This is a genomic window from Veillonella parvula (assembly GCF_001553335.1).
GTDB classification, from domain to species: domain Bacteria; phylum Bacillota; class Negativicutes; order Veillonellales; family Veillonellaceae; genus Veillonella; species Veillonella parvula_S.
Genome location: NZ_KQ960785.1, coordinates 53792 through 149701, shown reverse-complemented (window position 1 = coordinate 149701; position 95910 = coordinate 53792). Strand labels below are relative to the sequence as shown.

85 protein-coding genes and 1 other RNA gene are annotated in these 95910 nt (G+C 39.1%); 85 read left to right on the top strand and 1 reads right to left on the bottom strand.

What is annotated here, in order from left to right:
- Positions 1 to 246 precede the first annotated feature (246 nt).
- The 50 genes from HMPREF1865_RS03670 to pyrR all read left to right on the top strand — a co-directional run bounded on the left by HMPREF1865_RS03670 (position 247) and on the right by pyrR (position 56895).
- Positions 247 to 1188 (top strand): Dyp-type peroxidase, encoded by a 942-nt coding sequence (locus HMPREF1865_RS03670; RefSeq protein ID WP_004698572.1) that lies wholly within the window; start codon positions 247 to 249, stop codon positions 1186 to 1188.
- A 182-nt stretch (positions 1189 to 1370) separates the two neighbouring features.
- Complete coding sequence (gene thrC / locus HMPREF1865_RS03665) at positions 1371 to 2870, top strand: threonine synthase (protein WP_060919226.1); 1500 nt, start codon at positions 1371 to 1373, stop codon at positions 2868 to 2870.
- A 212-nt stretch (positions 2871 to 3082) separates the two neighbouring features.
- A complete protein-coding gene (locus HMPREF1865_RS03660) occupies positions 3083 to 3970 on the top strand; it encodes a DMT family transporter (RefSeq protein WP_004696559.1) in 888 nt (295 codons plus the stop codon).
- Between the two features lie 171 nt (positions 3971 to 4141).
- Entirely contained in the window at positions 4142 to 5809 is a 1668-nt protein-coding gene (locus tag HMPREF1865_RS03655) for an ATP-dependent nuclease (protein WP_060919225.1), read from the top strand.
- Between the two features lie 284 nt (positions 5810 to 6093).
- Entirely contained in the window at positions 6094 to 6561 is a 468-nt protein-coding gene (gene mscL, locus HMPREF1865_RS03650; RefSeq protein ID WP_004696554.1) for a large conductance mechanosensitive channel protein MscL, read from the top strand.
- Positions 6562 to 6684: 123 nt separating this feature from the next.
- Positions 6685 to 7734, top strand: coding sequence for a 2-hydroxyacid dehydrogenase (locus HMPREF1865_RS03645; RefSeq protein ID WP_060919224.1), 1050 nt, complete (start codon positions 6685 to 6687; stop codon positions 7732 to 7734).
- An 82-nt stretch (positions 7735 to 7816) separates the two neighbouring features.
- The gene (locus HMPREF1865_RS03640; protein ID WP_060919223.1) at positions 7817 to 9505 is read left to right on the top strand and encodes a glutamine--tRNA ligase/YqeY domain fusion protein; all 1689 of its coding nucleotides are present in this window, start codon (positions 7817 to 7819) and stop codon (positions 9503 to 9505) included.
- Positions 9506 to 9542: 37 nt separating this feature from the next.
- Positions 9543 to 10175 (top strand): hypothetical protein, encoded by a 633-nt coding sequence (locus HMPREF1865_RS03635; protein ID WP_060919222.1) that lies wholly within the window; start codon positions 9543 to 9545, stop codon positions 10173 to 10175.
- A 104-nt stretch (positions 10176 to 10279) separates the two neighbouring features.
- Positions 10280 to 10867: a DUF3793 family protein gene (locus HMPREF1865_RS03630; RefSeq protein WP_008714331.1), complete on the top strand. Its 588-nt coding sequence runs from the start codon at positions 10280 to 10282 to the stop codon at positions 10865 to 10867.
- 10 nt (positions 10868 to 10877) lie between these two features.
- Entirely contained in the window at positions 10878 to 11297 is a 420-nt protein-coding gene (locus HMPREF1865_RS03625; RefSeq protein ID WP_004696544.1) for a flavodoxin, read from the top strand.
- A 398-nt stretch (positions 11298 to 11695) separates the two neighbouring features.
- Entirely contained in the window at positions 11696 to 12328 is a 633-nt protein-coding gene (locus tag HMPREF1865_RS03620) for a helix-turn-helix transcriptional regulator (RefSeq protein ID WP_060919221.1), read from the top strand.
- A gap of 9 nt (positions 12329 to 12337) precedes the next feature.
- Positions 12338 to 13549, top strand: a complete 1212-nt coding sequence (gene dpaL, locus HMPREF1865_RS09515; RefSeq protein ID WP_004698734.1) for a diaminopropionate ammonia-lyase — start codon at positions 12338 to 12340, stop codon at positions 13547 to 13549.
- Between the two features lie 12 nt (positions 13550 to 13561).
- Positions 13562 to 14872 carry a YgeY family selenium metabolism-linked hydrolase gene (locus HMPREF1865_RS09510; RefSeq protein WP_004698551.1) on the top strand — a complete coding sequence of 437 codons (1311 nt, stop codon included), beginning with the start codon at positions 13562 to 13564 and terminating at the stop codon, positions 14870 to 14872.
- Positions 14873 to 15024: 152 nt separating this feature from the next.
- Positions 15025 to 16218 carry a knotted carbamoyltransferase YgeW gene (gene ygeW, locus HMPREF1865_RS03605; RefSeq protein WP_004698646.1) on the top strand — a complete coding sequence of 398 codons (1194 nt, stop codon included), beginning with the start codon at positions 15025 to 15027 and terminating at the stop codon, positions 16216 to 16218.
- Positions 16219 to 16286: 68 nt separating this feature from the next.
- Positions 16287 to 17222, top strand: coding sequence for a carbamate kinase (arcC, locus tag HMPREF1865_RS03600; protein WP_060919220.1), 936 nt, complete (start codon positions 16287 to 16289; stop codon positions 17220 to 17222).
- A 54-nt stretch (positions 17223 to 17276) separates the two neighbouring features.
- Positions 17277 to 18605 (top strand): putative aminohydrolase SsnA, encoded by a 1329-nt coding sequence (gene ssnA, locus HMPREF1865_RS03595; protein WP_060919219.1) that lies wholly within the window; start codon positions 17277 to 17279, stop codon positions 18603 to 18605.
- A 28-nt stretch (positions 18606 to 18633) separates the two neighbouring features.
- Positions 18634 to 20325: a hypothetical protein gene (locus HMPREF1865_RS03590; RefSeq protein ID WP_060919218.1), complete on the top strand. Its 1692-nt coding sequence runs from the start codon at positions 18634 to 18636 to the stop codon at positions 20323 to 20325.
- The gene (gene hydA / locus HMPREF1865_RS03585) at positions 20322 to 21671 is read left to right on the top strand and encodes a dihydropyrimidinase (RefSeq protein ID WP_060919217.1); all 1350 of its coding nucleotides are present in this window, start codon (positions 20322 to 20324) and stop codon (positions 21669 to 21671) included. The genes HMPREF1865_RS03590 and hydA overlap by 4 nt, the downstream gene beginning before the upstream one ends.
- A gap of 17 nt (positions 21672 to 21688) precedes the next feature.
- A complete protein-coding gene (gene xdh / locus HMPREF1865_RS03580; RefSeq protein WP_060919216.1) occupies positions 21689 to 24238 on the top strand; it encodes a selenium-dependent xanthine dehydrogenase in 2550 nt (849 codons plus the stop codon).
- Positions 24239 to 24383: 145 nt separating this feature from the next.
- On the top strand, positions 24384 to 25769 hold the full coding sequence (locus HMPREF1865_RS03575; protein ID WP_060919215.1) for a nucleobase:cation symporter-2 family protein: 1386 nt from the start codon (positions 24384 to 24386) through the stop codon (positions 25767 to 25769).
- A 204-nt stretch (positions 25770 to 25973) separates the two neighbouring features.
- Positions 25974 to 27161 carry a RuBisCO large subunit C-terminal-like domain-containing protein gene (locus tag HMPREF1865_RS03570; protein WP_060919214.1) on the top strand — a complete coding sequence of 396 codons (1188 nt, stop codon included), beginning with the start codon at positions 25974 to 25976 and terminating at the stop codon, positions 27159 to 27161.
- Positions 27162 to 27266: 105 nt separating this feature from the next.
- The gene (locus HMPREF1865_RS03565) at positions 27267 to 28073 is read left to right on the top strand and encodes an MBL fold metallo-hydrolase (protein WP_004698746.1); all 807 of its coding nucleotides are present in this window, start codon (positions 27267 to 27269) and stop codon (positions 28071 to 28073) included.
- A 2-nt stretch (positions 28074 to 28075) separates the two neighbouring features.
- Positions 28076 to 28555: a 23S rRNA (pseudouridine(1915)-N(3))-methyltransferase RlmH gene (gene rlmH, locus HMPREF1865_RS03560; protein ID WP_060919213.1), complete on the top strand. Its 480-nt coding sequence runs from the start codon at positions 28076 to 28078 to the stop codon at positions 28553 to 28555.
- Between the two features lie 111 nt (positions 28556 to 28666).
- Positions 28667 to 29122 carry a CBS domain-containing protein gene (locus HMPREF1865_RS03555; RefSeq protein WP_004696521.1) on the top strand — a complete coding sequence of 152 codons (456 nt, stop codon included), beginning with the start codon at positions 28667 to 28669 and terminating at the stop codon, positions 29120 to 29122.
- 163 nt (positions 29123 to 29285) lie between these two features.
- Positions 29286 to 30590, top strand: coding sequence for a trigger factor (tig, locus tag HMPREF1865_RS03550; RefSeq protein WP_060919212.1), 1305 nt, complete (start codon positions 29286 to 29288; stop codon positions 30588 to 30590).
- 36 nt (positions 30591 to 30626) lie between these two features.
- Entirely contained in the window at positions 30627 to 31220 is a 594-nt protein-coding gene (clpP, locus tag HMPREF1865_RS03545) for an ATP-dependent Clp endopeptidase proteolytic subunit ClpP (protein WP_004696517.1), read from the top strand.
- 12 nt (positions 31221 to 31232) lie between these two features.
- Entirely contained in the window at positions 31233 to 32486 is a 1254-nt protein-coding gene (gene clpX / locus HMPREF1865_RS03540; RefSeq protein WP_008601448.1) for an ATP-dependent protease ATP-binding subunit ClpX, read from the top strand.
- A 65-nt stretch (positions 32487 to 32551) separates the two neighbouring features.
- On the top strand, positions 32552 to 34861 hold the full coding sequence (lon, locus tag HMPREF1865_RS03535) for an endopeptidase La (protein WP_004696511.1): 2310 nt from the start codon (positions 32552 to 32554) through the stop codon (positions 34859 to 34861).
- Positions 34861 to 35559 (top strand): ribosome biogenesis GTP-binding protein YihA/YsxC, encoded by a 699-nt coding sequence (gene yihA / locus HMPREF1865_RS03530; protein ID WP_081094598.1) that lies wholly within the window; start codon positions 34861 to 34863, stop codon positions 35557 to 35559. Before lon ends, yihA begins: the two co-directional genes overlap by 1 nt.
- Complete coding sequence (locus tag HMPREF1865_RS03525; RefSeq protein WP_060919211.1) at positions 35556 to 36527, top strand: polyprenyl synthetase family protein; 972 nt, start codon at positions 35556 to 35558, stop codon at positions 36525 to 36527. Before yihA ends, HMPREF1865_RS03525 begins: the two co-directional genes overlap by 4 nt.
- Before the next feature lies 1 nt (position 36528).
- Positions 36529 to 37419 carry a twin-arginine translocase subunit TatC gene (gene tatC / locus HMPREF1865_RS03520; protein WP_012864607.1) on the top strand — a complete coding sequence of 297 codons (891 nt, stop codon included), beginning with the start codon at positions 36529 to 36531 and terminating at the stop codon, positions 37417 to 37419.
- A gap of 20 nt (positions 37420 to 37439) precedes the next feature.
- Entirely contained in the window at positions 37440 to 40097 is a 2658-nt protein-coding gene (locus HMPREF1865_RS03515) for a valine--tRNA ligase (protein WP_060919210.1), read from the top strand.
- 12 nt (positions 40098 to 40109) lie between these two features.
- Positions 40110 to 41417 (top strand): bifunctional folylpolyglutamate synthase/dihydrofolate synthase, encoded by a 1308-nt coding sequence (locus HMPREF1865_RS03510; RefSeq protein WP_060919209.1) that lies wholly within the window; start codon positions 40110 to 40112, stop codon positions 41415 to 41417.
- Positions 41418 to 41426: 9 nt separating this feature from the next.
- Positions 41427 to 42665 (top strand): O-antigen ligase family protein, encoded by a 1239-nt coding sequence (locus HMPREF1865_RS03505; protein WP_060919208.1) that lies wholly within the window; start codon positions 41427 to 41429, stop codon positions 42663 to 42665.
- Positions 42666 to 43192: 527 nt separating this feature from the next.
- Positions 43193 to 44698 (top strand): acetyl-CoA hydrolase/transferase family protein, encoded by a 1506-nt coding sequence (locus tag HMPREF1865_RS03500; RefSeq protein WP_004698680.1) that lies wholly within the window; start codon positions 43193 to 43195, stop codon positions 44696 to 44698.
- A gap of 28 nt (positions 44699 to 44726) precedes the next feature.
- Positions 44727 to 46373 carry an acyl-CoA mutase large subunit family protein gene (locus HMPREF1865_RS03495; RefSeq protein WP_004698747.1) on the top strand — a complete coding sequence of 549 codons (1647 nt, stop codon included), beginning with the start codon at positions 44727 to 44729 and terminating at the stop codon, positions 46371 to 46373.
- Positions 46374 to 46401: 28 nt separating this feature from the next.
- Positions 46402 to 46797, top strand: coding sequence for a cobalamin B12-binding domain-containing protein (locus tag HMPREF1865_RS03490; RefSeq protein WP_004696492.1), 396 nt, complete (start codon positions 46402 to 46404; stop codon positions 46795 to 46797).
- Between the two features lie 79 nt (positions 46798 to 46876).
- A complete protein-coding gene (gene meaB / locus HMPREF1865_RS03485; protein WP_004696489.1) occupies positions 46877 to 47815 on the top strand; it encodes a methylmalonyl Co-A mutase-associated GTPase MeaB in 939 nt (312 codons plus the stop codon).
- Positions 47816 to 47866: 51 nt separating this feature from the next.
- Entirely contained in the window at positions 47867 to 48289 is a 423-nt protein-coding gene (gene mce / locus HMPREF1865_RS03480; protein WP_004696488.1) for a methylmalonyl-CoA epimerase, read from the top strand.
- A 156-nt stretch (positions 48290 to 48445) separates the two neighbouring features.
- Positions 48446 to 49975, top strand: a complete 1530-nt coding sequence (gene mmdA / locus HMPREF1865_RS03475; RefSeq protein WP_004696486.1) for a methylmalonyl-CoA decarboxylase subunit alpha — start codon at positions 48446 to 48448, stop codon at positions 49973 to 49975.
- Positions 49976 to 50048: 73 nt separating this feature from the next.
- Positions 50049 to 50396 (top strand): methylmalonyl-CoA decarboxylase subunit delta, encoded by a 348-nt coding sequence (gene mmdD / locus HMPREF1865_RS03470; RefSeq protein ID WP_060919207.1) that lies wholly within the window; start codon positions 50049 to 50051, stop codon positions 50394 to 50396.
- 23 nt (positions 50397 to 50419) lie between these two features.
- Positions 50420 to 50587 carry a methylmalonyl-CoA decarboxylase subunit epsilon gene (gene mmdE, locus HMPREF1865_RS09550; RefSeq protein ID WP_004696483.1) on the top strand — a complete coding sequence of 56 codons (168 nt, stop codon included), beginning with the start codon at positions 50420 to 50422 and terminating at the stop codon, positions 50585 to 50587.
- Between the two features lie 101 nt (positions 50588 to 50688).
- On the top strand, positions 50689 to 51078 hold the full coding sequence (mmdC, locus tag HMPREF1865_RS03465; protein ID WP_004696481.1) for a methylmalonyl-CoA decarboxylase subunit gamma: 390 nt from the start codon (positions 50689 to 50691) through the stop codon (positions 51076 to 51078).
- 70 nt (positions 51079 to 51148) lie between these two features.
- Positions 51149 to 52270 (top strand): methylmalonyl-CoA decarboxylase subunit beta, encoded by a 1122-nt coding sequence (gene mmdB / locus HMPREF1865_RS03460; protein ID WP_004698752.1) that lies wholly within the window; start codon positions 51149 to 51151, stop codon positions 52268 to 52270.
- A gap of 194 nt (positions 52271 to 52464) precedes the next feature.
- The gene (locus HMPREF1865_RS03455; protein ID WP_060919206.1) at positions 52465 to 52722 is read left to right on the top strand and encodes a hypothetical protein; all 258 of its coding nucleotides are present in this window, start codon (positions 52465 to 52467) and stop codon (positions 52720 to 52722) included.
- Positions 52723 to 52760: 38 nt separating this feature from the next.
- Positions 52761 to 54059 (top strand): SLC13 family permease, encoded by a 1299-nt coding sequence (locus HMPREF1865_RS03450; protein ID WP_004698729.1) that lies wholly within the window; start codon positions 52761 to 52763, stop codon positions 54057 to 54059.
- 497 nt (positions 54060 to 54556) lie between these two features.
- The gene (locus HMPREF1865_RS03445) at positions 54557 to 54721 is read left to right on the top strand and encodes a DUF362 domain-containing protein (RefSeq protein ID WP_004696472.1); all 165 of its coding nucleotides are present in this window, start codon (positions 54557 to 54559) and stop codon (positions 54719 to 54721) included.
- A 105-nt stretch (positions 54722 to 54826) separates the two neighbouring features.
- Entirely contained in the window at positions 54827 to 55270 is a 444-nt protein-coding gene (gene lspA / locus HMPREF1865_RS03440) for a signal peptidase II (protein ID WP_287507655.1), read from the top strand.
- A gap of 86 nt (positions 55271 to 55356) precedes the next feature.
- Complete coding sequence (locus tag HMPREF1865_RS03435; RefSeq protein WP_060919205.1) at positions 55357 to 56280, top strand: RluA family pseudouridine synthase; 924 nt, start codon at positions 55357 to 55359, stop codon at positions 56278 to 56280.
- Between the two features lie 93 nt (positions 56281 to 56373).
- Positions 56374 to 56895, top strand: a complete 522-nt coding sequence (gene pyrR / locus HMPREF1865_RS03430; RefSeq protein WP_004696466.1) for a bifunctional pyr operon transcriptional regulator/uracil phosphoribosyltransferase PyrR — start codon at positions 56374 to 56376, stop codon at positions 56893 to 56895.
- 122 nt (positions 56896 to 57017) lie between these two features.
- Here pyrR and HMPREF1865_RS03425 read toward each other — a convergent pair whose 3' ends face one another.
- Complete coding sequence (locus tag HMPREF1865_RS03425) at positions 57018 to 58349, bottom strand: tRNA(Met) cytidine acetate ligase (RefSeq protein ID WP_060919204.1); 1332 nt, start codon at positions 58347 to 58349, stop codon at positions 57018 to 57020.
- Between the two features lie 186 nt (positions 58350 to 58535).
- On the opposite strand from HMPREF1865_RS03425, the gene HMPREF1865_RS03420 reads away from it, so the two are divergent.
- The 35 genes from HMPREF1865_RS03420 to HMPREF1865_RS09365 form a co-directional block, all read left to right on the top strand.
- The gene (locus HMPREF1865_RS03420; protein WP_060919203.1) at positions 58536 to 59099 is read left to right on the top strand and encodes a hypothetical protein; all 564 of its coding nucleotides are present in this window, start codon (positions 58536 to 58538) and stop codon (positions 59097 to 59099) included.
- A 3-nt stretch (positions 59100 to 59102) separates the two neighbouring features.
- Entirely contained in the window at positions 59103 to 60308 is a 1206-nt protein-coding gene (locus tag HMPREF1865_RS03415; protein WP_060919202.1) for an acetate/propionate family kinase, read from the top strand.
- Positions 60309 to 60460: 152 nt separating this feature from the next.
- Complete coding sequence (locus HMPREF1865_RS03410; protein WP_060919201.1) at positions 60461 to 61081, top strand: hypothetical protein; 621 nt, start codon at positions 60461 to 60463, stop codon at positions 61079 to 61081.
- 85 nt (positions 61082 to 61166) lie between these two features.
- A complete protein-coding gene (locus HMPREF1865_RS03405; RefSeq protein ID WP_060919200.1) occupies positions 61167 to 61733 on the top strand; it encodes a Maf family protein in 567 nt (188 codons plus the stop codon).
- Positions 61734 to 61880: 147 nt separating this feature from the next.
- Positions 61881 to 62579, top strand: coding sequence for a RadC family protein (radC, locus tag HMPREF1865_RS03400; RefSeq protein WP_004696456.1), 699 nt, complete (start codon positions 61881 to 61883; stop codon positions 62577 to 62579).
- Between the two features lie 279 nt (positions 62580 to 62858).
- Entirely contained in the window at positions 62859 to 63896 is a 1038-nt protein-coding gene (mreB, locus tag HMPREF1865_RS03395) for a rod shape-determining protein (protein ID WP_004698656.1), read from the top strand.
- 1 nt (position 63897) lies between these two features.
- Positions 63898 to 64815 carry a rod shape-determining protein MreC gene (mreC, locus tag HMPREF1865_RS03390; RefSeq protein WP_060919199.1) on the top strand — a complete coding sequence of 306 codons (918 nt, stop codon included), beginning with the start codon at positions 63898 to 63900 and terminating at the stop codon, positions 64813 to 64815.
- Positions 64812 to 65306, top strand: coding sequence for a rod shape-determining protein MreD (mreD, locus tag HMPREF1865_RS03385; protein WP_060919198.1), 495 nt, complete (start codon positions 64812 to 64814; stop codon positions 65304 to 65306). Before mreC ends, mreD begins: the two co-directional genes overlap by 4 nt.
- 19 nt (positions 65307 to 65325) lie before the next feature.
- Positions 65326 to 67248 (top strand): penicillin-binding protein 2, encoded by a 1923-nt coding sequence (mrdA, locus tag HMPREF1865_RS03380; RefSeq protein WP_060919197.1) that lies wholly within the window; start codon positions 65326 to 65328, stop codon positions 67246 to 67248.
- 1 nt (position 67249) lies between these two features.
- Positions 67250 to 68173: a P-loop NTPase gene (locus tag HMPREF1865_RS03375; protein ID WP_060919196.1), complete on the top strand. Its 924-nt coding sequence runs from the start codon at positions 67250 to 67252 to the stop codon at positions 68171 to 68173.
- An 8-nt stretch (positions 68174 to 68181) separates the two neighbouring features.
- Positions 68182 to 69285 carry a rod shape-determining protein RodA gene (gene rodA, locus HMPREF1865_RS03370; RefSeq protein WP_004698715.1) on the top strand — a complete coding sequence of 368 codons (1104 nt, stop codon included), beginning with the start codon at positions 68182 to 68184 and terminating at the stop codon, positions 69283 to 69285.
- Positions 69286 to 69340: 55 nt separating this feature from the next.
- A complete protein-coding gene (locus tag HMPREF1865_RS03365) occupies positions 69341 to 71224 on the top strand; it encodes a TIGR03960 family B12-binding radical SAM protein (RefSeq protein ID WP_060919195.1) in 1884 nt (627 codons plus the stop codon).
- Positions 71196 to 71891, top strand: a complete 696-nt coding sequence (locus HMPREF1865_RS03360; protein WP_060919194.1) for a TIGR03936 family radical SAM-associated protein — start codon at positions 71196 to 71198, stop codon at positions 71889 to 71891. The genes HMPREF1865_RS03365 and HMPREF1865_RS03360 overlap by 29 nt, the downstream gene beginning before the upstream one ends.
- A gap of 34 nt (positions 71892 to 71925) precedes the next feature.
- Positions 71926 to 73353 (top strand): Rne/Rng family ribonuclease, encoded by a 1428-nt coding sequence (locus HMPREF1865_RS03355; protein ID WP_060919193.1) that lies wholly within the window; start codon positions 71926 to 71928, stop codon positions 73351 to 73353.
- 70 nt (positions 73354 to 73423) lie between these two features.
- On the top strand, positions 73424 to 73957 hold the full coding sequence (locus HMPREF1865_RS03350) for a manganese efflux pump MntP (protein WP_060919227.1): 534 nt from the start codon (positions 73424 to 73426) through the stop codon (positions 73955 to 73957).
- Positions 73958 to 74158: 201 nt separating this feature from the next.
- A complete protein-coding gene (rplU, locus tag HMPREF1865_RS03345; RefSeq protein ID WP_004696434.1) occupies positions 74159 to 74470 on the top strand; it encodes a 50S ribosomal protein L21 in 312 nt (103 codons plus the stop codon).
- A gap of 2 nt (positions 74471 to 74472) precedes the next feature.
- Complete coding sequence (locus tag HMPREF1865_RS03340) at positions 74473 to 74787, top strand: ribosomal-processing cysteine protease Prp (protein WP_008601403.1); 315 nt, start codon at positions 74473 to 74475, stop codon at positions 74785 to 74787.
- 12 nt (positions 74788 to 74799) lie between these two features.
- A complete protein-coding gene (rpmA, locus tag HMPREF1865_RS03335; protein WP_004696430.1) occupies positions 74800 to 75084 on the top strand; it encodes a 50S ribosomal protein L27 in 285 nt (94 codons plus the stop codon).
- A gap of 154 nt (positions 75085 to 75238) precedes the next feature.
- Positions 75239 to 75895, top strand: a complete 657-nt coding sequence (locus HMPREF1865_RS03330) for an ABC transporter ATP-binding protein (RefSeq protein ID WP_060919192.1) — start codon at positions 75239 to 75241, stop codon at positions 75893 to 75895.
- Positions 75892 to 76656: an ABC transporter permease gene (locus HMPREF1865_RS03325; protein ID WP_060919191.1), complete on the top strand. Its 765-nt coding sequence runs from the start codon at positions 75892 to 75894 to the stop codon at positions 76654 to 76656. The genes HMPREF1865_RS03330 and HMPREF1865_RS03325 overlap by 4 nt, the downstream gene beginning before the upstream one ends.
- 296 nt (positions 76657 to 76952) lie before the next feature.
- Positions 76953 to 77975, top strand: a complete 1023-nt coding sequence (locus HMPREF1865_RS03320) for a FecCD family ABC transporter permease (protein WP_060919190.1) — start codon at positions 76953 to 76955, stop codon at positions 77973 to 77975.
- Position 77976: 1 nt separating this feature from the next.
- A complete protein-coding gene (locus tag HMPREF1865_RS03315) occupies positions 77977 to 78975 on the top strand; it encodes a FecCD family ABC transporter permease (RefSeq protein WP_060919189.1) in 999 nt (332 codons plus the stop codon).
- 14 nt (positions 78976 to 78989) lie between these two features.
- Positions 78990 to 79799: an ABC transporter ATP-binding protein gene (locus HMPREF1865_RS03310; RefSeq protein ID WP_060919188.1), complete on the top strand. Its 810-nt coding sequence runs from the start codon at positions 78990 to 78992 to the stop codon at positions 79797 to 79799.
- A gap of 1 nt (position 79800) precedes the next feature.
- Positions 79801 to 80889 (top strand): ABC transporter substrate-binding protein, encoded by a 1089-nt coding sequence (locus tag HMPREF1865_RS03305; protein WP_060919187.1) that lies wholly within the window; start codon positions 79801 to 79803, stop codon positions 80887 to 80889.
- Positions 80890 to 81215: 326 nt separating this feature from the next.
- Positions 81216 to 82634, top strand: coding sequence for a [FeFe] hydrogenase H-cluster radical SAM maturase HydG (gene hydG / locus HMPREF1865_RS03300; protein WP_004696428.1), 1419 nt, complete (start codon positions 81216 to 81218; stop codon positions 82632 to 82634).
- A 194-nt stretch (positions 82635 to 82828) separates the two neighbouring features.
- The gene (recJ, locus tag HMPREF1865_RS03295) at positions 82829 to 84811 is read left to right on the top strand and encodes a single-stranded-DNA-specific exonuclease RecJ (RefSeq protein WP_060919186.1); all 1983 of its coding nucleotides are present in this window, start codon (positions 82829 to 82831) and stop codon (positions 84809 to 84811) included.
- A gap of 11 nt (positions 84812 to 84822) precedes the next feature.
- Positions 84823 to 87063 carry a RelA/SpoT family protein gene (locus HMPREF1865_RS03290; protein WP_060919185.1) on the top strand — a complete coding sequence of 747 codons (2241 nt, stop codon included), beginning with the start codon at positions 84823 to 84825 and terminating at the stop codon, positions 87061 to 87063.
- Positions 87063 to 87698 carry an MBL fold metallo-hydrolase gene (locus HMPREF1865_RS03285; protein ID WP_060919184.1) on the top strand — a complete coding sequence of 212 codons (636 nt, stop codon included), beginning with the start codon at positions 87063 to 87065 and terminating at the stop codon, positions 87696 to 87698. The genes HMPREF1865_RS03290 and HMPREF1865_RS03285 overlap by 1 nt, the downstream gene beginning before the upstream one ends.
- Positions 87699 to 87739: 41 nt before the next feature.
- Complete coding sequence (locus tag HMPREF1865_RS03280; RefSeq protein ID WP_004696420.1) at positions 87740 to 88228, top strand: Fur family transcriptional regulator; 489 nt, start codon at positions 87740 to 87742, stop codon at positions 88226 to 88228.
- A complete protein-coding gene (gene hemZ / locus HMPREF1865_RS03275) occupies positions 88221 to 89648 on the top strand; it encodes a coproporphyrinogen dehydrogenase HemZ (protein ID WP_060919183.1) in 1428 nt (475 codons plus the stop codon). The genes HMPREF1865_RS03280 and hemZ overlap by 8 nt, the downstream gene beginning before the upstream one ends.
- Positions 89648 to 91006 carry a histidine--tRNA ligase gene (gene hisS / locus HMPREF1865_RS03270; RefSeq protein WP_060919182.1) on the top strand — a complete coding sequence of 453 codons (1359 nt, stop codon included), beginning with the start codon at positions 89648 to 89650 and terminating at the stop codon, positions 91004 to 91006. Before hemZ ends, hisS begins: the two co-directional genes overlap by 1 nt.
- Position 91007: 1 nt before the next feature.
- A complete protein-coding gene (gene aspS / locus HMPREF1865_RS03265) occupies positions 91008 to 92813 on the top strand; it encodes an aspartate--tRNA ligase (RefSeq protein ID WP_060919181.1) in 1806 nt (601 codons plus the stop codon).
- Between the two features lie 80 nt (positions 92814 to 92893).
- A non-coding RNA gene (ssrS, locus tag HMPREF1865_RS03260) (6S RNA) lies at positions 92894 to 93065 on the top strand.
- A gap of 244 nt (positions 93066 to 93309) precedes the next feature.
- Positions 93310 to 94611 carry a replication-associated recombination protein A gene (locus HMPREF1865_RS03255; protein ID WP_060919180.1) on the top strand — a complete coding sequence of 434 codons (1302 nt, stop codon included), beginning with the start codon at positions 93310 to 93312 and terminating at the stop codon, positions 94609 to 94611.
- Between the two features lie 82 nt (positions 94612 to 94693).
- A partial coding sequence (locus HMPREF1865_RS09365; RefSeq protein WP_196484499.1) for a DNA translocase FtsK 4TM domain-containing protein occupies positions 94694 to 95910 on the top strand: 1217 nt, incomplete at its 3' end.

Here is a 95910-nt window from a genome sequence, read left to right as displayed (position 1 = left end):
TATTTGTCGCAATATATTTTACAATTCATCATATCTTTTTAACCTTTACATAGTTATTTACATGGTTAAAATACGTTGTGGTTTAATCCTATTTTTCTCAAACGAGTAGTCATTGATTCAATTAAGTTTATAAACTTTGATATTAATTGAATATAGTATTGATACAATATAATATATTTTATAGACAGTAAAACTATAATAGCTTATGATGGTTTTATAATAGTTTTTCTCACTAGGAGGTACCAAATGGCAGTAGATGTTTCTAGAACACAAGATGTGTATAAAGATGCTGGCCAAAGTGTCAACTTCACCACTTTGTTATTAAACCGTAAAGATTATGAGGCAGAACTTGAAGTGATTCAAGATATGGCAGATCGTATTCAAGCCATTAAACGTTCTGTTAGTATTCGCGCTAATGGGGAAGGTTTGGGCATTGCCTTTGGCTTTAGCCGTAAGGCATGGGATTATTTGTTCCCTAATGCACCGGTACCAAAAGAGTTAGAAGACTTCCAAGGCATAAAAGGTGATAAACAAGATGTACCAGCTGTAGCAGCTGACTTATTTTTGCATGTCCGCTCTAATGATGAATCTGTTACGTATACTGTAGTAGATCAAATTATGGAGTTCTTACGCCCTATTACATCTGTTGTAGATGAGACCCATGGCTTCCACTACGAACAAGGTCGTGCGATTATTGATTTCGTTGATGGTACGGAAAACCCTGTTGGCCAAGAGGCTGTAGAGTGGGGCGTTATTGGAGATGAAGATCCTGAATTTACTAATGGTTCTTATGCATTTGCACAGAAATATGAACATGATCTTGATGCATGGCGTGCACTTCCTACAGAAATGCAAGAAAAATTCATTGGTCGTCGCAAATTTAGTGATATCGAATTGGAGGATGATGAAAAAGATCCGGCAGCTCATAATGTAGTGGCTCAAGATAATCGTGATGATGAAGAACATAAGATCGTTCGTATGAATGTTCCATTTGCTCAACCTGGTCAAGGTGTTCGAGGCACATACTTTATAGGTTATGCTCGTTACTGGGATGTGACCAAAACAATGCTTACCAATATGTTTACACAAAATGATAAATTGCTTGATTATTCCAAGCCTATTACGGGCATGCTATTTTTCATTCCGTCTCTTGATACATTGGATGCTATTGCAGAAGGTGAATTATAAGGGATTTCTGATTGATAGTGGAGACTAAACATTTATCTAATTAGTTAGTAATGTTTAGTTTTATCTATCAGATTAAAATTTATTATATAATTCTATAGAAAGCGCCCCAAGTGGGCGCTTTTATGCTATAATAAATCTATTAAACTCGTAAAAATCCATTGTAGTTATAAATGAGGTATTCTATGAATTATACTAGCACCCGCGGTACCGTTGCGGTAAATGAAACATATGCATTGTTGCACGGATTGGCAGAGGATGGTGGCCTATATGTACCATCTTTATTCCCTACAAACTGCTTAACTTACAATGATGTGAAAGATAAAAACTACCAAGAAGTAGCAGCCGTTGTTTTAGCAAAGTTGTTTCCATGCTTTTCCGAAGCTCATTTAAATGAAATGATTAATTCTGCTTACTGCGATGCTAATTTCAGCACCCGTGATATTGCACCATTACACTCTTTATTGGAAAAGGTTTCTGTATTGGAACTATTCCATGGTCGCACACAAGCTTTCAAAGATATGGCTTTGTCTTTATTTCCATATCTCTTAGTAGCTGCTAAAGAGGCCGAGGGCGAGAAAAAAGAAGTTCTTATCTTAACCGCTACATCTGGTGATACTGGTAAAGCAGCTCTTGAAGGCTTCAAGGATGTACCGGGAACTCATATTCAAGTATTCTACCCGACTGATGGCGTTAGTCCTATGCAAGCGGAACAAATGCAAAAACAAGAAGGGGAGAATGTTAATGTTACGGCTATTCATGGTAATTTTGACGATGCTCAACAATTCTTGAAACGCCTCTTTGTTGATAAAGCGACTGCTGAAGAGGTTGCTGAAAAAGGGGTTATGTTCTCCAGTGCGAACTCTATCAATATTGGTCGTTTAGCTCCACAAGTAGTTTACTATGTAAATGCCTATGCTGAACTGGTTGCACAAGGTGCAATCCATGAAGACGAAGCTTTCAACGTTGTAGTTCCAACTGGTAACTTCGGTAATATTTTGGCTGCTTACTATGCTAAAAAAATGGGGATTCCTATCGGTAAATTGATTTGTGCATCTAATCAAAACAACGTACTTACTGACTTCTTTGAAAATGGTACCTACGATATGAACCGTCCATTCTATACGACGATTTCTCCATCCATGGATATTCTTGAATCCTCTAACTTTGAACGATTCTTATATTATATTTCTGGTGAAGATAGCGAACGCACAGCCGGATGGATGAAAGATCTTAAAACAACAGGCAAATTAACTGTTAATGAAGAAGAGTTTAAACGTGTTAAGACTGATTTTGCTGGTGCCTATGTGGATGATGAAGAAACGAAAGCAATCATTGAACAAGTATACAATTCTTACGGTTATGTAATGGATCCTCACACGGCGGTTGCTATGGGGGCGTATATGAAGGAGTTGGAGAAGCATCCTGAAGATGGCGCTCGTCATACAGTGATTGCATCTACAGCACATCCATTTAAATTCCCTACACCAATCTGTGAGGCATTGGATATCAAGGTAGGCGAGACTCCTTATGAAAGCTTAGAGAATATCTCTGCTGTAACGGGTGTTGCCTTCCCTAAACAATTGAAAGCCTTACAATCCAAACCATTGCGCTTTACAAAAGCAATCGACAAAGAGAATATGAAACAAGAAATCTTAGATTTTGTAGATACATTCTCTAAATAATACAATGCCGCCTTTCATTAGAAGGGCGGCATATCTATATGTTTTTTATTGAGTAATTATTTTTTATTGATTAACCAATTAAATTCATTTTCTCATTAAATTAACATTCATCATATATGATATGGAATTTTGTTAGTATGTATTGATGTATCCATTATTTATAGAAATATGGATTTATAATTATATAGAGAAATATAATTATAGGAGGGGCTATGGCTAAAAAAGGCCTTATATATGCATTGTTATCTGCACTTTTGTTTAGTACGATGAATGTATTCGTAAAACTGTTGGGGACGAATATTCCACCTGGGGAGATCGCTTTTGCCCGTGGATTCTTTGGGACTGTTGCTGTGCTCATTATCATGTATGTGAAGGGAATCCGTTTTTCAAAAGAGGATAGAGGGCTCCTCGTCATGCGTGGCCTATATGGCGGTTTTGGCATGGTATGTAATTTTATCGCTTTGGTACACATAAAATTATCTGATGCAACAATTTTATTTCAGACGACTGGAATATTTGTTTTTATCTTTAGTGCGCTGTTTCTGAAGGAATCGATACCAAAAGGGGCTGGTAAATGGCTCGGAGTCATTTTGATTGCTGTCTTAGTAATGGTAAATCCTTTTAGTTATGAATCATTTTCTTGGTATGCCTTGGTAGCAATTTTAGGTGCTGCTCTGGCGGCGGCGGCTTATACGACAATACGAACTATTAGTAAACGCGGACAACATAGTAATTTTGAAATTATGGCCTATTTTATGATCACTGGTATGATTGCGGGCCTCGTCACTACAGAACAGCTCGTTATGCCTCAAGGTACAGATTGGCTCATTATCTTTGCTATCGGTGGTATTAGTGTAGTGGCTCAGTTTTTCTTGACCGGAGCCTTTGTTACGACCAATGCTGTAGTGGCTCAATTCTTGCAATACGTTGGCGTATTTATTAGTTCCTTCTACGGGTTCTTGATCTTTGGTGAAAGCTTATCTATAGCAACAGTGGGCGCTGGTATTGCCATGTTTATATCTTCTGTTATGTTGGCTCGTCTTAAAGAACAGAGTGGTCCATTAAGAGAGGGCAAGGTCATAGAGGATAAAATCAAATAAATGTCGAATATATACAATATCAGATTGTATATGACAGTGGGGTGCTGATTACATTCGTGATTAGCACCTTTTTACATAAAAGAGATAATACAAGGGTATTAGTTAGTGATTTGTGGTAATGAAATATACTAGAGCTCTTTCATTTTGAAAGTAGCTACAGACGGAGGAGCTATGTATATAAAATGGATGCATATTGAAAACTATAGGAACTTAGCCGATGTAACGCTAAGCTTTCACAATGATATTAATTACTTTGTCGGTGAGAATGCGGTGGGTAAGTCTAATTTTCTAGATCTCTTAGAAATTATCATGGAGTGCCATGGGTTCATTGAAAGTGATTTCACGGATGTAAACAAGCCTATCCGCATTGATTTTGAAATATCTTTAGGTGAGTTAAATTATAAAAGCATGTATACTGCTGATGAAGGCCCCACCTACCGTTTACGACTTGAACAAGTCGTACAAGAGGTATATCCACGATTATACAGAGTCACTGATGCAGGAATTGAACCTATGGCGTTATCTATGATTCGTCATGCCTTATATGTGTGTCATCGCGATACATCAGAGCAAGAGCTATTTTCTATACCCTCTGCTGTATATGTTGAATTAGGACATCTCTTACAAGCTTATGTATCTCGATTAGAAATGGCGACTGATGATTTGCAGCGTGAAATTGTCAGTTTACGCAAGGATTTAGATCCCTATTGTATGCTCAATATTCAACACCTTATAGAGGTGTTGTCGACATCTTCTGCTATAGAACGCAAGTATTCTGCTGATAATGTGCGTTTAATAATGGCTGTGGCTCTTAAAATTTTAGCTCAAATTTATATGAAGGTGAGTAGTGCGACTACAAATCTAGAAGCTTTACTTGTATATGATGGAAAAGGTCGCAAGTTTTTACCAATCTTTATCAGTGTGGATGAGCCAGAGCTACATTTAAGCCCTTATTTGCAACGCGCTGTGCTCAATTATTACCGCCAAATTGCAACTAATGAAAATGAAGAATTCTTAGCGTTGTTGCGAGATGTATTTAAAATTGATGGATTGTTAGGACAACTTTTTGTAGTTACACATAGTACAGATGCGCTTGTTGATGATTATCGGCACATTATTCGCCTTTATCGGAATGAAAATAATATGGTCTGTGCAGCCTGTGGGGTTACGTTTAACTTCCCTAAAGAGGTAGAGAAACATTTGATTATGCATTTTCCAGAGGCTAAGGAGGCGCTCTACGCTCGGTGTATTATCATTGTAGAAGGAGAGACAGAGTACGGTAGCTTTGCAGGTTTTGGTAAACGATTGGGTGTAGATTTTGATTACTTTGGCATCTGTCTTATCAATGCCCGAGGAGAGTCTTCTATTAGTAAATTACAAAAATTATTTAATAGATTCTCTATTCCAACAGTAGCTCTCTATGATCGAGATGTAGAGGGAAAGTATGCAAAAGCACATAGCAATATATTTTACACACAAGAAATTTGTTTTGAAATGGATTTTGTATCGTATTTGCTTGCGATGCACAAGCGTTCCATAATGGATGCCATTATCAAGGATATTATTGATGATGCTCGGCCAATGGTAACAAAGGACATGGCACGTCGAGGTTATGCAAAACTAGGTATTACTAAAAGTCAAATTGTACAACGATGTTTATCGAATATTTCGGATCGTAAGTTAGATGATTTACATATTTATTACTTCTCTTGGTTCTATGCCAATAAAGGGGTAATTGTAGGGCGTCGTATTAGTCAATTCTTAGATGCTTCCATGATACCACCTGCATTTATTGCAGTAATAGAGCGTGCTAAACTTCTTTCGCTAGGTTTAGGTTAATGGAGCAATACATTATTACATCTAATTAATAGAGTCTGACCAAAGTTTGGTTAGGCTCTATTTTTTAGTATGTAACATAGCGTTTTAGAGTGTAGGCATAGGAAATATGGTGTAAAAAATACGCATGATACGTGATTTATTACAATAATAGATAGAATTATGTAAAACTATATTAACTAAATTATAAAAACTACATCGAAATTTCTTGACATCTTTTTATCTTTATTTTATGATTAGTACTGTTATTAATGCATTCTCAATTAAACGTATCTAGGAGTATGAAAATGAAAGACTTTTTAAACGACTTTAAAGCATTTGCTTTCAAAGGCAATATGATGGACCTAGCTATTGGTATGATTATTGGTGCTGCTTTCACAGCATTGGTTAATTCTGTTGTAAACAACCTATTCATGCCTGTTCTCAGTGTATTCACAGGTGGTATTGATTTTAGTAATTTGTATTTGCCATTGAGCACAGGTTCTAAAGATGCATTCATGGCTGGCGCTGATATTGCTACAGCTCGTGCAGCTGGATCTGTATTGCCATATGGTACATTTATTACTGATTTGATTCAATTCTTGATTTTGGCATTTGTTGTATTCTTGATGGTCCGTGGTTTGGCTAAAATGATGAAATCCGCAAAAGAAGAGGAAGTTGCAGAAGCACCTACAACGAAAGAATGTCAATTCTGTAAATCTGAAATCAATATTAATGCAGTTAAATGTCCTAACTGTACTGCAGATTTGAACTAGTTCAAATTTAAATTATACATAAAAGGAGTGAGGTTTTAGCCTTACTCCTTTTTGTTGTATTACGTTAGCTTTCTAGTATAAAATATAATTATAATATATAGAATTTTTTAGGGAGGGATATATATGGAAAAGAAACCTCTAGTAGTAGTAAATGGACTGGTTCGCAAAGATGCGATTGCATATTTAAAAGAGCATGTAGATGTGCGCCAATGGACTGAAAAAACAGTGATGCCTCGTGAGGTACTGAAGGAATGGCTCGTTGATGCAGATGGTTTATGGTGTGTACGACCTTTAGATGTAGATGCTGATCTTGTAAAGAATGCGCCAAATTTAAAGGTTATAGCACAAGCGGCCGTAGGCTATGATAATGTAAACATTGATGAACTAACAGCAGCAGGCATTCCTTATGGCAATACACCAGGTGTTCTAAATGAAACGGTAGCAGAACTTGCATTTACCTTGATTGCCACGGCTAGTCGTCGTATTATAGAAAATGCTAACTTTGTAAAAGACGGTCGTTGGGCTCAAAGACCTTCTAATATTAAAGGTTTTGATTTAAGTCGTCGCACTCTTGGTATCATTGGCATGGGGGCTATCGGCGTGTCTATTTCTCGCCGCGCCCGTGCGTTTGGTATGACTGTTGTATATCATAATCGTAATCAACGCTTGGATGATAAGATTCACAAGACTACTTATATGGAGCTAGATGACCTTTTAGCTACTAGTGATGTAGTTTGTGTTATGGCTCCATTGACAGATGAAACCTATCATATGTGTGATGAAGCATTCTTCAAGAAAATGAAGAATACTGCATTATTCGTTAACGTTGGTCGTGGACCTATCGTAGATACAAAGGCACTTATCAATGCACTTAAAACGGGTGAAATCGATTATGCAGCCCTCGATGTGACGGATCCAGAACCATTACCCGTGGATCATCCATTATTAGATGTAGAAAATTGCCTCATTGTACCACATATTGGCTCTTACACAGATAGGACTCGTTATGACATGTCTATTTTGACAGCAGATAATATTATTGCCGGCGTTCATAAGAAACCGTTAAAAACATGTGTGAACGAAGAAGTGAACTACAAGAAACCTCAAATGGATGTAGAGTCTGCGCTAGAAGAGCTTAAAAAGGCTGGCGTTGATTTAACCGATTTCGACTAACAGTGCAAGACATTAAAAGATATGCGGTTTTATACAAAGTATGGTAAAATAAAAGAATATTTTTCCTATGGAGGTAAGAACGTTGGAACATAAAGACATTGAAAAAGATGTAGCTCCTGAAGAAGTTGTATCTGTTAACTTTATTGAAGCTATTATCAACAAAGATAACGAAACTGGCAAATACGGTGGGCGTGTATTGACTCGTTTTCCACCAGAACCAAATGGTTACTTGCATATTGGACATGCTAAATCTATTTGCCTAAACTTTGGTATTGGTAAACAATGCAATGGTTTAACAAATCTTCGCTTTGATGATACAAATCCTGTAAAAGAAGATGTCGAATATGTAAACTCCATCATGGAAGACGTTAAATGGCTTGGATTTGAATGGAATGAACAACCACGCTATGCATCTGATTATTTTGGCCAAATGTATGAGTATGCTAAGAAATTAATCACGCTTGGCAAGGCTTATGTAGATGATCAAACTGCAGATGAAATTAAACAAAATCGTGGCGATTTCTCTACTCCTGGTGTCAATAGTCCATACCGTGATCGTAGTGTAGAAGAAAATTTGATGCTCTTCGAAGAAATGAAAGCTGGTAAATATAAAGATGGGGAAAAGGTATTGCGTGCAAAAATCGATATGGCGCATCCTAATATCGTAATGCGTGACCCTGTTATTTATCGTATTGTAAATACAGAGCATCATAATACGGGTAATGAGTGGAAAATTTATCCTATGTATGATTTTGCCCATCCTATTGAAGATGCTATCGAACGTATTACGCATTCTATTTGTACATTAGAATTTGAAGTTCACCGACCATTATATGATTGGGTGTTAGAGGAATGGGATGATACTGAAATCCCTCAACAAATTGAATTTGCTCGTTTAAATGTAACTAAAATGGTTATGTCCAAACGTAAATTACGTGCTCTTGTTGAGGCTGGACTCGTAGCTGGTTGGGATGATCCTCGTATGCCGACAATTTCAGGATTGCGCCGCCGTGGTTATACACCAGAATCTATTCGCGATTTCTGTGAGCGCATTGGTGTAGCTAAGGCTGATAGTATTGTTGACATTGCTTTGCTTGAGTTCTGTATCCGTGAAGATTTGAAATTCAAAGCTACACGTCCTATGGTTGTTATTGATCCTGTGAAAGTTGTTATTACAAACTATCCAGAAGGTCAAACTGAACTTTGTACCATTGAAAACAACCCTGAAAATGAAGAACTTGGTAATCGTGAAGTTGTATTTGGCCGTGAAATCTATATCGAACGCAGTGACTTTATGGAAGAACCAGTTAAGAAATTTTTCCGCTTAGCACCAGGCAAAGAAGTACGCTTGAAAGGAGCTTATTTCATTACATGCACTGATGTTATTAAAGATGAAAATGGTAATATTACAGAAATTCACTGTACATATGATCCTGAAACTAAGAGCGGTAGCGGTTGTACACGTAAGGTTAAGGGCACATTACATTGGGTTGAAGCGTCTACTGCAGTAGATATTGAATCCCGCTTGTACGATTACTTGCTAAAAGAAGATTCTGATGGTAAGGACTTCTTAGGTGATTTTAATCATGAGTCCTTACAAGTATTCAAGAGTAAAGGGGAAGCATGCCTTGCTACAACTGTACCAGGGGATCATTTCCAATTCTTGCGTCAAGGTTACTTTGTTACTGATAAAGACAGTACTTCAGACCATATTGTAGTGAACCGTATTGTTGGTTTACGCGATAGTTGGGCTAAGGCACAAAAAAAATAGCATAACGCATTATATTAATGCTTTCATGAGGAGAAAAATGAAAAAAATAGTACTACTTGCTACGGTAGCGGCTGTGTTGGTATCTATGCCTGCTACGGGTTCCGCAGCGAATATTAAGTCCATTTTAAATAGAAGTCAAACTGTAACATATCAAGGTGTTAAATTGCCTGAAGGCGTTACTATGTATCAAAATAATCCTAAAGCGTTGTTTGCTGGGGAGGGCAAAAAAGATATTAAGTCTGTACTTCTTGAGGCGGGCGCGTCTTCTGCAGATGTATATACATTAAATATTAAAAACGAGAATGAAATGCAATATGCTGTTTATGCTAATGTTGTGTTAGGAAAACAGTTATCCAGTCGCATGAGTGAAGCAAAGTATATGAATACAGATTCTTCATCTCTTGGAGCCTTAGCAGCTGCTATTAACAATGGCGATAGCCCTGTACTTGGTACTTTCACGGTAATAAATCCATTGGCAAAACAAGGCAATGCCTATGAAGGCACATTGAAATATAAAAGCATAGCTAATAATAATTCTTATAATGAGATATTACATATTAGTATTTCTGAAGATAAATATACAGGACCAAATGCTCATTTAATTGCTGTTGACGAAGCTAATGATAGTGTTGTATTCCCTAAAGTTAAAGGTTTATTACATACCAAATAATTAATAATTATTGAAAATATATATCAAATATTCTTGACAATTTTTCTCATCAAGAGTACTATGAGCCTATAGGAATTATTCTCATTAGAGGAAATTCTAACGATGTGCAACAGGCAGGTACTATTATGATGAATTCAATTGACCATATCATTGGATATCATTGTGCACCGGCAATTCGAGGTATTAAGCTATCGAACTTGGTTTCTATTCCACGGGACATGAATGAACAAATCCAATTTGTATTGATAGAGTATAATAAAGCGTTCAATGAAAAAGGATTGTTCTTCTTTGAATTATGTCGTTGTAAAGCGCGAAGACTATTATTGGTATTCCGTGAGAAGCAATTAAGAGACTATGTACGGCAACCTGCGGTGATGTTATTTTTGAAAGCCTACGGTTATCATGATCGAATGAGCATTATGGAGATGCTTGAACATCTTAGATATCGTATGGAAGTAAGCATTGAGTTTCCACATGAAATCGGCATTTTTCTAGGTTACCCATTAAAGGATGTGAAATGTTTTATTTCCTATCGTGGTGGGGGATACCGAATGTGCGGAGAGTGGAAAGTTTACCATGATGTGGTAAATGCACAACGCTCTTTCTTGTGTTACAAAGCATGTCGTGAATTTTGTCAAACTCAATTGATGTTGGGAAAAACATTTAGTTCATTGGTCGCAAGAACGGCCTAGGAGGTACAAGATGATTGGTGTAATTTTTTGGTCCGGTACAGGAAATACAGAACGCATGGCTTATGAAGTAGCTGAAGGTATTAAAGCTGCAGGTCAAGAAGTTGAAGTAAAATCCGTTTCTGAAGTATCTGTTGATGAAGCAGCCGCTTATGAAAAATTAGCTCTTGGCTGTGCTGATATGGGTGCAGAACAATTAGAAGAAGGCGAATTTGAACCATTCTACACTGAACTAGAAGGCAAGTTGAGTGGTAAAAAAATAGCGATCTTTGGCTCCTATGGTTGGGGTGGTACTTGGTTGGAAGACTGGGGCACTCGAATTAAAGATGCTGGTGGCGAATTAGTGGCTGATGGCGTAGCAATCTTGGGCGAACCTGATGATGATGGTAATGCACAATGCCAAGAATTAGGTAAAACATTAGCAAACGCTTAATTTGATTTTAATTACTAACATAAATACTAATAGTTAATAATAAAAGGTTGTAATGACGATAACTCGTTATTACAGCCTTTTTTGTATGTACTTATGATTGATATGATGGAGCAAAGGTCATTAAAAATTTTGATATCGATAAGTAAATGTGATGAAAATCATAATATTTATTTATCTTTATCTCTATGTGTGTATATAAGCACATAATTATAAATAACTTTAATGCATAATTATATTGCATTTTTGTACACATAGTCCTATAATTTAGTTAAAGAACCTAACAAAAATTTAGGTTAATACAAAAATAGTTAGGGTTAATTCTATATTAGCTATTAACCGGGCTAGCGTAATTTAAACTGGAAAGGTTAATCTATGACATTGAAAGAGGGGTTATTTCAATGAGTACATTAGAGCGAATAAAAGTCATAGCCCATGGATTAGCGGTACAATTTGGCCCATCCTGTGAAGTATTGATTCATGATTTACAAGGGGATATTAATTCGTCTCTTGTATATATTGAGAATGGAACTATAACTAATAGACATGTTGGTGATGGTCCATCGCATGTGGTTTTAGATGTGCTGAGCCATGACGATGGTAGCGAGGGCAGATTTGGTTATCTTACAAAGACTAAAGATGGTCGAATATTAAAATCTTCTACCATGTATATTCGTGATGATACAGGTCGTATAGCATACTTGTTGGGGATTAACCAAGATATAACAGAGTTTGTTATGATGTATCGACTTTTGGATAGTTTGGTCAATACAGGTCAGGAAGATGCAGGATCTGTTGAAAAAATTACGACGAGTGTATCGGAACTATTAGATGATTTATTACTAGACGTAGAGCGTTTAGTTGGTAAACCAGGACCATTGATGAATAAGGTGGAACGCTTAAAAGCTATTACCTATTTAAACGAAAAAGGGGCTTTTCTTATCTCGAAGTCTTCTGAGAAGATAGCAGAGTATTTTAATATTTCTAAGTTTACTCTTTATAGTGATTTAAATACTGTAAAGGAAGAATCCTAGGAGGCAAATATGGAACGAATTCAGTGGAAACGTAATACAATGGCACCATCAAGTGACAAGTTTTTGTCCGTTATGGATGTTAGAGAGGTTAAGAAAGCTAAAGCGTTTCATGAAAGTTTTCCACAATATAGCGTTACTCCACTTGTATCGCTTAAGAATTTAGCGTCTTATATCGGTGTTGATGCACTCTTTGTAAAAGATGAATCCTACCGATTTGGCCTTAATGCATTTAAGGTATTAGGCGGCTCCTATGCGATGGCAAAATATGTGGCGCAACAAACTGGTAAAGCTGTTGAGGATGTACCATATGATGTATTAACATCTGCAAAATTAAAAGAAGAGTTTGGTCAAGCTACATTCTTTACTGCCACTGATGGTAACCACGGTCGCGGTGTAGCATGGGCAGCTAATAAATTAGGTCAAAAATCTGTAGTATTTATGCCAAAGGGCTCTACAGAATATCGTAGAAAACAAATCGAAAACGAAGGAGCTACCGTAACAATCGAAGACTTCAACTACGATGAGTGTGTACGCTTAGCAACCAAAAAGTCTAAAGAAGTTCCTAACGGTGTTGTAGTTCAAGATACTGCCTGGGAAGGTTATGAAGAAATTCCAAACTGGATTATGCAAGGCTATGGCACCATGGCTATGGAAACAGCCAATCAATTAGAAGCTGATAATTGTAAAGTTCCTACACATGTATTTGTACAAGCTGGTGTAGGTTCCCTTGCCGGTTCTGTAGTGGGTTACTTCACTAATCTATACAGCAATGTGGCTAAAAAACCTAAATTAGTTGTTGTAGAAGCGGCAGCTGCAGCTTGTTTATACAAAGGTGCTGTAGCTGATGATGGTAAACCTCGTATCGTAGAGGGTGATTTAGAAACAATCATGGCAGGCTTAGCTTGTGGTGAACCGAACACAGTTTCTTGGGATATTTTGAGAAATCATGCAGATGTATTCGTTTCTGCGCCTGACTGGGTGGCACGTTTAGGCATGCGCGTTGGCGGTGCACCGATTAAAGGCGATACTCCAATTACTACTGGAGAGTCTGGTGCAGTTCCATTAGGTCTTGTAATGGCAATTATGACAATGCCGGAATATGAAGACTTACGGAAAGAGTTAGAACTAGATGCGTCTTCAAAGGTACTCTGTTTCTCCACTGAAGGTGATACGGACCCTGAAAGATATAAAAATATTATGTGGTATGGTGAAGATCGTTAGGAGGCATTAATTATGGATTTACAAGCAATTAAACAAGCAGCGGCAACTTATGGCCCAGCGATGACAAAGTTTTTACGTGAGATCGTAGCATTCCCAGGTGAAAGTGCTGAAGAAAAAGATCATGTAAAACGTATAGAACAAGAGATGAAAGATCTAGGATTTGATGAAGTTGAAGTAGATCCTATGGGGAATATTCTTGGATATATGGGTACAGGAAAAACCCTCATTGCCTTTGATGGACATATTGATACAGTTGGTATTGGCAATCGTGATAATTGGGATTTTGATCCATACGATGGTTTCGAAGACGAAACTAAAATTGGTGGTCGTGGCGTATCTGACCAATTGGGTGGTATCGTATCCGCTGTATACGGCGCTAAGATTATGAAAGATTTAGGACTTCTAAGTGATAAATATCGTGTACTTGTTGTAGGCACCGTACAAGAAGAGGACTGTGATGGCCTTTGCTGGGAATACATGATTAAAGAACGTAATATCCGTCCTGAATTTGTAGTATCTACAGAACCAACTGATGGCGGTATCTATCGTGGGCAACGTGGTCGTATGGAAATTCGTGTAGATGTACAAGGCGTATCTTGCCATGGTTCTGCTCCTGAACGCGGTGACAACGCAATTTATAAAATGGCAGATATACTTCAAGACATCCGTGAATTGAATGCTAACTCTGCTGATGAAAGCACAAAAATTAAGGGCCTTGTTAAAATGCTTGATCCAAAATTTAACCCTGACCACTATGAAGAAGCTCGCTTCTTAGGTCGCGGTACAGTAACTACTTCCCAAATTTTCTATACTTCTCCAAGCCGTTGTGCAGTAGCTGACTCCTGCGCTATTTCCTTGGACCGTCGTATGACTGCTGGTGAAACTTGGCAAAGTTGCTTGGCAGAAATCGAAGAATTACCACATGTTAAAGAATATGGTGCGAAAGTATCCATGTACGAATATGCTCGTCCATCTTGGACTGGTTTAACCTATCCAATCGAATGCTACTTCCCAACTTGGGTAATTCCTAAAGATCATAAAGTAACAGAAGCTTTGGAAGAAGCATACACTAGCTTATATGGCAACGAACGTATTGGTGCAGAAGATACAGTTGAAATGCGTAAAGCTCGCCCATTAACTGATAAATGGACATTCTCCACAAATGGTGTATCTATCATGGGTCGTAATGGCATCCCTTGTATTGGCTTCGGTCCTGGCGCAGAAGCACAAGCACATGCTCCTAACGAAATTACATGGAAACAAGATCTTGTAACATGTGCCGCTGTATATGCATTGTTACCATCCGTATACTGCAAAGACTAATATCACATATATTGAATTAGATCTATTTTAACGAAAATAACTGAAAATAGTTGATATTAAGAATTTCATATGGTACCTCAACATTTGATGAGGCATCGTATAAAGTTAGATCCTAAGTAGCCCTTTAGGGAATTGAAAGAGAGGACTTACAGATGACAGACTTCAATAAAAGTATTGAAACACTACAAGGCTTAGATGTTAGTAAAATGTACGGCGAAGATTTCTTCCTAACTTGGGAAAAATCTGATGACGAATTAAAAGGTGTTTGGGCAGTAGCTGATGCATTGCGTGCTCTTAGAGAACGCAATATCTCCACTAAAGTATTTGACAGCGGTCTTGGCATTTCCTTATTCCGCGATAACTCTACAAGAACTCGTTTCTCCTTTGCTTCCGCTTGTAATTTGCTAGGCCTTGAAGTTCAAGATTTAGATGAAGGCAAATCTCAAATCGCTCACGGTGAAACAGTTCGTGAAACAGCTAATATGATTTCCTTTATGGCAGATGTTATCGGTATTCGTGATGATATGTATATTGGTAAAGGGAATGCTTATATGCATCAAGTATCTGATGCAGTTAAAGAAGGTCATGAAGATGGTGTACTAGAGCAACGCCCAACGCTTGTAAACCTACAATGTGATATTGACCATCCTACACAAATCATGGCTGATACAGCTCATATCATCAAAGAATTCGGCGGTGTAGAAAACCTTAAAGGCAAAAAGATTGCTATGACTTGGGCATACTCCCCATCTTATGGTAAACCTTTATCCGTACCTCAAGGTGCTATTGGCTTATTCACTCGTCTCGGTATGGAAGTTGTATTAGCACATCCAGAAGGGTATGAAGTAATGCCGGAAGTTGAAGAAATCGCTAAGAAACAAGCTGAAGCTAGCGGCGGTTCATTCCGTAGAACTAACGACATGAAGGATGCTTTCAAAGATGCAGACATCGTATATCCTAAGAGCTGGGCTCCATTCGGTGCAATGGAAAAACGTACAAAACTGTATGGTGAAAATGATCATGAAGGTATTAAAGCATTAGAAAAAGTTCTTCTTGAAGAAAATGGTAAACATAAAGATTGGGCATGTACGGAAGAGATGATGAGTCTCACAAAGGACGGCAAAGCTCTTTACTTACATTGCTTACCAGCAGATATTACAGGTGTAAGTTGTGAAGAAGGCGAAGTAGATGCAACAGTATTTGATCGCTACCGCATACCTCTTTATAAGGAAGCAAGCTACAAACCATATGTTATTGCAGCTATGATTTTCCTTAGCAAATTTAAAAATCCTGTAGAAACCTTAAAAGAATTAGAACGGAAGGGAACCGAACGAGTTCAACCGTAAAGTAAAGTTTAGGGGCCATCCGTATTGATGGCTCCTTTTATTCTTAATAGTTTGTTATGAGGCATAACATGAAAAAGAGAGTTGTAGTAGCATTAGGGGGAAATGCATTAGGCAATTCCTTACCAGAACAGAAAATTGCTGTAAAAAGTACAGCTAAAACAATTATTGATTTAGTAGAAGCTGATTGTGATGTAGTGGTAACACATGGTAATGGACCTCAAATTGGTATGATCAACAATGCGATGGCTGCATTGACTCGTGAAGTAGAAGGTCAACCAAACACTCCATTATCTGTATGTGTAGCAATGAGCCAAGCTTATATTGGTTATGACTTACAAAATGCTCTTCACGAAGAGCTCTTAAATCGTGGTATAAAAGATTTGCCAACAATGACTATGGTTACACAAGTACTTGTTGATCAAAATGACCCAGCTTTTCAAAATCCTACAAAACCAATTGGACACTTTATGACTCAGGAAGAAGCTGAATACGCAGAAAAGAATTACGATTATGTGGTAAAAGAAGATGCGGGACGTGGTTATCGTCGTGTGGTGGCATCTCCAGCACCAAAAGAAATTATTGAACTAGAAGCAATTAAAGGTTTAGTAGGTAAACAATTAATTGTTGCTTGTGGCGGGGGAGGTATCCCAGTAACTAAAGAAGGTAATGAACTTCATGGTGCAGCTGCTGTTATTGATAAAGATTGGACTAGTAGTTTATTGGCCCAAGAAATTGATGCTGATGTTCTCGTTATTTTAACAGCTGTTGAAAAGGTTGCCATTAATTTTGGTAAAGAAAATGAAAAATGGCTTGATGAAATAACCGTTACACAAGCTAAAGAATTTGTATCAGCTGGTGAGTTTGCAGAAGGCTCGATGAAACCAAAGGTAGAAGCCGCTATAGCATTTGCAGAATCCAAAAAAGGCCGTGTTTCAATTATCACATTATTAGAGAAATCTAAAGATGGTATAGCAGGAAAAACAGGCACACGTATCGTATTATAATAATATATAAGTTTATAAGTATGCATTTCAACGAATCGTTGAGGAGGTGCCCACATGATTATATTAGGAAAAGGTACTGTTATTACTCGCGACGCTGATAGACCTATCATTTATGATGGTGCTATTGCTATCGACGGGACTCAAATTGTTGATATTGGTATATATGATGAATTATGTAAAACGTATGTAAATGCAGAAATCATTGATGCTCATGGTGGCCTAATTATGCCAGGTTTCATTAATGCACATCACCATATTTATTCCGCTCTTGCACGAGGTTTATCATTGCCAGGTCCGGCACCGACTAACTTCGGTGAAATCTTGGAAGGACTTTGGTTCTACTTAGATAATAAATTGACCGCTCCTGATGTAAAAGCAAGTGCATTACTTACGTATTTAGGCTGTATCGAAAATGGTGTAACTACTATTTTTGACCATCACGCAAGTTATGGTGAAGTGCCTAACAGCTTATCCATCATTGCAGATGTAGCTAAACAGTTTGGTGTTCGCTCTTGCTTGTGCTACGAAGTGTCTGACCGTAACGGTGTTGATCAGATGAAAGCCGCTGTTGCAGAAAATGTACGTTTTGGTAAAGAGGCTAAAAAAGATCCATCTAGACTCGCTGCTATGATGGGCTTACATGCATCCTTTACTCTAAGTCCTGAAACATTAGATTATGTGAAAGCACAAAATGAAGACAAGTTAGGATATCACGTTCATGTTGCTGAAGGCCCAGAAGATGTGGCAGATAGTAAAGAAAAATATGGCATGACACCTGTTAGACGCCTCGTAGAGGCAGGTATTTTAGGCCCTAAGAGCATCGCTGGTCACTGTGTACACGTAACTGACGAAGATGTGGCATTATTGAAAAAATCTCAAGCTAAGGTTGTACATAACCCAGAAAGTAACATGGGTAATGCAGTAGGCACGACAGATATCTTAAAACTATTAGATGCAGGGATCACTGTTGGGCTTGGCACAGATGGTTATACAAATGATATGCTCGAATCTTATAAAGCAGCGAATTGTCTCGTGAAACATGAGCAACATAAACCATATGTAGGCTGGGGCGAAGTACCTCATATGCTATTTGAAAACAACCGCAAAATGGCTAATGAATTCTTCGATACTACGGTAGGCATCCTTAAAAAAGGTGCTGCAGCTGACGTAATTGTTCTTGATTACGCAGCACCAACACCACTTGATGAAAACAACATCAATGGTCATTTACTATTCGGTGCTAATGGTATGTATGTGGTAACAACTATTAGTGATGGTGTACCACGCATGATTGATCGTAAATTACAAGGCATTGATAAAGCTGAAGTAATGAACGAAGTTTTAGCAACATCTAAAGGTTTATGGAAACGACTAAACCCATAACGCAAACGCTTTAAAGGAGTGTGACATTATGAGTGACATTATGTATCCGGTAAGTTTCGGAAATTTGATGAACCACATTATGACTGAGTACAAGATGTACAATCGTATTTACAATGTAAATAAAATTCATCGTACGAATCATGATCAACGCTTATCTATCTTTGGTAAATCTATTGAAAATCCTGTAGGCCCAGCAGCTGGCCCTAATACACAGTTGGCACAAAATATTGTGGCATCCTATGTAGCTGGTGCTCGTTGCATTGAATTAAAAACCGTACAAATTATGTATGGTGAAGAACTAGGTATTCCTAGACCTTGTATCTACTCTGTAGACGAAGCATATAACGTAGAATGGTCTTCTGAATATAGCTGTGATGAAGCTGCTGATGAATACATTAAAGCTTGGTTCGCATTGAAATTAATCTCTAAAGAATTAGGATTAGGTGATCCAGATGGATTTTTATTCATCATGAGTGTTGGCTATAACTTGGCTGGTATTAAGAGCCCTATGGTTGATAAATTCATCAATACAATGCGAAATGCATCTCAATCTCCTATGTGGGATACATGTAAACAATGGTGTCTTGACCATGTAGATGAATTTGAGCATATTGATGCTGATTATATCAACTCTATTAGTGATGAACTTTGCCAAGCAATTACATTGTCCACAATGCACGGTTGCCCAGCAGAAGAAATCGAATCCATTTGTTCGTACCTTATCAGTGAAAAAGGTCTTCACCTATACTTAAAATGCAACCCTACATTGTTAGGTCCAAAACGCATTAGAGAATTATTGGATAACGCTGGTTTTGAGTACATTGACTTTGAAGATCATCAATTTGAAGTTGACCTTCAATTCGATAAGGCTGTTCCAATGTTAGAGCGTCTTATCGCTCTTGGTGAAAAACACAATAAGATTTTCGGTGTTAAATTGACAAATACATTCCCTGTACAAATTCACAACGATGAATTGCCAGGCGAGCAAATGTATATGTCTGGTAAATCCTTGTTACCTGTAACAATTGGTGTAGCTGAGCTCTTAAGTGCTCAATTCGGCGAACGTTTACCTATGTCTTATAGCGGTGGTGCTGTAAAACAAAATATCAAAGCTATCTTTGATTGTGGTATTTGGCCTGTAACAGTATGCACAATTCTTCTACAAGGTGAAGGTTACAATACTTTCAAAGGCTTAGCAGACGAAGTGGAATCTACTGATTACAATGCTGCTTTAAAAGTTCATAAAGAACTTATAGCTAAACTCGCTAAAGACATCGCGGAGAACAAAATCTTCAAGAAGAGCGATGCAATGAAGAAAAAACGTGAAGCAATGCCATCCTTCCCAGGTACACGTAGTTCTGACTACCACTGCCGCGTTGTTTGTGGTGCTTGTGTTCGCGTATGTCCTAATAGATGTAATGAAGTCGTTACTGTAAATGATGCTAAATTGATTATCCATGTTGATCAAAGCTGTAATGAATGTGGTAACTGTGCGTGTCATTGCGTAGAACCTTGTCAACCATACAAGGATCGCATTACATTCTTCCACAATGCTGAAGCTTTAGCAGATAGTACAAATGATGGTTTCTACATCAAAGGCACTAGCTGTGGTTATCGCTTTAAAGGTGAAGAAGCCGTATGTGACATTGATGCATTACCTGAAGAATTGAAAGGAGCTGTACATGCCTTCTGTAAAGAGCATGTGTACTATGTATCATGATTATCATACAACAAGGGGAATTGGTCTTAACTGACAGAATCCTTACCGGAGATATATTAATTGATGGCGACAAAATTGTCGCCATTGATGAATACCTTTCTGTTCCAGAAGGGGCTAAAGTTCTTAATGCAAAAGGTTGCTATGTGTTCCCTGGATTTATTGATCCTCATACACACTTTCAAATGACAAATGCCTTGGCGTCTACTGCAGATGATTTTGATAGTGGTACAAAGGCTGCTATTCTTGGCGGCACTACTTCAATCATCAACTTTGCTTCTCCTGAGGATGGATCACTTTGTAAAGGGTTAGAAGTTCATAAGGAGCGTGCCTTAGGGCATTGCTCCTGTGACTACAAATTCCATATGGAGCTTGTAGAAATGAATGAAGAGGTATTTCATGAAATACCAAAGGTTGTAGAAGCTGGTGTATCGTCCTTTAAAGTGTACTTAGCGTATGGCTTCCGTTTAACAGATCGAGAAATTTATGATGCTATTGAAGCTATAAAACCAACGGGTGCGCTTGTAGGGGCTCACTGTGAAAACGGTGATCTTATCGATGCCTTTGTAGAAGATAAACGTAAACGTGGTGAATTAGATGTAGACAATCATCCACTCACAAGACCGGCCATGATTGAATCGGAAGCGATTAAGCGATTTAGTACAATTGGTGCTGCATTAGAGTATCCCGTGCATATTGTGCATGTAAGTTCTAAAGAAGGCGTAGATGAAGTTCTACGTGAGCGGGCATTAGGACATCAAGTGACTTGTGAAACATGTCCACAGTATTTGGTGCTTGATGAATCACGATATAAATTACCTGATTTTGAAGGGGTTAAATATGTGATGAGTCCTCCACTTAGAACGATACAAGATCAAATGGCATTGAAGGATGCACTAGTAAATGGTGTATTCCAAACCATTGGTTCCGACCATTGTAGCTTTACCTTTAATGATCAAAAATTAAAGAGTCGGTATGACTTTACCCGAATTCCTGGAGGTATTCCTGGAGCCGAAGAACGGGGTATCATTGCTTATGATGTGTTGGTTAACCAATGCAATATGAGTGCTGTAGATTTTATGAAATTAGTTAGTGAAAACCCAGCAAAGCTATATGGCATGTACCCCAAGAAGGGTACATTAGCTGTAGGTAGTGATGGGGATATAACAATTGTAGATAAGCATATAGAACATGTGCTTTCAAAAGAGTCCGCCCATACAAAGGCTGACTATATACCTTACGAAGGAATATCTGTAACTGGCAAGGTTCGAGATGTTATCCTTAGAGGTCACCATGTGGTACAAGATGGATCCTTAACAGAATCATATCTTGGTGAATGTATTCCTTAATGAGAGGAGGGCTATATATGTACCGCTTTCAAGTGAATGGCACCCAATATGAGGTTCAAGAGGATCAACGTTTAATTGATTTCTTGCGAGCTGATTTAAAGCTGACGGGCACTAAAGAAGGTTGTAGTGCTGGTGCATGTGGTACGTGTACAGTAATTATAGACGGAAAAAAAGCAAAGGCTTGTGTAAGCAAACTATCTCAATTAGATGGTAAATCAATTGTCACGATTGAAGGTTTATCTGAACGAGAAAAAGCAGTATACACCTATGCTTTTGGTGAATGCGGAGCGGTGCAGTGTGGTTTCTGTATACCAGGTATGATTATTAGTGCAAAAGTATTGATTGACGAAAATAATGACCCTACACCTGACGATGTTAAAAAGGCGATATTAGGTAATATTTGCCGTTGTACAGGCTATGTAAAAATTGAAGAGGGCATTATGCTAGCTGCAAAAATGTTCCGTGAGAACTTACCAGTTCCAGAAAAGGATACAAATGGTAATGTTGGCGCTCGTTTACACCGTGTAGATGCTGAGGAAAAAGCATTAGGTACTGGACAATACTCTGATGATATCTATATGGATGGCATGATTTATGCCAAAGCATTGCGTTCTAAATACCCACGAGCTAGAGTTGATCGTGTTGATGTATCTAAAGCTCTTGAACATCCAGCATGTGTAACGGCATTGACTGCTAAGGATGTACCATTCAATAAGACTGGTCATTTAGTACCGGATTGGGATGTACTTATCGCCGAAGATGATATTACACGTTATGTAGGCGATGCAATTGCATTGGTAGCAACTACTGAGAAGAAGTATCTAGATGAAGTATTGGCTTTAGTTGAAGTTGATTATACTGAATTAGAACCCATACTAGATCCATTGGAAGCGCTAAAACCAGATGCTCCTCAATTACATCCAGAGGGAAATGTATTATCTCGTCAAACGTTATCTCGTGGCGATGTAGATAAGGCTATTGCAGAGGCTGCTTTTGTAGTAACCAATCATTATTCTACGCCTCAAACCGACCATGCATTTATGGAACCAGAATGTGCCGTTGCATATCGTGAGGGAGACGAAATTCATCTGCATTCAGGTAGCCAAAATGTTTATGATGATCGGCGTGAAGTTGCTCGTATGCTTGGCATTCCAAATGAATCTGTAAAGGTTCATAGCATGCTCGTAGGTGGCGGCTTTGGTGGTAAAGAGGATATGACCGTACAGCATCATGCATCTCTCGTAGCTTGGCTTACAGGTAAACCAACTAAGGTTCTATTCTCTCGGCAAGAAAGTCTTAATATCCATACTAAACGTCATGCGATGGAAATGGATATTACAACAGCTTGTGATGCAGAAGGTAATCTAGTAGCAAGTAAGGTAAATATCGTTTCTAATTGTGGTGCTTATGCATCTTTAGGTGGTCCTGTACTTCAACGTGCTGGTACCCATTCTTGTGGCCCTTATCACTTTGATAATTTTGCCTTTGATGGTGTATGTGTTTATACAAATACTGTTCCTGGTGGTGCATTCCGTGGGTTCGGCGTAACACAAACTATCTTTGGTCAAGAGCAAAATATTGATGAATTAGCTGCGTTGGTAGGCATGGATCCTTGGGAATTCCGCTATAAAAATGTTGTGCGCCCTGGTGACTCATTACCAAATGGCCAAATTTGTTCCAAAGAAACCGCTTTAGTAGAATGTTTGGAAGCTGTAAAAGATGCATATTATGCCTCTGATCGTACTGGTCTTGCGGTATGTTTGAAAAATAGTGGTATTGGTGTAGGACTACCTGATACGGGTCGCGTTATTTTAGAAGTACGTGATGGTAAAGTTCGTATTCGTACGGGTGCTGCTTGTATTGGTCAAGGCATGGCTACTATGGCAACACAAGTACTTTGTGAAACAACAGGCTTAACGGCGGATAAAGTATTTGTAGAACGTCCTGATACAGTACGCACACCAGATTCTGGTACAACTACTGCATCTCGCCAAACGCTCTTTACCGGTGAAGCAACGCGCAAAGCAAGTCTTCGCTTAAAAGAAATGTTAGCTTCTAAAACATTAGAAGAACTGAATGGCGTAGAGATTTATGAAGAGTTCCTCGGTGAAACAGATCCATTTAATTCTGATAAATCGCATCCAAAAAATCACGTTGCCTATGGTTATGGTGCATGTGTAGCAACAATTGGTGAAGACAATAAGGTTGCTAATTTACATGTAGCATACGATGTAGGTCGTGTAGTGAACCCTCAATCCTGTACAGGTCAGGCCGAAGGTGGTGCCATTATGGGAATGGGTTATGCAGTTACAGAAGACTTCCCTTATAAAGAAGGGTATGTAACATCTAAATACGGTACGCTAGGACTTCTTAGAGCTACCCAATGTCCTCCAATTCATGTAAGTCTTATCGAAAAAGGGACACCAGAACAATATGCATACGGTGCTAAAGGTATTGGCGAAATCTCTAGCATTCCGATTGCACCGGCTATTGCAAATGCGTATCGTCGTATCGACGGAGAACCACGTAGGTCCTTGCCGATTAAACATACAGGTTATAAAAAATAGAACATTTGCTTAATGGTAGGGGCTTTTGCCCCTAGCCATCAAGGTTCCCACGTGAAGTCGATGAGATTTCTAAACTCTATCATGTACGATAGTATGACTATATTGTTTAACTAGTAACTAAAACGTAAGATATGAGGTGATTCTTATGAGTAAAGGTGTATCTGGTGTCGACCATGTAGATGGTATGCTGCCAATCCCGCAGTTATTCGCTTATGGTTTACAGCACGTTCTGGCTATGTATGCTGGGGCAGTAGCTGTACCAATTATTATTGCACAAGCTATGCATTTGCCAATTGAAGATTTAATTCGTTTGATTACAGCTGACTTATTTACATGTGGTGTAGCTACATTGATTCAAACATTAGGATTCGGACCTGTTGGCGGGCGTATTCCTCTTATTCAAGGTGTTACATTTGCTTCTGTAGGCCCTATGATTATGATTGGTCAACAGCATGATATCAATACGATTTACGGTGCGATTATCGTAGCTGGTCTCTTTACATTCCTTGTGGCACCATTTTTCAGTCGTTTAATTCGGCTATTCCCACCTGTAGTAACAGGTACTATCATTACTATTATTGGTATCAACTTGATGCCAGTAGCTGTTAACTGGATGGGGGGTGGCGTAGGCAATAAAAACTTTGGCGATCCACTATACATAGCTCTTGGTGTAGCTACATTTGTTCTCGTTATATTAACTTATCGATTTGGTAAAGGTTTCCTTGGTAATTTGGCAATCTTAGTTGGCCTTATTCTCGGTACAGCCTTAGCTATGATTGTTGGTATTACAGATTTTTCAGAGGTAGGACGTTCTCAATGGATTTCTGTTGTAACACCATTCTATTTTGGTCTTCCAACCTTTGACTTTGCTTCTATTGTATCTATGATTATTGTAATGCTCGTAGTTATGGTAGAAACAACTGGTGATAGTATTGCGGTAGGTGAAATTGTAGATAAACCTATTGGTCAAAATGAATTGGCTGCGGTACTTCGCGCGGATGGCTTGTCTACTATTATTGGTGGTATCCTTAATAGTTTTCCGTATACAGCATTTGCTCAAAACGTAGGTCTTATTGCTGTAACACGTGTTAAGAGTCGTTTCGTTGTAGCAGCATCTGGTGTAATTTTAATTTTATTAGGCCTTTTCCCTAAATTAGCCGCTATCGTAGCTTGTATTCCAAATGCTGTACTAGGGGGCGCAGGGATTGCTATGTTCGGCATGATTATCGCCAGTGGGATTCGTTCTCTTGGTAAAGTTAGTTTCGATGGTAACTATAACCTGATGCTAGTTGCCATTAGTATTGGGGTATCCATGATTCCTCTTGCAGCACCTCAATTCTATACACACTTTCCAGCATGGGCTCAAATTCTTTTGAAATCTGGTATCACAGCTGGTAGTATAGTAGCTGTTATTTTAAATGTAATGTTTAATGGTTTTGGTTATAAAACTATTAACGAACCTAATCGTGCGACTCGTAAATATCGCCACTTCACACGATTCAAAGGTTATCCTAAACATTTCTACCAATAAGATATAGTTAGACGAGTTTACTCTCATGCGATTATATGTATTGTCTCTCACAGTAGAAACCTTGTTAGTATAGGTAAAACATCAATATATATGTTTTCGTTTGTTAAAAAGATCTCACTCTGATTTGGAGTGAGGTCTTTTTTTATGGAATCGTATACTACTTTGGTATATAATTAAATAATATTATTGCAAAGGAGACGCATTATGAAAGACGAGCGATTTATAGTTACATATAGAATAGAAGCGAGTACATATGAAGAAGCAAAATCAATTGCTTGGGCTGTTCAAGTGGAACAAACTATAGAATTTCCTTATGAGTTTGTAACGGATACATACATTAAAGAAACTATTACTGGTCGACTAGAATCTCTTGAACCTATAGTAGAAGACTCTCCTTATATCAATGTAGGTGTGATGCCAAATGCTGTAATTGACACCTCTCGTTACTATTTGTCTCGTATTTCATATCACGTAGATACCACGGCCTTAGAGGCTACACAATTTTTAAATGTTGTCTTTGGTAATTCTTCGTTACAGCCACATATTTGGGTAGTAGATATTGAACTATGTCCAACACTTTACGATGTGTTTAAGGGACCACGATTTGGCTTACAAGGTATTCGTCGATTAGTGGAAACCCCGACGCGTCCAATGATTCAAGCCGTTGTAAAGCCGATGGGCACACCGAATGTCGAATTGGCTCATATGTGTGGCGCTTACACACGTGGTGGTGCAGATGTTATAAAGGATGATCATGGTATTTCTAATCAGTCCTTCTCTCAATATAAAGATCGTGTAAAACGATGTGCTGCTATGGTACAGGAAATGAATGCTGTACATGGTACACATACTTTATATGCTGCAAACGTATCAGGTGATGGTACAGATGTGTTAGAACGCGCTTATTTTGCCAAAGAGGCTGGTGCTACAGCTCTCATGGTGGCTGCAGGTCTCGTTGGTTTCGGTTGGTTACACAAATTAGCTACTGATGAAAACTTACGATTGCCCATTATTCATCATCCAGCTTATTCTGGTGGATTTGTAAGCCCTGGTGTATCTGGAGTAGCTGACTATTTACAACTAGGTTTATTACCTCGTATCTTTGGGGCTGATATGCCAATTTTCGTATCTTATGGTGGACGCTTTACTTTTACAGAGGAACAATGCAAGAGGATTTCCTCTTACATTAAACAGCCATTAGGTTTGATGAAAGCAGCTTGCCCGGCACCGGGTGGTGGTGTTACAGATGCTCGTCTTAATGAACTCGTTGAGCTGTACGGAAATGATACTATGTTCCTCGTTGGCGGTGACATGTTCCGTCGAGGACCAGATATTGAGGCTAATATGTCGTACTTTGTAGAGCGTTTGACTAAATTATCTGAAAGAACGTAATAATAGCTTGAATTTAAATGAGTTAATACAATATTTAACTAAATAACTAAGCTATTGACTTTTACAGAAATAATAGATTTATGATTAAGTATATGGAGTGTTTTGATGAGTGAATCATCACCGTTGGAGGTCCATGTCCTTGCTAGTGGTAGCAAGGGCAATTGTACAGTAATAAAAAAAGGGAACTCTGTCATATTGCATGATGTAGGCATTAGTTGCCGGCGCATTGTCAATGGGTTAAAAGAATTGCATATAGACATGGCTCAGGTGGAGGGCATATTCGTCAGTCATGAACATAGTGATCATATTGCGGGACTACAACAATTGCTAAAACGATTTGATCTTCCTGTGTATACGAAGCAGGGCACATGGCGTGAAATTCAAGATAAGTTAATCGTACCGAAGAATCGATTGATTGAGCTTACAAAGGGCAGTTTAACGTTGGGCGGTCTCACCGTAGAGCCGTTTTCGGTAAGTCATGATGCGGCTGATCCAATTGGAATAAATGTGTTTGCTGGGAACGATAAGGCAACTGTTGTTACTGATACAGGTGTGATTTCAGATGATATTTTACGCAGGCTTGATGATACGACGCTGTTAGTGCTAGAGGCAAATTATGATCCGCATATGTTGCGTTTCGGACCCTATCAGCCGTTTTTAAAACAACGTGTGGCTAGTGATGAAGGTCATTTGAGTAATGAAATGGCTGCACAAGCTCTACTCATGATGAAGCGTCCTAATTTTATGCAAGTTATATTGGCTCATCGATCTGAAAATAATAATAACGCTGTCCTTGTTACTCAAACCATTGGTAAAATGCTTGTGGATGGTGGTGTTCGTATTGGACCTGAAATGAAGCTGCAACATGGTCAACCTAATGAAATCGTGTCCATCCAATCTGTGAAGAGGTAAAAATGAGATTTTATATAGTCTGTATTGGTAAATTGAAGGATGCTTATTTACGTGAGGGTGTAGCAGAGTTTGTGAAACGTATGCGTCCCTATGGTGGTATTACAATTACAGAGCTGAATGAAAGTAAAATTGGAGATAAGCCGAGTGATGCGGATCGCAAACAAGTTGTTGCCGAAGAAGGAGACCGTTTATTAAAAGCGGTTCCTAAAAATGCGTATACCGTATTACTTGATGTGTATGGCAAAACGATGTCCTCTGAAGAACTCGCTAAGACGGTATCTAAACTTGAGGTGGATGGTGTGAGCGATATGGCCTTCATTATTGGTGGTGCCTTTGGGGTGAGTGATACATTACGTCAGGCTGTAAATTATAAATTATCCTTTAGCCCTATGACATTTACTCATCAAATGGTTCGATTGCTACTTGTAGAACAGATATATCGAGCATCAAAAATCAATCGCAATGAACCTTATCATTGGTAGAAGACGTATACCTAAAAATTATTTGTATAATACTTTCAGAAAAAAGGAGTTTTATTATAGTATGGCGAATAGTATAATAAAGCAAGATGTATTTGTAAGGAGGAATTCACTATGAAAATCCAAGAAGTAATGAATAAATACCCTGTTACTGTTGGCAAAGATGCGCCGATTTCTGATGTAGCTGATTTATTGGTTAAATATAATTTAACAGCGGTGTCCGTAGTGGATGATGATAATAAGTTGTTAGGTATTATCTCTGAAGGTGATTTACTATATAAAAAAGTACGTCCTCATGTGCCTCATTATGTTAATGTATTAGGCGCTAGCATCTATTACAATGGCATTGGCGAATACAATGCTCAATTCAAAAAATTATTGGCATCTCACGTTCATGAGTTGATGACTGATGAAGTAATTACAACCACACCGGATAAAGATGTAGAAGAAATTGTATCTGTTATGCTTGATCAACATTTGAAAAATGTGCCAGTTGTAGATAAAGAGTATCGTTTGATCGGGATTTTGTCTCGTCGTGACATTATCAAATTGATTGCTAAAGATAACTAATTAGCATAATTATGTAAAATATGTAAAGACCACTCATTTTGGGGTGGTCTTTTCGTGTATATTGAGAAGAATTGCATTGACCTTGCATTTATGTTATTATTAGGAGTGCATAATATACTACAGAAATTTGGGCATATTGCCCTTCGAGGAGGACATATTTTAAATGAAAGCAACTGTAAATCCTGTTGATCAACACGTAGTAACGTTAACTATTGAAGTACCTGCAGCAGAAGTAGGTAAGGGCATTAAACAAGCTGTAAAACGCATTGCAGGTCAAGTGAACATCCCTGGCTTCCGTAAAGGACATGCGCCTCGCCGTATTTTGGAAATGAACTTCGGCAAAGAAGCTATCTTGGAAGAAGCATTTGAAGTATTGGCTAGCCAAAACTATAGTGCTGCACTTCGTGAAAATGATATCGTGCCTGTATCTGAACCTGAAATCGAACGGGAACAATTCGAAGAAGGCAAAGATTTGATTTTCAAAGCTACTGTAACTAAACGCCCTGAAGTTAAACTTGGCGATTACAAAGGCTTAGAAGCAGAAAAACAAGATGCTACAGTATCTGATGAACAAATCGAAGAACAGTTGAACAATATTCGTGAACAACAAGCAAAAATGGTTGTTGCTGAAGAAGGCGCTACAATTCAAAAAGATGACTTCGCAGTAATCGACTTTGCTGGTTCCGTTGATGGTAAACCTTTTGATGGTGGTGAAGGTAAATCCTATCCATTACAAATCGGTTCTGGTAGCTTCATTCCTGGCTTCGAAGATCAATTAATTGGCGCTAAAGCTGGTGATGATGTAACTGTAAAAGTAACATTCCCTGAAGACTACTTCGTAGCAGAACTTGCTGGTAAAGAAGCAGAATTCAAAACTCATATCCATGATATTAAACGTAAAGAATTGCCTGAATTGAATGATGAATTCGCAAAAGAAGCAAGCTCTTACGAAACTATTGAAGAATTGAAAAAAGATCTTCGCACTAAAATGGAGGAAGAAGCTTCCCGTCGTGCAATCGATACTTACAATGCTGACTTGATTCAAACAGCTGTTAAAAATGCAACTGTAGAAATCCCAGAAGTCATGATTAAAGATCGTGTAGAACAAATGATTCAAGAATTGGCTATGAATATGGAAGGCCGCGGCTTGAAACTTGAAGACTACTTGAAATTCTCCAATAAAACTATCGAAGATTTACGCTCTGAATACAAAGATTCCGCAGCTGAAAACGTACGCGCTGATTTAGTATTGGATGCTATCGCAACTGCTGAAGGTATCGAAGTAACTCCAGATGATATGAACCGTGAAATCTTCATTATGGCTCAAAACTTTGGGGCAGATCCTAAAGAAGTTTGGGATATTATTGCAAAAGAAGGTCGTGTAGCTATGTTGGCAGGCTCTGTAGCTCGCAAAAAAGCAGCTCGATTCATTATTGATAATGCAAAAGGCGCTGAAGCGGCTGAATAATAGTTTGCTCAACTAGGTACATGAAAAGGTGATTACATGTATGTACCAATCGTAGTTGAACAAGGTGAACGCGGAGAGCGTTCCTATGATATTTACTCTCGCTTGTTAAAGGATCGCATTATTTTCCTTGGTGGCCCCATCGATGATAATGTGGCAAATGCGGTTATTGCGCAAATGTTATTCCTGGAAGCAGAGGATCCTGATAAGGATATCCATTTGTACATCAATAGCCCTGGTGGTGTTGTCACTGCCGGTATGGCTATTTATGATACGATGCAATATATAAAACCAGATGTGTCTACTATTTGTGTAGGCTCTGCAGCGAGCATGGGTGCTGTGCTTTTAACAGCTGGCACTAAAGGTAAACGATATGCGTTACCTCATGCGCGCATCATGATTCACCAACCATTAGGTGGTGTACAAGGACAAGCATCTGAAATTGAAATCCATGCCCGTGAGATTCTTCGCATGCGTGAAGAGTTAAATGGTATCTTAGCTTCTCGCAGTGGACAAGATATTGAAGTAGTAGCTCGCGATACAGATCGCGATAACTTCATGAGTGCTCAGGATGCCGTTGAATACGGCTTAATCGATGAGGTACTCACAAGAGAACCTGTAGAAAGCAAGTAATGGAGGCGCCCCTTGGCAAAAGATAAAGATACTATGCGCTGCAGTTTTTGTGGACGCACAAGCGAAGAAGTCCGCAAATTAGTGGCGGGTCCTAACGTGTATATTTGTGACGAATGCGTTGAAGTTTGTGAACGCATCATTGCAGATGAGTTGGGTGCGGTTGAGACGGACGACTTCAATTTAAAAGAATTGCCAACGCCTAGAGAAATTAAAGCTCATCTTGACGAATATGTCATTGGTCAAGATGATGCTAAAATCTCTTTAGCTGTGGCCGTATATAATCACTACAAACGCTTACAAACAGATAATGTAGTAGATGATGTAGAATTACAAAAGGCTAATGTATTGTTCATTGGTCCTACTGGTAGTGGTAAAACACTATTGGCTCAAACCTTAGCGAAAATGCTAGAAGTACCATTTGCTATTGCAGATGCTACAAGCTTAACTGAAGCTGGGTATGTGGGGGAAGATGTAGAAAACATCTTACTCAAAATTATTCAAGCTGCAGATTATGATATAGCTCGGGCTGAACGTGGCATTATCTATATCGATGAAATCGATAAAATTGCTCGTAAGTCTGAAAATCCTTCTATCACACGTGATGTGTCTGGTGAAGGTGTACAACAAGCATTGCTTAAAATCTTAGAAGGTACCGTTGCTTCTGTTCCTCCTCAAGGTGGTAGAAAGCATCCTAATCAAGAAATGCTTCAAATCGACACTACGAATATTCTCTTTATTTGTGGTGGAGCATTTGATGGTATGGACAAGGTTATTACTAAGCGTACCGCTAAGAAAACACTTGGTTTTGGTGCAGATGTACAGCGTAAAGAAGAACGTAATGTATCGGCTATCTTAAAAGATGTTGTACCTGAAGATTTATTAAAATTTGGTTTGATCCCTGAGTTTATTGGACGTTTGCCTGTAATGGTGACATTAGATCAATTAGACAGAGATGCATTAATTCAAATTTTAACAAAGCCTAAAAATGCATTAACAAAACAATATGAAAAAATTCTATCCCTTGATGGTGTAGAGTTAACTTTCACTGAAGATGCATTAGAAGAAATCGCTGATGAAGCATTACAGCGAAAAACAGGTGCTCGTGGTTTGCGTGCTATCATTGAAAAGGTGATGAAACGCGTAATGTTTGAGGTTCCTTCCATGCCGGAAGTAACTAAGTGCATTGTGAATCGTGAATCCGTATTAAGCACAGGTGAACCTATACTCAAAAATGAGGCAGACCAAGACATCCAGTTGAAATCGTAATTCGAAGAAACTCATTTCTGTGTAGGAATGAGTTTCTTTTCATAATATATATACCTGGAGGAAGTATGAATTTACTCGAAGTTGGGATCCCTACCGTACCTCTCAGAGGCATGGTAGTATACCCGAATATCGTGATTCACCTCGATATCGGTCGAGACAAATCCATTAAGGCGGTGGAAGCCGCAATGAATGAGGACCGCATTTTAGCCGTCGTAACTCAAAAAGATGATGCTGTAGATGCACCAACAGTTCATGATTTAGCCCAAATGGGTACATTAGTAAAAATTAAACAAATGTTGCGCTTACCAGGTGGTATAGTACGTGTTCTTGTAGAGGGCATCACTCGTATTCGTCTTATGAATATCACTAGCATGGATCCTTATTATATAGGAGACTATGAACGAGTGGCGTCTGAATTTGAAGACGATGTAGAGCTTGAAGCTTATCGTCGTTTGGTTCAAGCTAAATTTGGCGAATGGGCAGAAGAAGCTAAATCAGTTACTGATGAAGGTGTAACGCGCGTTATGGAATTACGCAATCCTTGTGAATTAGCTGACCAAGTTGCATTTCTATTGCCTATTAATAATTTGAAACGTCAAGAGTTACTTGAAGAATTATCTGTGGCTCGTCGTCTTAACATGATTGTAGGCATTTTAAATATGGAATTACAAATCTCTGATTTGGAAAATTCCATCAATAATCAAGTGCGTCAATCCATGGAAAAAGCGCAGAAGGAATATTTCTTGCGCGAAAAAATCCGCGTTATCCACGATGAGTTGGGTGATAAAGGAGATCCCGAGGAGGAGGCAGAAGAACTACGAGTTAAGTTAAAAGCACTTAACCTAAGTGAAGACGTACATACGCGTATTGATAAAGAAATTTCTCGTTACAGCCGCATGCCTCAATTGATGCCGGAAGCAACAATTTTGCGCAACTACTTAGATTGGGTATTGGCATTACCGTGGAACGAATTAACGGAAGACCGTTTAGATATCAAGGGCGCTCATGCTATGCTCGAGGCCGATCATTATGGCCTTGAAAAGGTTAAGAAACGCATTTTAGAATTTTTAGCGGTTCGTAAATTAACCGGTAAAAATAGTGGCTCTATTCTTTGTTTAGTAGGCCCACCAGGCGTTGGTAAAACCTCTTTGGCTACCTCTATTGCTAAAGCAATGAATCGTAAGTTTATCCGTGCATCCTTAGGTGGTGTTCGTGATGAAGCTGAAATTCGTGGACATCGACGTACTTATATTGGTGCTTTACCTGGTCGTATGATTCAGGGGTTAAAAAATGTAGGTACTAAGAATCCTGTATTTTTATTGGATGAAATTGATAAATTAGCATCTGATTATAAAGGTGATCCATCCTCAGCGTTATTAGAGGTATTGGATCCAGAACAAAATAGCACATTTAGTGATCACTTTATCGAAGTACCGTTCGACTTCTCTGAAGTTTTCTGGATTACTACGGCTAATGTAGCATCTAATATTCCTGGTCCATTGTTAGATCGTATGGAAATTATTGAGTTGTCCAGCTATATGGAAGAAGAAAAACTAGAAATTGCTAAGCGTTACTTAACACCTAAGCAAATTAAGAAAAATGGCCTTGAAGATTACAAGGTTAAATTATCTGATGCTGTGTTAAGAAAGGTAATTTCCGAATATACTCGCGAAGCAGGTGTTCGTACTTTAGAGAAAACAATTGCTAAGATTTGCCGTAAGATTGCTTTCAAAGTAGTTGAAGAAGGCGGAGATGCACCAAAAGTCACTACTAAGAATCTTCACGAATTCTTAGGCGCACCAATCTTTGTTGACCAAGAGCGAGAAAAGAAAGCACAAGTTGGCTATGTAAATGGATTAGCTTGGACATCTGTTGGTGGTGTAGTATTACCATGTGAAGCTACAACTATGAATGGTACCGGTAAATTGGCTTTAACTGGTAGTCTCGGCAAGGTTATGCAAGAGTCTGGTCAAGCGGCTATGAGTTATATTCGCCATAATGCAAAAGCTTTAAAGATTGAAGAAGATTTTTATAAAAAGCTTGATATTCACGTTCACTTGCCAGAAGGGGCAACCCCTAAAGATGGTCCTTCAGCAGGTATTACAATGACATTAGCTATGGTATCTATTTTGACTAACCGCAAGGTTCGTTCTGATATTGCCATGACTGGTGAAATCACATTGCGTGGCCGCGTATTACCAATAGGCGGCTTAAAAGAAAAATTATTAGCAGCCTTGTCTCATGGTATAAAAGAGGTGTTGATTCCAAAAGGCAATGAAAAGGATATTGCAGAATTACCTGACATTGTGAAAGAAGGCCTCATCATTACGCCAGTTAAGACAATGGATGAAGTATTAGCAAAGGCACTTGTGTAATGCAAAAGAAGAAAAAATCCACTAAACCAATGGGCCCAAAACCACAATATACACGAAAAGAACCAAAGGGGCCTCGTATTATAGCTGCAAAATATAATACTTCCTGTGTGAAGGCGGATCAATATCCTGAAGGGGATACCGTAGAAATCGCCTTCCTTGGACGCTCTAATGTGGGCAAGTCTTCGTTGATTAATTCTTTATGTAACTATCGTGGGTTAGCCCTCGTTAGTGGTCAGCCAGGTAAGACTAAGACGATAAACTACTTTGATATTGAATCAAAAGAGGATATTTCTGAAACCGAGGAACGCAGATATAACTGGTTTCTCGTTGACCTTCCTGGTTATGGTTTTGCAAAGACAAATAAAGGAAACCGCAATTTGTGGTCTTCCTTTATTGCCGATTATATTTTACATTCTGAACGATTGATGTTGTTGTGTTTACTTATCGATGGTCGCCATCCTGAAATGACCATTGATAAGGTGGCCTTTGATTGGCTCGTCGAAGCCGGTGTTCCGTTACAAATTGTAGTGACCAAGGCCGATAAATTGACGGCTAAAGAAAAGTCTGCAAACTTGTCTATTATTAAAGAGCTATATCCAACGGCTACCCCGCCGATTTTGTACAGCTCTTTAAAGCATACTGGACGTGAGCTTTTACAACAACGAATCAATAAAATTTTGGTAGGAGATGAAGCATGAGTCAAACGAACGAATTAGAGATTATGGAACGCATTGCTCTAGATTTAGAGCGTGTCGAAGAGTCTCTTGCATCATCTTTTAATACCGGTGCAGAGGACTTCAATGCACTGATTCGACCGTTATCAGCAGCAGGTGGTAAGCGTTTGCGCGCTCAATTGTGTCTATTGATTGCTAATGCAGGTACATCTATAGAGCGTCAACGCATTAAAATTGCTGAGGCTGTTGAAATGCTTCATTTAGCAACACTTATCCATGACGATGTTTTAGATCAAGCTGAAATTCGCCGTGGGAAGGATACAATTCACATGCATAAAGGCAATAAGGTAGCTATCCTTAGTGGTGATTATTTATTTGCTAAAGCATTTAAAATCGTATCTGAAATGACGAATATGAAGTATCTTCAAGTATTCTCTCATATTATTACATGCCTCGTAGAAGGTGAGTTCATGCAAATGGAAGATGTATATCGCATCGATCAAGGCATAGAGCGTTATATGACAAAGACGCAAAAGAAAACAGCAGACTTCATGGAAGGCTGTATGGAGCTTGGTGGTCTCTTAGGAGATTGGCAAGAGGATGAAATCATAGAGTTGAAAAAATATGGTCATGCATTAGGCATGGCATTCCAAATTACAGACGATATTATGGATTATCGTGAAACAGCGGAAACGACGGGAAAGCCTGTAGGGAATGATCTTCGAGAGGGACTATTGACATATCCGTTATTAAGCATCGTTAACGATGGTAATAAAGATAAATTGCTTGAAGATATTAAAGGCTTAAATAATGGTGGTAATGAGCAAGACATTATTGATTATGTTATTGCTCAAGGTGGCATTGATAATACATTAGCTGTAGCTGATAAATATTGTAAAGATGCTCTAGCGGCACTCGCTGCAGTGCGTGATTTCCCAGGGAAGGAATTCCTTGTGATGGCTGTAGAAAATCTAGCTGATAGAAAGGTATAATATGGAACCATTCGAACCAAAATCGGATTTCGAATATCCCATGCAAAAACCTTCTTTTGACAGTGTAGTTCGTCAAAAACGGCGTGAAGCAGAACAAAAGTCTGAGCAAGAACGATATAAGGTGGCAACTCAACACATTCCTGAGGATGTGGAAGATGAACCAGTTTATACGGCTATAGAGCAGAAGATGATGGATGAAGCAAGGGAATTGTCTCTTGTAGGACATCTTTCAGAGCTGCGAAAACGATTGATTATAATAGCTGTAGCAGTTATTGTGGGAACTTGTATTTCTTATTATTATGTAGACTTATTATTGGAAATACTCCTAAAACCGGCTGGCAAGCTCTATTATATGAGACCTACTGAAGCATTTTTTACATATATGAAGGTGTCTGTTGTAGGTGGCCTAGTCATAGCCGCTCCCATTATATTGCATCAGATTTGGCTATTTGTTAAGCCTGCACTAACTGTGCGAGAAAAGCAGCTATCTAACTGGATCTTACCAGTAGCAATTGGTCTATTCGGGATAGGTATTGTATTTTCTTATTTTCTCGTATTGCCTGCAGCGGTGAAGTTCTTTATGGGCTTTGCTACAGATGAATTACAACCGATGTTTTCTATTGGTCAGTATATGGATTTTGTATTATCCTTTGTACTGCCCTTTGGATTTATCTTTGAGTTGCCGTTGATCTTAATTATTTTGGGATATTTCAACTTAATCACATCACGCTTTTTAAAAACGAAGCGAAAGATATTTATTCTTATATCCTTTATCATAGGTGCTGTCATTTCACCTACACCGGATATGTTCTCTCAAACGATGATTGCATTACCTATGATATTGCTATATGAAACAAGCCTATTTGTATTGGCTAAGATTATGAAGCGCTAAGGAGTCTTTTAGGAGGAACGATGAAAACCTACGAAAATTTAACCACATATAATCCTGGTGAAATAGAAGGCAAATGGTATTCTTATTGGGAAAATCAAGGATACTTTCACGAAGAAGTAGACACGAAGAAAGAGCCATTTAGTATCGTATTACCACCTCCTAATGTAACTGGTATGTTGCATATGGGGCATGCCCTTGATAACACATTACAAGACATCCTCATCCGTTTTAAACGCATGCAAGGCTACAATGTATTGTGGATGCCAGGTACAGACCATGCTGGTATTGCTACACAAATCAAAGTAGAAGAGATGCTTGCTAAAGAAGAGGGAAAATCTCGCTATGATTTGGGTCGCGAAAAATTTGTAGAGCGCGTATGGGAATGGAAAAAAGAATACGGTGATACTATCGTAAAACAAATCCGTAGCCTTGGCGCATCCTGTGATTGGACACGTGAGCGATTTACTTTGGATGAAGGATACTACCATGCAGTGCGCGAAGTATTTGTAAGCCTTTATGAAAAAGGTTTGATCTATCGCGGTGAACGCATCATCAACTGGTGTCCTCGTTGTGCCACTGCGTTATCTGATGTTGAAGTTGAGCATGAAGACGAACATGGCCATTTATGGCATATTAAATATCCTGTAAAAGGTGAAGATAATCGTTTCGTTGTTGTTGCTACAACTCGTCCAGAAACAATGTTTGGTGACGTAGCAGTAGCAGTAAATCCTGATGATGATCGTTATAAAGATCTCATTGGTAAAACATTGATCTTGCCATTTGTTAATCGAGAAATTCCTGTAATTGCCGATGACTATGTAGATACTAGCTTCGGTACAGGATGTGTAAAAATTACACCTGCTCATGACCCTAATGACTTTGAAATGGGCCAACGTCATAATTTGGAATCCATCGTTGTTATGAACAATGATGCAACAATGAATGAAGGTGCTGGCAAATTTAATGGCTTACCTCGTGAAGAAGCGCGTAAACAAGTAGTAGCAGAACTCAAAGAATTAGGCCTACTTGAAAAAATTGATGATCATGACCATGCAGTAGGTCATTGCTCCCGTTGTAATACAATCATCGAACCAATGGTATCTAAACAATGGTTCGTAGATATGAAACCATTGGCAGAGCCCGCTCTTAAGGTTGTTAAAGACCACGAAGTAGAGTTCGTTCCTGAACGTTTTACAAAAACATATGTGAACTGGCTTGAAAATATCCGCGATTGGACGATTTCTCGTCAATTGTGGTGGGGCCATCGCATTCCTGCATGGTATTGTGATAACTGTGGTGAAACTATCGTTAGCCGTGAAGATATTACAGAATGTCCTCATTGCCACGGTCATGTTACACAAGATCCAGATGTTCTTGATACATGGTTTAGCTCTGGTTTATGGCCGTTTGCCACAATGGGTTGGCCTAAGCAAACTCCAGAACTTAAACAATGGTATCCAACAAGTGTGCTTGTAACTGGTTACGATATTATCTTCTTCTGGGTTGCTCGCATGATCTTTATGGCTCTTGAGTTTGAACATGAAATTCCATTTAAACATGTATTTATTCACGGTCTTGTTCGCGATAGCCAGGGCCGTAAAATGAGTAAATCCTTGGGCAATGGTATTAATCCGCTTGAAGTTATCGACCAATATGGTGCTGATGCATTGCGCTTTACTCTTGTAACTGGCAACACACCTGGTAACGATATGCGTTTCTATATGGAACGTGTTGAGGCTAACCGTAACTTTGCCAATAAGATTTGGAATGCATCAAAATTTGTATTGATGAACCTTACAAATTATGATGAAAGTTTCGTTCCAACAGCAGATGATTTGACATTAGCAGACCAATGGATTGTTCAAAAATACAATGAAACAGTACAAAGCGTAACATCTAATCTCGATAAATTCGAACTTGGTGAAGCTGCAAGTTCCGTATATGATTTCATTTGGAATACGTACTGCGATTGGTACATTGAATTAGCGAAACCTCGTTTGTATAGTGAAAGCAACGAACGTGATCGTCGTACAGTTCAATATTTACTTGTAACAATCTTACGTCATATGCTCGAATTATTACATCCATTCATGCCGTTCGTAACTGAACATATTTGGCAACATTTGCCACACGAAGGGGACAGCATCGTTGTTACTAAATGGCCTGAAGCATTGAAATTTGATAATCTTGAAGGGGCAGCACGTCAAATGGAAGTTATGATGGATGCTATCAAAGGTATTCGTAACATGCGTGCTGAAATGAATGTGCCTTTAGGTAAAAAAGCTGAGGTTATCGTAGCGCCAACAGATGAAGCATTAGCTAAAACTGTAGCAGAACATAGTGACTACTTCGTAACATTGGCTTGGGCTGAGAAAGTAACAATTCTTGGTACCGATGATCTAAAACCAGAAAATGCGACTGTAACCGTTGTCAATGGTATGGAAGTATATCTCTTACTTAAAGACTTGATTGACGGTGAAAAAGAAAGAGAGCGTATTGCAAAGGAAAAAATCCAAATGGAAAAAGAAATTTCTCGTTTGGAAGGTAAATTGTCTAACCAAGGTTTCTTAGCAAAAGCTCCTGAAGCTGTCGTAGCAAAAGAAAAAGAAAAGTTAGAAGAATATAAACAAAAACAACAAGCGTTATTGGAACGCGAAGCGTTCCTTGAAACCTTATAATAGGAGGTTTATATGACATATCAAGAGGCCTTAGCCTATTTGGAGCAGGCATCTTCATTTGGTATTAAACCTGGCCTTGAACGAATTATGGCTCTTATGGATGTATTAGGGAATCCACAAGAGGCCTATAAAATTGTTCATGTTACAGGTACAAATGGTAAGGGCTCGGTTACCTCATATATTTCCTACGCACTGTTTACAAGTGGATTACGGGTGGGGCGATTTACATCGCCTCACCTTCAATCCTATACGGAGCGTATTCAAATTAATGAGGGAAATATAACAGAGGAAGCCTTTGGGACATTAATTAGTCGCGTAAAGGTTGCCGTAGATACTATCATCAGCAATGGAATAGAAGCGCCAACACAATTTGAAATATTAACAGCTGCCGCATTTTTATTCTTTAAGGAGCAAGGTGTAGACTATGCCGTAGTAGAAGTTGGTTTAGGGGGCTTACTAGATTCTACTAATATCGTGACCCCAAAAGTATCTGTTATTACCAATGTAACTATTGATCATCAGGCGTATTGTGGTGATACTGTCGAGGAGATTGCACGCCATAAAGTGGGGATTATCAAACCTAATGTGCCTGTAGTGACAGCTGCACAAGATACACCTCTTAATATCATTGAGGACGTAGCTAAAAAACAACATGCCAAGCTTTATGTTTTTAATAAAGATTTTGGTATTGATAGCCGCAGTGCCGTAACGGGTGGTCAAATGATAACTGTTAGTTCTAACGATGCTGCACCTGCTATGTTGTTTACGACAATGGCTGGCATTCACCAATCTGTAAACCTTGCTTGTGCATTGATGGCTGTACGCCTGTTGATGAAAGAGGATACGAACATCAGTGAAGAAACGATGCGCGAAGGCTTCGCTCGCACTATGTGGGCGGGGCGCTTTGAAGTTAAACGAGGCTTAGATCGTACTTTTATATTTGATGGTGCCCACAATGCGGCAGGGGCTGAGTCTTTTGCCATGACGTACAATGAACTATTTAAGGACACACCGAAAACGGTGGTAATGGCAATCCTTAAAGATAAAGATCAAGAGGCTATCATTCGTGAAGTCGTTAAATCTGGCGACACAGTCCTCGCTGTACCTGCACCAACAGATAGAACAGAGGTACCTGAGAGCTTGGTTGAAGTGATTCGCCGTACTGTGCCTAAGGTGACGGCTCAAACTGCAGAATCTGTTGAGGCTGCGTTAGCCTTAGCATACAAACATACAAAGAATGGTGATATCATTGCTGTATGTGGTTCTTTATATATTTTAGGGGATGCTCGTCAGTGGTTTTTCCATGAGATGAGTCATTGAGGTGAGATTATGGAACTCTCACTCATTCCTAATCAGAAACGAATTACCTTTTATATTGAACGATTAATCTATGGTGTTGTCATTGCGATGCCACTTCAGCCAATGGTGGGAGATGTACTTCTCTGGTTGGCCATAGGTCTGGCATTATATGATTTAATTTCTAGTAAATCATTGAGTCTGCCGACCGGTTATCTATCTTGGACTGTTATGATCTTTGTTATCTGGACAGGTATATCGTCATTAATGTCACCAAACTGGGATTGGTCTATTCAGAGTTGGTTCTACCAAATTGTGGCGGGTGGGGGCATGTACTATTTAGTTCGTACCTATATTCGAACACCTAAACAGTGGAACTATTTTCTTCGTGCCTTTTTAGGTACAGCCGTTCTTGTATGCATAATTGGGGCCTATCAGTATATATTTGTTCCTAATATACATATAAAAGAATGGGTAGATGCAGCACAATTTCCTAAATTGATGCGTCGAATGGCGTCTACATTGCAAAATCCCAATTTGTTAGGGGCCTATCTATTGATGGTACTAAGTGTATGTATTAGCTATATTCTTGTTTATATGAAAGAGAATCGTACACGTGAAGTCCTTACAATGCTGATCATTGGTGTTATATTATTTTTAACAATGTTATTAACCTATTCTCGTGGTATTTGGATTAGTTTTGCGGCCATGATTCTGTATTGGGCTATTTTCGTAGAACGAAGACTGTTCTTATCTTTGTTAGTGGTACCGTTAATTCTATATTTCTATGAAGGTGAGGTTGCTTCACGACTTTGGTCTATATTCCAAGGACATGATACATCATCAGATCTTCGCTGGGCTCTATGGGATAGCACAATGTATATCGTACGTGAAAATCCAATCTTTGGTATTGGGTGGAATACATTCTACTTAGTGTATCCAGAGTATAACTATTATATTCAAGGTCCTAATGTATTAATGTATCATGCCCATAATTTATATTTAAATATACTGGCTGAAACAGGTATTCCTGGCTTGCTATCATTCCTAGCGATTATCGTCGGTCATGTTATTACATCTGTTCGTTTGAAAGGAGATATGTTCCGACAAGCTGCACAGATAGGTATAGGTGCTTTAGCTATCGGAGTTCTTTTTAGTGGATTGTCTGATTTTGAGCTCTATAGCCATCAAGTTGCTATTGTTTTTTGGCAGCTCCTTGGTTGGGTTGGGGCCTTTGTGAAAGTACAACTTTCCACAAAGGACCCTATGTAAAAGGTATACTTTGTATAATTAGTAAGTTTTATGGTAGCGATACAATTTCATAGTATGGTATAGTTTATACATACCTTAGCAGGGTAAGATTAAGTATATTTAACCGGTTTTCTAATGTTAGAATAATTGAACATTATTGCTCGCATTTGAAAATCGGTTTTTTGTATATCTATATCTTTATAGGAGTTGTAGCGGTCTGTTTTTGTATATATTATATTTTTTTATTATATTGAGAAGACTTCATATGTTGTATTGGGATAGTTCGATATACATAAAAAAACAACAATATATACTATTAAATTAATAATTCCTGTGAGTTATATCGGTGTGAATAAAACTTATGTAAAAATGTAAAAATCCATGCGTTTTAGTCATAATGCACGGGTAGAGTGTGATAAAAAATACATTTTAGTCATATAAGTTGACAATACATTGGATGTGGACTACGATGAAGTCGGTTTAAGGAACGTATTAGACCAAAGAGATTCAATTGTCGTTTAACAATGTTACTCTTAAAGGAGATGGTTATGGTGATAGACATCAAAGACCGCGTAAAAAATGTGGACCTGCAAGGTAAAATTGTCACTGCTTATGATGCAGCCCAGTTGATTAACCCTAATGATAAAGTTGGTATTTCCGGCTTTACACCATCGGGTTATGCAAAGGCAGTACCATTGGCATTGGCAGAAAGAATGGAAAAAGAACCATTCAAAATTGATTTGTGGACAGGTGCTTCCGTAGGTGATGAAGCTGATGGTGCGTTAACTCGTGCTAACGGTATCAATCGTCGTTTCCCATATCAAACAAATGGGGATACACGTAAAGCCTTAAATAGCGGTGCTGTTAAATACATCGATATGCATTTAAGCACAATGGCACAAAATGTTCGATATGGCTTCTTTGGTGATTTAGATGTAGCGATTATCGAAGCTGCACAAATTAACGAAGACGGCTCCATTGTTCCAACTACATCTGTTGGGAACTCTCCAACATTTGTTAGCCAAGCTAAAAAGGTTATCGTAGAAGTAAATGTATCTCAACCACTTTCCTTGGTAGGTATGCATGATATCTATGAACCACTCGATCCACCACATCGTAAACCAATTCCATTGGAAACACCTGGTGATCGTATTGGTACTGAAGCAATTCCTTGTGACCCAAGTAAAATTGTTGCAGTAGTACCTTGTGATGTTCCTGATACAACAAGACCTTTAGCGCCTATTGATGATGATGCAAAGGCAATGAGTCAACACCTTATTAAATTCTTCGAACAAGAAATTGCAGAAGGTCGTTTGCCTAAAAACTTGCTTCCATTGCAATCTGGTGTAGGTTCCGTTGCAAATGCGGTAATCAGTGGTCTTGCTAAAGGGCCATTCACAGATTTATCTATTTATACAGAAGTAATCCAAGACGGTATGTTTGACTTGATCGATGCTGGTAAAGTAACTGTATGTTCTGGTACTGCATTGAGTCCTTCTCCAGATGGGTTGAAACGTTTCTATGCGAATATTGATGAATATCGTAAAAAAATTATTCTTCGTCCGCAAGAAATTTCCAATAACCCTGGTATTGCCCGTCGTATTGGTGTCATTGCCATGAATACCGCTATCGAATTTGATATTTTTGGCAATGTAAACTCTACTCATATTATGGGTAGCAAAATGATGAATGGTGTTGGTGGTTCTGGTGATTTTGCACGTAGTGCATATCTCACTATCTTCTGTACCAATTCCGTTGCTAAAAATGGCGACATCAGTTCTATCGTTCCATATGTATCCCATGTGGATCATCCAGAACATGACACTATGATTTTCTGTACAGAACAAGGTGTTGCTGACTGTCGTGGTTTGAGCCCAGTGGAAAGAGCTCGTTTGATTATTGAAAAATGTGCTCACCCAGACTACAAACCTATGTTAACTGAATACCTAGAAAAAGCATTAGCTGCAACAAAGAATGCCCATACACCAATGTTGCTTGATGAAGCTCTTTCTTGGCATAAACGCTTCACAGAAACTGGAAGCATGAAAAAATAACCTGTTTTTTTAGGAGGATGATGAAAACATGGCTTACGAAAACTTAAAAGCCCAAATTGCTGAGTACAACAAACTTTGTGACGAAAAATGCGCAAAAACTCCAGAACGTCAAAACTTAAAATACAACCGTGTGTATACACCAGTTGATATTGAAGGCTTTGACTATGAACGCGATTTGGGAATGCCTGGCGAATTCCCTTATACTCGTGGCGTACAACCTACTATGTACCGTGGTCGTTTCTGGACAATGCGTATGTATGCAGGTTTCGCTACAGCTGAAGAATCTAACAAACGTTACCGCTACCTAATCGAATCTGGTGCAACAGGTCTTTCTTGTGCATTCGACTTGCCAACTCAAATCGGTTATGACTCTGATGATGTTATGGCTGAAGGCGAAGTTGGTAAAGTAGGTGTAGCGATTGACTCTTTGGCAGATATGGAAATCTTGTTCGACGGCATCGACCTTGGCAAAGTATCCACTTCCATGACAATCAACGCTCCAGCATCCGTTTTGTTGGCAATGTATATCGCAGTAGCTGAAAAACAAGGTGTACCTTCCACAGAATTGAAAGGTACTATTCAAAATGATATTTTGAAAGAATATGCAGCTCGTGGTACTTACATTTTCCCTCCAAAACCATCTATGCGTTTGATCACTAATATCTTCGAATATTGTTCTCAATACGTTCCAAAATGGAATACAATTTCTATCTCCGGTTACCACATCCGTGAAGCAGGTTCCACAGCAGCACAAGAAATCGCATTTACAATTGCTGATGGTATCGCATATGTAGAAGCAGCTTTGAAAGCTGGTCTTGATGTTGATACATTTGCTGGTCGTCTTTCCTTCTTCTGGAATGCTCATAATAATGTACTTGAAGAAGTTGCTAAATTCCGCGCATCTCGTCGCTTATGGGCAACAATCATGAAAGAACGTTTTGGTGCTAAAAAACCAAAATCCATGATGCTTCGTGTACATACTCAAACAGCGGGCTCCATGTTGACTGCACAACAAGTTGATAACAACATCGTTCGTGTTGCTCTTCAAACTGCAGCTGCTGTAATGGGCGGTACTCAATCCTTACATACAAACTCCCGTGACGAAGCTTTGGCTCTTCCTACAGAAGCATCTGTACAAGTAGCTCTTCGTACTCAACAAATCGTGGCTTACGAATCTGGTTTGGCTGACGTAGTTGACCCATTGGGCGGCTCTTACTATGTTGAAGCTATGACTAATGCTATCTATGACGAAGCTATGGCATACATCAAAAAAATTGATGAAATGGGCGGCGCTGTAGTAGCAATCGAAAAAGGCTACATCCAAAAAGAAATTCAAGAATCCGCTTACAAATGGCAAATGGAAGTTGAATCTGGCTTGCGCACAATCGTCGGCGTAAATAAATTCCAAGTCGAAGAAGAAGCTCCAAAAGACTTACTTCGCGTAGATGCTTCCGTAGGTGTTAACCAATCTAAGAAAACTCAAGCAGTTCGTGCTAACCGCGATCAAGCCGCAGTTGATAAAGCCTTAGCTGATTTGAAAGCTGGCGCAGCTGACGAATCTGTTAACTTGATGCCATTAATTCTTGCAGCAGTTAAAACATATGCTACTTTGGGTGAAATTTGTAATGTATTGCGCGAAGTATTCGGTGAATACGAAGCTCATTCCACATTATAATATCGGCTGATTTCGGAGGTAATATATCATGGCAGAAAAACGTATTAGAGTAATTGTAGCAAAACCAGGTCTTGATGGTCATGACCGTGGTGCAAAAGTAGTAGCACGCGCACTTCGCGATGCTGGTTTCGAAGTAATCTACACTGGTCTTCGTCAAACACCAGAACAAATCGTTGAAGCAGCGCTTTCTGAAGACGTTAATGTAGTTGCATTATCTCTTCTTTCTGGTGCTCATAATACATTGTTCCCTAAAATTGTTGAACTTTTGAAAGAAAAAGGCATGGGGGATGTTCTTGTAATCGGTGGTGGCGTTATTCCTGACGCTGATATCCCTGGCTTGAAAAAAGCTGGCGTAGCGGCAGTATTCACACCTGGCACACCAACTAGCGATATCGTTAACTTTATTAAAGAAAACGTAAAATAATTGCTTAGGGCAAAGAGGGGTGCAACTCAAATAATTGGCTCCCCTCTATTCCCATATTCGAAGATAGGTGGTGAGGCGAATGGATTTAGTTAAAGGCCTTTTTGAAGGTTCTAGACTAGCCTTAGCACGGTCCATAACGGCTGTAGAAAACGAGTATGATAATGCCATCGATATTATGAAGGCCATTTACCCTAAAACGGGGAATGCACGTATTCTCGGTATTACAGGGGCCCCTGGTGCTGGTAAAAGTACTTTGACTGATAAAGTAGTTAAACATTATTTAGATCAAGGTAAAAAAATCGGTATCGTTGCCATCGACCCAACTAGCCCATTCTCTGGTGGTGCTATCTTGGGGGACCGTATTCGAATGAATGATTTAACATTAAATGAAAATGTGTTCATTCGAAGCATGGGCACGCGTGGTAGTCTTGGTGGATTATCTAAAAAGACTGCAGACGTTGTAAAACTCATGGATGCCTTTGGCATGGATTTAGTAATCATTGAAACTGTAGGCGTAGGTCAATCTGAAGTAGATATTGTAAAAAATGCTGATACTACATTGGTTGTACTGGTTCCTGGTCTCGGTGATGATATCCAAGCTATCAAGGCGGGTATTCTTGAAATTGGCGATGTATTTGCTATCAACAAAGCTGACCGAGATGGTTGCGATCGTTTGAATGTAGAAATTGAAATGATGCTTGACCTAGATTCTCGTGAAGTAAAATGGCGCCCACCAATTAAGCGCACAATTGCTAGTAAAGACCAAGGCGTAGATGAGCTTATCGACGCTTTAGATGAACATTTTGAGTATCTTGAAGATTCTGGTGAATTGGAATCTCGTCGGGCAGAACGTACTCGTGATGAAATCATCGCAATGATTAATGAACAAATTGGTCGTTATGTAGCTGATAAAATTGTTACAAGCGACGAATTTAATAGCCAAGTGGCAGCTGTTAATGAACGCGAAAGCGATCCATATACAGTTGTTAATGGCGTAATGACAAGCGTGCTAAAGTAGACGGCGACTACGTAGCATTAGAGATTTAGCCTTGAAAAGGAGATAATCAAAATGGCTTTTAAAGTATTACAAGTGGATCACATCGGTATTGGTGTTAATGATTTAGCAGCAACTAAAGAATTCTATAAAAATGCATTAGGCATTGAACATCTTCCTGAAGACGAAATCGTAGAAGAACAAAAGGTAAAAGTATCCTTCTTCCCTTGTGGTGATGCTGAACTTGAATTCTTAGAAACTACAACTCCAGATGGCCCTATCGGTAAATTTATCGAAAAAAATGGAGGTCGTGATGGTATCCAACACGTTGCATTGCGCGTTGACAATATTGAAAATGCTATTGCTGATTTGATGGCTAAAGGCGTTCGTATGATTGACGAAAAACCTCGTTATGGTGCAGGCGGTTCCTCAATTGCTTTCTTACATCCAAAAGCAACTGGTGGTGTATTGCTTGAATTATGTCAACGTATGAAATAATACAGTATCCAATTCACATCATTATATATGAGTTGTAGATATACATATACATATACATATAATTCTACGTTATATATTAAATATGTATGCTTCTTGAACTTTATTCATTTATGAAATAAAATGATACTGTAACAAGTTTTATTTGGAGGTGCTATAATGGCAACAGTGCAGGAAAAAATCGAGTTATTGCACGAAAAACTAGCTAAAGTTAAAGCTGGTGGCGGCGAAAAACGCGTTGAGAAACAACATGCTCAAGGTAAAATGACTGCTCGCGAACGCTTGGCTAAATTGTTCGATGATAATTCCTTCGTTGAACTTGATCAATTTGTTAAACATCGTTGTGTTAACTTCGGTCAAGAAAAGAAAGAATTACCAGGCGAAGGTGTAGTAACAGGTTATGGTACTATCGACGGTCGTTTAGTATATGCATTCGCACAAGATTTCACTGTAGAAGGTGGTTCTCTTGGTGAAATGCATGCTGCTAAAATCGTTAAAGTACAACGTTTAGCAATGAAAATGGGTGCTCCTATTGTTGGTATTAACGATTCCGGCGGTGCTCGTATTCAAGAAGCAGTAGATGCCCTTGCTGGTTACGGTAAAATTTTCTTTGAAAATACAAATGCATCTGGTGTTATTCCACAAATTTCCGTAATCATGGGCCCATGTGCGGGCGGTGCTGTATATTCTCCAGCATTGACTGACTTCATCTACATGGTTAAAAATACTTCTCAAATGTTCATCACTGGTCCTGCAGTAATCAAATCTGTAACTGGTGAAGAAGTAACAGCTGAAGATCTTGGTGGTGCAATGGCTCACAACTCCGTGTCTGGTGTTGCTCACTTTGCAGCTGAAAATGAAGATGATTGTATCGCTCAAATTCGTTACTTATTAGGCTTCTTGCCATCCAATAATATGGAAGATGCTCCATTGGTAGATACTGGTGACGATCCAACTCGTGAGGATGAAAGCTTGAATAGCTTGTTGCCAGATAACAGTAACATGCCTTACGACATGAAAGATGTTATCGCAGCTACTGTAGATAATGGCGAATACTATGAAGTACAACCATTCTATGCTACTAATATCATTACTTGCTTCGCTCGTTTTGATGGTCAATCCGTTGGTATCATTGCTAACCAACCAAAAGTAATGGCTGGTTGCTTGGACATTAACGCTTCTGACAAATCTTCCCGTTTCATCCGTTTCTGTGATGCTTTCAATATTCCAATCGTTAACTTTGTTGACGTTCCTGGTTTCTTGCCTGGCACAAATCAAGAATGGGGCGGTATCATTCGTCATGGTGCTAAAATGTTATATGCTTACTCTGAAGCTACAGTACCAAAAATTACTGTTATCACTCGTAAAGCATATGGCGGTTCCTACCTCGCTATGTGTTCCCAAGATTTAGGCGCAGACCAAGTATATGCTTGGCCTACATCCGAAATCGCTGTAATGGGTCCTGCTGGTGCAGCTAATATTATCTTCAAGAAAGACGAAGATAAAGATGCTAAAACAGCTAAATATGTAGAAGAGTTTGCGACTCCTTACAAAGCTGCAGAACGTGGCTTCGTAGATGTTGTAATCGAACCTAAACAAACTCGTCCAGCAGTTATCAACGCTTTGGCAATGCTTGCAAGTAAACGCGAAAACCGTGCTCCAAAGAAACATGGTAATATTCCATTATAATTCGATTCGGTAAACATATCATCGAATTTGGGAGATACCTTTCTTTACTACTTTTTTAGAAAGGGGAATGATTATGGAAGGACAAGCAGTTACTACCAATCCTTGGTTAATCATGGCGATTAATATGACAGTTGTATTTGCTGTATTGATAGCTTTAGGTATTCTTATGGAAATCGTACATTTAATCGATCCTACTAAGAAGAAAAAAGAAGCACCAGCAGCAACTGCTCCTGTTGCTACTCCAACAGCTATTCCTGTAGCTCCAGCAAATGCATCTGCTCAAAATGAGGATGAAGTAGTAGCAGCTATCGTAGGTGCCATTGTGGCGATGGGGTACTCATCTGAACAAATTGCATCTATTCGACCTACAGCAACCAGTGCTAAATGGCGCTTGGAAGGTCGCTTAAGCGGTAGAGGTTAAAATATTTTTAGGAGGCATTTGTAATGAGCAATGCTACAACAACTAACGGTAAAGCTCCATCTCAAGATGTAGTAGCAGTAATCGTTGGTGCATTAGCGGCAATGGGTTATTCCGCTGATCAAATCGCGCATATCCGTCCAATCGTAAGCTACAATTGGAAAATGGAAGGCCGTTTGCGTGGTAATCGATAAGATAATTGGCTAATTTGATAATCCATGGGATTACTCAATTTATATGTGTAAAAATATTTATAAGTTTTGTGTAGAAACTACACATTTTGGAGGAATTTAAGATGAAAAAATTCAACGTTACAGTAAATGGTACAGCATATGATGTAGAAGTTAATGAAGTGAAAGCAGCGGCTCCTGCAGCAGCTCCTAAAGCAGCTCCAGCAGCAGCTCCAGCTCCTAAAGCAGCTCCTGCACCAGCACCAGCTCCAGCTGCAGCAGCAGCTCCAGTTCCAGCAGGTGCTGAAACTGTAAAAGCTCCAATGCCTGGTAAAATCTTATCTGTAGCAGTATCTGCTGGTCAAGCAGTTAAAAAAGGCGAAACTTTGTTGATTCTTGAAGCTATGAAAATGCAAAATGAAATCGCAGCTCCTCATGATGCTGTAGTTTCCGAAGTTCGCGTATCTGCTAACCAAACTGTATCCACTGGCGATGACATGGTTGTTCTTGGCTAATACCAAGTGTTGTATGACGTGGCTGCGCCACGTCATCTAACAATTTTATATTTGTGAAAGGGGAACGCATATGGAGGCTTTTGCTGTTGCGATACAATCTGTTATTAACGATAGCGGGTTCCTCGCATTTACAACAGGCAATGCTATTATGATTCTTGTAGGTTTGATCCTATTGTATTTAGCATTTGCTCGTGAGTTCGAACCATTATTGTTGGGTCCGATTGCGTTTGGTTGTTTACTTGCCAATATTCCTCGTAACGGTTTCGAAGAAGGCGTTATGGCGCTTATTAGTGCAGGTATCTCCCAAGAAATCTTCCCACCTTTAATTTTCCTTGGTGTAGGTGCAATGACTGACTTTGGTCCACTCATTGCTAATCCTAAAACATTGCTTTTAGGGGCTGCTGCTCAAATCGGTGTATTTGCTGCCTTAGGTGGCGCAATGATGCTTGGCTTTACAGCTCAAGAAGCGGCTGCTATTGGTATCATCGGTGGTGCTGATGGCCCTACATCCATTTACTTAGCTACTAAGCTAGCTCCTCATTTATTAGGTGCTATCGCGGTTGCCGCATATTCCTATATGTCCTTGGTACCGTTGATTCAACCACCTGTAATGAAACTCTTCACTACTCAAAAAGAACGTGAAATCGTTATGGAACAATTGCGCGAAGTAACACGTTTTGAAAAAATCGTGTTCCCAATCGTTGCAACGATCTTCATTTCCTTATTGCTTCCTTCCATTACATCCCTTTTAGGTATGTTGATGTTAGGTAACTTGTTCCGTGAATCTGGCGTAACTGATCGTTTATCCGATACTTCTCAAAACGCATTGATCAATACAGTTACAATTTTCTTAGCAACTGGTACTGGTTTGACAATGAGTGCGGAACACTTCTTAAGCTTAGAAACCATCAAAATTATTCTTTTAGGCTTATTCGCATTTATTTGCGGTACAGCTGGTGGCGTATTGTTCGGTAAATTGATGAACTTAGTAGATGGTGGTAAAACAAATCCACTTATTGGTTCTGCCGGTGTATCTGCGGTTCCAATGGCAGCTCGCGTATCTCAAGTAGTAGGTGCGAAAGCTAACCCAGCTAACTTCTTGCTCATGCATGCTATGGGACCTAACGTAGCTGGCGTTATTGGTACAGCAGTAGCTGCAGGTACAATGCTTGCTATGTTGTCCAACCACTAATGATTTAATAATTATTCACCCAGGTGTACCTAAATAGGTACACCTATTGGTGAATCAAAAAGCCCTTGGTCATTATGTAATCATACATAAAAAGGGAATATTTGCAATAAATGCTTTTCAGATCGGTCATTAGGTGATTAGCAAGATTTCACAGAATAACCTTCTAGTGCTTTAAATATAGTAGAGGTGGTCACTTGTTATCAATTGAATTAAAAATACTGATTTGTTTTGTCTGGGCATTTATTGTTTTTTTTATTACTGCACTGATTATCGGTACTGAAGGCAAAGCCAAATGGTTTCAGCAGAGAACTAAATATTCTTGGTTTAACCGCCGAGGTTTTCTTGGTGAAACTTTATTATTTGGGTATCCTAAAACAAGAGAGGGATATGGGATTACTTTTATAATGGCCTCTGCCATTGGTATCGTAGGTTATATTTTATATCTTTTATAATTATGTCAGTGCATTTCTCTGAAGGGAGATGATGATGTATGGGTACTGCAGAACAAACCTTAATCGTCCTTGCAGTCATGGCTGTTTTATTCGTTACGGAAATTATTCCTCTAGCTATTACTTCTTTAGGCGGCGCAATTACATTAGGCCTTATGGGTATTATTACTCCTAAGGTTGTATTCTCTGGTTTATCTGATAGTACAGTTGTGTTGTTTGCAGGCATGTTCGTTGTTGGTGCTGCATTATTCTATACTGGTTTGGCTCAAAAAATTGGGGAAACCGTAGTATCTCATGCAGGGACTAGCGAAAATGGCTTGATGCTTGCGATTATGCTTGTAACAGCTACCATGTCCGCATTTTTATCTAACACTGGTACAACAGCTGCGTTACTTCCTGTAGTTGTTGGTATCTGTGCTGTTGCTAAGATTCCTGCATCTCGTCAATTGATGCCTTTAGCATTCGCTGCAGGTATCGGTGGTATCATTACAATGGTTGGTACACCACCTAATATCATTGTAAGTGGTACATTGACTAAATTTGGCATTGAACCATTTGGTTTCTTTGAATTTGCTTGGATTGGTATTCCTTTGACTGTTGCTACTATCGTATTCATGATGCTCGTTGGTAAACATTTATTGCCTAAACATGAAATCACTGATGCTGGTGATGTAGAACAAGAAGTAGCGGCTGAAGATATTTCTAATGATCCTAAGAAACAATTGTTTTCTGGTCTTATTCTTTTAGGCGTTATCATTGCTATGATTTTAGGTGACGTGCTTAAGGACTATGGTATCAACTTACCGTTGAGTATGGTTGCCGTTATTGGCGCAATGCTTTGCGTTTTAACTGGCTGTTTGAATGAAAAACAAGCTTACACATCTATTGACTGGGTAACAATCTTCTTATTCGCTGGTATGATGCCAGTAGCAACAGCACTTGATCAATCTGGTGCTGGTAAAATGATTGCTGATGCAGTAATCGGTGTTATGGGTTCTAACCCTAGCCCTTACTTTGCAACAGCAGTATTGTTCATTTTATCTTGTGTTATGACTCAATTCATGTCTAACACTGCATCTTGTGCATTGTTGGCTCCTATCGGTATCTCTATTGCTCAAGGTATGGGTGCTGACCCTCATGCTGTATTGATGGCTATCGGTGTTGCTGCATCTTGTGCATTTGGTACACCTGTAGGTACACCTCCAAATACATTAGTACTTGGTCCTGGTCAATATAGATTTATGGACTATGTAAAAGCTGGTGTTCCATTGATTTTAGTTTGCTTCGTAGTAAGTTTAATTATTATTCCAATGGTATGGCCATTCTTCCCTGGTAAATAATAGGGGATAGGTTACTCTACTATAAGCGCATATAAGAGGTCGAATCATAAGGTTCGACCTCTTTTTTTGGATTATTTTTTGTTAAAGTCGCACTCGGCGAATCAATAAATATAGTATTGAATTAGTTTTATAAAAATATGCTACGTGGATTTAATTATTCTAATTTGATTGAGTAATAAAAATCAATGATAATAAATATTGATAATTGAATTCCTAGTATAGTAGTACGTATTTTAATTGAAATGATAATTAGTGTATTCTCAATTATTGATTATTAAACTCAATTACATAAATGAAAAGAAATATCAAAATTCATATAAATATAGGCTTTTTATGATAAAAAGGAACAATTATTATGCAAAATATTATATAATTTTTTATCATTTTCATTTGACTTTCAATTTGAACTGTGTGATAATGAGAACATAAGTTGAGGCAAGTGCCTTTCTAAATGATAATAAAAAGTTCTGATCTATATTTTGATGGAGGTCCTAATTATGAGAGTTATTGCTGATGGTTGCATTAAATGTGGTTCTTGCGCATCTGTTTGCCCAGTTTCCTGCATTACTGAAGGCGAAACTAAATACGAAATTGGCGATGCTTGCATCGATTGCGGTTCTTGCGAATCCGTTTGCCCAGTTTCTGTAATTTCCGCTGAGTAATCACAAATAAAACACGCCCCTCATTGAGGGGCTTTTTATTTTGCCTAAATTTGCGTAACTTAGTATAATAGGACTATTAAGAATTATATTATAGTAAGGGAGTTAATCTTGTTTTATACAGTACTCATCATTTGGTTATTATTGGACCAATTAACTAAATATTATGTAATGAATCATTTTTTGTTAGGTGAATCTTTACCTGTTATTCCTAATGTATTTCATCTTACCTATATTATTAATCGCGGTGCAGCCTTTGGCATGTTAGCGAATCAACGATGGTTTTTCTTACTAGTAGCTTTTGTTCTATTAGCTGTTTGTGCTTTTTATTGGAAGCGATTAGCTAAGGGCCATTGGACTTTGCAAATCGGATCCGCCTTATTAGTCGCAGGTGCAATTGGTAATGGCATTGACCGATACATGATTCATGGTGTAGTGGACTTTTTTGATTTTCGTGTATGGCCTATTTTTAATGTGGCAGATATTGGTATTTGTATAGGTGTAGCTTTTGTTGTATTTTATTTGTTTTCATTGAAAGAGGACCATGAATAGCTTTCATTATTTGGGCCCTTTATAAATCATTGACTTGATTCGTCAATAAATATATATCTTATACTTGACTCAAAGAGGAATAGAGGATGAATGAATATATTGTAAGTGCTGAGCAAGAAGGCATGAGACTAGATGTATTTTTAACTGAACAGATGGAAGGATCTCGTAGCTATATTCAGAGTCTAATTAAAGGTGGTCATGTTACAGTAGGTGATAAAGTAGGGAAGGCTAATCTTCGGCTTACACCTGATACTGTCATTCATGTAGAAATCCCAGAGCCCGAATCGATTGAGGTTAAACCTGAGGATATCCCTATAGATTATTTATACGAAGATCACGATATTGTTATTGTTAATAAACCTCGTGGCATGGTGGTACATCCTGCAGTAGGGAATTATTCTGGAACCCTTGTAAATGCTCTATTATTCCATTGTAAGGACCTATCAGGCATTAATGGTGAAATTAGACCAGGTATTGTGCATCGCTTAGATAAAGATACGTCTGGTGTTATGATGGTGGCAAAAAATGATGCAGCGCACATTGGCCTAGCAGAGCAAGTAAAAGCACATTCTGCAAGACGTACGTACTGGGCGCTAGTACAAGGCAATATTGTAGAAGAAAAAGGGGCCATAAAGGCGCCTATTGGACGCCATCCAAAAGACCGCATGAAAATGGCTGTTGTCTTTGAAAACAGTAAAGATGCAGTAACACATTTTAAAGTATTGGAGCGTTATGGTCATCAAACATTGGTTGAATGTAATTTGGAGACTGGCAGAACCCATCAAATTCGTGTTCACTTTGCTCATATTGGACATCCTGTTGTTAATGACCCATTTTATGGATATAGACGTATGGATTTCCCTATAGAAGGGCAAGCATTACATTCTAAATCGTTAGATGTTAAACACCCTATTACAGGTGAAGAAATGCACTTTGAAGCACCGGTACCAGCTGACTTTGAGGCGTGCTTAGAATTTGCTAAGACCTACCGTGAAGATAAACGAAAATAGTCTAAATGTTTACATTGATTGTTTAGGTACTTATTTTTACTACTTATTTGGATATAGGGGCATAGAATAATCTTATGCTGTAAGGGCGTATATATGGAAAAGAAACGCTTACTAATGGATCAAGACGCTATAATGCGTGCTATTCGTCGTATTAGTCATGAAATTTTAGAACGCAATAAAGGTTTATCTAATGCGTTAATTGTAGGTATTGAACGGCGTGGTGTCATTTTGGCAAAACGTTTACAAGCGGAAATTGAGCGTATAGAAGGTATTCATATTGATTGTGAGTCTTTGAATGTTGCAGTGTATCGTGATGATCGTGATGCTCGTCCTAAAGAGGGGGAACCGTGTACGATTGATACAACGGAAAAGACAATTATTCTTGTAGATGATGTTTTGTATACGGGCCGTACCATCCGTGCTGCTTTAAATGCATTAATGACGGCTGGCAGACCAAGATCTATTCAATTGGCCGTCCTCGTCGATCGTGGTCATCGTGAATTGCCTATACGAGCGGACTATGTAGGTAAAAATATTCCTACATCACATCTTGAAAGTGTACGCGTTGCCGTCGCTGATCTGGATGGTGAAGAAGGGGTTACAATACAGGAATAATCTGTATTGTAACCCCTTATTTTTTGAGTATTATCATATAATAAGATGATTATCTTAATAAAATTAAATTATTTGACTCTTATATTTATGTGCAGAATGTTTCTACCAGATTGTAGTTCTGCTTATTTTATGTATTGTGGCGTATAGGTGTAGTCCATATGACCTATTCGTTTAACTTCATTATGTAAGCATAAGGCCTGTATATCTGTAGCTAATGTATCGATTTGATGCATCGTTTGTCCCAACGTATTTAATTCATTAGGTGCTTTGGCCCATTTTTGAATAAGTGGTATTTCAAAATCATTTCGAAGCCATTGACGACCTCTATCGTTGAAGGCTAGCAAGCGAGCATATTGTGGCGCTTCCTGTATAGCACTTTGTAGTAAATCTTTTTGGATTCCTAAGGTGAGATAGGCTCCCATTCGTTGTAAACGGGCATAGGTATAGCGCTTTGATTTTATTTGCTTCATAGCCAAGTTCCACGTAGGTTGTTGGGATGCTTTGGACCATAAGTGTTCAATGCCTTCGTTAAACTCTCTAAAGCTTTCTAGTTCCTTAGTCGATGTACGACGACTTAAGATATGGACCATGTCATAGTAGCGGTTATAGTTTACATAAGCACCATTAGAAATTATATTAGTCATATCGTCTGCAATAGTTTTAGGAACGATTGACTGAAGTTGTAATTCTATTTTACTATTTAGTGCATTTAATTTTGTTAATGTAGTTGCAGTTGAATTTGTATTTGTATTTGTATTTGTATTTGTACTTGCACTGGTCGTTGTATCTATATCTGTAGAAGTGTAGATACTATTTTTATTACAATTGTTACTACCTGTAGCCATTTCTGTTATGAGTTTACGCAATGCTGTACCAGAAGGAAAATCTTTTGTAATATTCGCGTCGTGATAATCTGATGTGCGTAAGATTGGTATATATTTTAAGGAAGGATAATAGGTAAGTCCTGCTCGAATATATTCAAGTCCTAATAGTGCATTGGGTGTGTTTAATATCTCTGTATCAAGGGCTTTACGAAAGGCAGAGCCATAGGACATACCTTCGTTAAGATAGGTACGCAATACTGTTTGAGTACTTTCACAATCCATACGTTTAGCTATGTCTAAGAGTGCATGTAGATTAGCCGTTTCAGAACCAAAGGAGAGGGCGTCGATATGTAAAGCTTTTACCATACGAATAGAACCTGTTCCAAACAGTTGTGCACTACCCAAAGAATAGAGTGTAGGTAGCTCGATAACGATGTCTGCACCACCGAGAATAGCCCAACGAGCACGGTCAAATTTAGAAAAAATAGCAGGTTCTCCTCGTTGTACAAAGGAACCACTCATGATACAAATGCGCAGCGCTTCAGGATGCTCTTGTGCTAAGGTATGTAATTGATGAGCATGTCCATTGTGAAATGGATTGTATTCACAGATAATACCGATTGTTTTCATAGTGACTCCTTTCATTATTGTTAGTGTAACAAAGCGAAGAAATGCTGTAAACTACATTTCATGATATCCATATAAAAGGCTTGTTTATAGAAATGATGTTATGTGTAAATATTAAGTTTAGTATAGATTTTCTTGACACTATAGGCTATAATTAACTGTAAATGCTGAATTGATGTGAGGTATATGATGAAACAAAATTGGAAACGTACATTACAAGGGACTCTGCTCGGTGCTGTGCTGCTAGCAATGGCGGGATGTGGCTCTACAAATGTAATGGATACATATAGTTTTGGCCATCAAGTTATCCGTGTTGGTCAATCTGAGATTACCATTGCCTTGCCTTATGAAATGGGTAAAAGTACAAAAAATATGACTGATGATGGGTATCCAATTGATATTTATGGTTCCGTTACAGAACATATGGTGATTGAAGTTGAAGCATTGCGTGCTGGTGACAATAAACCATTGCCTACGGTTGATGATTTTTTAAATCGCAGCAAGTCTGAATTCACGAAGATGGGCGCAACCATCAAGGAAGAATCTGTAGCTTTACAAGGTACATCTGCAAAGAAGCTTGATGTGACGTATACAACACAAGGGCAAACATTTAGCTTTTCTCAATACGTATTCTTAGATCATGGCGTATTGTGGAATATAATCTACCAATATCCTGAAAAGGATCAGGTAGGTGCTGATATCAGCAAAGAAATTCAAAACAAGATTCAAGTTACACAACAGAAAGAGGGTTAATCGATGAACGTATTAGTAGTTAACTGCGGTAGTTCTTCTTTGAAATATCAATTACTTGATATGACAACTGAAACAGAATTGGCAAAAGGCCTTTTTGAAAAGATTGGTGATCAAGATGCTATCTTCACTCACAAACGTCCTAATGCAGATAAATTAGAACGCGTTGAACCAATTTTGAACCATAAAGAAGCGCTTCGCATTTTGCTAGATATTTTAGTTGATGCTGAATTTGGTGTTATTTCTTCCATGGATGAAATCGATGCTGTAGGTCACCGTGTAGTACACGGCGGTGAAAAATTTGCTGATTCTGTATTGATTACTCCAGCAGTTATGGAAGCATTGGAAGAATGTGCTTCTCTTGCACCATTGCATAACCCACCAAACATTCAAGGTATTGAAGCTTGTGAAGCTATTATGCCGAATGTACCTCAAGTTGCTGTATTTGATACTGCATTCCATCAAACTATGCCAAAAGAAGCATATATGTATGCGCTTCCTTACTCTTATTATGAAGATTACGGTATTCGTCGTTACGGCTTCCACGGTACATCCCATAAATATGTAGCACAACGTTGTGCAGAATTAATGGGTAAACATATGACTGATCTTCGTATCATCACATGCCACTTGGGTAATGGTTCCTCCGTGGCTGCTATTAAAGGCGGTCGCTCCATCGATACTACAATGGGCTTCACTCCATTGTCCGGTTTGATCATGGGTACGCGTACAGGTGATATTGACCCTGCTATCGTTCCATTCTTGATGGAAAAAACAGGTATGACCTATGAAGAAATCGATAGAGTTATGAATAAAGAATCCGGTGTATTAGGGATTTCTGGTGTATCTAATGACTTCCGTGTGATTGAAGAAGCTGCTGCTAACGGCAATAAACGCGCACAATTGGCATTGAATATGTTCCATTACAAAGTTCGCCGTGTAATCGGTGCCTTTGCTGCTGTTATGGGCGGTGTAGATGCTATCATCTTTACTGCTGGTATTGGTGAAAACGGTATTGGTAACCGTGATGAAATTTGTAACGGTTTGGAATATTTAGGTACTCGTATTGATTCTGAACGCAATAATGTTCGTGGTAAAGAACAAGAAATCAGTGTTGAAGGCTCTAAGGTTAAAATCTTCGTAATTCCTACAAACGAAGAAATCATGATTGCTCGTGATACTCAACGTATTACTGCAGCGTTGAAAAAATAATATAGTTCGGATCTGAACTGAGTGACTAATAGAGTCATAAAACCCCGTCTATATCTCGGATATGGATGGGGTTTTTGTAGTTTTTATGCATAGAATATCTTATAATAGGATGTATAGTTATTAATTAGTGATTTCTTTAAAAGAGGTAAAGCATGACAGTATTATATAAAGAAAAATCTCAGCGCACCAGAAGTGCAGAGTTATTGGTAGTATTTTTTGTGATTTTATTGTTGTGTGCAGCAGCTTATACAACGTATCGCAGTATTCAATTACATACGGTTTTATTAGCTGAGTATTTTATTGAAATTATGGCCATCATTGTTATGGTTAAACAGGCTGTTAGTCGATATACATATATTTTGACAGATAAAAAGCTTGTGATTGAAGAGAATTCTATCTTTAGAAATCGTCATTTTGAAGTAGATTATAACATGATTGATGGGGTGTTCAAGTTTGAACGTGAATTGTTGACAAATATTAAATATCGTTATAAATATAGAAAATGTTCTACCTCTGATCCGCGCCCAATTTGGTCTCTTGTGTATTCTATTGTAGATGGAAATAAAGTTAAAAATGGCCGTTTGTTGTTGAAAGCCGACGATAGATTCTTTGAAATGTTAGAAGAGCATGTGCCTGGCCGTATTCGTGTGCCTCAAGCGGATATCGTATTTTATGCGGCGGTGCGAGCTGATGCGGTAAAACATGGGGAAGATGTACAAGAATATTATGAAAGATTAATTTCTTCTAAAGAAGATAAAGGAACAACTATGTAAGGGATGGTAAGTTTTGGGGATAGGCAGGATAGTTTGGTTATACCAAGAATTTTATGTACAAGTTTTTTAATGCGAAGGAGCGTATATGGCTGGATTATATTTGGCAAGTCAATCACCACGTAGAACTGAATTATTAACACAGGTTGGGATTGATCATACTGTTGTATCCAGTACTTATGAGGAATCTAATGAGGGTTACGACAACCCTATTGAAATGGTGAAAGCCCAAGCATTAGGTAAGGCTCGTTGTGCTGTAGGTGTTCCTGACGGAAGTATTGTGTTAGGCGCAGATACTATTGTTGTCCTTGATAATAAAGTATTAGGAAAGCCACATGATAAATCCGATGCACGCCATATGTTGGAGCATTTATCGGGTAGAGCACATTCTGTAATCACTGGAGTCGCGTTACTCATCAAAGGGGAGGAGATAGTTTTTCACAATGAAACAAAAGTATATTTTAAACAATTAGTACCCTTTGAAATCGAGTCTTATATTGCTAGTGGGGAACCGATGGATAAGGCTGGAGCTTATGGCATCCAAGGAAAAGGTGCATTATGGGTAGATAAAATAGAGGGCTCTTATACTAATGTGGTAGGGTTACCAGTTGAACATGTATACGAGGAACTGTGCAAGGCGTTAGGGGCAAAATAGTACTAGCGTATTAGACAGATAGTGATATAATTGGCTGTGCTGTGCTGTGCTGTGCTGTGCTGTGCTGTGCTGAATAATTTTTAAGAGAGTAGATGTGTTTATTGTTTGATTTACAAATGGTGTTATCTATTTGAATGGAGAGATTCTATGGAAGTACCAACAGTAAGTGTAAAAGATATGCTACCATTCCAGCGACCGCGAGAAAAATTTCTCGCCTTAGGCCCTTCACATATGGCAATGGAGGAGTTGTTGGCTATTTTATTGCGTACAGGGGTAAAGGGGCAATCTGCGATTTCTTTGGCAAGTGATATCGTACAATCCTTTGATGATGGCGTATATGGTCTTAACCGAATGACCGTAGATAATCTAACCAAAATCAAGGGTATTGGTAGAGATAAAGCAGTGACGCTATGCGCAGCACTTGAAATGGGTAGGCGTCTAGGGGAGCTTAAGATTAAAGAGACTTATGAAGATTTTTCGCAACCTTTTGTAATAGCTCAATATGTGATGGAACGACTGCGGCACGAAGATGTGGAACATGTGTGGGCTGCCATGCTAACATCTCGAAATAAGCTTATTCAGTTGGAACATATCTCTAATGGTGGATTGGTATCAAGCCTTGTAGAGCAAAGAGCAGTATTTAAAAAAGCTATAGCATGCAATGCGGCGGCGATTATTCTAATCCATAACCACCCGTCAGGTGATAGTAGACCAAGTGATGAAGATATACGGCTAACGAAAATGTTTGTTAGTGCTGGTCAATTTATGGGGATTCCTGTACTCGATCATATTGTTATAGGGGATAATGAATTTACGAGCCTCAGCGAAATTGGTAAATTGAGCTGAGCCTAAATAAACTGAACAAAGCCAAGTAAGATTATTAAAAGCACTCATTTTGAACTATACCTAATTTTGACGCATGGGTAAGTTCCTATAAATGAGTGCTTTTCTTTATTGTGTATGAGATTATATGTATGAAGTTATGTAATTTTTATGTATGACTTATGAGTACAGGGATTATGCATTATCAGTGCTTTTAACAAAAGGAAAGGTACTGATATCAATGGAAAAAGTCGCGTTATATATGGTAAAATGGAATGATGATGTAATGAAGGAGAAATTACTATGAGTTCCATTTTACCTACTCTAGGAAAAGATGTAAGTATAGATATTGGTTCCATACAAACGCGCCTCATGGGGGGGACGCGAGGGACTGTTATAAGCGAACCATCGATTATAGCAACTGATACAAAACAAGAAAAAGTAGTAGCCGTTGGTGATGAAGCGGCGCGCCTCGTATTGCGCATGCCCGATATGTGGCGTCCGTTAACGCCTTTAAAGGATGGATTTATCGTTGACTATCGTGTTATGCATACTATGCTTAGCTACTTTCTTAATAAGGTGTCTAATGCGTTGCGTCGAGCCCGCGTTGTCGTAGGGGTTCCTTGTGGCATGACCGATGTTGAGCAACGAGCTATGATGGATGCTGTTATTCAAGCTGGTGCTCGAGAGGTATTCCTCATTGAACGACCTGTGGCGGCTGCTATTGGTTGTGGTGTGCCTATCTTTGAAGCGCAAGGATCTATGGTTATTGACATCGGTGGTGGCACTATTGATATGGGGATTGTTTCTTTAGGTGGTATCGTAGATAGCAAAACAATTCGTTTTGGTGGTTCTGATATTAATAATGCCTTATTGCGCTATGTGCGTGAGTGTTTTGGCGTTATCGTATCTGATGAGACCATATTAGATATTAAGCATACATTAGGTACAGCTATCGCTCCTTTAGAGGATGCAGAGTATGCCTTTCAGGGGCGCGATATGATGAACGGCTTAGGTAGACGTTGTGTGATTCATCAATCTGAAGTGTACCAAGTTGTAAATGAATGTTTGATAGGACTCTTGGATGAGGTTAAGCAAATGATTCGTGCTACGGCACCAGAAATCGTGGCTGATATTATGCAACATGGCATATGGCTTACTGGCGGTACGGCAAGATTATCTGGCTTAGCGGATCGGATTGGTACTGAAGTAGGTGTACCTGTTCACGTTCCTGAAGCACCTGAAACAAAAGTTGTGGTAGGTCTTAATGGGGCCTCATCTGATTTGGTGAGCTTATCGCGTTTTATTGTAAATTCTAAGAATAGAAAGGGCCGAGACTAGCATGATACAGTCAGATAAAAAGTTAATTATCATCGTTGTCATTGGTTGTATCCTAATGGCATTGCTCGGCTTTGCGTGGAAGCAACGGACTAGTATTCCCTTTGTTACGGTTACCCTTGAAGGAATTACAACGCCTTTCTCTTATGGGTCAGCTCGTTTATTAGAGGGCGTCCAAACTAGCTTTACAGTACTTAATAATGCTATTTTCTCTACTATCGAACGCGAAGAGGAAGCATCTCGTAAAGCTACATTGGAACAAAAGGTAGTTAACTACGATGAAGTAGTGGCAGAGAATATTCGCCTTCGTCAGCTTTTAAACTATAAGAGTAGCCATCCAGAATTCTCCATGACCTTAGCAGGTATCATTACAAAGGATTACGGTACTTGGACAAATACTTTCACCATTGATAAAGGGCGTGAAGAAGGTATGGCAGTTAATATGGCTGTTGTTGTACCTAGTGGTGTCGTTGGTTTTATTACAGATGTATATCCGCATTCTGCTCGCGTTCAAACCATTCTTGATCCGCGTAGCGCAATAGGTATCCTTGTACAACGACCTGAATCTCGTTTGTCTGGCGTTGTAAAAGGTAATGGCAATACACCTCGTACACCATCTATGGTAAATATTGCTCGCGATGGTGATGTATTGGTAGGTGATAAGTTGATTACCTCTGGATATGGCGGAATTTATCCGAAAGGTTTATCTGTTGGCAACGTGCAATCTATTGAAAATGATTCGGAAGGATTTGTTAAAAATGCGGTAGTCACACCGAGTGTAGATTTTCATCGTTTAGAAGAAGTTTTTGTGCTTACCTCGTCTTCTCTAAGCGCACCACAAAAACCAGAACTTGAGCCTAAACTTGTGCCTCAAACACAACGAGATCAAGTAGAGGGTGCAAAGGGGGCCGTTAAACAATGATGCGTCTAGCTTTAGCTCTCTCTGGATTTTTAATATATTTTATACAAGCGCAATTATTGCCTACTATTTTCCATACAAATTGGTTACCAAATTTAATTTTGACGATAATTGTTATGATTACTTTATTTAAAGGCCGTCGTATGGGTCTGATATCCGCTGTTGTTGGGGGTATCGTACATGATGTATTGATATCTAACTTTTTTGGGCTCCATCTATTCCCTTACGTAATTGTGGTATACCTACTATCTGCTGTAAAGCATCGTATCTATGAAGAACGCTGGTATTGGTCTAGTGGTATAGTAGCTATTTGTACGCTGCTAGATGGCGTTATTCGTAGCTTTATGATATTAGCTAGTGGTGGCGATTTGCACTTTGGACTATACTTGTGGCATATGGTATTACCCGTGATGTTCTGGAATGGCTTGTTAGGCGCTATTATGCATGGTTTGTTATGGCGTAAAGATGATGAACAACAAGGTTATATTTGGTAAGGATTAAGGGGGTGAAAGAGTGCTTGAAGGCCTCTATAAACGAAGAAAAACGAATCGCTTTGATGTACTCTTTTACATTGTAGCCGGTATATTTATAGTCTTGGCATTACGCCTGATGTCGTTGCAAATCTTGTCTGGTGGTTATTACCAAGCTAAGGCAGAAGGCAACCGTTTGCGCATGGTATCCATGACAGCTGCTCGTGGTATTATGTACGATCGAAATGGTCAGATCTTAGTAGGTTCTAGACCGGCATACACTATCTCCATTTTGCCTACGGGGAAGGCTCTAGACGAAGGTGAAGTTGCTAAGTTGGCAACTTTGCTGAAAATTAAACCAGAAGATATTACAAAAAAGGTAAATGATCATAAATATGGTTATGAGCCAATTCGTATTGCTAATGATATTTCTATGGATGTAGTTACAAGCATCGAAGAGCATCGTCATGAATTACCAGGTGTTACCATAGATGTAGAACCACTTCGCTATTATCCATATGAAACGATGGCTTCTCAGCTCTTTGGGTATGTGGGTGAAGTGAGCGAAGAAGAATTAGAAGAGCTAAAACAGCAAGATCCAAATACCCTTATTAGTGGTGGTACTATTTTAGGCCGTTCTGGTCTTGAAAAACTATATGATTCCATCTTGCGTGGCACTGATGGTGGTAAACAGGTAGAGGTTGATGCTACAGGCCGACCGGTTGCGGAGGTAGATAGAAAGCATACAGTGCCTGGATCTAATATTCATTTGACAATAGATGCAAATCTACAAAAGGCTGCTGAAGAAGCTGTTAAGAACCAATTAGAACAGTTGCGTGCCCAAGGCATTCCAGCTCAAGGAGCTGCTGTAGTAGCAATGGATCCAAATACGGGTGCCATTTTGGCCATGGTCAGCGCCCCTGAGTTTAACCCTAATTGGTTTGCGAAGGGGATTACAACGGCACAGTGGAATCAATTGAATAACGATAAGAATCATCCATTTGATAATAAGGTTATTTCTGGTGAATATCCACCAGGTTCTCCGTTCAAGATTATTACAGGTACGGCGGCTTTAGATCTTAAAAAGGTTACCCCTGAAGAAATGATTTTTGATAGTGGTAAACATTGGCTTATCGATAAACGAAATGCAGAAGGTGAAGCATTAGGGTGGCTTAACTTTAATAAAGCTCTTGCAAAATCAGATAATGTTTACTTCTATGAAATGGGCAATCGCGTTGGCATAGAAGGACTTGTAAAATATGCTGGCTACTTTGGTATTGGCGAAAAGACAGGCATCAATCTTGTTGGTGAGGCCTCTGGTAATATGGCAAGTCCTGCTTATAAACGCAAAGTGTATGATGAAGATTGGTATTTAGGTGAAACCTTTGATGCGGCTATAGGTCAGTCTTTTACCTTGGTGACACCGTTGCAAATGGCTGTTATGCTCAGTGAAGTAGCAAATGGTGGCATTAAATACCGCCCATATGTGGTGAGCCGTATTGATAATAAGGATGGCACGCCAAAAGAAATCTTTGGTCCAGACAAGCTCGGTATTTTACCTGTACCAAAAAATATTATGGATCTTGTTCGCGAAGGCTTACGTGACGTTACTAATGAAGGTGGTACGGCAGGGGAGTTGTTTAAAGGATTCCCTATAGATGTAGCTGGTAAAACGGGTACTTCAGAGAATGCACATGGCAGAGATCACGGCTGGTTTGTAGCTTATGCACCATATGATAAGCCGCAAATTGTAGTGGTTGCACTTGTTGAGCAAGGTAGCTTTGGTGCGGGATCTGCAGGGCCTATCGTACGAGATATATTGGCTGCGTACTTCAATGTACCAGTGAATAAGAAATCTAATGATACAAATAGTAAGGGCAATAAGGAAACTGCTACGGGGACAAGTATTAATAAAGGGCAAAAACCTCAGAATGCGGTAACTAGTGGACAACCAAGAAAGGATTAGTATGGGCGAGATAATCGGCGTTGTATCCGGTAAGGGGGGCGTAGGTAAGACTACGATTACCGCTTGCTTGGGTTCAGCCTTAAGCAATGCAGGGCATCGCGTATTGCTCTGTGATGGAGATTTTGGATTGCGCGATTTAGACCTTGTGTTAGGAGTGGCAAATGAAATTATTTACGACGCATTAGATGCGAGCGAAGATAAAGACTATATGGATGATGCCATTGTATCAATTGCTGAAAACTTAGATTTCCTACCAGCTAGCCAAAGTGCTCGTTGGGAAGATATAGGTCGTAAAAAATATAAAAAATTAGTCCGTCGCCTCTCTGAGACATATGACTATATTTTAATCGATGCTCCTGCTGGTATCGGTAAGGGCATAGAGTCTATTTTAGAATTAGTAAATCGCTGCATCGTGGTGACGCATCCTCTATGGGTGTCCTTGCGTAATGGGGCGCGCATGATTCAAGTATGTCAAGAACATAATATTCGTGATTATGCTATTGCTTTTAATGCAGTACCTATCGATGGAGAGAATATCAATTTATATGATATGTTAGAAGTCCTTCGCGCTGAATATGTAGGGGCTATAATCCCTTATGATGAGGATATTTTGACCTATACACAAGATGGTCGTTTGTTAGAATTTGTTTCTAGCGAACTAAAAGCTATGTTAGCACCTCTTGTTGATTATGTAACTACCGGTGAGTGTTGGGAAGACTACGATGTACAAAAGCACTTCGATGCTTATGTAACTAAGAAAAAAACATCGAAGGAGCAAGATAGTACACCAAGTCTTGCAACAGTAGGTGAGTCTATTTTTGAGGATTCTAACAATGTTCATTACATTAATCGTGGCGGTTGGACCACGCAACGCTTATTGGTGCAAGGGAAACAAAGCTTGTGGCGCCGTAGCAAGTTGAAATAGGTGATATGATGTGGCGTAAAATATGGACAGATAGCGATTGGACTATCATCATATGTACTATATTACTTGTCGGAATTGGTCTTACAGCTATTGGTAGTGCTACCCATGTGAATCATGAAGCTATCGGTTTTGGTAGTTTAGTGGTAAAACAACTCGTATTCTTTTTAGCAAATATAGCTGTCGTTATAGGCATGCAATTTCTAGATTACCATCGCCTTAAAGGGTGGGGGAATATGATTTATGTGATTACCATGCTTATGTTAATTGCAGTTATGGTAGTTGGTACCTCCGCACTAGGTGCACAGCGTTGGATTCAACTGGGGCCAATTACTATCCAGCCTTCAGAGTTTTCTAAACTATTGATGATTATCTGTATGGCTAAAATGTTAGAACCGCGCATTGGCAAGTTAGATACTTTTAAATCCCTATTGATGCCAGTGTTATATGTAGGGATTCCTATCCTTCTCGTATTCTTACAACCTGACTTGGGGACATCCCTCGTATATATTGCTATATTTGTAGGGATGCTCTTTATATCTGGTATCAAAACTAAGCTTATAAAAATCATTGCGAGCGTGACTTTACTCTTGATGCCTTTGGGCTGGTTTGTACTGAAAGAATACCAAAAGCAACGTATTCTAGTATTTTTAAATCCAGATATTGATCCCTTCGGTTCTGGCTATCATATCATTCAATCTAAGATTGCCATCGGGTCGGGTATGATTTTTGGTAAAGGTATCTTTAATGGTACTCAAAGTCAGTTGAACTTTTTACCAGAAAATCATACGGACTTTATCTTTTCTGTAATCGGCGAAGAATTTGGCTTTGTAGGATGCATTGTAGTATTGCTATTATTGTTTATGCTTATTTATCGCAGTATTCAAGTAGCGTATACCTGCAATGATAATTTTGGTATGTTATTAGCAACGGGTATTGGTACGATGTTTGCCTTTGAAGTGCTCGTAAACGTAGGCATGACGATTGGTATCATGCCTGTAACGGGGATTCCGTTGCCTTTCCTTAGCTATGGTGTTAGTGCGCTAACAACTAATATGCTGAGCATTGGCATTTTATTAAATATTGCTAGACAGCGGACAAAATATATATTTTAATATCCTTTCATAGGATTGATTGTGAAAGAAGTCTTTCATTAAAGACGGAGGATGTATGATTCAATTAGATACGTCATGGTTACAACATGTCCAAAAGCCTGCTCGCTACACGGGCGGCGAATACAATAGTATCGTGAAAGATCACAGTACTGTTGATGTAACTATGGCTTTAGGTTTTCCCGATGTGTACGAAGTGGCCATGAGTCATTTGGGCATCAAGATTTTGTATGGTCTCGTAAACCGTCGTGAAGATGCGGTAGCCGAGCGCGTATTTGCACCGTGGCACGATATGGAAGAGGAAATGCGCAAGCGTAATATTCCATTATTTTCCTTAGAAACACGTACGCCTATTAAAGACTTTGATGTGTTAGCATTTACGCTTCAATATGAAATGAGCTTTACTAACATTTTAAATATGCTCGATTTAGCATGCATTCCTATGTATGCTAAGGAGCGTGATTTAGATTTTCCACTGCTTGTATGCGGTGGCCCTTGTGCGTATAATGTAGAGCCTATTGCTGATTTCTTTGATATCGTATCCCTCGGTGAATCCGAAGAGTGGGGCGATGAATTCATCGACTTATTTAAAGCAGAAAAAGCCAAAGGCTTCCCAGGTGGCAAAGAAGGCTTTTTGCGTAAAGTAGCCCAAATTCCTGGCACATATTGCCCGGCTTTATACGATGTAGAATACACCGAACAAGGCAATTTTAAATCGATTACGCCGCGTTTCGAAGACGTACCTGCAACCGTTGAGAAACGTATTATAGAGGATGTAGAGAATGTATTCTATCCAACAAAGCCTGTTGTACCGTTCCTTGATATAGTGCATGACCGCGCTGTATTGGAGTTATTCCGTGGCTGTACGCGTGGTTGTCGTTTCTGTCAGGCGGGTATGCTCTATCGTCCGGTTCGTGAAAAGACGCCAGAACGTTTGTTACAGATTGCTAAAGATACAATTGCCAATACGGGGTACAATGAAATATCCTTGATGAGTTTGAGCTCTGCGGACTATTCTAAATTGCCTGAACTCGTAGATATGCTCATGGAAGAGTTTAAAGATAAACAAGTTAGCGTTAGCTTACCGTCATTGCGTATTGATAGCTTCTCTATCGATATTGCGAAAAAGGTACAGCAAGTGCGCAAGAGTGGTCTTACCTTTGCTCCTGAAGCAGGTACGCAACGGATGCGTGACGTTATCAATAAGGGCGTTAGTGAAGAAGATTTGTTAGCCGCATGTACTAATGCCTTCAAATCAGGATGGAACACGGTTAAATTGTATTTTATGATGGGGCTTCCTACAGAAACAGACGAAGATTTGGCTGGTATTGCTGATCTTGCGTACAAGGTGCTTGACTTGCACCGTGATATTACAGGCAAACGGAATGGGTCTGTAACGGTGAGCGTATCCTTCTTCGTACCAAAAACACATTCTCCATATCAATGGTATGGTCAAGAAGATGTGGAGGAGATTCATCGTAAACAACGTTACTTGAAGTCTCTCATCAATAATCGTAACATTTCTTATCACTATCATGATGGTTATACTGGCTACATGGAAGCCGCTTTTGCTCGCGGAGATCGTAGACTATCTAAAGTTCTCGTAGAGGCTTGGAAGGCTGGTTGTAAATTTGATGGTTGGACTGAGTTCTTTAACTATGAAGCTTGGTTGAAAGCATTCGCTGACTGCGGATTGGATCCTGCGTATTTTGCACGTCGTACACGAGATTTCGATGAGCCATTGCCTTGGGATCATTTAGATTGTACTGTAAGTAAAGCTTTCTTAAAGCGTGAGTGGGAGCAAGCGGTAGCAGCTAATCTTACAGGTGATTGTCGTCGAGCTCCATGTAAGGGCTGTAATGTATGTCCAGAGCTCAATACAGCTATTATTGACTATAAGGAGGGTGGCAGAGTTGAAAAAGTTACGTTTGGCCTTAAATAAGGGCGAAGAATTACGATTCCTGTCACACCTTGATTATGCTCAAGCTGTAGAGCGGATGATACGTCGAGCAGAAATTAAAATGGTATATTCTGAAGGCTTTAACCCTCATATGAAAATTAGCTTTTCCTCTGCACTTGCTTTAGGCGTAACGGCAGCAGCTGAATATATCGATATGGATGTGCTCGAAGATGATAGTTTAGAGTCCATTATGGACCGCTTAAATCGTGTAGCGCCTCCTGGTCTTGAGGTCCTAGATGGTAAAGAAATGCCTGAAAAGGTGAAAAAAATAATGGCCATCTGTAACTTTGCTATCTATGAGGTAACAGGTCCTGTGACAGATAAAAATACAGATTGGGATGCGTTACTTAAACCTTTTAATGAAGCAACGGAAATTTCTTATGAAAAGGTGACACCTAAGAAAACTCGTACCATTGATGTAAAAGAGTTTGTAAAAGAACCGGTCGTAGCCTCTATTAAGGATGACATGGTGACTCTTACAATGGGCATCGGTATTTATCCGCAAGGGACTATTAAACCTAGCGAAGTATGGAATCTTGGTAAAGAACAGTATAATTGGCCTATTACTTCAGATTACGAAATTCACCGTAAAGCCATTATGGTAGAAAACGAAGAAGGTCGCTATACGCCATTAGAGATTAATTACTAATTATAATTTAGCTGATAAAGAAGGGAGGGATAGGATGCATAAAATTTTGGTCAATGTTATGCGCGAAGAAATTCGCATGGCTGTTATCGATGAAGAAGGCCAGCTAGTGGACTTTGTCTTGGAGCGTACCGATGAGTCTCATATGGCAAATCATATGTACAAAGGCACAGTAAAGAATGTATTGAATGGTATGCAAGCGGCCTTTGTTGATATTGGGGGCTCTCAAAATGCGTACTTGAACTTACAACAAGGGAAGGAACAGAAAATTTTGCCACGCTTATCTGTGGGGCAACAAATTCTCGTTCAAGTAGTGAAAGAAGAAATGCTTGGTAAAGGTGCTCGCGTAACTGCTGATGTCAGTTTGGCGGGCCGCTTTATGGTGCTTTTACCGTATTCTGAAGGCATGCATATTTCTAAAAAGATTACTGACGAAGCCTTGCGTGCAAAGTTGCAAGAATTAGCAGCACCATACGTGCAAGAAGGTTGCGGTTTTATTATTCGCACTGCGGCAGCTAAGGCTAGTGCTGATGAAATAGGCCGTGACATGGATTACTTGTGGCGTACATGGCAACATGTGTTGAAGCGCTTTAAGGTGGCTAAGAGCGGTACTGATTTATATAGTGACGCGGATTTCTGGTTCCGTCTTGTGCGGGACTATGCTCATCGCAATGTAGAAGAAATCATCGTCGATTCCGATATGGGTGAAGATCGATTGATGGATCTCTTAGGTCATGGTCCTACATCGCAACAAATTAAAGTAACACGTCATCGCGATAGCACACCTATTTTTAAAGCAAACCATATTGAACCGCAATTAGAAGATCTTATCTCTCGCGATATTAATCTTCCTTCTGGAGGGTCAATCCGTATTGATCATACGGAGGCTCTCACCGTATTTGATGTAAATTCTGCTCATTATACTGGTAAATCTAATAAGCTAGAAGATTTAGCTTTTACAGTCAATAAAGAGGCGGCAAGAGAGATCTGTCGTCAATTGCGATTGCGTGATATCGGTGGTATTATCGTCATCGATTTTATTGATATGAAAGATAAAGAGCATCAACAAGAGTTGTTAAAACTATTGGGAGCACAAGCCAAGTTAGATAAAATGAAAACCGTTGTATGCGGCATTAGTTCGCTTGGCCTCGTAGAGATGACGCGAAAGCGAGCTCGCCAAGGCTTGCAAACCTTGATGTTTGATACATGCCCTCAATGTGGCGGTACGGGCTATATGTTGTCGGGGCGTACTGTATATATGCAGATTGTGCGTCGCATCCGCGAGTTATTTAAATCGGGACGTATTAAAACGAATCTAGAAATCGAAGTTCATCCAGAGGTGGCCCAGTATTTAACAAAGGCTATTGTCGAGGATTTAGGTGAGTCTATAGGTCGCAAGATTTCTATTGTAGTAAATCCACAAATTAGTCGAGAAGGATATTCCTTGATGGCTATAGCCGAATAAGTAAGTAGTTTGTTTATAGGTGAGTATAGTATCTATATTTGAAATTGTATTAATTAGTATTGGTCTTGCCATGGATGCTTTTGGCGTATCTATTGGTAAGGGGCTGACAATGCCTGTAGGTGAGAATGGTCGGAAGGTCACTTTGGCCTTTCTATTTGGCTTGTTTCAGTTCCTAATGCCCCTCATCGGTTGGCTCATAGGACGTCAATTTATCGATGTCATATCTGATTGGGATCACTGGATTATCTTTGGTCTTCTTGGCTATTTAGGTATCGCTATGATTCGAGAAGGGCTTAGCGATGATGATGAAGAGGACGATGATAAGCAATTTTTAGGTGTCTGGGAGATGGTGATGCTCTCCGTAGCGACCAGTCTCGATGCGATGGCTGTAGGGTTGACCTTTGCGTTCTTACCTATTAATGTATGGGAAGCTTCTACCATGATTGGTATTATTACCTTTGGCATTTCTTTAATTGGTGTGTACTTAGGTAAATTTATGGGCCGATTTGTTGGAAAATATGCAGATATAGTAGGTGGAGATGTATTGATCCTCATCGGTACAAAGATACTTTTACAACATCTTGGGATTATTGGAGAATTTTAAGGTATATATATGTGAAAGTGTTAGAAACTGAGCGGATTCTGTTTATTTTTGTTTGACATGACTGTGTAAATAGGATATACTATACCAGTATTAGTTCGGTTTACTGAACTTTGCAATCCGCGTGAAGCAGGTTTAAACGCCCGACCGAAGTTCGGGTCGGGATACCGAATTCAGCGAGTTCGATAACAAGGAGGTGTTCTCATGTACGCAATTATTAAAACTGGTGGTAAACAATATCGCGTTGCTGAAGGCGATGTAATTACTATCGAAAAATTGGAAGCAGCTGCTGACGAGTCCGTTACATTCGAAGAAGTTTTGACTGTAGTGAATGACGGCGACGTTAAAGTTGGCGCTCCTCTTGTAAACGGTGCAAAAGTTACAGGTACAGTTCTTGAGCATGGTAAAGGTAAAAAAATCTTAGTATTCAAATACAAAGCTAAATCCAACTACCGTCGTCGTCAAGGCCATCGTCAACCGTTCACAAAAGTTCGTATTGAATCTATCCAAGCTTAATTATGGTTTCCATTGGAATCCAGCGGAATAGTGATGGTCAAGTAGTTGGTTGTCATATGTCCGGTCATGCAGGATATGATGAACATGGCTTCGATATCGTATGTGCCGCAGTGTCCGCCTTGTCGGCAACGGCAATGTTAGGACTCACCCAAATTGCTCGACAAGAAGGGGAGTATACGAATAGCGAAGGTCAATGTGATATAGTTCTCTCTGGTACGATTAATCAGAGTGGACAGGATATTCTGGGGACTATGCTTCTCGGTTTGGAGGAAATTAGCCGTCAATATCCAGAGTTTGTCCAAATTCACGAAATATAGGAGGTGAACTTAATGTTTACTTTTGATTTGCAATTGTTCGCACATAAAAAAGGTGTGTCCAGTACTCGTAACGGTCGTGACAGTGAATCTAAACGTCTTGGTGTTAAATGCCATGATGGTTCCATCGTAAAGAGCGGTAACATCATCGTTCGTCAACGTGGTACTCACTTCCACCCTGGTACTAACGTAGGTATCGGTAAAGATGACACTTTATTTGCACTTGTGCCTGGTAAAGTAGCATTTGAACGTGCTGGTCGTTATAACCGTAAAGTTAGCGTATACCCTGTAGAAGCTTAATTTTATAAGACTATTAATCCCTAGTGGTTTCCACTAGGGATTTTTTGTTGCTTATTTTTGTTTATTATGGTGTAAGTTGTATTGGTATAATATAATATAGTTTAAAGTGATTATTAAATATATCATAGAGTCTTGAAATATGATCGGAGGCATTATGGCACTATTAGAGTTATCTAATATATCCTATGTTGTAAAAGAAAAGTCTATTATCCGTGATGTATCTCTATCTGTACATGAAGGAGAGTATCTCACTATTGTAGGTCCTTCTGGTAGTGGTAAAAGTACACTTTTAAAATTATGCAGTGATTTAATTAGCCCTACCTCAGGGATTATTACTTATAATGGGCGTGATTTAGCCACTATAGATCCAGAAAGTTATCGTAAAGAGGTTGGTTATTGCTTTCAAAGACCTTACTTGTTTGCAAAAACGGTGCGTCGTAATATTTTGTTCCCTTATGATATTCGAGGTATGGAACCTGATATGATTCGTATCAAATATCTTTTCGATTTACTTCATATGCCTATCGAATATCTTGAGCGCCGTAATGATGAATTATCTGGTGGAGAAATGCAACGGATTTGTCTTATTCGCAGTCTTATCTTTGAACCTAAAGTATTGCTTTTAGATGAGGTAACCTCTGCATTAGACGCTGTCAATACGGCTATTGTAGAACAGGTAATCGGTGAGCTCCATAAAAATGGAATGACCATCATAGCAATTACACATAGTGAGGAACAAAGCCTACGCATGTCTAATCGTCGTATTACAATTGTAGATGGATCATTAGCTAAAGAGGAGGTATTACGATGAGTCAATTTCATGCTATTTCAGCCACGTCATTATGCCTTGCATCTACATTAGTTATTATCAGTATGTTTATGTCCTATCAGCAGGAGTTGAAGTTAGAGAAAGATATTTTTATAAGTGCTTTGCGGGCTACCATACAGTTATTTGTTATAGGTTTTATTTTAGCTTATATTTTTAGTACCGAAAGTCCTATATTTATAATTGGTTTATTAGGATTTATGGCTATCAATGCGGCCTATAATTCTTCTAAGCGGGGAAAGGGAATTCCTTATGCTCTGTGGATTTCTTGGTTTGCTATAACCGTAGGTGCAAGTATTACTTTAACGATTTTGCTTTTAACGGGCGTGCTTAATTTTACTGCTTATCAAGTGATTCCTGTTGGTGGTATGGTCATTAGTGGTGCTATGGTAGCGATTGGGCTTTGTTATCGCCAAATGCTATCAAATTTTGAATTGCGTCAACAAGAGGTAGAGATTAAACTAGCGCTAGGAAGTACACCTAAGCAAGCGTCAAAAGCCATCGTGCGAGATGTTATAAAGACTGGATTGCAGCCAACTGTGGATAGTGCTAAGACCTTAGGAATTGTGGCTTTACCAGGGATGATGACAGGTCTTATTTTAGCGGGGATGCCCCCGCTTGAAGCTGTAAAATATCAAATGATTGTGACATTTATGAGTTTATCTACCATATCGATTGCTTGCTTTATTACTTGTCAATTAGCGTATAGAACATTTTTTAATAATAGAAATCAATTAAATAGGTAAGCTTAGTACCTTAAATATATTTTTATAGTACATCAAATTAGAATATTTAATCAAAACTTAGAGTAGTAACCTTAAGGTTACTACTATTTTTTATATAGTAAGAAATATTTTTGTATGCTTATAGGTATACAAATTGATGGATATAATTCTGTATAGTTATAAAGGTTTACTTATAATGTTTTTAATATTGCATTATTTCTATAAATGATATTGAGATTTATTATTGAAAAAGATAGAAGAGTGTTGATATAATATATCAGTAAATTCTATAGTATTTTGTATTGTAAGGAGTTTTTATGAGCAATTATGATGTAGAAACAAGGGGAGGGCGTGCAGCTAAAACTACGCTACTAGGTATATTAGCCTTAGCTATTTTAATTGCCACATCTCTTGGTTCACTCTTCATTGGGATACGCTATATCAGCATAGATGATATTACTCTATCCTTTACCAACTATGATCCTAATAGTATAGGACAGATGATCGTTCAAACATTGCGCCTGCCACGTATGATAGCAGGTATCGTTGTAGGTATTAGCTTTGCCGTATCAGGTGCACTGATGCAAGGTGTTACCAATAATTCTATGGCAAGTCCTTCTATTTTGGGGATTAATGCAGGTGCTAGTTTTGGTCTAGCTGTTGGAATGATTTTATTTCCTTATTTAACCTTAAATGGAAGTATTTTATTTTCCTTTGCTGGGGCTGCGTTGGCAACACTATTTATTTTAGCTCTTGCTAAACGCGTAGGTGGTAAAGCTACCCCTGTATATCTTGCACTTGCAGGTACGGCTATTAGTGCAGTATTTGTAGCTGTTACACATATGCTTGTTGTGTACTTCCAAGTAGCACAAGAATTAAGCTTCTGGACTGCCGGCGGTATAAGCGGTATTCGCATGGAACAAGTATTACTCGTATTACCTTGGACTATTGTTGGTATTCTTATTGCTATGTACGTATCAAAATCTGTTACGCTTTTAAGCTTTGGTGAAGAGGTGGCGATTGGTCTAGGTAGTAATTTAAATCGCGTCCGTGTGTTATCTGGTTTGACAGTACTTATTCTTAGCGGTTCTGCTGTTGCTCTAGCCGGTCCTATCGGTTTTGTAGGTCTCGTCATTCCACATATAACACGTAAACTGGTGGGCATCGATTATCGACTAGTAATTCCATTCTCTGCACTTTTTGGTGCGGTTCTTGTTATGATTGCAGACGTTGTGGCTCGTATCATAAATCCTCCATTTGAAACACCATTAGGTGCCATTACTGCGCTCGTAGGGGTTCCATTCTTTATTTATTTAGCAAATCGTAAGGGAGGGAAATAAGATGAAAAAACGCTTTTTTGCCTACTCTTTCGTTATGACACTTATATTATTAGGTGCTATATATGGACATCTTCATACAGGATTTAGCGATATGTCTACATCTGATCTTATTCGCATTCTTTTTGGCGGTGGTAATGATGTAGAAAACCTCACGGTTTTTGATTTTCGTTTAGTTCGTACCATCTTGGCTGTATTTATTGGTATGGGCCTTGCTATGTCTGGTGCGATTTTCCAAACTATATCTCGTAATGAATTGGCTAGCCCAAGCTTGTTAGGCGTAAATGCTGGTGCTGGCTTAGGTGTAGTTCTTTTAGTGTATTTTGCAGGTTCTACAACGGCGTGGGGGATTTGGACATTACCAACTGTTGCCGTAGCTGGTGCTGTTGTGGCAGCGCTTTTAATTTATCTTTTATCTTGTCGAGGCCGCGATATTATTTCGCCATATCGTTTAATCTTAACAGGTATTTCTATGAGCGCAGGGTTCCATGCATTGCAAGTCTTACTCGTAACGCGTTTGGACCCTAATAAATTTTATTTAGTTAATACCTGGACAATCGGTACCATTTCGGGTAATACCTGGGAGCACGTATGGGTGCTTGTACCAGTTGTCATTGTATTATCACTTATTCTCTATGCTCGTTATATGGAGTTAAATTTATTAAGCTTAGCTGATGAAACGGCGATTGGTCTTGGCGTACATATAAATCGCTCTAGATTCGTATACTTAATTATTGCAGTTCTTTTATCTGGGTTCTGTGTAGCTATCGGTGGTAGTATTGGTTTTGTAGGGCTTATTTCCCCTCACATTGCACGTCGTTTAGTTGGTGCCGACCATGCGTATTTCTTGCCGTTAACAGGTCTAATTGGCGCTATTTTAGTGGTCACTGCCGATTGGATTGGCCGAGCCATTATTGCGCCTGACGAAATCCTCTTAGGCATTATTGTAGCCTTAATCGGGGCACCATACTTCTTGTATATTTTAGCGAAAACAAAAGCGTAAAAGGGGAGATATAAATGAAATTAGAAATTAATAACTTAACCACAGGTTACGGTGATACAAAAATTATAGAAAACTTGAATCTTACAATTCCAGAAGGTAAAGTGACCGCATTGATTGGTGCTAATGGTTGTGGTAAGTCTACTTTGTTAAAAACAATTTGTCGTATTATTCGTCCCATGGATGGTGATGTATTATTAGATGGTAAGTCTATTGGTGATTACAATAGTCGTGAATTAGCGAAGAAGGTTGCTATTTTACCTCAAAATCCTACAGCACCTGGTGAAATCACTGTTCGCGAACTTGTTATGTATGGACGTGCACCGCATCAAGGTAGCCTTTTTGCTCGTACTACAAAGGAAGATAAAGAAATTGTAGAGTGGGCTTTAAAAGAAACTGAATTACTATCATTTGCAGATCGTGGTATTACGCACATGTCTGGCGGTCAACGCCAACGAGCTTGGATTGCTATGGCTATTGCACAAAATACAGATATTTTGTTTCTTGATGAACCGACGAGCTTTCTTGATGTATCTCACCAAATGGATGTATTGCATTTAGTAGAGCATTTAAATAAAACATATAATAAGACGATTATTATGGTTATTCATGAACTTAATGAAGCAGCTCGTTTTGCTGATTATTTAGTAGCTATGAAAGATGGAAAAATTCAGTACGAAGGTACTCCTCATGATATTTTCCATAACGAGATGTTAAAGGATGTATTTGGTGTAGATTCTACGATTATGAATGATCCTAAGACGGATCGTCCGTTCTGTATTCCTTATTCTATGAAGAATTATGGCCATACGGCACGTGAGGTGTAGTATGAAGCGATTGTTACTGTCAAGCTTAATAGGAGCTTGTGTAATTATGGGGATTGCCGGTTGCGGACCTCAACAAAATGGCATGACTCATGAAGCTATCTATGCTAGCCTTGATGATAAGATGAAAGCTGCCCTAGAACGATCTAATGATCCAAAGGAAATTGATAAAGAGTTTAAGAAGCGATTAACATCTACAAAGAAGGCAGTAGATAAAATTGTTTCTGTTGAAGGCGATAAAATCATTGTTACTCATAAGCTTGGTAAAACTGTAATGCCTAAAGAACATAAGCGTATTGTAGTGATTCGTGCAGAAGATCCTATGATTGCGTTGGATGAGCCATTTATTGCAGCCAACTATAACGAAAATAGCTATTTATATAATGAGCTAAAAGAACGTAATATTCAAAACTTCAGTATTAATGATGAAACTAGAACCATTAACTACGAACAAATTCAAGCGTTAAAACCAGATTTGATTATTATGCGAGACTCTTATGGTAAAGCGGCTTATGAAGCCTTGTCTAAAATCGCACCGACTATTACGTTTAATGTTAATAAGGAAGAGGTAGCCCTCTTGGGTATTGCTACGGCTCTAGGTGTGCCTGAAATAGGTGAAGCTCGTTTAAAAGAATACTACAATAATGCAAAGAAAACTCGTATTGCTTTAGGTAAAAACTTAAATGGTGAGACTGTAGGATTCTTACGAATTATGAATAAGGAAATTCGTCTCTATCCATATATGAAAAATGATATAAATAATTTTATGGCTGATTTATTAAATATTAAACCGCCTGATATGGCATTAGAAACAGAGCTCAACCCAACGAATAGTGCGATTTCTTTAGAACGGTTACCTGATCTTGATGCAAAGTATCTCATTGTTACATCTGGTTATGGTGCTTCTACATCGAATAATCAAGGTATCGCAAATCAACGATTGGCAAATCTTAAAAAAGATGAGTTATGGAAAAACTTGCCTGCTGTAAAAGCAGATCATGTATTGCAAGTGGATAGCACATTATGGATGGCTCATGGCATTATAGCAAAAGAGCGAGCTATGAAAGAGCTGTATGATACGTGGGGAAAATAGGGCTGACTAAGTATGTGTCATAAATTTAGCAATAGATTGTAAGCGTTGATGTATAATTATTTAAATTGTTTAAAAATTTAGATACATACATTTTAGTCATATTCGATATAGATAATCGATATAGATTAGAAACTCCTATGATATAAAGGTTGCTTCCTCTTATGAGGCGGCAACCTTTTTGTATGTATCAAATTCCTGTGCTTTTTAGTAGGAATAGTGGTATACTAAGTACAGTATCAGTGAAATACCAGAAGACTGGTTGTCATATACTTTCATAAACCTAAAGAGGGGTGGCACTGCCACTAGAAAGATTTGAGGTAAGTACTATGTATGATGTAAAATCTCCAAAGGCGGAGGAATTTATTTCCCATCAGGAAATCCTTGACACACTTGCCTATGCAGAGGAAAACAAGGAAAATCGGGAGTTGTTAGATGCTATTTTAGCGAAAGCTGCTACTTTTAAGGGATTAAACCACCGAGAAGCAGCAGTTCTCTTAGAATGTCCGTTACCTGAATATAAGGAAAAGCTTTTTGCTTTAGCAAAGGAAATCAAGAAGGCTATCTACGGCGATCGCATTGTTCTATTTGCACCGTTATACTTGTCTAACTATTGTATCAATGGATGTGTGTATTGTCCGTACCACTCCAAAAACCGCGATATTAAACGCAAAAAATTAACGCAAGACCAAATCAGAGAAGAGGTTATTGCGTTAGAAGCGATGGGCCATAAGCGTATTGTAATTGAGTCTGGTGAAGATCCTCTTAATAATCCACTAGAATATATTTTGGAATCCATCAAGACGATTTACGGTATCAAAAATAAAAATGGTGAAATCCGCCGTGTAAACGTAAATATTGCAGCTTGTTCCGTTGAGGACTACAAAAAATTACATGAGGCTGGTATTGGCACATATACATTATTCCAAGAAACATATAATAAAGAAAACTATGAAGCCTTACATCCTACAGGCCCTAAGAGCGACTACGCCTACCATACAGAGGCGATGGACCGCGCTATGCAAGGTGGTATTGATGATGTAGGCATCGGTGTTCTTTATGGTTTGGAGCATTATAAATACGATTTCGTTGGTTTGTTGATGCACGCAGAACATTTAGAGGCTGTGTATGGGGTAGGTCCACATACTATTTCTGTACCTCGTATTTGTCCAGCGGATGATATCGATGTAGATGATTTCAGTAATGCTGTACCTGATGATGTATTTGAAAAAATTGTTGCTCTTATCCGCGTCTCTACACCGTATACAGGTATGATTATGTCCACTCGTGAAAGTCAATCCATGCGTGAACGTGGCTTGGCATTAGGTATCTCCCAAATTAGTGGTGGATCTCGTACTAGTGTAGGTGGTTACAAAGAAGAAGAAAAGCCAGAAGATAATACGGCACAATTCGATCGTAGTGATACGCGTACATTAGATGAAATCGTTAACTGGTTGCTAGACCTTGGGTATGTTCCAAGCTTCTGTACTGCTTGTTATCGTGCAGGTAGAACTGGGGATCGATTCATGGCTCTTGCAAAATCCGGTCAAATTCACAACTGTTGTCAACCAAATGCGTTGATGACATTGAACGAATATATCATGGATTACGGCAATGATGAAACTAAGGCTCATGGTTCTAAGGTTATTGAACAACAGTTAGAAAATATCAAAAATGATTTAGTTAAAGATAAAGCTAAAGCTTATATTGCACAGATGAAAGACGGCGAACGGGACTTCCGGTTCTAAGGAATTCACTGATATGGAGCCTCCTATTGATAATGGGAGGCTCTTTCTTGTTGAGAAAATAGCAAGCTTTAAATGAGAATAAAATATATAAAATAGTTTATTTTATTTGCATTTTAAGGTATAATAAATAAAAATGATAATGATAATACGTTGAATTCAAGAATAATATTGATTATAAACTACTGAGGGATATGATGATTAAGAAAAAACGTTGGCGCCTTTGTAAAGGTGATCAAGAGAAAGAGAATATCTTAATCCGTGAACTTGGTGTAAACCCTATTGTGGCTAAATTAATGGTGAATCGTCACATTGATGTAGACGAAGGTCGTCAGTTTTTACAAGGTACTTTGTCAGATTTGTTAGATCCATTTACATTAAAAGATATGGATGTGGCTGTTTCACTAGTTCTGGAAACAATTGAATGTCACAAACCAATCGTCATTTATGGTGATTATGATGTAGATGGTATTACTGCAACATCAGTACTTTATCGATTTTTAAAGAAATTAGGTGCCGATGTTACCTATTACATACCAGAACGTCAAAGTGAAGGGTATGGCCTCAATTTAGAGGCTTTAGAGCACCTTATTGAACGGGGAACGGCTTTAGTCATTACTGTAGACTGCGGCATTAGTTCTTACGATATTGTAGAGGCTGTACGAGACCGTATCGATATGATTATTACGGATCACCATACGGCTCCTGATATGATTCCACGAGCCAAGGCCGTTATAAATCATAAGCAAAAGGACTGTCCTTATAAGGATAAAAACTTATCTGGCGTAGGGGTTGCTTTTAAGTTATGCCAAGCCTTGTGGCTTACAAAGCGCGGAGAATGGTACTTAGATGATTTAGATATCGTTGCACTTGGCACTGTGGCCGATGTAGTGCCTTTGGTCGGTGAGAACCGTATCATTGTAAAATCAGGCCTTGAGAAGATGAATAGGGAACCTAACTTGGGGATTAAAAAGCTTATTGATGTAGCTGGGCTTCATGAACGAACTATTACATCTGGACATATTGGTTTTACCTTAGCACCTCGTCTTAATGCAGCGGGTCGCGTAACGCATGCAACGCGTGCAGTTGAATTACTTGTGACCGATGACGAGGATATAGTAGAGGCAATTGCGGAGGAACTAAATGAAACGAACCGTGAACGACAAGAGTTAGAACGAAATATTCATGAGTTGGCTCGTGTTGATGTAGCTAATCAAGGACATAAAGCTGATTATGTAACTATTGTGGCCGGCGAAGAGTGGCATCCAGGAGTCATTGGTATTGTTGCTTCTCGTCTAGTAGAGGAGTTTTACAAACCAACCTTAGTCATCAGTATTCATGATGGCGTTGGTAAAGGCTCGTGCCGTAGTATAGATGGCTTTAACATATATGATGCATTAAAATCTTGTGAGGATATCTTGCTACAGTTTGGCGGGCATGCTGCGGCAGCAGGCTTTAGCATCGATGCAAATCGTATTGATGAGTTACGAGAACGGTTAACCAAGTATTGCAAAGCAGTTATTACAGATGAGGAATATATTCCTGTGGTTGCTATTGATGCGGAACTACCTGTTGATGATATCGATGTCGATATCATTGACCGCGTATCAGACCTTGAACCTTATGGAATGGCCAATAGCACGCCAGTCTTTGCTATTATGGAAGCTACCGTGCAAGATATTATGCTCATGGGCCAATTAAAAAATCATTGTAAGATAATATTTGAAACTTCGAATGGTACATTAGATGCTATAGCTTGGAATCGTCCAGACTTATTTAAATTTATCTTTGTGGGAACTGTGGTAAAAGTGGCATTTTCCTTGCAAAAGAATGAATGGCAAGGTATGGTTTCTCCGCAACTCATGATTCAAGCTATTGAACCATTGACTGAAGAGCCGATTAAGCTTTCTACAGAAGGGCTTAGACAAATGTATGTCATAATAAAACAGTCCATGCGAGGTCGTAGTCAATCGGTTTATAATGTAGAACAAGATATATTGCGCCGTAAGCCGGCAGATCAGAATAATCGCAGTGCTCTAACATCTATTGATGTATTTAAAGAATTGGGCATTGTTGAAGAATATACAAGTGATGATGGTCAATTAATGCTTAGATGGAACGCCATTGAAGGAAAATTAGATCTTGTCACATCCGTAACATTTCTTACTTATAGTGTATAGGAGGTGACATCATGACAACTGTAAATGAAGAAGGCAAAGCTTTGGTGGAACAAAGTACATTTGATAAAAGTAAAGCCTTAGCTGAGTTTATGGAGTATATCCATACGTATTTAACAGATGATGAGTGTGACCAAGTATTGAAAGCTTTTGAGCTTGCTGATAAGGCTCATGAAGGTCAGTTTAGAGCTTCCGGTGAACCGTATATCATGCATCCTCTAGCTGTAGCTGATATTTTGGCACATTTACAAATCGACCATATTACACTCATGGCAGCTCTAATGCATGATGTGGTTGAAGATACATCTTACTCGAAGGAAGACCTAGAGGAGATGTTTGGCTCTGAAGTAGCATTCCTCGTTGATGGGGTAACAAAATTAAACCAATTCCAGTATGAAACCAAAGAAGATCGCCAAATGGAAAACTATCGAAAGATGATTTTAGCTATGGCGAAGGACGTACGTGTCGTAGTTATTAAATTGGGTGATCGCTTACACAACATGCGCACCTTAAAGCATATGTGTAGTGACAAACAAAAGCGTATTGCTAAGGAAACCTTAGAAATCTTTGCACCTTTGGCACATCGTCTTGGTATCTTCAATGTGAAATGGGAGTTGGAAGATTTATCCTTCCGTTATTTAGAGCCGGAAAAATACTATGATCTAGTCGATCAAATGAAACAAAAACGCCAAGTCCGGGAAGACATTGTTAATGATACGATGAGGCAACTTACAAAGGCCTTAAGTGAAGCCCATATCAAGGCGGATATCAAAGGTCGTCCAAAACACTTCTACAGTATTTATAAGAAGATGAAAAAGGATAATCGTGATTTATCCCAAATTTATGATTTGCTTGCCGTTCGTGTGATCGTTGATAGCATCCCTGATTGTTATGCAGTACTTGGCATTGCACATAGCTTGTGGAAGCCATTGCCTTATCGCTTCAAAGATTATATTTCCATGCCGAAGTCTAATATGTATCAATCCTTGCATACAACCGTTATCGGCACGATGGGGCAACCGGTAGAGATTCAAATCCGTACTTGGGAAATGCACCGTGTATCTGAATATGGTGTGGCTGCTCACTGGCGATATAAAGAAGGAAATAAAAACGGCGATAAAGAATTTGATCAAAAGGTTGCATGGCTGCGCCAGGTTCTTGAATGGCAAGATACTAGTAATCCAACGGAACTCGTTAATGCTTTGAAATTAGACGTTTTCTCTGGTGAGGTATTTGTATTTACGCCAAAGGGTGACGTTGTTAAGTTGCCAATAGGCTCTGTACCGCTTGACTTTGCCTATCGAGTTCATACCGATGTAGGTCATCATTGTGTTGGTGCTAAGGTAAACGGCAAAATTGTGCCGTTGGATTATACCTTGCAAAATGGTGATATTGTTGATATCATCACATCCAAAACAGGTCGTCCTAGCCTTGATTGGTTGAATATCGTAGGTTCTTCTGAAAGTAAGAATAAAATTCGCAATTGGTTCAAGCGTGAAAATAAAGCTGAAAATATTGAAAAAGGCTTAGAAGCTCTTGAAAAAGAAGCAAAACGATTGAATCATAATTGGAAAGAATTATGTGCAGACAACCGTTTACAACATGTAACGAAACAACTTAAAGCCGGTACAGAAGAGGAAATGTTTGCAGCCTGTGGCTATGGCGGCATTCCTGTAAGCACTGTTCTTTTGCGTTTAATTGAACTTTATAAAAAGTCTAAAGAGGTAGAGGAATCTAAGCGCAGTACAGAGCAAATTATTGAGAAATTAAAATCTCAAGGACAAAAGAAAACTAAAAATGGCACTGGTGTTCTCGTAAAAGGTGAAGCTGGTGTGATGGTGCGTATGGCAAAATGCTGTAATCCTGTACCTGGTGATGATATTATAGGTTACATAACCCGTGGTCGTGGCGTTTCTATTCACCGCTGTGATTGCCCTAGCATGGGCCATTCTCCTGAAGACTTAGAGCGGATGATAGAAGTCTCTTGGGACGGTTCTTCTGGCGAATCTTTCCACGTAGGCATTGATATTCAAGCTTATGATCGAGCTGGTATTCTCATGGAAGTTATGGCGGTGCTTTCAGAATTGAAAATCACCATTACTAACATCAATGCTAAGGTTCAAGAAGATACAAAAAATGTAAGCATCAATTTGGTGGTTGATATCCGGGATATTTCGCAACTAGATTTCGTAATGACTAAATTGCGTCGTATTCGTGAAGTGTATACTGTTCAACGTAGTAAAGGAGGGGCTTAATGAGCGAACAACAATTAGTGCTTATGCGCATGCCTTTAGGTCCACTAGGAACAAATTGCTATGTTATCGGTGATAAAGCGATAGGTGAAGCTTTCATTATCGATCCTGCAACAGCTGAAGTACTAGATGCGCTAAAAAAACATGACTTAAAGCCGAAGGCGATTGTACTGACACATGGTCATGGAGATCATATTGGTGGCATTCAAGAGATTGTAAACATCTATCATGTGCCTGTATATATTCATAAAGGCGATGTACCGTATTTATCTGATCCTGAACTTAATCTTAGTGCTTATAGCAATCCAACGCCAATTAAGGTAAAAGCGGAAATTATTGAGGTTAAACAAGGTGATCACATTACATGTGGTGATATCGATCTTGAGGTGCTTGAAACACCAGGTCATACGCCAGGAGGTGTGTGTTATTACATGGAAGGTCTTGTGTTTGTAGGGGACACTCTATTCAGAGACTCCGTAGGCCGTACAGATTTTCCAAATGGTTCTTATGAGACCCTGATATTATCGATTAAGACTCAGCTATATAGATTGCCTGATAATACAATGGTTTATCCTGGTCATGGACCGGAAACAAATATAGGGTATGAAAAACAATACAACCCATTCGTTGGTCAGTAGGTTTAAACGAATTATTTTTTACAGTCGAGGGGAAATTTATTATGAACACAACATTAGAAAAATTAAAAGAACGCATTAAAGACAAAAAGTACAAATTGACAACTCAACGTCAAACAATTTTGCAAGCATTCATCGATGCTGATGAAAATCACTTGAGTGCTGAAGATGTATATGTTCTTGTAAAAGAGGTGGCACCTGATATCGGGCTGGCAACAATTTACAGAACTCTTGATCTCTTTACAGAACTTGATTTGTTAAAACGTCTTGATTTTGGTGATGGCCGTAATCGTTATGAATTAAATGACGAAGAGTTCGCTCATTTCCATCACCATTTGATTTGCGTAAAATGTGGTAAAGTTTCCGAGTTTGAAGACGACATGCTTGAAACATTGGAGTCTATTATCGCTAAGAAATTAAACTTCCGTACCATTGATCATCAATTGAAAGTATATGGTTATTGTAGTGATTGCCAAAATCATATGACTGAAGCAGAATTAGAAAAGCTTGAGCGTATGTCCCATCATGGTTAATGGTTATCTATATACGGGGCCATTACCACTTGGCTCCGTAGTAGCTCATAACTGTGGCGCGGCAGGACTTTTTTCTGATAAGGTACATCCAGAGGTTATCCTTGAAGCGCATGAAATGGAAGGGATGTACACATTAACTGTTACTATTGGTGATTCGGTTCAGATTTTTGAAGGACCGGTTTCCTCTATGGGGCGTCGTCAAATTGGACAAGCCTTGTTGTGCTATTTGCGTGAATATCAAGGCTTACCTGCTGAGGCTCCGTGGGGAACCATGGTAGGTGTGCGCCCAACAAAGCTACTACATAAATATATAGATACATATGGCTCTGTCCACGCAGCAACTCGTCACATTCGGGACGAGTTTTCTGTGTCTATGGAAAAGCTTGCTACTTTGGGGGCCATTGGCGAGTATCAACGTCCATTTCTATCTGATACAGATGATAAAAAGGTAAGCCTCTATTGTGGTATTCCTTTCTGTGACACGCGTTGCGTATATTGCTCGTTTCCATATGGTCTCTATCAGGATTATGCTGGTAAAAGTCAATTTCTAAGGGCTTTAACCCGTGATATAGAAGATATGAAAGCCATTATAGAATCTTATAATCTAACCGTAGATACTCTCTATATGGGCGGCGGTACTCCGACAGTGCTAAAGGATGAAGACTTTCACCAGGTTCTAAAACAGTTGTCTCTACTCGTACCAGAAGGTCATGAATTTACTGTAGAGGCAGGACGACCTGATTCTGTTAATCCTACAAAGCTACGTTCCATGCTTGCGCTAGGTGTGAATCGTATTAGCATTAACCCGCAAACGATGCAAGATGATATTTTGCGTCGTATTGGACGCGGCCATAGTGTACGGGATGTTGATGAACTTTTACAATATGTAAAAAACAATACATCATTAGCCGTAAATATGGATTTTATTGCAGGCTTGCCTAATCAAACGATGTCAAACATGATAGAGAATATGGATTATGTATGTCAAAATCTGCCGGAAAATGTTACAATTCATACGTTAGCATTAAAACGTGGTAGCCTGTTGTACGATTTACATATGGAAGATGATATTCCTGAAGAACATCTTGTGGCGGAAATGGTACAATATGGTAAAGAGCGTCTTGAAGCAGCTGGTTATGTGCCATATTATTTATATCGCCAACAATATATGAGAGGGCAGTTAGAGAATATTGGCTATACTTTGCCTGGCAAAGCGTGTGAATATAATATCCAGATTATGGAAGAACGGCAGAGTATTCTATCTATGGGGCCCGGCAGTTCATCCAAGTGGATGCGCGCCCCTGAATATCGTCAACTTAAACAGCATATGCCAAAAGACGTAGATGTTTATCACGAAACGATAGATGCACTTTTAGAGAAACGACATAGAATTTGTGAAAGATTTTGGGAGGTTGTGTAATGGCTATAAGAAAACCAAGAGGTACACAAGACTTTTTGCCAGAACAGATGATACATTGGCATTATATTGAACAACGTATGCGCGAAATTTGTAAAGTATATGGGTTCAATGAAATTCGCACACCTGCCTTTGAAGAAACTAAATTATTCTTACGCGGTATTGGTGAGACTACAGATGTAGTACAAAAAGAGATGTACACCTTTACCACCGGTGATGACGGTGGTTCTAGCTTTACCTTACGCCCTGAAAATACGGCGTCTGCTGTGCGCGCATACTTAGAAAATAAAGTATATGGTAAAGAAGGTCTCACAAAATGGTATTACATGGGCCCTATGTTCCGTCATGATAAACCGCAAGCGGGTCGTTATCGTCAATTCCACCAATTTGGTGCAGAGGTACTAGGTTCGCAATCTCCAGTGGTAGATAGTGAAGTTATCTGTATGGTTGTACAGTTATTAAAAGACTTTGGCCTTAAAGACCTCAATGTAGAAGTAAACTCCGTAGGTTGCCCAACATGTCGTCCTGTATACCGAGAAAAATTAATCGCTTTCTTTGAACCTAAAAAGGAACAATTATGTAGCGATTGCCAAGAACGGTTGTACAAAAATCCTTTGCGTATACTGGATTGTAAAAATGAAACATGTAAATCCTTGTCCGTAGGTGCTCCTGAAATTCACGAACATTTATGTGAAGAGTGTCATGATCATTTTGAAGAATTGAAAACCTATTTAACTGCAGCTAATGTGCAATATACTTTAAATCCTCGTCTCGTACGTGGCCTTGATTACTATACAAAGACAGCCTTTGAGGTACAATATACTCCTTTAGGTGCTCAAAGTGCTGTAGCCGGTGGTGGCCGTTACGATGGTCTCGTAGAAGAGCTCGATGGACCTCATACTCCAGCTATCGGTTTTGCTATGGGCATGGAGCGTTTACTATTAGCTCTTGAAAAACAAAACTTATTGCCTGAGCCAACTGTAGAACCATCTGTATTCGTAGTCGCTCTTGGCGATGGGGCTAAGGTAGAGGCTTTCAAAATTTGCCAAGCCTTACATGATGAATATATTACCGTTGAAATGGACGGGCAGGGCAAGAGTATGAAGGCACAATTAAAATACGCTAACAAAATTAATGCGAAATATGTTATTATATTGGGTGATGATGAATTGGCTCGTAAAGAAGCCATAATTCGATTCATGGATACTAGTGAACAAAAGACTGTTTCTCTAAATATAGTAGCTGAAGATATTAAGGCTATAATTAATGATGAAAAATTTACACAAGAATATAAAGATATAATGAAGAGATTTCCTAGTATACGAATTAGTAATGTTATGACTGGAAAGGATGACAATTAGAATGGAAACAATGCAAGGCTTACACCGTACGCACGGTTGTGGCACCATCTCTGAACAAGAGGTAGGTAAAGAGGTCGTATTATGTGGTTGGGTTGAACGCCGTCGTGACCATGGTGGTTTGATTTTCTTGGATTTACGCGATCGTTCTGGCGTAGTACAAGTAGTAGCGTCCCCAGATCACAACGTAGAATCTTTCCACAAAGCAGAGGATGTTCGTAATGAATATGTACTTTGCGTACGTGGTAAGATTACAAAACGTGATGAGGCTGCTATTAATCCAAACCTTCCTACAGGTGCATACGAAATGTTCTGTGAAGAGTTGCGCGTATTGAACTCCGCTAAAACTCCTCCTTTCTATATCCAAGATGATATCGATGTAGATGAAAATATTCGCTTGAAATATCGTTACCTTGACTTACGTCGTCCAGAAATGCAACGCAACTTGATTTTGCGTCACAAAGTAACGAAAGCAATGCGCGACTTCTTCGATAGCCGCGATTTCTTGGAAATTGAAACGCCAATGCTTACTAAATCTACACCAGAAGGCGCTCGTGACTATCTAGTGCCGTCTCGTGTAAATGCTGGTACATTCTATGCGTTGCCACAATCTCCACAAATTTTCAAACAAATCTTGATGGTTGCTGGTTATGAAAAATATTTCCAAATCGTTCGTTGCTTCCGCGATGAAGATTTGCGCGCAGACCGTCAACCTGAGTTCACTCAGCTCGACTTAGAAATGTCCTTCGTTGATGAAGAAGATATTTATGCATTGCTTGAAGAGATGATTGCTCATGTATTTAAAACTGCATTAGGTAAAGAAATTTCTTTGCCTATGCCTCGTATTACATGGGACGAAGCAATGGATAAATACGGCTCTGATAAGCCGGATCTTCGTTTTGATATGGCGTTTACTGATGTAACTGATCTTGTAAAAGATACAGAATTCAAAGTATTCCGCTCTGTAATCGACAATGGTGGCGTAGTTAAAGGTATTGTTGTACCTGGTGATGCTGGCATTCCTCGCCGTGAACTTGACGACCTTGTTGAATATGTAAATCGTTACGGCGCCAAAGGCCTTGCATGGGCTTGCTTCAACGAAGATGGTTCTATCAAGTCTCAAATCATGAAGTTCTTAGGTGAAGACACAATTCGCAATGTCGGTGAAAAAATGGGCGCTAAAGGTGGCGACCTCGTATTGATGATTGCTGATAAACCTGCAACTGTGGCACGTGCATTAGGCGAATTACGCCTTGAAATGGCACGTCGTATGAACATGATTGACCAAGATAAATTGGCATTCACATGGGTAACTGATTTCCCTATGTTCGAATATAACGAAGATGAAAAACGTTATGTTGCAATGCACCATCCGTTCACAATGCCACGCCATGCGGATCTTGATAAATTAGAATCCGATCCTGGCAGTGTAAAAGCGATTGCTTACGACATGGTATTGAATGGCGTAGAAATCGGTGGCGGTTCCTTGCGTATCTACCAAGCTGACGTACAAGAAAAAGTATTCAAAGCAATTGGCTTGTCCATTGAAGAAGCAAGATCTAAATTCGGCTTCATGCTTGATGCATTCCAATATGGTGCACCTCCTCATGCAGGTTGTGCATTTGGCCTAGATCGTCTTGTTATGTTGATGGCAAAACGTCAATCTATCCGCGACGTAATCGCATTCCCTAAAACTCAATCTGCTTCTGATATCATGAGCCAAGCTCCATCTGAAGTAGAATCAAAACAATTAAAAGAGTTGCATATTAAACTAGATGTAGAAGAAGAACAAGAGCAATCTTTAGTGTAAAAACATAGGCAAGAATTGATTAAAATCGAAATGTCAAGACTTGTTAATTGCTAATCTTTCTGATACTATTTAAGTATAAGATATCCCTGCCATGTGCGTGTGATATCGCAGTTTTGAGCCAACACATTTACTTTGGGAGTCTGAACTCTCGTTTGAACGTTACGCCCTTACGGGACAACTGCAGGATGAGGAGGACACCCACCTGCCCTTGCAGGATCAAAACGCGGTACATTACGGCATGGTGGGGCTTTTTTGCGTGTAAAAATAGACTGAAATATCATATACTATAAATATATCTTTGGTAAGAATTTAAACTTTTTAAAATCTTAAGAGCCCTAAATGTCATAAACGTTATAAATGTCTTGCCAATATTATCAGTGTTACCGAGTTACTGATGTTATTAGGTTTTTATGACGGGACAGTAATTGTTTTTGGATTGAATAGTTATAGATATGAAAATACGACAGTTAAACTGAGTGCGAATTGAGGTGATAGAATGGATAGTTTGTTTGATATGACACCTACAAATACATACGAGCCGCTTCCTGTACGAATGCGTCCTACTAAACTAGATTATTTATATGGTCAAGAGAAGGCCGTAGGTAAGGGGACTTTCTTGAGAGCTATGGTAGAGAAGGATACAATACCATCTATGCTTTTTTATGGTCCTTGTGGAACGGGTAAGACTACATTAGCTGGCATTATAGCTAAGGTGAGTAATAGCCATTTTGTAAACCTGAATGCTACTAACGCCGGTATTGGTGAGTTGCGTACTATCATTGAAGACGCGCGCAAACGAGTTCGTTTTTTACAGCAACGCACAATTCTATTCCTCGATGAAATTCATCGTTTTAATAAAAGCCAACAAGATGTGTTGTTACCTTGTGTAGAGGATGGCACTATTATCCTTATTGGTGCTACTACAGAAAATCCATTCTTTGAGGTTAATAGACCGCTATTATCTCGTTTGCGTCTTATTACATTAGAAGCACTTACACCAAAGGCTATTGGTCAAATTTTACGTCGCGCCATTACCGATGAAGAAGTGGGATTAGGCAAACGCCATCTACAGGTAACGGATGAAGTTCTGGAAGATGTGGGAATTTTCGTCAATGGTGATGGTCGCATGGCCCTTAATATTCTTGAACAAGCTGCAGCTATGGTTCCCGATGAGGGAACGATTACTATTGAGGTTCTTGAAAAGGTCGTAGGTCGTCGTATATATACATATGATAAAAAAGGAGACAGTCATTACGATACAATTTCAGCTTTTATAAAAAGTATGCGTGGTTCTGACGTGCAGGCAACGGTACATTATTTAGCACGCATGATTGAAGCTGGAGAGGATCCTAATTTCATTGCTCGTCGTATTGTTATTTGTGCAGCAGAGGATGTAGGACTTGCGGACCCACAAGCTCTTATACTTGCCAACGCAGCGGCTCAAGCGGCTCATATGGTAGGTTTTCCTGAGGCGCGCATTATATTATCTGAGGCTGCGTGCTATGTTGCTCTCGCACCTAAAAGTAATTCTGCTTATGTAGCTATTGATGCCGCGATATCTGATGTGCGACATAAGGATTGTGGACAAGTACCTGATCATTTGAAAGATAGTCACTATAGCGGGGCTAGTAAATTAGGTCATGGGAAAGCTTATAAGTATGCCCATAACTATCCTAATGGATTTGTAAAACAGCAGTATTTACCAACGCCTCTAGTTGATGCAACCTACTATAAGGGCATAAAGAGAGGGACTGAGGAACAGTTACTTCACGACTGGGAGAAACGTTGTAAAAATTAACTTAATATTACGATATATGCTATAATATAATGATAAGTTAATTTACTGTAATGTTATATAAGTAAGGGGTTTGTATAGATTTATGGCAGAAGAAAATACTTCCACCAAAAGACGCAACACACGCCGTAAGCGAACAAGTACAAAACAGCAATCAAAGTCGCAAAGCTTTTCTTTGCGCAGCGAAGTGAAAGGCCTTATTGTCATTGCCTTTGCTGTAATTTCCTTTCTGGGCTTTTTTGGCTTTGAACTCGGCCTTGTAGGACAGATTTTAACAGGTATATTCCGTTATGGCTTTGGCTTAGGGGGTATTATTCCTTGTTTATGCGTTTTCTGGTTAGGTTGGAGATTATTATATAAGGATACATTTATTTCCATTACAAAACGAGGCGTTGTAATGACCTTGTTTTTCCTATTTTTGTTAGCTCTTGTTCCCTTGTGGCGCGTTCCTGAGGGACAGGAACTCATTACTACGCAACTAGCTAATCAAGGTGGTTTCGTAGGTGGCGCAATTGCTACATTCCTTCGTACACTGTTAGGTAACCTAGGGGCTATTATTCTTGATGTATTCTTACTCATAGCTTTTGGATTACTGGTGACACGTTTGTCTTTGCGCGGTGGATTACAGAAGGCCGCGGACAAAACACAGGTTGGCCTTGATGTTGCAAAAGAGGTAGCTGCTGAGAAGGTTGCTGTTGCAAAAGAAGTCTTTGAAGATTGGAATGAACAACGTAAAGAAGCGGCAGAACAGCGTAAAGCTTATAACAGGGAAAAAGATACACGTTTTGCTGATGCGGCAGATCAAGCATTAGATGCATTGGAAAAACAAGGCATTGCTACAGGAAGAGACCTCTTTGACTCTACTACAGCTGTAGATGTTGATCCTATTGAAGATACAGTTACTACTATGGAGTCACAAAAAACTCCTACATCTTGGAAGGAATTGGCTGAGATAGAAGCACGTAATCGTGCGGCTGAGCAATTGGCTAATATATCTGGAGCATTTGGTGATACGAAGTCTTATGAAGCTGATGATTTTGAACAATTCTCCGATATACATAGATCTACGAGTGATGATTATGTATATGTTCCAGATGAGGACTATTCATATACACCAGATGAAGAGTATTCAGATGAGGTTGAAACTGTAGAAAATTCTGATGATGAAGAACCAAAATTCTCTTATCAAAATACAACAATAGGCCCATTAGAAACGAATCACGGTGCTATTGCCTCCGCTGTGCCAGGAACGGGTGCAGCTGCAAGCTCTGTAAGTGCTGGAGCTGGTATGGCAGGTATGGG

Excerpts from the sequence above, each read along its gene's own strand:
- HMPREF1865_RS03490 (WP_004696492.1), top strand. The coding sequence starts at position 46,402 with ATGGCAGAAAAACGTATTAGAGTAATTGTAGCAAAACCAGGTCTTGAT.
- HMPREF1865_RS03525 (WP_060919211.1), top strand. The coding sequence starts at position 35,556 with ATGAGTCAAACGAACGAATTAGAGATTATGGAACGCATTGCTCTAGAT.
- mscL (WP_004696554.1), top strand. The coding sequence starts at position 6,094 with ATGAAAGACTTTTTAAACGACTTTAAAGCATTTGCTTTCAAAGGCAAT.
- clpP (WP_004696517.1), top strand. The coding sequence starts at position 30,627 with ATGTATGTACCAATCGTAGTTGAACAAGGTGAACGCGGAGAGCGTTCC.
- HMPREF1865_RS09510 (WP_004698551.1), top strand. The coding sequence starts at position 13,562 with ATGGATTTACAAGCAATTAAACAAGCAGCGGCAACTTATGGCCCAGCG.
- HMPREF1865_RS03450 (WP_004698729.1), top strand. The coding sequence starts at position 52,761 with ATGGGTACTGCAGAACAAACCTTAATCGTCCTTGCAGTCATGGCTGTT.
- HMPREF1865_RS03565 (WP_004698746.1), top strand. The coding sequence starts at position 27,267 with ATGAGTGAATCATCACCGTTGGAGGTCCATGTCCTTGCTAGTGGTAGC.
- lon (WP_004696511.1), top strand. The coding sequence starts at position 32,552 with ATGAATTTACTCGAAGTTGGGATCCCTACCGTACCTCTCAGAGGCATG.
- HMPREF1865_RS03660 (WP_004696559.1), top strand. The coding sequence starts at position 3,083 with ATGGCTAAAAAAGGCCTTATATATGCATTGTTATCTGCACTTTTGTTT.
- HMPREF1865_RS03305 (WP_060919187.1), top strand. The coding sequence starts at position 79,801 with ATGAAGCGATTGTTACTGTCAAGCTTAATAGGAGCTTGTGTAATTATG.
- recJ (WP_060919186.1), top strand. The coding sequence starts at position 82,829 with ATGATTAAGAAAAAACGTTGGCGCCTTTGTAAAGGTGATCAAGAGAAA.
- arcC (WP_060919220.1), top strand. The coding sequence starts at position 16,287 with ATGAAAAAGAGAGTTGTAGTAGCATTAGGGGGAAATGCATTAGGCAAT.
- HMPREF1865_RS03280 (WP_004696420.1), top strand. The coding sequence starts at position 87,740 with ATGAACACAACATTAGAAAAATTAAAAGAACGCATTAAAGACAAAAAG.
- HMPREF1865_RS03635 (WP_060919222.1), top strand. The coding sequence starts at position 9,543 with ATGAAAAAAATAGTACTACTTGCTACGGTAGCGGCTGTGTTGGTATCT.
- mmdE (WP_004696483.1), top strand. The coding sequence starts at position 50,420 with ATGAGCAATGCTACAACAACTAACGGTAAAGCTCCATCTCAAGATGTA.
- HMPREF1865_RS03315 (WP_060919189.1), top strand. The coding sequence starts at position 77,977 with ATGAAAAAACGCTTTTTTGCCTACTCTTTCGTTATGACACTTATATTA.
- mmdB (WP_004698752.1), top strand. The coding sequence starts at position 51,149 with ATGGAGGCTTTTGCTGTTGCGATACAATCTGTTATTAACGATAGCGGG.
- mreD (WP_060919198.1), top strand. The coding sequence starts at position 64,812 with ATGATGCGTCTAGCTTTAGCTCTCTCTGGATTTTTAATATATTTTATA.
- mmdC (WP_004696481.1), top strand. The coding sequence starts at position 50,689 with ATGAAAAAATTCAACGTTACAGTAAATGGTACAGCATATGATGTAGAA.
- HMPREF1865_RS03330 (WP_060919192.1), top strand. The coding sequence starts at position 75,239 with ATGGCACTATTAGAGTTATCTAATATATCCTATGTTGTAAAAGAAAAG.
- tig (WP_060919212.1), top strand. The coding sequence starts at position 29,286 with ATGAAAGCAACTGTAAATCCTGTTGATCAACACGTAGTAACGTTAACT.
- HMPREF1865_RS03445 (WP_004696472.1), top strand. The coding sequence starts at position 54,557 with ATGAGAGTTATTGCTGATGGTTGCATTAAATGTGGTTCTTGCGCATCT.
- ssnA (WP_060919219.1), top strand. The coding sequence starts at position 17,277 with ATGATTATATTAGGAAAAGGTACTGTTATTACTCGCGACGCTGATAGA.
- tatC (WP_012864607.1), top strand. The coding sequence starts at position 36,529 with ATGGAACCATTCGAACCAAAATCGGATTTCGAATATCCCATGCAAAAA.
- HMPREF1865_RS03425 (WP_060919204.1), bottom strand. The coding sequence starts at position 58,349 with ATGAAAACAATCGGTATTATCTGTGAATACAATCCATTTCACAATGGA.
- hemZ (WP_060919183.1), top strand. The coding sequence starts at position 88,221 with ATGGTTAATGGTTATCTATATACGGGGCCATTACCACTTGGCTCCGTA.
- HMPREF1865_RS03310 (WP_060919188.1), top strand. The coding sequence starts at position 78,990 with ATGAAATTAGAAATTAATAACTTAACCACAGGTTACGGTGATACAAAA.
- hydG (WP_004696428.1), top strand. The coding sequence starts at position 81,216 with ATGTATGATGTAAAATCTCCAAAGGCGGAGGAATTTATTTCCCATCAG.
- HMPREF1865_RS03625 (WP_004696544.1), top strand. The coding sequence starts at position 10,878 with ATGATTGGTGTAATTTTTTGGTCCGGTACAGGAAATACAGAACGCATG.
- rpmA (WP_004696430.1), top strand. The coding sequence starts at position 74,800 with ATGTTTACTTTTGATTTGCAATTGTTCGCACATAAAAAAGGTGTGTCC.
- HMPREF1865_RS03285 (WP_060919184.1), top strand. The coding sequence starts at position 87,063 with ATGAGCGAACAACAATTAGTGCTTATGCGCATGCCTTTAGGTCCACTA.
- mmdA (WP_004696486.1), top strand. The coding sequence starts at position 48,446 with ATGGCAACAGTGCAGGAAAAAATCGAGTTATTGCACGAAAAACTAGCT.
- HMPREF1865_RS03575 (WP_060919215.1), top strand. The coding sequence starts at position 24,384 with ATGAGTAAAGGTGTATCTGGTGTCGACCATGTAGATGGTATGCTGCCA.
- HMPREF1865_RS03510 (WP_060919209.1), top strand. The coding sequence starts at position 40,110 with ATGACATATCAAGAGGCCTTAGCCTATTTGGAGCAGGCATCTTCATTT.
- HMPREF1865_RS03365 (WP_060919195.1), top strand. The coding sequence starts at position 69,341 with ATGATTCAATTAGATACGTCATGGTTACAACATGTCCAAAAGCCTGCT.
- HMPREF1865_RS03420 (WP_060919203.1), top strand. The coding sequence starts at position 58,536 with ATGAAACAAAATTGGAAACGTACATTACAAGGGACTCTGCTCGGTGCT.
- yihA (WP_081094598.1), top strand. The coding sequence starts at position 34,861 with ATGCAAAAGAAGAAAAAATCCACTAAACCAATGGGCCCAAAACCACAA.
- mce (WP_004696488.1), top strand. The coding sequence starts at position 47,867 with ATGGCTTTTAAAGTATTACAAGTGGATCACATCGGTATTGGTGTTAAT.
- pyrR (WP_004696466.1), top strand. The coding sequence starts at position 56,374 with ATGGAAAAGAAACGCTTACTAATGGATCAAGACGCTATAATGCGTGCT.
- HMPREF1865_RS03435 (WP_060919205.1), top strand. The coding sequence starts at position 55,357 with ATGAATGAATATATTGTAAGTGCTGAGCAAGAAGGCATGAGACTAGAT.
- HMPREF1865_RS03340 (WP_008601403.1), top strand. The coding sequence starts at position 74,473 with ATGGTTTCCATTGGAATCCAGCGGAATAGTGATGGTCAAGTAGTTGGT.
- HMPREF1865_RS03320 (WP_060919190.1), top strand. The coding sequence starts at position 76,953 with ATGAGCAATTATGATGTAGAAACAAGGGGAGGGCGTGCAGCTAAAACT.
- aspS (WP_060919181.1), top strand. The coding sequence starts at position 91,008 with ATGGAAACAATGCAAGGCTTACACCGTACGCACGGTTGTGGCACCATC.
- ygeW (WP_004698646.1), top strand. The coding sequence starts at position 15,025 with ATGACAGACTTCAATAAAAGTATTGAAACACTACAAGGCTTAGATGTT.
- HMPREF1865_RS03515 (WP_060919210.1), top strand. The coding sequence starts at position 37,440 with ATGAAAACCTACGAAAATTTAACCACATATAATCCTGGTGAAATAGAA.
- HMPREF1865_RS03410 (WP_060919201.1), top strand. The coding sequence starts at position 60,461 with ATGACAGTATTATATAAAGAAAAATCTCAGCGCACCAGAAGTGCAGAG.
- HMPREF1865_RS03555 (WP_004696521.1), top strand. The coding sequence starts at position 28,667 with ATGAAAATCCAAGAAGTAATGAATAAATACCCTGTTACTGTTGGCAAA.
- HMPREF1865_RS03505 (WP_060919208.1), top strand. The coding sequence starts at position 41,427 with ATGGAACTCTCACTCATTCCTAATCAGAAACGAATTACCTTTTATATT.
- HMPREF1865_RS03255 (WP_060919180.1), top strand. The coding sequence starts at position 93,310 with ATGGATAGTTTGTTTGATATGACACCTACAAATACATACGAGCCGCTT.
- meaB (WP_004696489.1), top strand. The coding sequence starts at position 46,877 with ATGGATTTAGTTAAAGGCCTTTTTGAAGGTTCTAGACTAGCCTTAGCA.
- HMPREF1865_RS03415 (WP_060919202.1), top strand. The coding sequence starts at position 59,103 with ATGAACGTATTAGTAGTTAACTGCGGTAGTTCTTCTTTGAAATATCAA.
- hydA (WP_060919217.1), top strand. The coding sequence starts at position 20,322 with ATGATTATCATACAACAAGGGGAATTGGTCTTAACTGACAGAATCCTT.
- rplU (WP_004696434.1), top strand. The coding sequence starts at position 74,159 with ATGTACGCAATTATTAAAACTGGTGGTAAACAATATCGCGTTGCTGAA.
- HMPREF1865_RS03670 (WP_004698572.1), top strand. The coding sequence starts at position 247 with ATGGCAGTAGATGTTTCTAGAACACAAGATGTGTATAAAGATGCTGGC.
- dpaL (WP_004698734.1), top strand. The coding sequence starts at position 12,338 with ATGGAACGAATTCAGTGGAAACGTAATACAATGGCACCATCAAGTGAC.
- rlmH (WP_060919213.1), top strand. The coding sequence starts at position 28,076 with ATGAGATTTTATATAGTCTGTATTGGTAAATTGAAGGATGCTTATTTA.
- HMPREF1865_RS03500 (WP_004698680.1), top strand. The coding sequence starts at position 43,193 with ATGGTGATAGACATCAAAGACCGCGTAAAAAATGTGGACCTGCAAGGT.
- radC (WP_004696456.1), top strand. The coding sequence starts at position 61,881 with ATGGAAGTACCAACAGTAAGTGTAAAAGATATGCTACCATTCCAGCGA.
- HMPREF1865_RS03590 (WP_060919218.1), top strand. The coding sequence starts at position 18,634 with ATGAGTGACATTATGTATCCGGTAAGTTTCGGAAATTTGATGAACCAC.
- HMPREF1865_RS03375 (WP_060919196.1), top strand. The coding sequence starts at position 67,250 with ATGGGCGAGATAATCGGCGTTGTATCCGGTAAGGGGGGCGTAGGTAAG.
- thrC (WP_060919226.1), top strand. The coding sequence starts at position 1,371 with ATGAATTATACTAGCACCCGCGGTACCGTTGCGGTAAATGAAACATAT.
- hisS (WP_060919182.1), top strand. The coding sequence starts at position 89,648 with ATGGCTATAAGAAAACCAAGAGGTACACAAGACTTTTTGCCAGAACAG.
- HMPREF1865_RS03325 (WP_060919191.1), top strand. The coding sequence starts at position 75,892 with ATGAGTCAATTTCATGCTATTTCAGCCACGTCATTATGCCTTGCATCT.
- mreC (WP_060919199.1), top strand. The coding sequence starts at position 63,898 with ATGATACAGTCAGATAAAAAGTTAATTATCATCGTTGTCATTGGTTGT.
- mreB (WP_004698656.1), top strand. The coding sequence starts at position 62,859 with ATGAGTTCCATTTTACCTACTCTAGGAAAAGATGTAAGTATAGATATT.
- HMPREF1865_RS03570 (WP_060919214.1), top strand. The coding sequence starts at position 25,974 with ATGAAAGACGAGCGATTTATAGTTACATATAGAATAGAAGCGAGTACA.
- HMPREF1865_RS03495 (WP_004698747.1), top strand. The coding sequence starts at position 44,727 with ATGGCTTACGAAAACTTAAAAGCCCAAATTGCTGAGTACAACAAACTT.
- HMPREF1865_RS03655 (WP_060919225.1), top strand. The coding sequence starts at position 4,142 with ATGTATATAAAATGGATGCATATTGAAAACTATAGGAACTTAGCCGAT.
- HMPREF1865_RS03645 (WP_060919224.1), top strand. The coding sequence starts at position 6,685 with ATGGAAAAGAAACCTCTAGTAGTAGTAAATGGACTGGTTCGCAAAGAT.
- mmdD (WP_060919207.1), top strand. The coding sequence starts at position 50,049 with ATGGAAGGACAAGCAGTTACTACCAATCCTTGGTTAATCATGGCGATT.
- xdh (WP_060919216.1), top strand. The coding sequence starts at position 21,689 with ATGTACCGCTTTCAAGTGAATGGCACCCAATATGAGGTTCAAGAGGAT.
- HMPREF1865_RS03355 (WP_060919193.1), top strand. The coding sequence starts at position 71,926 with ATGCATAAAATTTTGGTCAATGTTATGCGCGAAGAAATTCGCATGGCT.
- HMPREF1865_RS03620 (WP_060919221.1), top strand. The coding sequence starts at position 11,696 with ATGAGTACATTAGAGCGAATAAAAGTCATAGCCCATGGATTAGCGGTA.
- HMPREF1865_RS03290 (WP_060919185.1), top strand. The coding sequence starts at position 84,823 with ATGACAACTGTAAATGAAGAAGGCAAAGCTTTGGTGGAACAAAGTACA.
- HMPREF1865_RS03350 (WP_060919227.1), top strand. The coding sequence starts at position 73,424 with ATGGATGCTTTTGGCGTATCTATTGGTAAGGGGCTGACAATGCCTGTA.
- rodA (WP_004698715.1), top strand. The coding sequence starts at position 68,182 with ATGTGGCGTAAAATATGGACAGATAGCGATTGGACTATCATCATATGT.
- HMPREF1865_RS03405 (WP_060919200.1), top strand. The coding sequence starts at position 61,167 with ATGGCTGGATTATATTTGGCAAGTCAATCACCACGTAGAACTGAATTA.